Here is a 110487-nt window from a genome sequence, read left to right as displayed (position 1 = left end):
TGTTGGACCAGGCTGGCCAGCGTCACGCGGTCCTCTGTCTGGAGCTGTTGATACCTTCTGGGTGGACTGCTTTGCATCTGCTGACCTTACTCGGTGGCAGGTGTTGCACTTCAGATTTGAATCCGCCAGGCATAACGTTGAAGTTGTGGGGCGGCGACGCCGTCCCGCACGAATGACCAGTTAAGGCTTAGGCGCAGTTTTCGATCCATACCGATTCGCCTGGATGATGTTCTTTGATCGTGTTGATTGCCCCGGTCAAGACATCCTGGACCTCACCGCACAGGGGATAGATGAACCGGGAAACGTTGGCATGTTCAAGTCTTGCGTAGTCAGCTTCGGAGATTGCATCTGCGCCGCACCAAACCGCTATCGTTCCTCCACCGCTTGCGCGCAACGCATCTTGCAGGCCACCAGCCGTGATTGCGAGGAAGACCATCTCTGAGCCTTAACGAAATGAATCCCGCAAATCCTGCGGAATCAAACGGACAGTGTGGGATATTCTGGACACGGTTTCCTCCTGAAAGCGGCTTGTGGCCTGGGTTTTGGGTCGATACCCCGCGTCAAACCGCAGGTATAAAAACACCATGAAACCCGGCACGCCTGTTTGACGTTCCGCCCGCTTGCTGGACCAGGCTCGCGAGCGGATTCGGTGCCTTCACTATAGCTTCAGCACCGAAAAGGCGTACCTGCGCTGAACTTATTGGGCCAGCCGCTATCATTCCTCCCATGCACCGTTGCCTGATGGTTTTGATGATCTGCCTGCTGCCCCTGCGGTTGTGGGCGGGCGACGCCATGGCCGTGCAGCACGCACCACTGGCCCCACATGAGGCGCCGATGGTGGTGGCGCAGGACGCCCACCCCTGCCACGGTGCCGATGCCCCGTCGGAGGCCCCAGCCGCACAGGCAACGTCCGAACACAGCGGCGCCTGTGGCGACTGCAGCGTCTGCCACGGCCCGCTCGCCGGCCTGGCACTGCCCACCTGGGCCCCCCCTGCCCTGCCTGAAGCGCTGCCGTGCACCCTGGGCTGGAGTGCTTTGAGCGCCAACGGCCCGCCCCACCTCAAACCCCCCAGAGCCTGAACACCTGGCCCGCCTCAGGGCAAGGGTTGGCACGCCTGCGCGTGCCTGTGCGTTCATTCTGGAGACTTTCATGTCGTTTGTTTTTTTCGACCAGGCGCGCTGGCGCGTGCGTCTGGTTGCCGTGGCCCTGTCCTGCGCGTGGCCGATGGCCGCGCCCGGCGCCGCTGAGCTGCCCAGCGCCGAGCCGCTGGACTGGCGCCAGGCCAATGAGGCGGTGGGGCGCTACCTGCGCGGCCACACCGATCTGCTCAAAGCCGAATCCGCTCCCGCCCCCGCAGCACCCGACGTGCGCGCCGAACTGCGGCTGGACGCCGCACTGGCCCAGGCCCTGGCGCGCCGCCCCGACCTGTTCGTGCGGCCGGGCCAGTCGCCCGCCGAAACCGCCCAGCAGCGGCTTGCGGCGCTCGAATGGCAACGCGACGTGCGCGAAGCCTGGGGCCAGGCGGTGTTGGCCGAGCAACTTGCCCGCCTGAGCGAGGAGGCTGCCCACGTCACCGCCACCGGCGCAGAGCTGGGCCGGCGCATGGCCCAGGTGGGCACCTGGAGCCGCGCGCAGTGGTTGCACGAACACACCCTGTCGCTCGACGCCCAGATGGCCCGCGACAACGCCTTGGCCGCCGCCGCCGTGGCCCGCGCCAAGCTCTGGCAGCGGCTGGGCGTGGCCGACGGTGACACCCGCTGGCGCCTGCCCGACCAATGGCCTGCGCCCGCGCCGCTGCCCACACCTGCCGCCGCCAGCGCCCACGGCACCGCACCCCAGCCCCTGTTTGACCAAGCCCTGGCACAGCGCCCCGAGCTGATGGCCAGCCGCCTGGAGGCCCAGCGCCTGACGCAGGCTGTCACGCCGGAGCAACTGGGCACCGCGCGCGCACACCTGGCCACGGCCGCGCAGGCGGCGGTATCGCAAGGGCAGGCCACCGCTGGCCTGAATCCGGTCGCGCTGGGCTGGAGCCACGCGCAGGAACGCGCGCTGGGCGCCAGCCTGGCCGTGCATGCGCAGGAGGCCACGCTGCGTCTGGATCTACAAAATGCCTGGCGTCAGTGGCAGATGGCCCAAAACCAGGTCACGCGCCTGAGCGCCTGGCAGGCTGCGCAGACCGAGCTGCTGGACGACATGCAGCGCCGCTACAACGGCATGCTCAAGAGCACCTGGGACTTGCTGGCCAGCGCGCGCGAACACATGACCACGCAGCAGCGCCTGCAACAAGCCCGCCACGACCTCTGGCTGAGCCACACCCGCCTGCAGCACCTGCTGGCCGGTGGCGACGCCGTTCCCCTCAGCCCCAGCCTCGGCGCCACACCCACGGGCGGCGCACAGCGCAGCCCCGGACATTGACCATGAGCCACTCACACCTGCCCCGCCGCGCTTTTCTGGGCGGCGCTGCCTTCACCGCTGTTGCAGCGGCCTCTGTCTCGCGTGTGGCCCTGGCCGCGCTGCCCGAGCCGGTGATCCAGACCTCGGCCGCCACCGCCGCGCCGCTGGTCCCACCCAATGGACGCCCCTACCAACCGGTCGTCACCCTCAACGGCTGGACCTGCCCCTGGCGCATGAACAACGGCGTCAAGGAATTCCACCTGGTGGCCGAGCCGGTGGAGCGCGAAATCGCCCCTGGCATGGTGGCCCGCCTGTGGGGCTACAACGGGCAAAGCCCCGGCCCCACCATCGAGGTGGTGGAAGGCGACCGCGTGCGCATCTTCGTCACCAACAAACTGCCCGAGCACACCACCATCCACTGGCACGGCCAACGCCTGCCCAACGGCATGGACGGCGTGGGCGGCCTCAACCAGAAGCAGATCCCGGTGGGCAAGACCTTTGTGTACGAGTTCGAGGCGCGCCGCCCCGGCACCTTCATGTACCACCCCCACGCCGACGAGATGGTGCAAATGGCCATGGGCATGATGGGTTTCTGGGTCACGCACCCCAAGGCCAAACACCCGCACATTGCCGACGTGCAGCGCGACTTCTGTTTCCTGCTCAACGCCTTCGACATCGAGCCCGGCGCCAGCGTGCCCAAGATCAACACCATGCTGGACTTCAACCTCTGGACCTGGAACAGCCGTGCCTTCCCCGGCATCGACAGCCTCAACGTGCGGCTGGGCGACCGGGTGCGCGTGCGCGTGGGCAACCTCACCATGACCAACCACCCCATCCACATCCACGGCCACGAGTTCGAGGTGACCGGCACCGACGGTGGACCCACGCCGCCCGGCAGCCGCTGGCCCGAGGTGACCACCGACGTGGCCGTGGGCCAGATGCGGCAACTCGAATTTGTGGCCGACGAAGAAGGCGACTGGGCCATGCACTGCCACAAAAGCCACCACACCATGAACGCCATGGGCCACGATGTGCCCACGCTGATCGGCGTCAACCACCAGGGCCTGGTGCGACCGCTGCAACGCGCCGCGCCCGATTACATGGTGATGGGCGAACGGGGCATGGCAGACATGGGCGAGATGCAGATGGAACTGCCCGACAACACCCTGCCCATGATGACCGGCCAGGGCCCCTACGGGCCGATCGAAATGGGCGGCATGTTCACCACGCTCAAGGTGCGGCGCGAACAGAAGCCGGGCGACCACAGCGACCCCGGCTGGTTCCAGCAACCGCCGGGCACCCAGGCCTTTGAGTGGACCGGCGCCCCACCGGCTGCCGCAGCAGCGCCCCCCGCGCCCACACCCGCCACCGTCAACGTGCGCAAGCCGGGCGCGGGCGACCACAAACACCACTGACCCCAAGGAGCCCTTTCATGAACACACCCACCGCTGTCCTGGGGCTGGCCCTGGGCCTGGGCGCCCTGAACACACTCGGCAGCACGGCCCTGGCACACGGTCCCAAGGCCCACGCACCCGCGACCGTCGTCAAGGAACAAAAGCCCTGGGGCATGGCCGCCGATGCCCAGGAGGCCCGACGCACCATCACCATCACCATGGGTGACGACATGCGCTTCAGGCCCGATGTGATCGACGTGCGCGAAGGGGAGACCGTGCGCCTGGCCATCCGCAACCAAGGCAAGCTGCTGCACGAACTCGTCATCGGCACCCAGCAGGAGCTGGACGAACACGCCGCGCTGATGGTGAAGTTTCCCAACATGCAGCACGACGAACCCTACATGGCACACGTCGATCCGGGCCGGCGGGGCGAGATCGTCTGGACCTTCAACCGCCCCGGCGAATTCAAGTTCGCCTGCCTGATCGCCGGCCACTACCAGGCCGGCATGGTGGGCACCGTGCGGGTGCGCCCCACAACGAAAGGAAACATGTGATGAACCGCAGACAGCTTTTGACCACCGCCCTGGCCACCCTGGCTGGCGCCACATCGGCACAGACCGTGCCCATCAACAAACCGCCGCTGTTGCAGGTCTGGAAAGACCCGAACTGCGGCTGTTGTGGTGACTGGGTCCAACACCTGCAAGCCAGCGGTTTTCTGGTGCAGGTGATCGACACCGGCAACGTGGCCGCACGCAAGCGCCTGGGCATGCCCGACAAGCTGGGCAGCTGCCACACCGCGCGGGTGGGTGGCTACGTGATCGAAGGCCATGTGCCGGCAGCCGACATCCTGCGCCTGCTGCGCGAAAAACCCCAGGCCCTGGGTCTGGCCGTGCCCGGCATGCCCATCGGCTCCCCCGGCATGGACGGCCCCGAATACGGCGGCCGGCGCGACGCCTACGACGTGCTGCTGGTCGCGCGCGATGGCAGCACACGCGTGTTCCAAAGCCACCACAAAACCTGACCTACCGGAGATACCTCATGAAACACTGGCTCACCGCCGCCGTCTCCACGGCCCTGTTCGCCACCCTGGCCCCCACCGCCTGGGCGCAAGATGCGCTGCCCCACGCCGACGCCGAGGTGCGCCGCGTGGACACCCGCGCCAACACCGTGACCCTGCGCCACGGCGACATCAAGAACCTGGACATGCCACCCATGACCATGGTGTTCCAGGTCAAGGACCCGGCCTGGCTGCAACACATCAAGGCCGGCGACAAAGTGCGCTTCACCGCCGACAAGGTGGGCGGCAACTACACGGTGATGAGCCTGGAGCCGCAACCACCGGCGAACTGACGTGGCTGGCGTGGTGCCCGCAGCTGGCCTCAAGGCACCATGCGGTACACGAACGCACACTGGCCCGGTGCAAAACCCGGCACATCGGTGCTGACCCGTTCGGAACGCCCCCGCACCTCGTACACCACACCGGGCGTGCGGGCCAGCGCGGTCAAGGCGTCTGTGCTGGCCTGCTCCAGGTACATGAGGCCATGCAACAGGTAGCGGGTGCCTGCCGCCGATCGCAGGAAAAACCCGTCGCCCGTGTTGACCTCGTCCAGCAGCTGGCCACGGACCACCAGCGGGCGTGTGGCCAGGTGCCTCGGGGCAGCGACCTGGTCCTCCGCTGGTGGCACGATCCACACCAACGGCGGCACCTGAGGCAGATTGATGTGGCGCAGGCTGGTTACCCCTGGCTGCAGCGCGTGCAACACCGCCAGGCGCTCCAGGTAGGTCTGGTTCAGGCATTGCACGTTCTTGCAGGCGTCCCTGACCCCGCGCAACCAGGCCCGCTGGTCGGCCACCAGGCAACTGTCGGCGTGCGACAGCACGCGGCGCGCAGCAGCGTGGTAGCGACCCATGTGCTCGTCCAGCTGCGCGGTTTCAGCCGAGCCACAAATGGTTTTTTCGACCGCGGTTCTGGCCTTCGCACAATCGAACGACGCCGCCTGGAGGGTCGGCGCGATCAGACAGGCACTGGCCAGGGTCAGTCCGGCCACCAATGCGGTGTTCATTCAGCGCGTCCAGTCCGCCACCACCCGCCCAGCCCAGCGCCAGTTCAGCACCAAACTGGCCGGTGGTTGGCCCCACACATCGGTGGCGCGGTTGTCCAGCCAAGCCAGTTCGGCCGGCAGCGGCTGGTCAGAGGCCACAAACAACACCACCTCGCCACCGGCATCGCTTGCCTCGACCGCGCGCATCAGCGTGACCGCGGACGCCCCCTGTCCCAGCAGGGTGTGCACGCGGTCAACCAGCCAGCGCGAGACCCCGTCCCAGGGTCCTGCGCCAAGCGCCAGACACAACACCGTGTGGTAGATCGCCCCGGTGGCCAGTGCGTTCTGGCGCGACCACTCGCGCCGGTACTGCCGGCGCTGGGTGATGGCAATGCCCTCCTTGCCCCACCCATTCACGATGACCAGGCGCGCCGCCTCGCGCGCGTCACCGTGTTCGTAGTTCAGAAAACCGGCTTCGTCCGGGAAGGCATAGCAGCAGATGTAGTCGGCTTCATGCGCCACGTCGGCGTCGCGTCGGTAGAGCGTGGCGCGTTGCAACGAATCGCACCGCCAGAGAATGCCGATGTGGTCGCTGTACCAGCGCTGCAGGGCGGTGTGGTCGCCGTCGCAGGAGCGGCTGAAGACGAGGTTGAAGTGGTTGGGTGCCATGCCGGCATTGTGCAACGCCTGCCGTGCTAAGGTCGGCGCCGTGACACGTTCCCTGCGCTACACCCTGGTCTCGCTGCGCGAGCTGCTGGTCTCTGCCGGCCCGCTCGTGCTCGTCCTCATCGGCCTGCTGGTGGCCACCTACCTCTGGCTGGAACCCAACCCGCCCCAAAAGGTGGTGCTGGCCACCGGGCCGGACAACGGCGCCTATGACCGTTTTGGCCAAGCCTACGCGCAGGCGCTGGCGCGCCATGGCATCACCGTGCAACTGCATGCCAGCGAGGGCGCCGCCGACAACCTGCGCCTCTTGCGCGAAGCGGCGGTGGACATGGCCTTTGTGCAGGGCGGTAGCGGTCAGATCGGGGCCGACGAGCAGGACAGCCTACTGAGCCTGGGCAGCCTGTTTGTGGAACCGCTGTGGCTGTTCTACCGTGAAGCCAAAGGCAAACCCGCCACCCTGCCCGACCTCAAGGGCTGGCGCATCAGCGTGGGCACTCCGGGCAGCGGTGTGCCGGCCCTGTTCACCCGCCTGCTGGCCGCCAACGGTCTGACGCCGCAGGACGTGCGGCTGCGCGAGCTGGAACAGACGCCGGGCACCATGGCTTTTCTCGACAGCGAGGTGGATGCCTTGGTGTTTGCCTCGGCACCCGAGGCCATGATGGTGCAAATGCTGCTGCAGACACCCGGTGTGGCGCTGATGCCCTTTCCGCAGGCACAGGCCTACGCCAGCCGCCTGGGTTTTCTCACCCCGGTCACCCTGCCCCAGGGTGTGGTGGACCTGGCCCTCAACCGGCCCGCGCGCGATGTGCCCCTGGTGGCCTCCACCACCAGCCTGCTCGTGCGTGCCGACACCCACCCCGCGCTGCGTCAGCTGATGGCCCAGGCGGCGGTGGAACTGCACAGCCCGCCCGGCTGGTTTCACCGCGCACGCGACTACCCCAGCGTGGAACACGGCGAAGTGCCACTGGCGCCCGAAGCCGAACGCGCCATCCGCGGCGGCCCGCCGCTGCTGCAGCGCTACTTGCCCTTCTGGCTGGCCAACCTGATCGAGCGCATGTGGTTGAGCCTGGGCCTCATCTTGGCGCTGGCACTGCCCTTGTCGCGTGTGGTCCCGCCGCTGTACGCGTTTCGCATCCGCCGCCGTGTGTTTGTGTGGTACGCCGAGCTGCGCGACATCGAGGAACGGGCCGAACGTACGCCGGCCGACATCGCGCGGCTGGTGGACGAACTCGACGCCCTGGAACAACGCGCCGAAAAAATCACCCTGCCGCTGGCCTACACCGACGAGCTTTACACTTTGCGGCAGCACATCCATGTGGTGCGCAAGAAGCTGTTGCGCCACGCCTCTGAATCTCCACAGTCCCTACCGACGGAGCCTCTGAATGAACCTCGTTGATGCCGGCCTGACCGCCGCCGACTCGGCCCTGCGCACCCTGTTTGCCCCACACCGGGCGGCCCGCCCCTGTCCCACCGTGCCCGAGGCGGGCGCGGCGGAGTTACAAGGCGAAGACAAGGCCTTGGCCGGCGCGCTGATGCGTGTCAACCACGTGGGCGAGGTGTGTGCCCAGGCGCTCTACACCGCACAGGCACTGGCCGCGCGGCTGGCGCCGGGCGATGCTGCGGCCAACGAACGCCTGGCACGCCACTTTGAGGCCGCCGGCCAGGACGAAACCGACCACCTCGCCTGGACCAAATCGCGCATTGACGAGCTGGGCACCCACACCTCGCTGCTCAACCCGCTGTGGTTTGCCGGCGCCTTCGGCATCGGGCTGCTGGCGGGTCGCCTGGGCGAACGTGTGAGCCTGGGTTTTGTGGTGGAAACCGAGCGCCAGGTCGAAGCCCACCTGGCCAGCCACATGGACCGCCTGCCGCCGCAGGACCACGCCTCGCGCGCCATCGTGGCGCAGATGAAGGACGACGAAGTGCGCCACGCCCGCGAAGCCCAGCAAGCTGGCGCGGTGGAACTGCCCTTCCCGGTGAAGATGGCGATGAAAGCCGCCGCCAAGGTGATGACCACGGTGGCGCACCGGGTCTGAATCAGCCCTTTCGGCGCGGCAGCAGCACCACCAAGAGCAGCAACACGGCCACGCCCAGCAGCGCGGCCGACACCGGACGTGTCAGGAAAACACTCCAGTCGCCCCGGGCCAGCAACAGCGCACGCCGCAGGTGGGCCTCAATCCAGGGGCCCAACACAAAGCCCAGCACCAACAAAGACGGCTCGCAGCGCAGGCGGTGCAACAGGTGGCCCAGCAGGCCAAACCCCGCCACCGTCCACACCGCCCAGGCCCCGTGTTCACGGGCATACAACACCATGCCCACCAACAGCAGCAGCGCGGGCAGACCATGCTTGTGGGGCAATTGCAGCAGCGGCCGCCACACCTTGAGCAAGGGCACCGACAGCACCAGAAGCAACAGGTTGCCCAGGCCCATCGACACGATCAGCCCCCAGAACAGCTCGGGATGCACGCCCATCAGCTGCGGGCCAGGTTCGATGCGGTGCAGCACCAGCACGCCCAGCACCACCGCCATCACGGCGTTGGCGGGCAAACCCAAGGCCAGGGTGGGCAGGAAGGCGGTCTGCGCGCCAGCGCTGCTGGCCGCTTCGGGGGCCACCACGCCACGCGGCTGTCCATGCCCCATGGGCGGCTGCGCATGGGCCGACACGCTGCGCTCCAGCGCGTACGCCACCCACGACGACAACAGCGCGCCCCCGCCCGGAAACACGCCAAGCACCAGTCCCAGGGACGAGCCACGCCACAAGGCTGGCAGCACGGCCAGCCAGTCGGCGCGGCGCGGCCAGGCGCCACCGTCGGTGTCACCCGGCGCCGTCGACACGGTCACGGTCTGCTGCAGGTGGGTGATGAGTGGCGCCACCGCCAACAGGCCCAGCGCCAAAGCGCCAAAACCGAACCCGTCACGCCACTGGGGCCAGCTGCTCACAAAACGTGTGTCGCCGGTGTGGCCATCGGTGCCGGACAGGCCGAACAACATGCCCAGCAACACCATGGCCAGCGCCCGCACCATGCCGCCCGAGGCCAGCACCGCCGCACCCAGCAGGCCCACGACCAGCAGCGCCACGTATTCGACCGGGCCGAAGTGGTAGCTCCAGACCACCAGCAGCGGCGAGGCCAGGGCCAGCACCACCACGCCCAGGCTGCCTGCCACAAACGAGGCCCCGAGCGCGAACCACTGCGCGCGGTGACCACGTCCGCTCAAGGCCATAGGGTGGCCATCGTGGCAGGTCATGGCGGCCGACGATTCACCCGGCACGTTGGTCCAGATGGCGGTGGCCGCACCGCTGTATTGCGCACCGTAGTAGATGGCGGCCATCAGCATCAGCGCGCCCAGCGGCGAGACATGCACCGTGAAGGGCAGCAACAAGGCCATGGCACTGGCGGGCCCCAAGCCCGGCAGCGCCCCCACCACCAGCCCGATCAGGCAACCGACCAGGAGCAGCAGCATGTACTGGCCTTGCCAGGCCGCGCTGAGCCCCAGGCTGAAGGCGTCCAGAAGATCGAAGCTCATGCGGACACCCTCAACGCGGCCACGCCGCCCACCAGGCCCCGGCACCCAACACGACCAGCACGCCCAGCACACCCAGCAAGGGGCCCCAGGCCATGGGGCCGAGCGGCCCGCCCCCATCGGCTTCCAGGGTGAGCGACTTGAACACCAGCGTGGCGCCAAGCAAGGTCAGCAAGGCGGCCAGCACCAGTGGAAAGAAACCTGGCCCCATGTCAGCGCCCCAACCGATGTCGTGCAGGCTGGCGGCCCAGGCATAGGCCACGCCCAGCAGCACAAACAGCAACCCAGCCCAGAAGTCGCGGCGGTTTTTGATCATGTGCGGCGAGAAGACAAGGCGCTCACGCCACCGGCTTGAACAGTTTGAGCCACTTGACCGCTGGCAGGCCCCAGCGGGCCTGGATGGCCTCGGCCCGCGCCAGCAGCTGCATGCGCGTGGGCTGCTGGGGCGTGCGCAGGGCCAGCACCACGGTGTTGCCCTCGCGCGTGGGTTTGAAGGCCCACACCGCATCGGGGCCGAAGGCGGCGCAGATGCGCTCCAGCGACTGCTCGTAGCTGGTGTCACGCCCGAACAAGTTGACGGTCATCGCGCCCTCGTCGGTCAGCAACTGGCGGCAGTGGCGGTAGAAATCTTCGTCATCAAGCACCGGTGCCGCGGCCTCGTGGTCGTACAGATCGACTTGCAGCGCGTCCACTGTGCCACGGTGCTCGTCGCGCTGGATTTCCTTGCCTGCATCGGCCAGGCGCACTTGCAGGCGCGCGCTGTCGGGCGGCAGCTTGAACCACTGGCGGCACACCGCCAGCACCTGGGGATTGAGCTCGATGGCGGTGGTTTTCATGCGCAGCTTCTTGAAGCTGAACTTGGTCAGCGCCGCAGCCCCCAAGCCCAGCTGCATGGCGTGCCGCTTGCCCACGCTGTCGGGGTCGACGAAGAGCAGCCAGGCTTCCATGCGCTGCACGTAGTCGAGCTCGATGTCAAAGGGGGCGTCGATCAGCATGCTGCCCTGCACCCACTCGGTGCCCAGGTGCAGGTATCGCACCTCGCCGAACTCGGAGAAGTTGACTTCCGGCAAATCCATGGCAGCCATCAGACCCCCACCGCGTGGCGCTGCAACACCTCGCGCCAGGCGGCCAGCTTGCGTTCAAAAGACCAACTCGCATTGGCGGGGCTGGTGGAGGGCAAACGGTACACCGGCAGGCCCAGCGCCTGGGTGTGTCGCGCGTGTCGGAAGCTCTCGCCGCCGTTGTGGGCGATGGCCTGCAACTGCGGGCAACGTGCGCGCAGCCCGCTCACATCGTTGGGCTGGGCGTTGCGAATGGCGCTGTCCAGGCTGCCCTCGCGTTCACAGGTGGCGTACACGTCCCACAGGCCCAGCCCGTGTGTGTGCAATGTGTCGATTCGTTGGGCGTAGGGCATGTCGTTCAGGGGCTGTTGCCAGATGGCGGCAAGTATCTTCCAGAAATGGTTCTGCGGATGGCCGTAATAGCGTTGTGTTTCCAGTGATGCACGGCCAGGAAAACTGCCCAGCACCAGCAAGCGGGTGGTGTCACTGAGCACCGGGGGGAGACCTTGCAACATGTCAATGGCCTCCCTGGACGAGTGTGGCCAGCCGGGGCAGGGCCTGGCAGGCGTTGGCACTGGTGGCCCGGGCCACGGCTTCGGGCGCCAAACCGCGCAGCTCGGCCAGTACGGCGCCGATGCGCGGCAATTCGGCCGGGCTGTTGCGGCCCTGGGGCACACCTGCGGCGCGCTCAGCGGCCGGGGTGTAGAGCCACTGCGGTGGGATGTCGGGCGCGTCGGTCTCCAGCACCAGCGCCTGCAGCGGCAAGGTGGTGGCCAGGTGGCGCAGCTGGCGGGCGGTGTCGAACGTGAGTGCGCCGCCAAAGCCCAGCTTGAACCCCCTATCGACAAAGGCCTGCGCCTGCACCTCGCTGCCATTGAAGGCGTGGGCGATGCCACCGATCACCGGCAATTGCCGCAGGTGTTTGAGCAAGAGGTCGGCCGAACGGCGCACATGCAGGATGACCGGCAGGCCGTGGCGGCGCGCGATGCGCAATTGCGCGCGGTAGAAGTGGGTCTGGCGGTCCCGCATCTCCGGCGTGCACAGCGCCGGCACAAACAGGTCCAGGCCAATCTCGCCCACCGCCACCAGGCGCGGATCGTCACGCCATTCTGAAATCACCCGCTCCAACTGTGTCAAATCGTCTTCGGTTGCCTGGGGCACATACAGGGGGTGGATGCCCAGCGCATAGGCGTCGCCCGTGAGGTGCGCCAGCTGGCGCACCGCATCAAAGTGAGCGGCCACTACCGCCGGATACACACACCAATCAACACCTGCCGCCCGGGCTTTTGCACGTTCGGCGGTGGCGGCGCCACCGAACTCGGGCGCATCGAGATGGCAATGGGTGTCGGTCCACATGCCTGGATTGTGCCGCCCGGCCCGAATTGACAATTATTAAGACTCTCAACCTTTAAATTGACAGACTCCTCTTTTAAGCTTCGCACCACTGCTCAGGGAAAACCCGAGACAGACAACAAAGAAAGCAGGGAGGACGATTTCATGGGTGCTTGGGCAAAGGTGGTGGCGCGGATCACAAGAGGCGCCGTCGCGTTGGGGCTGGCGAGCCTGCTCGCGGCCTGCGGTGGCGGTGGCGACGCGCCTGAGGCCTTGGAAGGGATGAGCGTCACATCGGCGCCCGCGCCCCTGCACCACATCGAACTGCCGCTGAGCGACTGGACCGGTGACGACGGCCAGCACGTGGTGCGCAACACCACCGACTGGGCGGCCACCTGGCTCGCCATCCAGTGGCGCGAAGAAGCCGCCCCGCCTTTGACCGGTGTGGACTTCAAACAACACATGCTGGTGGGTGTCACGGCCTCGTATGGTGGTTGCGGCGGCAGCATCACCATCACCAGCGCAGAGCGTGAAACCACCGCCACGGGTGATGGCTGGGTGGTGGCATACCAGGTGCAAGACCTTGGCGCGGCGCCGGGCATGGTGTGTACCGCCGACGTGAAACCGGTGGTGGACTTCATCCTCCTGCCCGCCAGCCCCGCCGCTGTGCGTTTCGTCGAACTGCCCCGCCTGCGCTGATCCGCGCCCCGGCTTGGGCACAATGGCAGGCATGAACCTGCCCACCCCACCCCACCTGTTTGTCCTCACCGGCGCCTCACGCGGCATGGGTCTGGCCATGGCCCGCCAGTTGTTGCGGCCCGGCCACACCCTGCTGTGCATCTCGCGCCGCACCAACGACGAACTCGCTTCGCTGGCACAGGCGCAAGGCGTGCACCTGGAACAGTGGTCGCAAGACCTGGCCCACAGCCAGGAGGCCGCCGAGCGCCTGGAGCGCTGGCTGGGCAGCCTGCACGCCAGCGAACTGGACAGCGCCACGCTGATCAACAACGCGGGGGTGATTCCCCACATCAGCCCCTTGGGCGGCGTCGCCACCAACGATCTGGCCAACGCCTTGCGCGTGGGCCTGGAGTCGCCCCTGGCGCTGACCAGCGTGTTTCTGCGCACGACCGGCCGCTGGGTGCAACAAGGCTGGCGGGGCCCGCGCAAAGTGCTCAACATCTCCTCCGGCCTGGGACGCCGCGCCATGGCCTCGCAGGCCGCCTACTGCACAGCCAAAGCCGGCATGGACATGTACTCGCAGTGTGTGGCGCTGGAAGAAGCGCAGTTGCCCCACGGGGCGCGCATCGTTTCGCTCGCGCCCGGTGTGCTCGACACCGACATGCAGGTGCAACTGCGCAGCGGCGACCCGGCCGCCTTCCCCGACCTGGGCAACTTTGTCGGCATGAAGGAACGTGGTCAGCTCACCTCGCCAGAGGCGGCCGCCGCGCGCGTACTGGCCTACCTGGAGCGCCCCGACTTCGGCAGCAAGGTGGTGGCCGATGTGAGGGACCCGGCATGAGCCGACCGGTCGTCCTGGGCTCCACATCCAAGTACCGCGCCGAACTGCTGGGCCGCTTGGGGCTTGCTTTTGAGCAGGCCGCGCCCGACGTGGACGAAACCCCGATGCCCGGCGAAACGCCAGAACAGATCGCGCGCCGCCTGGCCCTGGCCAAGGCCCGTGCGGTGGCGCAAAAGTTTCCGCACGCGGTGGTGATCGGCAGCGACCAGGTGGCCGATCTGGCCGGCACACCGCTGGGCAAACCGGGCACCCATGAGCGTGCGGTCCAGCAGCTGCGCGCCATGCGTGGCCAGACCGTGGTCTTCCAAACCGCCCTCGCCGTGGTCTGCGCCGAAACCGGCTTCGAGCAGGCCGATCTGGCGGCGGTGAAGGTGGTGTTTCGCGACCTGAGCGACAACGAGATCGAACACTACCTGCGCGCAGAGCAGCCCTACGACTGCGCCGGCAGCGCCAAGAGCGAAGGGCTGGGCATTGCCCTGCTGGAAAGCATCGACAACGACGACCCGACCGCGCTGGTGGGCCTGCCGCTGATCCGCACCTGCCGCCTGTTGCGCGCCGCCGGAGTGAAGCTGCTGTGAAGGGTGCCCTGTACCTCGTGCCCACGCCACTGGACTTTGGCATGGCGCCGGTGCCGCTGGGCGTGGCCCTACCCGAGCACACGCTGACACAAGCCGCCGGGCTGACACACTGGATCACCGAAAACGCCAAGAGCACGCGTGCCTTCCTCAAGCGCGTGGGCGAGTTGCACCCGCTGGCCACGCCGCTGCAAGCCCAACACATCGTGGAGCTGCCGCGCGAGGTGCACAAAAAGGGCGACCACGGCCCCGGCGGTTTTGATGCCAAGCCGCTGCTCGCACCTGCGCTGCGGGGCCACGACGTGGGCCTGGTCAGCGAGGCCGGCATGCCCGCCATTGCCGACCCCGGCGCTTCGGTGGTGCGCGCCGCGCACGCGCTGGGCCTGCGGGTGGTGCCGCTGGTGGGGCCGATCTCCTTGATGCTGGCGCTGGCAGCGAGTGGCTTGAGTGGTCAGCACTTTGCGTTTGTGGGCTATTTGCCGCAAGAGCCAACGGAACGCCTCAAGCAACTGAGGGCGCTGGAAGCCACGGCCATGAAAACCGGGCAGACGCAGATTTGCATCGAGACGCCCTACCGCAACGAGGCGCTGCTCAAGGCCCTGGTGCAGGGTTTGCAGCCGGGCACACGGCTGGCGGTGATGGTGAACGCCACGCTGCCGTCGGCTGGTGTGCACAGCGCGCTGGTGAGCCAGTGGCGGCTGTCAATGCCCGCTTTGCCGTTGTCTGGGCCGGCGGTGTTTTTGTTTGGGTGCTGATTGTGTGACACAGGCCTCGCGGGATCGGGGCGACGGGGTGCCCTGCTCCGCGGCTGTCCTCCGCCCCGCTGTGCGGGGCTCCCCCTTTATGCCGCTGCGCAGGGCACCCCGCCACCCCGATCTGACGAGATGTCGGTTAGCCACCGTTGGTGTGCCCAGATGGTGGCTGCCCTCGGGCGTGGGGTGGATGACGCAGTGAGGTCAAGGAGGAGCCGCGCAGCGGCGGGGGACACGAACGGAGTCGTCCGCCCCACGCCCGAGGGCAAGAAGACACAGACGAAAGTCAGTGCCTGAAGTGCCGCACCCCAGAAAACACCATCGCCACACCCCGCTCGTTCGCCGCGTCGATCACTTCCTGGTCGCGCATCGAACCACCCGGCTGCACCACGCAAGTGGCACCGGCGTCCACCACCACATCCAGCCCATCGCGGAACGGGAAGAAGGCGTCGCTCGCCACCGCCGTGCCGGCCAACGACAGGTTGACATGCCCAGCTTTGATGCTGGCAATGCGGGCCGAATCGAGGCGGCTCATCTGGCCGGCGCCCACACCCATGGTCATGCCGTCCTTGCAGAACACAATCGCGTTGCTCTTGACGAACTTGGCCACCTTCCAGGCAAACAACAGGTCGTCCAATTGCTGCTCGGTGGGGGCGATTTTTGTGACGACCTTGAGGTCGCTGCGCTGCAGCTCGTGGTTGTCGGCGGTCTGGATCAGCAAGCCCGAACCCACGCGCTTGACGTCGTGTGAATTCTGGCCACGCTCCCACGCGGTCTTGCCATCGCGCTTGACGCCGGCCAGCGAAATTTCGAGCACACGCACATTCACCTTGCTCTGGAACACGGCCAGCGCCTCGGGCGTGAACGCCGGGGCCATCAGCACCTCGACAAACTGCTTGCTCACGGCCTGCGCGGTGGCGCCGTCCACCGGCGTGTTGAACGCGATGATGCCGCCGAAGGCGCTGGTGGGGTCGGTCTGGAAGGCCTTGGCATAAGCGTCGGCGCTGTTGGCGGCCACCGCCACGCCACAGGGGTTGGCGTGCTTGACGATGACGCAGGCCGGCACGTCGAAGCTCTTGACACATTCCCACGCGGCGTCGGCGTCGGCGATGTTGTTGTAGCTCAGCTCCTTGCCCTGCAGCTGCTTGGCCGTGACCAGCGAGCCGGGGGCCGGGTACAGGTCGCGGTAGAAAGCGGCGCCCTGGTGCGGGTTCTCGCCGTAGCGCAGGTCCTGCACCTTGACGAAGTTGCTGTTGGACTGGGCCGAGAAGGCGGCGTGGCTGCCATCCTCCAGGATGGCCGAGAGGTGGTTGCTGATGGCCGCATCGTAGTTGGCGATGCGGTTGAAGGCAGCCACCGACAGGGCGAACTTGGTCTTCTTGCTGATGCCACCGGCTTGCAGCTCGGCCAGCACGCCGGCGTACTGCGCGGCGTCGGTCAACACGGCCACGTCCTGCCAGTTCTTGGCGGCGCTGCGCACCATGGCCGGGCCGCCGATGTCGATGTTCTCGATCGCGTCCTCCAGCGTGCAGCCGGGCTTGGCCACGGTGGCTTCAAACGGGTAGAGGTTGACCACCAGCAGGTCGATGGTGTCAATGCCGTGTTCCTTGAGCGACGCCATGTGCGCCGGCAGATCACGGCGGGCCAGCAGACCACCATGGATCTTGGGGTGCAGGGTCTTGACGCGGCCGTCCAGCATCTCGGGGAAACCGGTGTGGTCGGCCACCTCGGTCACGGGCAAGCCCGCATCGGCCAGCAGCTTGGCGGTGCCGCCGGTGGACAGCAGTTGCACGCCCAGCGCGTGCAGGCCTTGGGCGAATGCGAGGACGCCGGTTTTGTCGGAGACCGAGAGAAGTGCTTTCATGGGATGACTCAAAGGGCTAAAAAATCAGGAACGGGCGTTACAGCAGTTGGTGTTCGACCAGCTTCTTGCGCAGCGTGTTGCGGTTCAGGCCCAGCCACTGGGCCGCGCGCGACTGGTTGTTCTGGGCCTGGGCCATCACCACCTCCAGCAGCGGTTTTTCCACCGCACTGACGAGCATGTCGTAGAGGTTGGCGGGCTCGGTGCCGTCGAGGTCGTTGAAAAAGGTGGCGACGCTGGCGCGCACGCAGTCTTGCAGGCTGTTGTTGGGGGAGGTCATGCAGCCAGTTTCCATTCTTGTTGTTGGGCGAAGTGCTCGCGCACGCAGCGCAATTGGGCTTCGCAGCTTTCGATGGCGTTGATGCGCTCGCGCAGGGCCGCCGTGGCCGCCTCGCCGCCGGGCAGCGAGCGAGCGTACCAGCCCAGGTGCTTGCGCGCGGTGCGCACGCCGGTGTATTCGCCGTAGAGGGCGTAGTGGTCTTCCAGGTGTTCCAGCAGCCAGCCTTGCAGTTCGTCTGCGGTGGGCGGCGGCAGGTGCTCACCGGTGGCCAGGAAATGGGCGATCTCGCGGAACAGCCAGGGCCGGCCCTGGGCGGCACGCCCGATCATGATGGCGTCGGCGCCGGTGTGGGCCAACACGTCGCGCGCTTTCTCGGGCGAATCGATGTCGCCATTGGCCACCACCGGGATGCGCAGCACGCTCTTGATGTGGGCCACGGTGTTGTGTTCGGCCACACCCTTGTAGCCCTGTTCGCGCGTGCGGCCGTGCACGGTCAGCATGGCGATGCCGGCCGACTCAGCCGCGCGTGCGAGCAGCGGTGCGTTTTTGGCCGCCTGGCACCAGCCAGTGCGCATCTTGAGCGTGACGGGCACCCCCTGGGGGGCGCAGGCCGCCACCACGGCCTCGACGATCTGCATCGCCAAGGCCTCGTCCTGCATCAGGGCCGAGCCGGCCCATTTGTTGCACACCTTCTTGGCCGGGCAACCCATGTTGATGTCGATGATCTGGGCGCCGCGGTCCATGTTGTAGCGGGCCGCGTCGGCCATCATCTCGGCGTCGGTGCCGGCGATCTGCACCGCGATGGGCGCCTGTTCGCCCTCGTGGTTGGCGCGGCGCGAGGTCTTGAGGCTGTTCTGCAGGTCGGGCCGCGAGGTGACCATCTCGCTCACCGCGTAGCCAGCGCCCAGCTGCTTGCAGAGGCGCCGGAACGGTCGGTCCGTCACCCCGGCCATGGGGGCAACAAACAGGTGGTTCGGGAGGACGTAGGGGCCGATGTGCATGGGCGAAAAAAACAACCCTGATGCGCGGGGCAGCCAGGGTTGTGTGCTGAAAATTTGTGCACGAATTGTAGCCCTTCGGCGTTTCAGGGACTGAAATCCCGCTGAGCGGAAACCCTATACTGGCCCGCATGGAAGCGTGGTTGCACGGCCTGCTGGCCGCCCTCAGTCTGCCCCAGTACGGGCTCAGCACGGTGTTTGTGGTGGCCACCTTGTCGGCCACGCTGCTGCCCATGGGTTCTGAACCGGTGGTGTTCGGCCTGGTCAAGCTGAACCCGACGCTGTTCTGGCCGGCGGTGCTGGTGGCCACGGCGGGCAACACCTTGGGCGGCGCCATCAGTTGGGCCATGGGGATGGGTGCCCACCGCGCGGTGGACCGGGCCCGTGGCAAACCCACCGAGATGCAGGCCCTGCGCTGGCTGGAACGTTTTGGCCCCAAGGCCTGCCTGTTGAGTTGGCTGCCCGCCGTGGGCGACCCCCTCTGCGCGGTGGCCGGCTGGCTGAAGATGCCCTTCTGGCCTTGCCTGGCCTACATGGCGGTGGGCAAATTTCTGCGCTACGTCACGATGACGGCAGGGTTGCTGTGGGTGTTTCCGGGCGGCCTGAAATTCTGAGTCAGGCCTCGTCGGCGCGGCCCACCTGCGTGGCGGCCGTCACACGTGCGCCCAACAAGGATTCGATGAGCGGGGGCAAGTCGTTCACCAGGCGCGGTTTGTGCACCACGGGCACCTGGTCCAGCGCAAAGGCATAGGGGGCACGCTGCGCTTCGTCCAGGGCGGTGAGCACGATCAGCTTGCATTGGCCAAACAAGGCATGCGAACGCAAGCCGGTGATGAGGTTGGCGCCATCGATGCCGGGCAACATGATGTCCACCACCAAGAGGTCGGGCTGCAGCTGCCCGAACGAGGCCAGGCCGGTGATGCCGTCGCTGGCCACATGCACCTCCAGACCGGGAAACTTCTGCTTGAGCAACAGGGCCACCAGGTTCTGGAAATGGGTCGAATCCTCGATCAGCAGCAGGCGCGGCGGGCGTTGGCCCAGGCGAAGACGGCGGCTGCTTTCGCGGCCGGCTCCCACCTCGCCCTCTTGCCGCCCGGCCGCTTCGGCGCGCACGCCGCTGCGGCTGCCTTGCAGCCAACGTTCCAGCGACTCACGCGAGATGCGGCGGTGCCCGCCCGGGGTTTTCCAGGCCTGCAGATCGCCCCGGTCCACCATCAGTTGCACCGAGCGCACTGCCATGCCCAGCATCTTCGCCACTTCGATCGTGGTGTAGTAATTTGAGGCGGAGGCCACGTCAGCCCGCACCAGGCTTGGATTGTTCACGGATCAACCTCGACATTGACAAAGATACTCAAATCAATTTTGAGCGTTTTAGCAATTTTAAATCAAAGTTAAAATTCAGCCAACACGCTTATCACAAATCCTTTGCCGTCCGACGAAGGGCATGCGGGCGATCACTGGCCGCACTCGGGCTGCAGCAGTGCCTGCCAGCCAGCCACACCCAATTCACGCAGCCGCTGCTGGTTGCGCTCGACGATGGTGTCGGCGTCGTCGCCCGATTCGGCGGCCCGCTCCACGCTGTCTTCGCGCAGCAGGTGCAGCGTCGGGTAAGGCGCGCGGTTGGTGTTGTTGGTCACGTCATCGGGCGCGGTGCCCTCAAACTGAAAGGCGGGGTGAAACGGCGCCACCTGGATGACGCCTTCCAGTTCGTGTTCGGCCACCACGTCATCGACCACGTTGAGGAAATCGTTGAAAACCTCGAAGTCGGGGAACAACGTGGGATGCACCAGCAGCGTGGTGTCGATCTGCTCGGCCGGCGTGTCGCGCAGCAACAGCAACTCCCGGTCCAGCTCGTCCAGAAACGCATCCAGGTGCCGCGCGTGGCTGACCACGATGCGCACCTGGTTCTTCACATACACCGCCTTGGCGAACGGGCACAGGTTGAGCCCGATCACCGCCTTCTCGATCCAGCGGCGTGTGTCTGCCAACACCTGTTCGTCTGATTCCATCAACCCCTCCGGAGCGAAATGTCTGAACCCAGGATGCCACGGAGCCGGCTCTGCCGGTCCGTCGGCATCGCCCCCTTGAGGGGGTGACGCGCCCCTAGGCGCGGCGCGGGGGAGGGCTTATTTCAGCGCCTTGTAGCGGAAGCGCTTGGGCTTGGCGCCCTCTTCGCCCAGGCGCTTCTTCTTGTCGGCTTCGTACTCTTGGTAGTTGCCGTTGAAGAACACCCACTGGCTGTCGCCTTCGGCGGCGAGGATGTGGGTGGCGATGCGGTCGAGGAACCAGCGGTCGTGGCTGATGACCAGCGCGCAGCCGGCGAATTCCAGCAGGGCGTCTTCGAGCGCGCGCAGGGTTTCCACGTCGAGGTCGTTGGAGGGTTCGTCCAGCAGCAGCACGTTGCCACCTTCGGCCAGGGTCTTGGCCAGGTGCAGGCGCCCGCGTTCGCCGCCCGAGAGGCTGCCGACGCGTTTTTGCTGGTCACCGCCGGAGAAGTTGAACCGACCGCAGTAAGCGCGGCTGGGCATCTGGAACTTGCCCACGGTGATCATGTCCAGCCCGCCGGAAATGTCTTCCCACACGGTCTTGTCGCCCGCCAGGCCGTCGCGGCTCTGATCCACCACAGCCATCTTCACCGTCTGGCCGATCTTCACCTCGCCGCTGTCCGGCTGTTCCTTGCGGGAAATCAGCTTGAACAGCGTGGACTTGCCGGCACCGTTGGGGCCAATGATGCCGACGATGGCACCTGCAGGAATGGTGAAGCTCAGGTTGTCGATCAACACGCGGTCGCCAAAACTCTTGGAGACGTTCTTGAACTCGATCACCTCGTTGCCCAGGCGCTCGGCCACGGGGATGAAGATTTCGTTGGTCTCGTTGCGCTTCTGGTATTCAACGTCGCTCAGTTCCTCAAAGCGGGCCAGACGCGCCTTGCTCTTGGCCTGACGGCCTTTGGCGTTTTTACGCACCCATTCCAATTCCTGCTTCAAGGCCTTGGTGCGGGCGTCTTCGGTGCGTTGTTCCTGCTCCAGGCGGGCTTCTTTTTGCTCCAGCCAGGTGGAGTAGTTGCCCTTGTACGGAATGCCCTGGCCACGGTCGAGTTCGAGAATCCACTCGGCCGCGTTGTCCAGGAAGTAGCGGTCGTGGGTGATGGCCACCACGGTGCCAGGGAAACGCTGCAGGAAATGCTCCAGCCACTCCACCGATTCGGCGTCCAGGTGGTTGGTGGGTTCGTCGAGCAGCAGCATGTCGGGCTTGGACAGCAGCATGCAGCACAAGGCCACGCGGCGTTTTTCACCGCCGGAGAGCAGGCCAATCTTGGCCTCCCAGGGCGGCAGGCGCAACGCATCGGCGGCAATTTCAAGCTGGTGCTCGCTGTCGGTGCCGGCGGTGGCGATGATGGCCTCCAGCTGCGCCTGTTCGGCGGCCAGGGCGTCGAAGTCAGCGTCTTCTTCGGCGTAGGCGGCGTACACCTCTTCCAAGCGCTTTTGCGCAGCGCGCACGCCGCTCATGCTGTTTTCCACCGCTTCACGCACGGTCTGCTCGGGCTCCAGTTGTGGCTCCTGCGGCAGGTAGCCAATGCGGATGCCCGGCATGGGAATGGCTTCGCCCTCGATTTCCTTGTCCAGACCGGCCATGATCTTGAGCAGGGTGGATTTGCCCGAACCGTTGGTGCCCAGCACGCCGATCTTGGCGCCGGGGAAGAAGGACAAGGAGATGTCCTTGAGGATCTGGCGTTTGGGCGGCACGATCTTGCCGACCCGGTTCATGGAAAAGACGTATTGGGCCATGGGGTTCGCTGGAAAAAAGGGGCCACGGTCGCGCGGCAAACAACCGGTGATTATCGCAGGCAGGACGTTTGCAACACATTCAAGGCCCCGGATCTGGCGCTGGCGGCGGGGGCTCAGCCCCCAGCAACAGCGCGCGCACCGGGTCGGGCAGCCAGCTGCGCGTCAGCCATTCGGGCGCGGGCAGCGCCCATTCGGCTTGCCCGGCCACCATGTGCAACCCACGCAGCCAGCGGTGCATCGCCACGCGGCCCATTTGTACGCCCCGGTCACCCTCGGGTGTGTTGAAGCGCATTCGGCACTGGTCGGCGCCGAAGGTGGCGGTCAACCCGGTGCACAGCAGGTGCTCGCCCTCCAGCGAGCCGCTGCTGGTGTCCAGCCCCATCTTGATGGGCAAGACCTGCTCGCCAGGCATCAGCTCATTCATGGCCAATTCGTGCTCCAGCGCCACACGCACGGCCGCCGATGCGCCACCCTGGCCGCCGGGCGCGGTTGACTCGAAAGACTGCAGCATGGGCCCCAACAAATGCGACACCATGCGGCGTGTGAACCACAGGCGGGGCGAGCCGTCGTCGAACGACATCCAGAGCCTGTCCTCTGCTCTGTCGTAGCCAAATGTGGTGCTGGTCATGTGCCTGTCCCTGTGCATGTGCGTATTCGTGAGACAATACACCTTGTCGGTCATCTCAGTTGGACCGGCACCGGCACCCTGCCGGGGCGCACACCACCAGCCCAAACCGCTCGCGTGTTGGCGCCAGACCCTGAATCCATCTGCCCCGACTGAACAGGCACCACCCCGTGGCACCTGATGCGGCCGATGACCCAGCGCCCTGGATGGGCGCCTCTTAAATGAACTTTGACGAACTGAACCTGGCCCCGGCCATTCTTGAAGCCGTGCGCGAGCAAGGCTACGAAACCCCCACCCCCATTCAGGCACAGGCCATTCCCGCCGTGCTCGCTGGCCACGACCTGCTCGCTGGCGCCCAGACCGGCACCGGCAAAACCGCCGCCTTCACCCTGCCCCTGCTGCAACGCCTCAGCGTCGGCGCGAAGGCCAAGAACCGCTTCGGCGGCGTGGGCATCCGTGCCCTGGTGCTGACCCCCACCCGCGAACTCGCCGCCCAGGTCGAGGAATCGGTGCGCGTCTACGGCAAAAACCTCTCGCTGACCTCCACCGTCGTCTTCGGTGGCGTGGGCATGAACCCGCAGATCAACGCCATGAAACGTGGCGTGGATATCCTGGTGGCCACGCCGGGCCGCCTGCTCGACCTGCAAGGCCAGGGTTTCCTGGACCTGTCCACCGTGGAAATCCTGGTACTGGACGAAGCCGACCGCATGCTGGACATGGGCTTCATCCACGACGTGAAAAAAATCCTGGCCCTGGTCCCCAAGGACAAACAAAGCCTGCTGTTCTCGGCCACCTTCAGCGACGAGATCCGCGACCTGGCCAGCAACCTGCTCAAAGACCCGCAACACATCCAGGTGACACCGCGCAACACCACCGTGCAGCGCATCACCCAGGTCATCCACCCCGTGGGTCGCGGCAAGAAAAAGGCGCTGCTGGCGCACATCATCAACCAGCACAACTGGAGCCAGGTGCTGGTGTTCACCCGCACCAAGTTCGGCGCCAACAACGTGGCCGAATTCCTCACCAAAAACGGCATCAAGGCCATGGCCTTGCACGGCAACAAGAGCCAGGGTGCCCGCACCCAGGCGCTGGCCGAGTTCAAGAGCGGCGACCTGCGCGCCCTGGTGGCCACCGACATTGCGGCCCGTGGCATCGACATCGATGAGTTGCCGCACGTCGTCAACTACGAAATCCCCAACGTCTGCGAAGACTACGTGCACCGCATCGGCCGCACCGGCCGCGCAGGCAACAGCGGTGAAGCCGTCAACCTCGTGAGCCTGGACGAAGAAGGTTTCATGATGGCGATCGAGAAGTTCACCAAGCAACAAATCCCGGTCCAGATCTTCCAGGAGTTCATGCCCGAAGAAGGCGAGAAGGCCGAGCCCATCGCCATGGGCCGCCAGACCATCTGGGGTGGCGCCGGCAAGCCGCCGAGCCGCGAGGTGATGGCCGCCGCCGCCAAGGCCGCCCGCACCGAGATGCTGCAGCGCGTGCGCGAAAAGAAAACCGCTGAAGGCGGCAACGCCGGCGGTGGCCGTGGTGGCAACGGCGGTGGCCGTGGTGGCAACGGCGGTGGCCGTGGCCGACCCGCACAGGGCGCCCGCAACGACGGCCCGCGTTCCGAAGCCCGTGGCGATCAGCCGCCGCGTGGTCCGCGTCCCGAAGGCCAAGGCCCGCGTGGCCCACGTTTTGACGGTCAGCCGCCGCGCGGCCCGCGTGGCGACCAGCAGCCGCGCCGCCATGCCGGCGAAGGCCGTGCCCACGGTGGTGGCAACGGTGGCCAGCCCGACCCGCTGCGCACCGGCATCGACGCCCTGGGCGAACGCGGCCGTGGCCGTGGCCGCCCCGGTGGTGGTGGTGGCCGTCCTGGCGGCGGTGGTGGTCGCTCGGGTGGTGGTGGTCAGGGTGGCATCGATCCGCTGCGCACCCGTTTTGGTCACATCAAGTGAACCGCCACTGAGCAAGAAACAAAGCGCCTTCGGGCGCTTTTTTCATGCCCGTTCAGCAGGCTCGCGTCCGTGGCGTTCGGCCCCACCTTTGAGCACCTGCACCGCGACGTTGTGCAGCAGCCCACGCAGCCAGCGCTGGGCGTCGGACTGCTGGTTGCGGCTGTGCCAGATTTGGTAGAACTGCATGCGCGGGTAGTCGATGGGGCAAGAGACCACCACTAGCGGCAAAATGCCGGCGTAGTGCTCGGCAAAATGCCTGCTGATGGTGAAGATCAAATCGGTGCCCGGCAACAGGTGGGGGGCCATGCTGAAAAAGGGCACCACCACACGCGCATTGCGGGTCAGCCGGAGGCTAGCCAGGTGCCGGTCGATCACGCCCCGGTGGGTGGACGAATACGACAGCGGCACCACGTGGGGCGCGCGCAGGTACTGGTCGCGGGTCATGGGTTCGCGGGCCAAAGGGTGATTGGCCGCCATCAAGCAGACGATGTCGTCTTCCAGCAAGGGCGCAATGTGCAACGACTCGGGTGGCTCGGGCCAGTTGCCAATCACCACGTCGAGTTCGCCATCGGCCAGCGCCTGTTCGAAGTCGTAGCCGGGCCCCAGCGGATGCACCATCAAGCGGGTGCCGGGCGCATCACGGCGCATCACGCGTGACACCGCCGACAGAAACACCGTTGCCAGGTAATCGGGGCAACCGATCTTGAAAAACTGCGTCGATGTGCCCGGCTCGAACACCTGCGCTCGGGCAAACAGCCCGTCGATTGAGGCCAACGCCACGCGCGCGGACGCCAGGATTTCTTCGCCGCGTGGCGTGGTCACCATGCTGTTGCCGCTGCGCACCAGCAGCTCGTCGTGGAACACCTCACGTAACTTGCGCAAGGCGGCACTGATGGCCGGCTGCGACTGATTCATGCGCGTGGCCACGCGGGTGAGGTTGCGCTCGCTCAGCAGCGCCACCAGCACCCGCAGCAGGTAGGTGTCCAAAGGGTCGTTGGTGCGTGACATGGGTTGTTCAGGTCAGTGGCCGGCTGCGCGGCACAAGGCGCCGTGCGGCCGTTATGCCAGTCATAACAAAGTCGTCGATACAAACGAATACACCCATCCTAAACTGCATTCCAGAGCTCTCAGCGTGCATTGAAAAATGCCAGGGAGGGTGTTGTGAGCTCTGCCTTATTCAACCGACGCACGGTCACCAGCGTGCGCGCCATCGGAGATGCCTGTCCATGAACGACCACCTGGCTGTCGACACCCTGCTGCAACTCAACGCCATGACCGAGGCGGAATTTGCCAGCCAGTTGGCCGACGTCTTCGAGCATTCCCCCTGGGTAGCCCAACGCGCCGCCCGGCGCCGGCCCTTCTCCAGCGTGGAGCAACTGCACCATGCCATGTGCAAGGAAATGCAGGCCGCCAGCCTGGACGAACAGCTAGCGCTGCTGCGCGCCCACCCCGAACTGGCGGGACGCGAAGCACAGGCGGGCGAGCTGACCGCCGCCTCCACCCATGAACAGGCACGCGCCGGCCTCAACGCGCTGAGCGCCGTCGAAATGCGGCGCATCACGGCACTCAACCAGGCCTACCGCCAGCAACACGGTTTCCCCTTCATCGTCTGTGTGGGCCAGCACACCAAAGCCAGCCTGTTCGACAACTTTGCCCGCCGCGCCAGCAACCCCACCGACGCTGAACGCGAAGAAGCGCTGGCGCAGGTCGAAGCCATTGCCCTGCTGCGCCTGCAACGCATGCTGGCGGCCTGAAGTCAATTTTTGCTCCCGCTTGTTTTCACCCACCGAAAAGGTTCACCATGAAAAAGCCCCTGTTCAACGTCCCGTCGACCCTTGCAGCACTCGTGGCCGCGGTCAGCCTCTGCACCACCGGCATGGCGCAAGCGCAGGCCAACGACCTAACCATGCGTGTGGCCGGCAACTACTCGTCCAACGTCAAACATTCCGATGGTATCGAGCGGCCATTCTTCACCGGCCTGCCCCAGTCCTCCGGCGTGGCGATGAACGTGCGCTTCAACCCCATGGACGTGGTCAACGTCAAGGCCGAAGACGCGCTGCGCCTGCTGCGCTCCAACATCTTTGACGTGATGTCGGTGCAGATCGGTCAGGTCGCCCGCGACGATCCCTTTTTCGAGGGCATCGACCTGGCCGGCGTGGCACCCAACATGGCGACCCTGCGCGGCAGTGTGGACGCCTACCGCGAGGCCTTCGACAAGCGCCTGCAGGAAAAATTCAAGGCCAAGGTGCTGACCCTGTGGCCCTTCGGACCGCAAGTATTTTTCTGCAACAAGCCCATCAAGTCGCTGGCCGATTTCAAGGGCCTGAAAGTGCGAAGCTTCACACCCAGCATGTCGGCCATGTTGCAGAACATCGGAGCCACGCCCGTATCCTTGGCCTTCTCGGAGGTGTACTCGGCCCTCAGCCACGGCGTGATCGACTGCGGCGTGACCTCGCCCAACTCCGGCAATGCCGGCAAGTGGCCTGAAGTGACGCAGTATTTTTACCCCCTGGCCGTGTCGGGCTCGGTGCAGGGTCACTTCGTCAACCTGTCGTTCTGGAACAAACTCAGCCCCGAACAACAGGCCAAGATCAGCGCCGAATTCAAGAAGATGGAAAACCAGATGTGGGAGCTTGCCGAGTCCGGCACCGCCGACTCCATCAACTGCAACACCGGCAAGGAGTGCAAGGGCGGCACACCGTTCAAGATGACCCTGGTACCGGTGTCGGCCGACGACGAGGCCAAGATCAAGGCGGCCTCCAGTGCCACCGTGTTGCCCATGTGGCGAGACACCTGCAACAAGGTGGACCCGAAGTGCAGCGCCACCTGGAACGCCACCGTGGGCAAGGCCCGTGGCCTGAGCATCAACTGAGAAACGAGCCACCGCCATGAGCAACCTCAATCCGGTGAGCAGCAAACTCGCCCCGCCCGTGCGCTGGCTTACGCTGGCAGCAGGCTGGGTGATGCTGGCCTACGCCCTGGCACTGACCCTGGAAATCCTGGGCCGCAAGCTGTTCAACACCTCTTTCAAAGGCATCGACGAGCTGGGCGGCTTTGTGCTGGCCATCGGCGCCACCATCGGCGCGTCCTACGCGGTCGCGCAGCGCAGCCACACCCGCGTGGACGTGTTCCTGGTGCGCTTCTCACGCCCGACTCAGCGCCTGCTCAACACGCTGGCTGCCGTCTGTTTTGCCGCCTTTGCGGTGTTTGCGGCCTGGCGGGGGGTTTCGGTGTTGATGGAGACCATCGAGTTCGGCAGCACCGCCACCAACCTGGAGCAGCCGCTGTGGATACCGCAACTGGGCTGGGTGTTGGGCTTGTTGATGCTGGCGCTGATCGCCAGCGCCTTCGCCGTCCACGCCGTCTGGCTGCTGCTGAACAAGCGACCGGAACTCAATGTCTGGTACGGCCCGTTCAGCGCCCGCGAAGAACTGGCCGCAGAACTGGCTGAACTCAAGGCACGCGGCACCGCCCGACCCGACTGACGTTTTCTCGCTTCGCCACAACAAAAAAGGAGATCCAATGTCAGACATTTCCATTGGCGCGATCGGCGTCGGCTTCCTGTTGCTGATCGGCATGATGTGCCTGGGCCTGCATGTGGCCTTTGTGATGTTCTTTTTGAGCATCCTGGCCGCCGTGTTGTACCTGGGGCTGCCCGTCGCGCTCGAATACGGCACCCAGTTCTGGAGCGCCAACAACAACTTCGTGCTGGTGTCGGTGCCGCTGTTCGTGCTCCTGGGCGAACTGCTGGTGCGCGGTGGCTTCACCGACCGCATGTACAAGTCGCTATCGGACTGGCTCTCCCCTCTGCCTGGCGGCCTGCTCCACTCCAACATCGGCGCCTCGGCGCTGTTTGCGGCGGTTTCGGGTTCATCGGTGGCCACGGCGGCCACCATCGGCACCGTCGCATTGCCCACCTTCCGGGAACGCAAGTACAACGCGCGGCTGGTGCTCGGCACCATCGCGGCGGGCGCCACGTTAGGCATCCTCATCCCACCCTCGATCAACATGATCATCTACGGTGCCATGACAAACACCTCGGTGGGAAAACTCTACGCAGCAGGCGTGATTCCCGGCTTGCTGCTCACGGCACTGTTCATGGCGGTGGTGGTGGTTGCCTGCCTGTGGCGCCCCGACTGGGCCGGCAAAAAAGAAGCCGCGTCACCCTTGCGCGACAAGCTGCTGCGCCTGCTGGACCTGGTGCCGCCGCTGGGTGTCATCGTGATGGTAATGGGCAGCATCTACGCTGGCTGGGCCACGCCCACCGAATCGGCCGCGCTGGGTGTGGTGGTGTCGGCCCTGCTGTGTGCCGCCTACGGGCGCCTGAGCATCCGCATGCTGCACGAATCCTTCCTGACCACCATGGGCATCACCGCCATGATCATGTTGATCGCGGCGGCGGCCTTCTACCTGAACTTCGTGCTGGGCATGATGGGTGTGCCCGACATATTGACCCAATTCGTCACCGGCATGAATGCCACACCCGGCCAGATCATCCTGATCCTGACCCTGCTCTACCTTATTCTGGGCTGCTTTCTTGACGCGCTAGCCATGGTGGTGGGCACCATACCCATCGTGTTCCCCATCGTGGTGGCCCTGGGCATCGACCCGGTCTGGTTCGGCATTTTCTTGGTCATCATGGCCGAGCTGGCGCTGATCACTCCCCCCGTGGGCATGAACCTTTATGTGGTGCAAGGCGTGCGCGGTGAAGGCAACATCATCGACGTCATCTACGGCGTGATGCCCTTCCTGCTGATCATGCTGCTGCTGGTGGCGCTAATCTGGTTCTTCCCAGCCATCGTGATGTGGTTGCCGAGTTTCATGGCCGGCTGATCGCCCGCTCCAAAGCAACCATCCACACCCCACCCAAGCGCCTTCGGGCGCTTTTTTCATGGGGGCGCAGCGGTCAAGCTACATTGCCGCCATGCCCCAGAAGACCGAACCCAACCAGCCTCCGCGCTGGGCCACACTCACCGTGGCCAGTTGCAACGTGCTCAACCTGGCCCAGCCGGGCCGTGCGTTTTATGCCGGCCAAGACCCCTACAGCGAAGCCGAACACGGTCGCAAGCTGGACTGGCTGGGTGATCGTTTCAAGGCGCTGAACGCCGACGTGTTGGCGGTGCAGGAAGTGTGGGACGAGGTCGCCCTGCGCGGCGCCATCGCCCGCAGTGGCCTGCGCTACACCCATGTGACCGTGCCGGGCGCCGAGAACGGCCCCGGCCAGCACGGCGCCCAGGGCACCCCCCGTGTGGGCCTGGCCACGCGGCTCAAGGTCGAGTCCGTGACCTCCATCACCGACTTCCCCGCGCAGGCCGCGCTGGACGTGCCCGGCCTGGGCCGCCACGCCCGCTTTGAGCGCCCCCCGCTGCTGGCCACGCTGGAGATGAAACACGGCCAGCGTGTGCACGTGTTGACCGCCCACCTCAAATCCAAACGGCCCAAGTTTTTGCAGGACGACCAAGGCCGCCCGCTGGAAGACCCCGACGACCCCAACGTGGCGGCCGTAGCCAGCGTGCGCTCGCTCCTGATGCGTGCGGCCGAGTCGCTGGCCTTGCGTCTCAAGGTGGTCGAGCTGCTCCACCGCACGCACACCCCTCTGATTTTGATGGGCGACCTGAACGACGGCCCCCACAGCGTGACCACCCAGCTGATTGCCGCCACCACCAGCGCCGCCTACGACAAAGGCGCACGCGACACCGCGCTCTACAACGCCTGGGACGTGCAAGTGGGTGCCGCACTGCGCCGCGACGTGGCCTATTCGCACATCCACCTGGGCTTCCCGGAAGTGCTGGACCAGGTGCTGGTGAGCGAGGAATTTGTGGCCGGCCAGCGCCACAGCCTGGGCGACGTGTTGCGGCTGGACGTTTTCAACGACCACTTGCACGAAGGCCGTGACCGCAGCCGCAGCGACCACGGTTTTGTGCGCGCCGTGTTGCGTGTCCGATTGCCCGACAGCCACACTGCGCCCTAACATCCACACCATGAACAACACGATTTCTTTTGGCCTGCAAGGCCGCGTCGCCATCGTCACCGGTGGTGCCCAGGGCATAGGCGAAGCCTGCGTGCGCCGCCTGCACCGCGAAGGGGCCCACCCCGTTGTGGTGGACATCGACGACACCCATGGCCAGGCACTGGCGGCCGAACTGGGCCTGACCTACCTGCGCTGCGATGTGGGCGACAAGGCCCAGGTCGACGCCACCGTGGCCGCCGTGGTTCAAATCCACGGGCACATCGACATCCTGGTCAACAACGCCGGCATCTTCAAGGCAGCCGATTTTCTGGAGGTCAGCGAAGCCGACTTCGACGCCGTGTTGCGTGTCAACCTCAAAGGTGCCTTCCTGATGGGCCAGGCGGTGGCCCGTGTGATGGCCGCCGCCGGGCGCGGCAGCATCGTCAACATGAGCTCGGTCAACGGCACGCTGGCCATCCCCACCATCGCCAGCTACAACGTGAGCAAAGGCGGCATCAACCAGCTCACACGCGTCATGGCGCTGGCCCTGGCCGAACAGGGGGTGCGCGTGAACGCCGTCGCGCCCGGCACCATCGCCACCGAACTGGCCGCTCAGGCGGTGCTCACCAGCGAGCAAGCCAAGCAAAAAATCATGAGCCGCACGCCCATGAAACGCTTGGGCACACCCGCCGAAATCGCAGACGTGGTGTGCTGGCTGGCCAGCGATGCGGCCAGCTACGTGACGGGCGAAATTGTGGTGGCCGATGGCGGCCGCATGACGCTCAACTACACCGTCTGAGCCCTGCGCACCGGCGCTTCGCGTATCGGCAGGTGCAGCAGCGCCGCACCCACGGCCAGCACGATGTCCACGTACCAGACCCAGTCGTAGCTGCCCGTGAACTGGAACACCTGGCCACCCAGCCAGGCGCCCAGGAAACCGCCCACCTGGTGTGACACCATGACCACACCAAACAACATGGCCATGTTGCCGGTGCCAAAAAACTTGGCCACCAGCCCGGCGGTGGGTGGCACGGTGGACAGGAAACTCAAGCCCATCACCGCCGCAAACACCAGCACCACCGCCTCCGTCTTGGGCGCCAGCACAAACAGAAGCACCGCCACCGCCCGCGTGGCATAGACGAGTGACAACAGCGACTTCATGCGCCAGCGGCCCACGGCCCAGCCCATGGTGAGGCTGCCAATGATGTTGAACAGCCCGATGACGCCCAAGGCCCAGGCCCCCACCGCCGCCGGTAGCCCACAGGCCGCCACCACGCCGGGCATGTGGGTGGCCAGGAAAGCGACGTGGAAACCACAGACAAAAAATCCCGCCATCAGCAGGCGGTAGCTGGGCTCGGCCCAGGCACGCGCCAAAGCCTCGCGGACTGGCAACGGCGCCTGAGCCGGAGTGGCTTGCGCCGCACCCGCTGGCGACCCGCGCAACACCCACGCGGCGGGCAGGGCCAGCAACACCATCACGCCCAATACCTGCAGGGCGTTGGCCCAGCCCAGGGCCGCCGTGAGGGCGGCAGCGATGGGCGCCATCAGAAACTGGCCGAACGAGCCCCCCGCGTTGACCACACCGGTGGCCAGGCCGCGCCGCTCGGGCGGGATGAGCCGGGTGGTGGCCGCCATCAGCACCGAGGGGCCGGCCATGCCCGCACCGCCCGCCGCCAGCACGCCGATGGCGAAGATGAGCCCGCCCGTGCTGGTCATCAGAGGTGTGAGTACCGTGCCCAGGGCCACCAGCAGGATGCCCGCAAACAACACCCAACCGGCGCCCAGTCGGTCGGCCAGGGCACCCGCAAAAGGTTGGGTCAGGCCCCACCACAGCTGCCCAAACGCAAACGCCAGGCTGATGCTGGCCAGGCCCAGGCCCGTGGCTGTGTTCAGGGGCGACAGGAAAAAGCCCATGGTCTGGCGTGTGCCCATGGTCAGGGCAAAGGTGCCGGCGGCTGCCAGCAACACCCACCACCAAACGCGCGCTGCGGGTTTATTCATCCGAGGTCTCCGGTTCAAAGGCGGCCAGCGCCTGGTCGAGCAGGCCATGCAGCTCGGCCACCATGGCCGGCCCCAGCAGCCCGTTGAGTTCGAGCTGCGCGTTTTTCCAGTGCCGCTGCGCGGTCTGGCGCAGCTCGCGCCCGGACTCGGTCAAGGTCAACAGGCGGCTGCGGGCGTTCACACCCTCACCCACCACCACCCAGCCTGCCGCCACCAGCGGCTGCAGGTTGCGGGTGAGCGTTGAGGCGTCCAGCGTCATGCGCCGCGCCAGTTCGCCCGGTGTCAGCGGCCCCAGCTTGGCGATGTGGCTGAGCAGCGAATACTGTGTGGTCTTGAGGCCGGCCAACGCCAGGTGGTGGTCGTAGTGCTGCGACACGCGGCGCGTGAGCTGGCGCAGCTTGAAGTTGGTGCAGCCCAAAGGGGGTAACGAGGTGGCCATGATTCGATTGTAGCTACAACCATTGCATATACAATTTAATTTCAACCACGTTGGCAAGGACACCACATGCGCACACCAGAACAGTTCAACCAGATGGCCGCACCCCACCTGCCCGGGCACCTGGGCCTGGTCATCACCCACATCGGCCAGGGCGAGGTGCGTGCCGAGATGAGCGCCGGCCCCTTGTTGATGGCGCCCAATGGCTACCTGCACGCGGGCAGCATCGTCACCCTGGCCGACACATCGGCCGGCTGTGGCTGCATGGCCCACCTGCCCGAAGGCGCCAACGGCTTCACCACCATCGAACTCAAGTCCAACCACCTGGGCACCACCCGCGACGGCACGGTGGACTGCACCGCCAAGGCCACCCACCTCGGCAAAACCACCCAGGTGTGGGACGCGGTGGTGACCCACCGCGAGAGTGGCCGCACCCTGGCCTTGTTCCGCTGCACCCAGATGGTGCTGTACCCCAAGTGAATTCCTGGAGACGACATGAACCACGAACACATCCTGGCCGAATGGATGGTCCAGTACGAGGCAGCCAAAACCCGCATGACCCAAGGCGCGGGCGCCGGCCTGGCGCAGCCACATCAGCTGATGGGCAAAACCGGCCTGCAGCAAATGCAAGCCCTGCTCGACGGCCATGCGCCCTACCCCCACATCGCCGACACCATGGACTTCACCCTGGTGGAGGTGGGCGAAGGCCGCGCGGTGTTCCAGGGCACACCGCAGCTCAAGCACTACAACCCGCTGGGCAGCGTGCACGGCGGCTGGTACGCCACCCTGCTCGACTCGGCCGTGGGCTGCGCGGTGCACACCACCATGCCGGTGGGCAAGGCCTACACCACGGCCGAACTCAGCGTGAACATCGTGCGCGCGGCTTCGCACAAGAGCGGTCCTCTGCGCGCCATTGGCACCGTGGTGCACAGCGGCCGCCAGCTGGCCACGGCCGAAGGCCGTATCGTGGGCGCCGACGGCAAGCTCTATGCCCATGCCACCACCACCTGCCTGGTGTTTGATTTCCCGGCAAAATAAGGCCCACCCCCGCGCCGCGCCTGGCGGCGCGTCACCCCCTCAAGGGGGCGACACCAGCAGACCGGCAAAGCCGGCTCTGCGGTGTCTCCCGGTTGGACCCGAATTTTCCACAACGACCCTATGCGATTCCTCCACACCATGCTGCGCGTCGGCAACCTGCAGCGCTCCATCGACTTCTACACCCAGGTGCTGGGCATGCAACTGCTGCGCACCTCCGAAAACCCCGAGTACAAGTACTCGCTGGCCTTCCTCGGCTTTGAAGGCGGCAACCCCGGCCAGGCCGAAATCGAGCTGACCTACAACTGGGGCGTCGAGTCCTACGACCTGGGCACAGCCTACGGTCACATCGCCCTGGGTGTGCCCGACGCCTACGCGGCCTGCGAGAAGATCAAGGCCGCTGGCGGCAACGTCACCCGCGAGGCCGGCCCGGTCAAAGGCGGCAGCACGGTCATCGCGTTTGTCACGGACCCGGATGGCTACAAGATCGAATTAATACAAACAAAATCAATAACTTACGGTGACGGACGCCATTCGGACGCCAAAACACCGATCCACTGCGCAGCGCGTAGCAGATAAGCAACGCAAGAATCTGAATGGAATGCTTCCGTATCGACGAGAGTGGCTACACGGGGTTCGATTTGCTGAACCCGGAACAGCGCTTTCAAGGGGCCACGGCCATCGCGATCAGCGATGAGGAAGCCGCGCGCCTGATCCGTGAGCATTTCCCCAAGCTACAGGCACCTGAACTCAAGTACCATTCGCTCGCGCGCCGGCCCGCCTATCACCGACCGCTCCTAGAGTTGCAGCGCGTCGTGCTGGCCCAGCACAAGTGCGTGACCTACGTCTGCGACAAGCGCTACCTGTTGTTGCTGATGTTCTTGGACTACGCCGTCGAGCACCTCGCGCCAAAACTTACCTCTCAACCACGATGCCTTCCGCGCGCGCTCTGCCAAGGACATCGAGAAGAATCGCACACTGCTTTTCGGTGGGAAGCTTCGCGGGGATCTGCATGGCTATCCTGAGAACTCCGACCTCTTTCGGCGTGAGAAGCTCCTTTTCGATCAGCACCCGATGAAGACGAGCCCACTCACCCGCGGGAACAGCCAGCACATGCCGCTGAGCCTCGATGCCGTTGTCGACCTTCTGGGTCTGCTTGGCAGATCTGACCTCCGCCGCCTGATCGCCAACCGACTGAAGCTGATCGTAGAACTCGGGTTGGAGCAGCTTCTCGACATCTTCAATACGCGTCTGAATCCGCGTCCAACAGGCCTCCCTCTTGCACCATTCGGAGATATTCGAGATACCAGCCGGCGGCCTGATGATGTCCTCGTTCACGACTCTGGACACGACCGCAATGGAGCTTTCAAGCACGGCGTTGACGCCTTGTGCATTCCATATACCCGGGAAGTCCACGCACGCCTTCCTTCGCTTCGCAAGTTCGCTGAGCATGGACAGCGTGTAGGCCACTATGTTGGCCCGGTATCCGAGGCCGCAACCGGGTTGTCTCCTGACGCGGCCGCGGCCTCGGCCGCCGCTTTCTGTTCCTCGGCAAGGCCCAGCTTCTCGTCCCCGCGCGAGGCCACGCGGTCCTTGAACCGGGTTGTCTCCTGACGCGGCCGCGGCCTCGGCCGCCGCTTTCTGTTCCTCGGCAAGGCCCAGCTTCTCGTCCCCGCGCGAGGCCACGCGGTCCTTGTTCAGCCGCCAGGCGGAGCCTTGCCGATCACCGACAACGCGGGACTGGCCGTTCAACCTATGCGGCTTGCGGTCTCCAGTACCCGGCGAGATCAGCAGCACATCGCCGACTGCATGCTGGTCGGCGAGAGTGCGCAGATAGGCGACGATATCCGCCTTGCGATCGGCGAACTGGCTGTCCGCCTGAAAGGCGATCAGGAAGTCCTCGATCCGCTCGGTGTCGACGTCGCGGAAGATCACTCCCTTGCCTGTGTCCATCGGGTCACGGCCGCCGAAGCCTTCACGCCAGGATCGCTCAATCAGGGCGAAGTTCGTCTCATTCACGTCGCTGTCGGTGGAGACGATGTAGCTCACCAAGCCCTCCAGGCCCTGCAAAGAGGTCGATTATTGGAACTGGCATGCTGTACCTTATTGATTTTCAATTCGTGCAAGAAGCTGTTCAACGAGGTCACTGACCTCGCGCTGACGCAGCGCCCTCGCCTCCCGCTGATCCGACTCATCACTCTCGCCAATCTCGAATTTGGCTGTTGCTATGGGGCCGTCCTTGCGATAGCCCTCGACATCACCGGCCCGCGCGAAGCGCGATTGCAAAATGTTGAGAGCAGCTTTCACTACGTCACGGTGCTTGCCTTCAAGTGATTGGCGAAACGCCTCGGCCACTGCTGCCGCACCTTCAGGGGCATGCTCCAGGCAATAGATCAGGTCGTGCGCGTCCTTGCGCTCGAAGCGCTGGTCGAACGCGAAGGACTTCAAACAGGTGAAGCTGACGAGGTTGGCGTGCTTGATCGTCTCGGTAACCACGCCATTGCCGCCCAGCAACTCGGCCTGGATTTCGGTCACCTGATACAGGTCGAAGACGATCGACGAGTGCGGGATGTTGAGCGCCGAGATCGTGCCTTCGGTCGGCAGCGGCTGAACCTTGCCGCCAGCAATGTCGGGCGCATCGGCCAACAGCTCCAGCACCATCAGCGCACCGTGCTCGGTACGGGTCTGCCAGCGCCATGAGAGCTTCTTCCCGGCTGCGTTTTCGGCACGTTCGAAGCCCATCCGCTTGAGGTTGTCCTCCAGCGTGTGGTACGCATCTGTATCGGCCAGGATCTGCAGGTCGATGACGATGTCCACATCCAGGGTACCAGCATGCGCGGGCACGACCGGCGGCCGTGCCGGGACAAGATATCGCGGCGTGAGCCCGCCGACCAGATAGACCGAGTCCTTCCAGGGTCCCAACCCGCGCAGCAGAGTCACCAAGACGCGCTCGCAGTCCACCGTGTACTGGTCACTGTACCCATCGAGCGTTGCAGGTTTGGCCATCAGAAGCCGATCCTTTCTTTGCGGAAGTGCTCGGCCATCTCCTTCGATCGGCCTTCGCCGCGAATCAGGTCGAGGTAGATCTGGATCGGACTGGCCAGCCACAATCCATCCAGGCGCTCGCGGAATAGCAGTTCGCCTGCCGACTTGGTCTCGATCACAGCCAGATTGGCCCCTTCGTTGACCAAGCGCGCACCCAGGTCGCTCAGTGCAGAGTCAGTGCCCTGCCCGGACAACAACCGCAGGCGCACCTGGGACACGCTGGACAGGAAGGGTGCGAGCCGCTGCGCCGCAGCTTCATGGCTGATGGCGTATTCGACGCCTCGCCCTTCCAGAGCCGCGGCAACCTGCACTGGCAACGTGCCCGGCTTGGTTGCCGGCACGTAATACCTGCGCAGCGCAGGTGCGCGATCAGCTTTCACCTGCTTGACCCAGGCATCGAGCAGGGCGGCAGGTTCGCGGAGATGGCGCTCTTTGCTCGGCCCTTGTCCTCTTGCTTCGAGCCAGTCGAAGCGTTCAAGCTCGGTCAGCACTTGAGATGTGGTGGCCGGAGACACCTGCGCAAACTGTGCCAGCTCGGTGACACCGAACCATGTCTGGCGATGAACAAGCAGCGCATGCAACACCTGGGCGCGTCGGCCAGAAAACAGAGAGCGGATCGACTTGACCAGCGTCTTGGGTGGAGGCTTGTCGATGTAGAGATAGATGCCTGGCGCGGGCAGGTAGAGGCTTCCACCACTGTCGTAGTAGCCCACGCCCTCGCTCTTAAGGAGTTCCTTGGCGCCGGGCGAGATCGACTCCGCCGCAATCATTGACACGACCTCGCCTGGATGGTTGCCTGCCCACGCGCGGCTGGCATCCCGGATCTGCCAGATCACTTGGCGCACATCGCGGGGGTAGACCGCCTTCTTGGCTTCGACCAGCACGGCCAGCGACTTCCCAGCCACGTGCAGATCGACCGCAGCATCCAGGCCCCGATCAGATCGTCCGCCTGAAAGCTCCCCACGCACCACATCCGCATGGACGTCGGGTAGCTCGCGCAACGCATCCACGAGGCGCGAGACCAACTGGTGTTCGGTCATGGTCAGCTCAAGCATGCTTTTGGGCGGTTTACTGCACAGTGAATTTCCGCACTCTATCGAATTTTCCAGAAAATAGCAATATTTACTGTTCAGCAAAGATGCAAGTTCACTGACGTCTCGGCGTCCCGCCGCCGGGCTCACGGGCTGCGCCCCGGGCTTCGTGCCGAATCCCGGCCATCCGGCTTTGATCCCTGACGTCTCCGCGGCCTGGCCGCTGCGCGCTCCGCTTGCCGGGGCTGTTGTGGTGTGCGGGGGTGGCGGTCTTGCTGTGCCCTTTCAACCTACCACGCCGTTCTCGCCGTCAAGGGCTGCGCGTGCCTTGCACGCTGGCGTCCTGGCGGCCGTCTCTGGCTGCGCCTCCGACCCCTGACCGCTTGCGCTGCGGCGTGGGTGGCCGGTTCCGGGCAATCCCGCCCGATTCCGAACCGGAGCCGATCATGTCGCAGCAGTCTTCCCTGTCGTTCACGTCTTCCATCTATTCCTCCCTGCTCGTTCGCGATGTCGCGGGCAGCTACCGTCCGGCCGAGCCGGCTGAGGTGCTGCAGGCCGCACTGCGGGTTCTGGAAGGCCAGTTGCGCGGCACCGAGATGCTGTCGTCGCCGCAGGCGGTGCGAGACTTCCTGCGCATCAAGCTGGGCACGCTGGAGCACGAGGTCTTCGCGGTGATCCACCTGGACGCGCAACACCGGGTCATCGAGTACGTGGAGATGTTTCGCGGCACCGTAACCCAGACATCGGTCTATCCGCGCGAGGTGGTCAAGGAAGCCATGGCACACAACACGGCGGCCATCGTCCTGGTCCACAACCACCCGTCGGGTGTGGCCGAGCCCTCGCGGGCTGATGAGCATCTGACCCAGACCCTCAAGAGCGCGCTGTCGCTGGTGGACGTTCGGGTCATCGATCACCTGATCGTGGCCGGACCGACGATTCTTTCCTTCGCCGAGCGCGGGCTGATCTGAGCCCGCGCAACCGGGAACCGCAAGGTCTCCCGGTTTTTTGTTTCCTGCCCAACAGCGTGCCGCCGCACAGTGGCACGAGCACTTCATGACATCAAGGCCGGAGGCGGTGGAGCTTCCTCCATCGGCCCCACGCGGACATCCGCATTGAGCCAGCTACTCTGGAGAACGCCTGACTGGGTTGAAGACGCGATGCATCCGAACGAGGATCGAACGCTGTTCCCGTTACCCCGATTTGACGCGGTGTCTCGGAGAGCGAATGCACGTCGTCAACCCATTCCCCAGTTCCATGAACCACCAAGGCATCAGTGAAATATCCTTTGAAGAAACCTACAGCGTGCCGCCCGAACAGACGGCCCGGGCGCTGTTTTCCAGGCTCCCGCATGGAAGCGACTATGCGCAGAGGCTGATCGAATGCCTGGCGACCGGATATCTGGTCGCCGTGGTGGAGTCCATCTGCATCCGCGAGATGCAGCGGCACGTGGATGCTGACTCGGATGTCGTGGTGGGCCGGACGATCGAGCTGGAGCACAAGGGGCCGATCCCGCCCGGATCGACCCTGAAGCTGCGAGGATGGGTTGAACGCCTGGGGCAGCGAAGCGCAAATTTCTGAATTCAAGCGGCTCTGTTGCACAAACCCGAATCGGGACGGGTTGACCCCAGCCCCGGACGCAGCTACGCCATGGTGGTCACAAATACCGTTGTCGGGCGGCCCAGTTGCGTGAAGCGGTTGAGCAAGGCCACACGCACATGCAGTTCCACCACCTGGCGCTCAAATGTACGTGCCATCACCCGCTCACCCAGGCGTTTGAGACAGTGCATTTTGGTTTCGACCAAGCTGCGCCGGCGATAGCCGCTCCACCTTTTCCAGATGGCCCGTCCCAACCGGCCACAGGCGTTGAGCGCTTCGTTGCGCGAGGCCGCCCCCACCAGGGTCGCCCTCCACGGCCGGGCGTTCTTGCGCGGCGGAATCACCGCTTGTGCCCCTCTCTGTGCAATCACCGCGTGGCACGCCTTGGTGTCATAGGCGCCGTCGCCGCTGACACTGGCCAACGCTTCATCGGCGGGTATCTGACCCAGCAGTTCGGGCAACATCGGCGCGTCTCCCACACTATTTTCTGTCACTTCGATGGCTCGAATCTCCAGCGTGTGCGCGTCGATGCCCAGATGCACCTTGCGCCACTGGCGCCGGTATTCAGTCCCGTGTTTCTTGCGCTTCCATTCGCCTTCGCCCAGGAACTTGATGCCGGTGCTGTCCACCAGCAGGTCCAGCGCCGTGGTGCTGGACCGATAGGGCAATTGCACCCGCAGTGTCTTCTGGCGCCAGCACACGGTACTAAAGTCCGGCATCTTCCAATCCAGGCAGGCCAAGCGCAGCAAGCTTTCGACCAAGCCCAGGCTTTGGCGCAGGGCCAAGCCAAACAGGCATTTGACGCTCAGGCAAAACTGGATGGCAGCGTCAGAGAAGACCCGCTGTCGACCCCTGCGACCATTGGCACGGGCGTACCACTGCATGTCTTTGTCCAACCAAATCGTCAGCGACCCCCGCGCCTTGAGCGCGGCGTTGTACGTTGCTCAGTTGGTGGTCTTGTAGCGACCTTTGGCTCCCTTGGCTTCACTCATGCGCGCAGCCTATCAGGTCGCAAGTGCGGGTTTGTGCAACAAAGCCTGCTGGGACGGCAAACGCCCAAGCTGGGCGGCAAAAGCACACCATTTCCGGCTTTGCTCAGAGCGGGTGCGGCGTTAGATTCTGGGCAACCTCGCCCCACTTCCGCCCGCACCATGCGCCCACCGATCCTCCCGCCATTCAGCCTGTTCCCGCGACGCCGCCTGTCCGTGGCCTTGGCTGCCACCGCGTTGCTGGGCGGCTGCACCCACCTGGATGTGCCGCTGGCGCACAACTACCCGGCCAGCAGCCAGCCCAAGGCACGCTCTGCCCACCACTGGGATGTGTTGGCCACCGATGTGGCGCAGCGCATTGCCAACCGGTTCAGTGAGGTGCCCACCCAACCTGGCGACACAACCACCACCTCGGCTGGCAACACCCTGGTCGGCCAGACCTTGCGCCTGTCACCAGCACCCGCCGCGCCCTTCCAGCGGGCATTCCACGCCTTGCTCACGCACCGGCTGGTGAACCTGGGCGTGACACTGGTACAGGCCGAGCCGAAAGGGCAGATCGACGTGGATGTGCAGGTGATCGACCATGCCAGCCGGGTGGGCAACGGCTCGCCCCTGGCCAGCACCCAGCTGGCCGCCAGCGTCGCGGTGGTGCGCGACTGGGTCGTGTATTCACAGACCGCCACCACCGGTGTGTTGTCGGGCTTGGCCTTGGGCGCCCTCAGCGACGCCTCGCGCCAGGCGCTGCAAGGGTCGGCCGCGGGTGGCCCCACCCGCACCGAGGTGCTGGTGACCACCCGGGTGACGCTGCAAGGCCGGCTGGCCGCCACGACGGCGGACATCTACTACATCGAAGCCGAAGACAGCGCGCTGTACCTGCCGCCACCTGAAGCGCTCGTGCCCCCTGCGCCCGCACCGATCAAAACCTGGACGGTGGTGGCGCCATGACGGGGCCGCGTCGTGCCCTGCTGCGCCGCCTGTTCCTGTCGGCCTGCGTCCCCCTGGCAGGCGCGCTGGCCGCCTGCACCACGCCGGTGAGCGGGGACGCACTCATCCAACTCAACTACCAGGCGGCAGACGCGTTGCTGCAAGGCACCCGCCTGGACCCGCGCCAACCCGTGCTGATGGCCACCCTGGTGGACCTGGACGACCTGGAGCGCAGTTCGCGCTGGGGCCGGCTGGCCTCGGAGCACCTGGCAGCGCGCCTGGCCAACCGGGGCGTGCTGGTCAAGGAACTGAAGCTGCGCCAGCACATCTTCATGGCGCAAGACAGCGGCGCCTTGCTCCTCTCACGCGAAGTCAAAGACCTGTCGCTGGAACACGACGCGCAGGCGGTGGTGGTGGGCACCTACACCGTCGGCGGCGACACCGTGTACGTCAGCCTCAAGCTGATCCGACCCGAAGGCAACACCGTGATGTCGGCCCACGACTACAGCTTTCCCCTGAGTGAGCGCAACCGCGCCTTGATGCGTTGACGCACACCCACGCAATTAAGCAACCTATTTGCGCATTGATTGCTGCAGCGCAGCAAGTCAAAAAGCAACACAGCAAGCGAGCAAGACCGATTTTCTCTAGGGAAATCCATGAGAAAAATGTCAAAAGAACGCCTTGCAGCGTCGACGTGAACGCCATCTAATAAGCCGCATATTGTCATATTGCGCCCAGAGCTCTCTCTGAGGCGGAACCAGGAGACATGCGGGTGACAAGCAACAGCACGGACGAGCGCCCCCGGGTGCTCGAATGCCGCGACGTGGAGCGGCGCTTTGGCGGCCTGGTGGCCGTCACGGGCGTGAACATGCACATCCACCAGGGCGAGATTTTTGGATTGGTCGGCCCCAATGGCAGCGGCAAGACCACCATGACCAACGCCATCACCGGTTTCTTTCCGCCACAAAAGGGGCAGATCCTGCTCAACGGCGAAAACATCACCGGCATGGCGCCCCACAAAGTGGCGCGCCGTGGCGTGGCCCGCACCTTCCAGAACCTGGCGCTCTTCAACGGCATGACGGTGCTGGACAACATCTTGCTGGGCCGCCATGTGCACATGAAGCCGAGTGTGTTCCGCACCGCGCTCTACCCCTGGCTGGCCCGGCCCGAGGAAATCGCCCACCGCGAGGTGGTGGAAGAGGTGATCGACTTCATGCAACTGGAAAACGTGCGCGACGAGCCAGTGGACGTCATCCCCCTCGGTTTGAAAAAGCGGGTGGAGTTGGCGCGTGCGCTGGTGGCCGAGCCCAGCTTTCTGGTGCTGGACGAGCCCATGGCCGGCATGAACCAGGAAGAAAAAGAGTACATGGCGCGCTTCATCCTCGACGCCCGCGAGGAGCGCGGCGTGACGGTGATGCTGATCGAGCACCACATGGACATCATCACCGGCATTTGCGACCGCATGATGGTGCTGAGCTACGGCGAGGTGATCGACACCGGCATTCCCAAGGACGTGATTGCCGATCCGCGCGTGATCAAGGCCTACCTCGGAGGTGCCCATGCCGTCCAGTGAGCGCAGCACCGGCCGCCAGTCCGATACCTGGGACCTGAACCCACGCACCACGCTGCCGCGCCTACTGGCGGCCAACGCCCGGGTGATGCCACAAGGGGTGGCCTTTCGCGAAAAAGACCGCGGTATCTGGCAAGAGACCACTTGGCAGACAGCCTTTGAGAAAACCCTGCGCTGCGCCGCTGGCCTGCAGGCGCTGGGCCTGCAGAAAGGCCAGACCGTGCTGGTGCTGGGCGACAACCGGCCGCACCTCTACCTGGGCATGCTGGCGGTGGGCATGTTGGGCGGCTTTGCCACGCCGGTGTACCCCGACGCCACGCCCGACGAAATCCTGCACGTGGTCAACAGCGTGCACGTGCAGTTTGTGCTGGCGGAAGACCAGGAGCAGGTGGACAAGGCACTGGACCTGCGCGAGCGTGGCGCGCCGCTGCAGCACATCGTCTACGACAACCCACGCGGTTTGTCCAAATACACCGCGCCGGGCTTGGTGTCGTGGGAGGCACTGCAAGCGGCAGGTGGCGCGCGCCTGAACGAAGCGCAGGACCTGGGCCAGCGCCTGACCGATCTGGCACAGCCGGACGACCCGGCGGTGCTCATCCATTCCTCGGGCACCACCGGCAAACCCAAGGGCGTGGCGCTGTCGCACTTCAATGTGTTGTCGGGTGTGGCCAACGCCTTCCAGGCCGAATCCTTCGACTTTGGCGAAAACATCCTGGCCTACCTGCCCATGGCCTGGGTAGGTGACTTTGCCATCACCATGGGCGCGGGCGTGGGCCTGCACTTCACCATCAACATCCCCGAGCGGCCCGAGACCGTCCTGCACAACCTGCGCGAAATCGCGCCCACCTACTACCTGGCCGCGCCGCGCAGCTGGGACAACATGCTGACCCAGGTGCAGGTGCGCATGGAAGACTCGACCTGGCTCAAGAAGACGCTCTACGACTTTTTCATGGCCAACGCCATCGCCTGCGAAAAACGCAAGCTTGCGGGCCAGGCCCCCACCCCGTTGCAGCAAGTGCTGCGCCCGCTGGGCGAGTGGTTGGTGACCGGCCCCATCAAGGACCAGCTGGGCATGAGCCGGCTGCGCAACGCCTTCACCGGTGGCGAGGCCATTGGCGAAGACACCTTTGTGTTCTACCGCGCCCTGGGTGTGCGCCTGCGCCAGCTCTACGGCCAGACAGAAAGCAGTGCGTTCAACGCCATGCAGGCACCTGACGAAGTGCGCCTGCACACCGTGGGTCGGCCGCTGCCGGGGGTGGAGGTGAAGATCAGCGACAGCGGCGAGATCCTGATCCGCTCGGGCAGCGTGTTCGCCGGTTACCACCTCAACGAGCAGGCGACAGCCGACACACTGGAAGACGGCTGGCTGCACACGGGTGACGCAGGCTACCTGGAGCCCGACGGCCAGCTGGTGGTGCTGGGGCGGCTGTCCGAGGTGGTCTACACCGCACACAACGAACGCTACATCCCCAACTACATCGAGAACCGCCTCAAGTTCAGCCCCTTCGTGAAAGACGTGGCGGTGCTGGGCAAGGGCCGCGAGACGCTCGCGGCCATCGTCTGCATCGACAAGGAGCCGGTGGGCCACTGGGCCGAGGTGCGTGGCATCTCCTACATCTCCTACGCCGACCTGTCGCAGAAACCCGAGGTGATTGAGCTGCTGACGCAGGCGGTGCGCCACGTCAACACAACCCTGCCCGAAGGCCTGAAGCTGCGCCATTTTGTGAGCCTGCACAAGGAGTTCGACGCCGACGACGGCGAGATCACCCGCACCCGCAAACTGCGCCGCAACGTGGTGGAGGAACGCTACGCGCCCATCATCGACGCCATCTACAGCGGTCAGAAGGACGTGACCATGCGCGCGCAGATCACCTACGAGACCGGCGAGACCGGCGTCACCGAACGGCTGCTGACCGTCACAGCAGTAGGAGCCTGACCGATGGACCTGATGTACCTCCTCGAACTCGCGGTCAACGGTGGCCTGGCCGGCCTGATGTACGCGCTGGTGGCCATGGGCATCGTGCTCATCTACAAATCGTCCTCGGTGCCCAACCTGGCGCAGGGTGGCCTGACCATGCTGGGCGCCTACATGGTGCTGGCCTTCGCCAACGGGCTGGGCCTGCCCATGTGGGCCGCCATCCCGCTGGCCATGGTCAGCATGTTTGGCATGGGCATGGGCATCGAGCGGGTGGCGCTGCGCCGCCTGGCCGGGCGGCCCATCGTGATGATCCTGATGATGACGCTGGGCATCGACATCTTCATCCGCGCCACCACCATGACGATCTGGGGCGGCAGCGGACGGCCCATGCAGATCGGCATCAGCGACGAACCGCTGTTCCTGGGCCCGCTGCTGCTCAACCGAGCCTATGTGGTGGGTGCCGTGGTCTCGCTGGTGCTGTTCACCGCCTTCATGCTGTTCTTCCGCACCCGGCGCGGCGTGGTGCTGCGCGCCATCGCCGACGACTACACCGCCTCCTGGTCGGTGGGCATTTCGGTGGAGCGCGGCGTGGCGCTGTCGTGGGCACTGTCATCGGTGGTGGCCACCACGGCCGGTGTGTTGTGGGGGTCCGTACAGACCGTCGACCAGACCCTGGCCATGCTGCTGCTCAAGGGCATCACGGTGGCGGTGCTGGGTGGCATGGACAGCTTGGGCGGCGCCATCCTGGCCGGCCTGCTGCTGGGCATTCTGGAGAGCGTGGCCTCGGGTGTGCTCGACCCGCTGCTGGGTGGCGGCACGCGCGAACTGGTGGTGGCCGCCGTGCTCATCCTCACCATCATGATTCGACCCCACGGCCTCTTTGGCCGCCACGACATCGAAAGGATCTGAGCGATGTTGTACCGCCAGGCAGGCATCTTCCACACCCACTACGCCAGCGACCGGGGGCTGTTTCCCATCCCCTTTGAGCGCAAAGCCATCATCGCCATCCTGCTGATCGCGCTGGCCGCGCCCTGGCTGTTCAGCTCCCTGGTGCTCACCAGCTACCTCAAGCCCTGGCTCATCTGGACGGCCGCCGTGTTGGGGCTCAACCTCATCCTGGGCTGGGCCGGTCAGTTCCACTTCGGCTACGCGGCCATCATGGGCATAGGCGCCTACGCCTCGGTGCATGCCACCCGCCATGGCGTGCCGTGGGAAATCGCGGTGGTGCTCGGTGGCCTCACCGCCGCCGTGGTGGGCGTGGTGTTCGCGTTTGCCGCGCTGCGCGTCAAGGGCCTGTACCTGGCGCTGTCCACCCTGGCCATGCAGTTCGTCATGGACTGGGTGATCTCGCACGTGCCGGCCATCAGCGGCGGCGTGTCGGCCACATTGCAGTCGCCCCCCATGAAGCTGCTGGGCCAGGCGGTCACGTCAGAAGCCGGGATTTACTACGTGGTGCTGGCGTGGGTGATTTTTGTCACCGTCTTCATGCTCAACCTGCGTCGCACCGCACTGGGCCGTGCCCTGGTGGCCGTGCGCGAGAAGGACTTCGCGGCCGCCGTCATCGGTGTGCAGAGCTTCTACTTCAAGCTGGTGGCCTTCGCCACCTCGGCCTTCATCGGTGGTGTGAGTGGCGCCCTGCTGATCTTCGGTTTCTACAAGGCGGTCACGCCCGAGCAATTCGCGGTCAACGTGTCCATCGAGCTGCTGGCCATGGTCATCGTCGGTGGCCTGGGCAGCATCATTGGCAGCTTCTTCGGCACGGCTTTCATCCTGCTGCTGCCGGGGCAGATGAACACCTTTGTGGCCTGGCTGGCCAAGCTGTTCGGCCTGGACATCGGCGTCGAGACACTGGCCCACATCCCACACATGGTCTACGGCGCCACCATCATCGCGGTGCTGCTGATCGAGCCCATGGGGCTGGGCAAGATGTACGGCAACCTGCGCAACTACCTGCTGGTCTGGCCCTTTGGCTACGCACGCAAATGAGGCGAGCGACATGAGCACGACTTCCCCCATCCTCTCGCTGAACAACATCGAGGTCATCTACGACCGCGTGGCCCTGGCCATCAAGGGCGTGTCGGTCGAGGTGCCACAAGGTGGCATGGTGGCCCTGCTGGGCGCCAACGGCGCGGGCAAAAGCACCACGCTCAAATCCATCAGCGGCCTGCTTCAACCCGAGCGCGGCGAGGTCACGCGCGGCGACATCCGCTTCATGGGCCAAGACATCGCCGGCCTGGCACCGCAGGCGCGCGTCAAGCGAGGCATCGTGCAGGTGCTGGAAGGCCGGCGCGTGTTCGAACATCTCACGCCAGACGAGAACCTGGTGGCGGCCTCGGCCGTGGTGGGTGGCTCGCGCGCCGACATGAACCGCCACCGAGACATGGTGTACGCCTACTTCCCACGCCTGCACCAGCGGCGCACCGCGCAATCGGGTTTTCTGTCGGGCGGCGAACAGCAGATGCTGGCCATTGGCCGCGCCCTCATGACCCAACCCAAGCTGCTGATGCTGGACGAACCCAGCCTGGGCCTGGCACCGTTTCTGGTCGCCGAGATCTTCGACATCGTCAAGCGCATCAACCAGCAGGAGGGCCTGTCGGTGCTGTTGGTGGAGCAGAACGCGATTGCAGCGCTGGAAGTGGTCTCGCACGGCTATCTGCTGGAGAACGGCCGCATCGTCATGCACGACAGCGCCGAGGCCATGAAGCAGAACCCCGACATCCAGGAGTTCTACCTGGGCGGCGCCGAAGGCAAAAATTTCCACGACATCAAACATTACAGCCGCAGAAAACGTTGGCTGAGCTGATTCCGACCACCGTCCCGGGCATGCGCGTACTTGGTGCCATGTGGACAACCTTCCTTTCGTACGCAGGAGACATGCGATGAAACGAGCTTTGTTATCCACCTTGTCTGGTGTCGCCCTGCTGCTGGGCGCATCCACCGCGTCGGCGCAACAAGCGCCCATCAAGTTCGGCCTGTGCTACGACCTGAGCAAGGCCTACACCTTCGTCACACCACAAATCGTGCAGGCGGTGAAGGACTACGCCGACATCCTCAACGCCAAGGGTGGCCTGGAGGGCAGCCCCATCGAGATCGTGGCGCAAGACCACGGCAACGAACCCCAGCGTGGCATCGAGTGCTACGAGAAGCTCAAGCGCGAGGGTGTGATGATCTTCGACACGCTGTCCACGCCGGTGTCGCGGGCCGTGCTGCCGCGTGCCATGACCGACGGCAACATCCTGCTGCAGTCGTTTGTGGGCCGGGGCGACGCCATTGACGGCGACGTGTTCAAGTGGGTCTTCCCCATCGGCCCGACCTACTGGGGCCAGATGGCCAACAACGTCCAGTACATCAAGAACCAGAGCAAGGGCAACCTCAAGGGTGTCAAGGTCGGTTTCATCTACCCCGACTACGCGTTTGGCCAAGAGCCCATCGCCATCCTCAAGACACTGGCCGAGAAGGAAGGTTTTGAGCTCAACCTCTTCCCCAACCCCATGCCCGGCCGCGACCAGGCCGCCGTGTGGACACAGATCCGCCGCTTCAACCCCGACTGGGTGATCACCTGGAACCTGTCGGCCATGCACGTGGTGGCCGCGCGCGAAATGAAGCGCAACGGCATCGCCATGGACAAGCTGATCAGCGTGAACTGGTTCAACGAGGTGGACATCGCCAACATCGGTGCGGCCGACGCCAAGGGCATGAAACGCGGCACCAACGTGGCCGGCGGCCAGGACCACGCGCTGATCAAACAGATCATTGCCGACCTGTACGACAAGGGCAAAGGCAACGGCGACCGCAAGAACCTGCAGGACGTGTACTACAACACCGGCCTGGCCATGTACTCGGTGGCTTTTGAGGGCGTGCGCAACGCCATCAAGGCCGGTGGCCGCCCCTTGACCCCCACCAAGATCAAGGCTGGCCTGGAAAGCCTGCGCAACTTCGACGCCAACGGCCTGCTGGCCCCCGTGACCGTGACCGCACAAGACCACGGCGGCGGCGGCAAGACCCGCATCGAGATGTGGGACGGCGCCAAGTGGGTGCCGCAGTCCGACTGGATCTCGGCCTACAACGATGTGGTCATGGAAGTGGTCAAAAAAGAGTCCGCCGAGTTCGCCAAAACGAACAAGTGAACCGCCCTCCCGCGCCGCCCCGCTGGGGGCGGCGCTCTTCACTCCTCCTGCGCCTCGCTGTCGCCTTCGCCATCGCCCCCCACGTCCAGCGCCTGCATGTTGTCCAACATCTTGAGCAGGTAGTGGACGGTGTGGACGATGTCGTTGGTTGAAAAATCCTTGAGCGCCTGGTCGTAGTAGTCGTAGATCTTGGGCAGCGCAAAGTGTTGCCACACATCGCGTCCGCTGTCGGTCATCTGGATCAGGCGCGAGCGGCGGTCGCTGGGGTCGGCGGCGCTGGTCAGGTGACCGGCTTTTTCCAGGCGACCAATCACGCCGGCCAGGTTCTGCCGGCTGACCATCAGGTAGCGGGCCAGGTCTCCCAGCTTCATGCCGGCGTCCACCTGCGGTCGCGACAAGGCTCCCAGCACCGCCCACTGCTGTGTCGTCAGGCCCTCCTCTTCAATGGCCCTCGAACCTGTTTTATGCAGCATGTTTGCACATTGATAGAGTCTAAAAAAGAGCCTATTCGCCAACTCCATCCGCATATCCTGGGCTTTATCCATAGGGTTTACCTCTACTAAAACCGAACTGAACGGCCTTGATTCGCACAAATGCCATCGACCATAATAAGACCATATATTGTCATATTTACACAAACAAACGCCAACACACAACTGGCTTTGTAACCCAGACCTGAAGGAGCACACGATGGGCAGACTCGACAACAAGGTGGCCGCCGTCACAGGCGGCGGCGGTGGCATCGGTGGCGCCACCTGCCGGCGCTTCGCGCAGGAGGGTGCGCGCGTGGCCGTGCTCGACCGCGACCTCGCCGCTGCCCAGCGAACCGCCGATCAGATCTTGGCCGAAGGCGGCACCGCCCTCGCATTGGCCTGCGACATCACCGACCGCGCCGCCGTGGACACCGCCGTGCAGCACATCGCCACCGAATGGGGCGGCATCGACATCCTGGTCAACAACGCCGGCTGGGACGTGTTCAAGCCGTTCACCAAAACCGTGCCCGACGAATGGGCCCAACTGATTGCGATCAACCTCACCGGCGCGCTGCACATGCACCACGCGGTGCTGCCGTTGATGGTGGCCACCGGCAAGGGGGGGCGCATCGTCAACATCGCCTCCGATGCAGCGCGTGTGGGCTCCTCGGGCGAAGCGGTGTATGCCGCCTGCAAGGGTGGGCTGGTGTCTTTCTCCAAGACCATCGCGCGCGAACATGCGCGCCACGGCATCACCGTCAACGTGGTCTGCCCCGGCCCCACCGACACCGCGCTGTTTGCCGACTACAAGCTGGGCGCCGGCAACCCCGAGAAGCTGGAAGAGGCCTTCCGCCGCTCCATCCCGCTGGGCCGCATTGGCCAGCCGCAAGACCTGCCCGGCGCCATCCTCTTCTTTGCCAGCGACGACGCCGCCTACGTCACCGGCCAGGTGATCAGCGTGTCGGGTGGCTTGACCATGAACGGCTGAAACAAGGATCACCCCCGTCGCTTGCCCGCTTCGCGTGGCCGCATCCCCCCTCCAGGGGGCAACACCAGCAGTCCGGCAAAGCCGGCCCTGCGGTGTTTGCTGAGAAAGACATTTCAGGCAACCAAACTCACGACTGAACCAGGAGATACCCATGGACTTCCAGGACATCACCTACGAGAACCGCAACGGCGTGGCGTGGATCACCATCAACCGCCCCGAGAAGATGAACGCGTTTCGGGGCACCACCTGCGACGAACTCATCAAGGCCTTCAACAAGGCGGGCTACGACAAACACATTGGCTGCATCGTGCTGGCCGGCGCGGGCGAGCGCGCCTTCTGCACCGGCGGTGACCAGTCGGCACACGACGGCAACTACGACGGCCGCGGCACCATCGGTCTGCCCATGGAAGAACTGCACGACGCCATCCGCAACGTACCCAAACCCGTCATCGCGCGCGTGCAGGGGTACGCCATTGGCGGCGGCAACGTGCTGGCCACCATTTGCGACCTGACCATTTGCTCCGACAAGGCCATCTTCGGTCAGGTCGGCCCCAAGATGGGCTCGGTCGATCCCGGCTACGGCACCGCCTTCCTGGCGCGTGTGGTGGGCGAAAAAAAGGCGCGCGAGATCTGGTACCTGAACAAACGCTACTCGGGCGAAGAAGCCGTGGCCATGGGCCTGGCCAACAAATGTGTGCCCCACGACGAACTCGACACCGAGGTGCAGGCCTGGGCCGAAGAAATCTGTGAGCGTAGCCCCACGGCACTGGCGATTGCCAAACGCAGCTTCAACATGGACACCGCCCACCAAGCCGGCATCGCCGGCATGGGCATGTACGCACTCAAGCTCTACTACGACACCGACGAATCGCGCGAAGGCGTGAAGGCCTTGCAGGAAAAGCGCAAACCCGAGTTCCGCAAGTTCGTGAAGTGAGTGTCGCCGCCATGCGCAACCCCTACATCAACGACGACCTGCAGGCCCTGGCGGACCACACGCGGCGTTTTGCCGACAAGCGCGTGGCGCCTGGTTTTCTGGAACGCGACCAGACCCGCGTGTTGGACCGGCAACTGATGCGCGAAATGGGTGCGATGGGCCTCATCGCACCCGAACTGGCCGAGGCCCACGGCGGCCAGGGATTGGGTTGCCTGGCCGCCGGTGTCATCCACGAAGAGATTGCGCGCGCCGACCTCTCGATCAGCTACATCAACCTGCTGGCCTCGCTCAACGGCCAGATTCTCAGCGACCACGGCCAACCCGAGGTGGCCGGCCCCTGGCTGAAAAAACTCACCGCCGGTGAATCCCTGCTGGCCATTGCCCTGACCGAACCACGCGGCGGCTCCGACGCCGCCAACCTGCGGCTGCGCGTCGAACGCGTGGGCAACGACTACGTCATCAACGGCGAAAAGACCTCCATCTCTGCCGCCGACCAGGCCGATGCGGTGGTGGTTTTCGGCCGCACGGGCAGCATCGATTCGGGCGCCCACGGCGTGACCGCGCTGCTGGTGCCCACCGACGTGCCAGGCCTCACCCGCAGCCGTTTCGACTGCCACGGCCAACGCGCCATTGGGCGCGGCTCGCTGTTCTTCGAGAACGTGCGCGTGCCAATGAACCACCGCCTGGGCGACGAGAACAAGGGCTTTGTGCAGGTGATGCAGGGCTTTGACTTCAGTCGCGCGCTGATTGGTCTGCAGGTGCTGGCGGTGGCCCGCGTGGCGCTGGAGGAAACCTGGGCCTACGTGGCCCAGCGCGAAGCCTTTGGCAAACCGCTGTCGGCCTTCCAGGGCGTGTCGCACCCGCTGGCCGACTTCGACACCCAGGTGGTGGCCGCGCGCCTGCTGTGCCTGCAAGCCTTGTGGCTCAAAGACCAGGGCCTGCCCCACACCTCCGAAGCGGCCATGTGCAAATGGTGGGGCCCCAAACTGGCCTACGACGTGGTGCACCAGTGCCTGCTGATGTTCGGCCACGGCGGCTACGACCACGGCGTGATGGAGCAGCGCCTGCGCGACGTGCTGGGTTTTCAGATCGGCGACGGCACGGCGCAGATCATGAAAACCATCGTGGCGCGCGACCGCGCGGGGCGCCAGGCCGTGCCCAACTGAACGCGCCGTTCAGCGCCCGGCCCGCATCAGCGTGCTTTTGCCAAACAGCGACTCCACCAGATCGACCGCCAGCTCGGCGGTCTTGTTGCGCACGTCCAGCGCGGGGTTGAGCTCCACGATGTCGAGCGAACCCAGTCGCCCGCTGTCGGCAATCATTTCCATGCACAACTGCGCCTCGCGGTAGGTGGGGCCGCCAGGCACGGTGGTGCCCACACCGGGGGCGATCTCGGGGTCAAGAAAATCGACATCGAAGCTCACGTGCAGGTGGGTGTTGGCCGGCATGCCTTCGAGTGCACGCGCCATGGTGCGGCGCATGCCTTCCTCGTCGATGAACCGCATGTCGAACACCTCCAGCCCGTGTTCGTGCACCAGGCGCTTCTCGCCTTCGTCCACGCTGCGGATGCCAATCTGGCGAACCTGATCGGGGCGCAGGGCCGGCGTGTGCCCACCGATGCCCACCAGCTCGGCCGGCCCCAACCCACACAGGCAAGCCACCGGCATGCCATGCACGTTGCCGCTGGGGGTGAGGGCGCTGGTGTTGAAGTCGGCGTGGGCATCCAGCCACAACACGCGCAACGGGCGGCCCTGTTCGCGGCAATGGCGGGCCACGGCCGCGATGCTGCCCACGCCCAGGCAATGGTCGCCTCCCAGCAGGATGGGCAGGTGCCCACGCCCGAGCGCGGCGTAGACGGCATCACACACCGCCGCGTTCCAGGCCACCACCTCGGGCAGGTGGCGGTAGCCGTTCAAGGGGGGCAACCAGGGGTTGCCGGGGCCACTGAGGTTGCCCACATCCAGCACCCTCAGGCCATGCGATTCAAGCGCCGGCTGCAGGCCCGCCACCCGCAGCGCCTCAGGCCCCATGGACGCGCCACGCGCACCGGCCCCGATGTCGGTGGGGGCACCAATGAGTTCGGCGGTGATGGGTGTGGGGGCGTGTGGCGTGTCCATGGCAAAAGCATAGCCGCCTTTGCCTGCGCTGCGCCCGCTGGGCTCAGGTGCCCCAATCGGCCGGCTTGTCACCTCGGCGGCGGGCCGCACGTTCCTCGCGCTCCTGCGCCAACTGCGCCTCCAGTTGCTCGCGGCCCTGGCGCGCTACGGAAATCTGGCGCTCCACATCGGCGTGGTGCGGGAACTGGAGCTCCATCATGCCGAGGTTGTGGCGCCGGAAACGCATGGCCAGTTCGCGCGCTTCGAACGCGGTGTGGCCCACCGCCTCCAGCACCTTGCGGGCGCTGGCCAGCGATGACTCGAACAGCTCGCGATCGATCAGGGTGACGCCCCGGTCGCGCAAGGCATTCCAGTGGCCCACGTCCACCGCACGCGCCACCAGTTGCAGTTGGGGAAAATGCTGGCGCGCCAGGTCCACGATGGCCAGGCTGGTGTCGCGGTCGTCCACCGCCACCACCAGCACGCGTGCGGTGTCGGCCCCCGCATTGCGCAGCAGGTCCAGCCGGCTGGCGTCGCCGTAAAAGCTCTTGAACCCAAAACGGCGCAACGCCTCGACCTGGTCGGGATCGTGGTCGAGCACGGTGGGCTTGAGGCCGGCCGCCAGCAACACCCGGGTGACGATCTGCCCGTAACGCCCGATGCCGGCCACAATGATGGGGGCGTCCTGCACGTCGAAGCTGTCGGGGGCCGGGCGGGTGCTGGCACCGGCGTGGCGCCGCGCGATGCGATCCACCACCAACAAGAGCAGCGGCGTGAGCAACATGGACAAGGCCACCGCACCAATCCACAACGCAGCGGTGTCGGCGGGCACCAGCCGGGTGGTGGCCGCCGCGCCAAACAGCACGAAGGCAAATTCGCTGCCTTGCGCGATGAGCAAGGCAAACAGGTTGCGCTGGGGCAGCGGTATGCCCACCGGCCCGGCCAGCGGCCGCAGGATGGCGAACTTGACCGCCATGAACCCCAGGGTGATGCCCAGCGCCTGCAGTGGCTTCGCCAGCAACACGCCGAAGTCGATGGACATGCCCACGGCAATGAAGAACAGCCCGAGCAACAGGCCTTTGAAAGGCTCCAGGTCGGTTTCGAGCGCGCGGCGGTATTCGCTGTTGGCCAACAACACCCCGGCCAGGAAGGCGCCCAGGCCCATGGACAGATCGACCCAGCGCATGAGATAGGCCACGCCAATGACCAGCAGCAACGCGGCGGCGGTGAAGACCTCGCGCACGTCGCTGCGGGCAATGGCGCGGAACAGCGGGCGCACCAGGTAGCGGCCGCCAAACACAATGACCACCACCACCGCAAGGGCCTTGGCCGCCAGCCAGCCGCCGCCGTCTGTGCCCGCGCTGGTCTCGCTGGCGACCACACCGGCCGCCAGTGCAGGCATCAAAGCCAGCATGGGGATGGACTGGATGTCTTGCGCCAGCGACAAGGCCACCGTGGTTTCGCCGGTGCTGGTCTGGGCCTGGTGGCGTTCAGCGAGGGCCTGCAAGGCGATGGCGGTGGACGACAGCGAGAGGCCAAACCCCAGCACCAGCGCCGCCTGCCAGCTCAGGCCCAGCCACCAGGCAACCCCGGCAATGGCCAGGGTGCACGACGCCATCTGCACACTGCCCCAGACAAAAATGGGCTGACGCAGGCGCCATACCTTGGCCGGCTCCAGCTCCAGCCCGACCAGAAACAGCATCAGCACCACCCCAAATTCGGCCACACCCAGCACCGACGCGGCATCGCCAATCAGGCCCAGGCCCCAGGGGCCGATGGTGACGCCGGCCAGCAGGTAGCCCAGCACGGCACCAAAGCCCAGGCGTTTGGCCAGCGGCACGGCCAGCACCGCCGCACCGAGGTACACCAGTGCAGGGGTGAGCCAGTCGCCACTGGCCACTGCGTTGGCAGCGTCGGCGCTCATGTTTGTCCCCCGGTGGACGGCCGGTCCTGGTCGGGCACCTCACAGCCCGGACAGGTCATGTCCTCGATCTCGGGCCAGTCCGGGTAGCTTTGCAAACGCTGTACGAACACGTCCACGTGGTCGCGCAGGTCCGGCTCATCCACCTGGTGCGCGCCGTGCAGCACCAGCGGCGGCAGAAAACGCAGGCCACACAAGGCGGCCGTCTGCTCGTAAGGGGGCAGGAAAGCATCGAAAAAATAGCGGTTGTAGCCCTGTGGGTGGTAGGCCGATTCGGCGCCGCCCGTGCTGGTCACCAGCCAGACGTCCTTGCCGCGCAGCGCCTGGCCCTTGCGCCCGTAGGCCCACCCGTGGGTGAACACCTCGTCCAGCCACAGCTTGTGCAGTGCCGGGCTGGCGTACCACTGGATGGGGTGCAGCCACACCACCAGCTGCGCCGCAGACAGGCGGGCTTGTTCCGCCGCCACATCGATGTGGAAATCGGGGTAGCTTGCGTAGAGGTCGGTGACCTCGACGTGGTCCAACGCCCGGGTGGCGTCGAACAGGCGGCGCGTGACGCGCGAATCGCGCCAGTGCGGGTGGGCAGCCACCACGTAGATGGATGGGCGGGGGGATGGGGTGTCGGCGTCCATGGCGCACGATAGCGCATCGGGATGCCCAAAAATGTCAACTGGCTCTAAGATCGTGGCTCGTTCGCGGTGGCGCCGGCCCGCCGCCCCTGGAGCCACGGCCATGATCGAAAACAACCCCCATTTCCGGCTGGTCAACAACGCCTTTCCCCACATCGGGAAAAACATCCGCCTGTTGTGGGGCCACCCCGAATTCGCGCGCTACGTGGCCAAGCTCATGGCAGACACCCGCAACGGCCAGCGCAAGGGGTTTCCGGACGACGTGCACGACTCCATGCTGCGCCTGTTGGAACAACACGACCGGGACTTCCCCCCTTCGCCCGAGAAACCCAACCCCAAAGGCCTCTGGGACGATCAGCCCGACTACTGACCCAGGCCCAAAACCCCCCACCCGACTGGGCTACAAGGGCTTGCCGCCCCGGCTAGATTGCAGGCATGCCCACTGCTCCCCCAGCCACCTGCGCTCTGGTCTGGTTCAAGCGCGACCTGCGCCTGAGCGACCACGCCCCGCTGGCGCAGGCGGCGCAATTTGAGTCCTGCCTCGGCCTGTTCATCATCGAACCGGCCTGGCTGAGCAGCCCCGAATGCGCCAGCGCTCATGTGGCCTTTGTGCTGGACGGCGTGGCCCAGCTGCGTGCCCAACTTCACGCCCGTGGCCTGCCCCTGTGGGTGGAGGTGGGCGAAGCCACTGTCGTGCTGCAGCGCCTGCACGCACACACCGGCTTCACCCACTTGCTGAGCCACGAGGAAACCGGGCCGGGCTGGACCTACGCGCGCGACCAGGCCGTGGCCCGCTGGTGCCGCCACCTCGGCGTGTGTTGGGTGGAAACGCCACAGACTGGCGTGGTGCGCCGCCTGCGCGACCGCCGTGGCTGGGCGGGGCGCTGGGACCAGCGCATGAACGCACCCCAGGCACCCACACCCACCGGCTGGGCCGGCGCAGGCCCGCTGCCCGCGCACGACCTGCCGAGCCTGGCCAGCCTGGGCCTGTCGCCACCTGCCTACACACCACCGCCCGCGGGCGAACCCACCGCGCAGCAACTGCTGCAAGGCTTTGTGCAACACCGCGCCATGGGCTACCGCCGCGCGCTCTCCAGCCCCCTCACGGCCCAGGACGGCTGCAGCCGCCTCAGCGCCCACCTGGCCTGGGGCAAGGTGTCGCTTCGCCAGGTGCACCAGGCCACCGAAGCGCAGATCGCCCACACGCCCGACCGCGACCTCGCGCACGACCTGCGTGGGTTTGCCGGGCGGCTGCGCTGGCACTGCCATTTCATGCAAAAGCTCGAGGACGAGCCGGCCATCGAGTTCCAGAACTTTGCCCGCCACTGCAACGGTCTGCGCGAAGACAGCAGCGACCCCACCCTGTTGGCCGCCTGGCAACGCGGGGAGACCGGTTTTCCCATGGTGGATGCGTGCATGCGCTCTCTCACTGCCACCGGGTGGCTCAACTTCCGCATGCGCGCCTTGCTGGTGAGTTTTGCCGCCTACCACCTGTGGCAACACTGGCGCCCCACCGGGCTGTTCCTGGCGCGGCAGTTTCTGGACTTTGAAGCCGGCATCCACTGGAGCCAGATGCAGATGCAAAGTGGCACCACAGGGATCAACACCCTGCGCATCTACTCGCCCACCAAACAGGCGCGCGACCACGATCCACAAGGCCTATTCATCCGCCGCTGGTTGCCCGAGCTCGCCCATGTGCCGCTGGAACACCTGGCCCAGCCTTGGTTGATGGACAGCGCAGGGCAGCGCGCCAGCGGCTGCGTGATCGGCCGCGACTACCCAGCGCCCGTGGTGGACGAACGCGCGGCCGCCCAACAGGCCAAAGACCGCCTTTACGCGCTGCGCCGCGAGCCAGACGTGCAGCAAGAGGCAAACCAGATCCAGCAGCGCCACGGCTCACGCCGCAGTGGCCTGCAACCCACCACACGCCGCCGCACGGCCCGGCCGCCACCATCTCCGGCATTGCCACCGTTGCCGCCCCAACTGAGCCTGTTCCCCGATGCCTGAGCGAAACAAGCCCCAACGCGACTTCAAGGGCAACAAAGCCCACCTGCCCAGCAAGCCCTGTGCGGTGTGCGGCCGCACCATGACCTGGCGCAAAGCCTGGGCCAAGAACTGGGAAGAGGTCCGCTATTGCAGCGACGCCTGCCGGGCCCGCAAAGGCCCAACCACATGAGCGCCGCCGTGCGCCACCTGGTGCTGGTGCTGGGCGACCAGCTCGATGAAGCCTCGTCCGCCTTCGACGGTTTCGATGCATCGCAAGACGTGGTGTGGATGGCCGAGGTGGCCGAGGAATCGACCCACGTGTGGTCGGCCCAACAGCGCACCACCCTGTTTCTGAGTGCCATGCGCCACTTTGCGCAGAACCTGCAGGCGCGCGGCTGGCCCTTGCGCTACCGCACGTTGGACACGCCCGACAACCGAGGCAGCCTGGCCGAAGAACTGACGCTGGCCATCAACGAACTGCGGCCCCAGACGCTGGTGCTGACGGCCCCGGGCGACTGGCGCGTGCTGCAGGCCTTGCGGGCGGTGGCCCGTGCCAGCGGCGTGCCGTTGGACCTGCGCGACGACCGCCACTTTTACAGCACCGTGCGCGACTTCACCGCGCACGCCCAAGGCCGCAAACAACTGCGCATGGAGTTCTGGTACCGCGAGATGCGCCGCCGCCATGGCGTGCTGATGGAAGGCAACCAGCCCGTGGGCGGTCAATGGAACTTCGACGCCGACAACCGCGCGGCCTTCGGCAAAGGCGGCCCACCAACGCTGCCCGCCCCCACGCGGTTTGAGCCCGACGGCATCACGCAGGGCGTGATGGCGCTCGTGCGCCAGCGTTTTGCCAGCCATCCGGGTCAGCTCGACCACTTCGGCTGGCCGGTCACCCGCACGCAAGCGCTGCAGTCTCTGGACGCGTTTGTGCGCGAGCGCCTGCCCCATTTTGGCCAATGGCAGGACGCGATGTGGGAAGGCGAAGTCTGGCTGTTTCATTCGCACCTCTCTGCGGCCCTCAACCTCAAGCTGCTCAACCCACGCGAGGTGGTGGCCGCCGCAGAGGCTGCCTGGCGCAGCGGCCACGCCCCCCTGGCGGCGGTGGAAGGTTTCATCCGCCAGATCCTGGGCTGGCGCGAGTACGTGCGCGGCATCTACTGGACGCAGATGCCAGGCTACCTGGACGGCAACGCGCTGGACGCGCAAGCTGACCTGCCCGCCTTCTTCTGGACCGGTGACACCGAGATGGCCTGTCTGCGCGACGCCCTCACCCAGACCCTGCGCCACGGCTACGCCCACCACATCCAGCGCCTGATGGTGACCGGCCTCTACACCCTGCTGCTGGGCGTGAAACCGCAGGCGGTGCACGCCTGGTATCTGGCCGTCTATGTGGATGCGGTGGCGTGGGTGGAACTGCCCAACACCCTGGGCATGAGCCAGTTTGCCGACGGTGGCTTGATGGCGAGCAAACCCTACGCCGCCAGTGGGCAGTACATCAAACGCATGGGCAATCACTGCCAAGGCTGTCGTTTTGACCCGGCCCAGTCCACCGGTGCACAAGCCTGCCCCTACACCACGCTGTACTGGGATTTTTTGCTGCACCACCAAGCGATGCTGGCGCACAACCCGCGCATGGTCATGGCACTCAAACACCTGGACCGGCTCGACGGCGACCAACGCGCCGCGATCCGACAGGCAGCACAGGCACACCGGGTGGATGTGGGCGCGGCAGGGTAAAATCGGCGCCCCTCAACAGCCTCTGGACACATACCATGAACCGCTGTGCACGCCGCCCTCTGGGCTTGCGTGGGCGGGCCCTTGCTGCGGCCCTGACCTGCGCCTTTGCACTTCTTCCTGCCATCGGCCTCGCCCAGCACCGGGGCTTTCCTGAACACGCGTTGCGTGGCCTGATGGTGGTGGGCACGCCGCCCGACATCAGCATCAACGGCAAGGCCGAGCGGCTGTCACCGGGTGCTCGCATACGCAACACCAACAACACCATTGTGTTTGCCAACAGCCTCATCGGTGAAAAACTGGTGGTCAACTACGTGCGCGAAAGCAATGGCATGGTGCACGAGGTGTGGATTCTGAATGGCTTCGAACAGGCCCAGCCGCGTGCTGGCGCCAGCGACATGGTGATCCACAACTACCGCAGTGGCAGCGATGCCGAAAGCCCCCCGAACACCCGCTGAAGGACGCACCATGGCCAAAAAAGTATTCATCAAAACCTTCGGCTGCCAGATGAACGAGTACGACTCGGACAAGATGGCCGACGTGTTGGGCGCCGCCCAGGGCTATGAGCCCACGCAGGACGTGGAAGAAGCCGATCTCATCCTCTTCAACACCTGCTCGGTGCGCGAGAAGGCGCAAGAGAAGGTGTTTTCCGACCTCGGACGTGTCAAGCACCTCAAGGAAAAAGGCGTGCTGATCGGTGTGGGCGGCTGTGTCGCCAGCCAGGAGGGCGAAGCCATCATCAAGCGGGCGCCCTATGTGGACGTGGTGTTCGGCCCGCAGACGCTGCACCGCCTGCCCGAGATGCTGAACGCCCGCGCCTCGCTGGCCCGGCCGCAGGTGGACATCAGCTTCCCCGAGATCGAGAAGTTCGACCACCTGCCGCCCGCGCGCGTGGACGGCGCCAGCGCTTTCGTGAGCATCATGGAAGGCTGCAGCAAATACTGCAGCTACTGCGTGGTGCCCTACACGCGCGGTGAAGAGGTCAGCCGCCCCTTCGAGGACGTGCTGGTGGAAGTGGCCGGCCTGGCCGACCAGGGTGTGAAGGAGGTGACGCTGCTGGGTCAGAACGTCAACGCCTACCGGGGCAAGATGGGCGAGACCAGCGAGATCGCCGACTTTGCGCTGTTGCTCGAATACGTGGCCGACATCCCCGGCATCGAACGCATCCGCTACACCACCAGCCACCCCAACGAATTCACCCTGCGTTTGATCGAAGCCTACGGCAAGATCCCCAAACTGGTGAACCACCTGCACCTGCCGGTGCAACACGGCAGCGACCGCATCCTGATGGCCATGAAGCGCGGCTACACCGCGATGGAATACAAAAGCACCATCCGCAAGCTGCGCGCCATCCGCCCCGACCTGTCACTGTCCAGCGACTTCATCGTCGGCTTCCCGGGCGAGACGGACGAGGACTTCGCCAAGATGATGAAACTCATCGACGACGTCGGTTTTGACGCCTCCTTCAGCTTCATCTTCAGCCCGCGCCCCGGCACCCCGGCGGCCAACCTGCCCGACGACACACCTCACGAGGTCAAGCTCAAGCGGCTGCAGCACCTGCAGGCGGTCATCGAGGACAACGTTCGCCGCATCAGCGCCAGCCGCGAAGGCACAGTACAGCGCCTGCTGGTGGAAGGGCCGTCCCGCAAAGACGCCAGCGAACTCATGGGCCGCACCGAGTGCAACCGCATCGTCAACTTCAAAGGCCAGCCACGCCTCATCGGCCAGATGGTGGACGTGCGCATCACCGAAGCCCTGCCCCACTCCCTGCGGGCAGAGGTGCTGGTGAAGGAAGGTTTGTCGGCTTGAAGACCCAAGATCAAGGTTTGATCTGCCTGTGCCGGTGGGCTCTGTTCGCCTTGATGGTGTCGAACCAAAGGCTGTCGGCTTCGATCTGAGTCGCCACCCGTGCGGCCTCATCCTTATCCAGAAACAGCGTCGCTGGCAACCGGGACTTCACCCTGGGCAGCGAGATGTGGCCAGACAACAACCCGGCCCGAATCCACCGCAAGTCGTTCGGCTGGCTGCGTGCGTACTTGGAAATGGCGGCGTCATCGGGGTCGAGAAACCAGATGCGAATGCCGCCCTGCTCAACGTGACTCATTCGGCCTTCCCAGCCATCGGGAAGGCTGGGCAAGCTGGGGGACACCGGGTCGAGGTAATAGCCGTTGGTTCTGTGAAATTCTGAGCCTTCGCCGAGCGCACTTCGCACATCCGCAATGCGACCCGGATCGGCCTTGGTGTAGCAGTCGATGTCGATGGACATCGACATGTCAGCCGGGATGTCACGCTCGTCCCCGGCGCCGAGGATGGACAGGCTGCCGATCACCACGTAGTCGCGGTGGCCAGTGAGGCGATGGGCCGCCTCGAACAAGCGGAACAGGTGGCTGCGGTTCACGCCATCACCACGTGCCAGGGCGAGTTCTGCCGCAAGGCGGTACCCCACTCCAAGGTTTCAGACCCCATGGCCTGGGCCAGCTCATTGACCGAACGCTGGAGCAACGCCTCCCACCGTTCGATGTAGTCCAGGCTGCACAGGCGCTCTCGGCGCCACCGTGTCACCTCCTGCTGGGCGCGTGTGACAAGGGCCTGGCTGTCGGCCGCTGGCATCAACAAAAGCTGTATGGCCAGGGCCTGGTGTTTGATGAGGCGGTCCTTTTCGACCAGAGCCTGATCGGCGCGCGCCGCACGGCGCTCTGCCAAACGGCTGTCGCTGTTCGTCCGGGCGAGAAACGCCTCTGGAGAACACACAATGGCCTTGACCTTGCGGTGCCGCTCAATCGCCACCGGCCCTTGTGCAGCGGCATCGAGCAACTCACCGAAGTTCTGCTTGGCCTGGCTGGACGTCATGTGTTGCATGCGCCCAATCTAGCAGATTTTGTCCATTTTGGACAAAATTTGAGATGCCGTCTGCCGGAAACCCGACCTGCATCGAAAATCGCCTCTAGCAGTCGCCTTGAGACGGTCTTGGCGTGGTCCAGAAACCCCTGATCCAACACCCAGCACACGACCCACCGCCGCGCGCCCTGTGGTTCAGCGCGAGGCATCCTGTGTGCTCGCCAACATGTACTTGAAGACCGCAATATTCTCTGCGGGCCGAGGTGCTGGTGAAAGAACACGCACCCGCCTGAGTTCACGCCGCCCATAAAAAACGGCGCACGAAGCGCCGTTTTTTTTCGCCCCAACTCGGCCCGTTCGGGGACACCGCCGGGCCGGCTCTGCCGGACGGCTGGTGTCGCCCCCTTGAGGGGGGATTCGAGCCACACGAAGTGAGCGAGAAACGGGGGTGGTCCTTGTCAATCCGCCTGCTTGCGCAGGAAGGCGGGGATTTCAAAGTCGTCCATGCCACCCGACGACAAGGCATCGACCTTGGCCGCCGCCTGCGTGCGGTTGGTGCGCCACACGCTGGGCACGGCCATGCCGCTGTAGTCGTTCTGCTGGGCAGCTCCACCGCCCAACGCCGAACCACCCATGGCGCTGGCGGCGCCACCACCCACCGCAAACGGCACGTTGTCGGTGCCGGTGCGCAGCACCTGCAGCGGCGGCGCCTGGCGGCGGGCGTTCTGGCGGCTCAGGCCCGTGGCCACCACGGTCACGCGGATGGCATCACCCAGGTTTTCGTCGTAGGCGGTGCCGTAGATGATGTGCGCATCGGGCGAGGCAAAGGCGCGGATGGTGGTCATGGCCAGCTTGGATTCGCTCAGCTTGAGCGATCCCTTGGAGGCCGAGATCAGCACCAGCACGCCCTTGGCGCCAGAGAGGTCCACCCCTTCGAGCAACGGGCAGGCCACGGCCTGCTCCGCCGCAATGCGGGCGCGGTCGGGGCCGCTGGAGGTGGCGGTGCCCATCATGGCCTTGCCGGGCTCGCCCATCACGGTGCGCACGTCTTCAAAGTCCACGTTCACGTGGCCGGGCACGTTGATGATTTCGGCGATACCACCGACGGCGTTCTTGAGCACGTCGTTGGCATGGGCAAAGGCTTCTTCCTGGGTGATGTCGTCACCCAGCACCTCTTGCAGCTTCTCGTTGAGCACCACGATCAGCGAATCGACGTTCTGCTCCAGCTCGGCCAGGCCGGCATCGGCGTTGGCCATGCGCTTGGGGCCTTCGAAGTCGAAAGGCTTGGTGATCACGCCCACGGTGAGGATGCCCATTTCCTTCGCCACGCGGGCGATCACGGGTGCGGCGCCGGTGCCCGTGCCACCGCCCATGCCCGCGGTGATGAAGAGCATGTGCGAGCCGGCAATGGCTTCGCGGATGTCGGCTTCGGCCAGCTCGGCGGCCTCGCGGCCCTTGTCGGGCTTGCTGCCTGCGCCCAGACCGGTGGTGCCCAGCTGGATGGTGCGGTGGGCCGCCGTGCGCGAGAGCGCCTGTGCGTCGGTGTTGGCGCAAACAAACTCCACGCCCTGCACGCCGCAGCCGATCATGTGCTCGACCGCGTTGCCGCCGCCACCGCCAACGCCAATCACCTTGATCTGCGTGCCCTGGTTGAACCCTTCTGCCTCAATCATTTCGATGCTCATGTTTTTCTCCGTGAATGCTTGCTGATAGTTGCCATTGAATCTGAATCTGTGTCTGTGTGAACCGCTTCGGGTTCAGCCAGGCGGCCCGGTTTCGCTCGGTCGTCGTTTGTGCGGGCGCGGTGCCAGGTTGGACTTGGGCTTGGTCATCAGAACGTCCCCATGAACCAGTCTTTGACACGGCCGAATGCGCTGTGCACCGACCCCGTTTTTTGCGCCACCTTGTGGCCACGCAGGCGCGCCAGCCGCGCCTCTTCGAGCAGGCCCATCACCGTGGCGGCGCGGGTCTGCGCCACCATGTCCGACAAAGCACTGTGGTACTTGGGCACGCCCCGGCGCACCGGCTTCAGAAAGATGTCTTCGCCAAGCTCGACCATGCCCGGCATGACGGCGCTGCCACCGGTGATGACCACACCCGACGACAGCACCTCTTCAAAGCCCGAGTCGCGCATGGTCTGTTGCACCAGCGCAAAAATTTCTTCCACACGCGGCTCGATCACACCGGCCAGGGCCTGACGGCTCAGCAGGCGCGGTCCCCGATCGCCCAGGCCGGGCACTTCCACCTGTGTTTCGGGGTCGGCCAGCAGTTGCTTGGCGCAGCCGCTTTCCACCTTGATGTCCTCGGCGTCCTTGGTGGGCGTGCGCAGGGCCATGGCGATGTCGCTGGTGATCAGGTCGCCCGCGATGGGAATGACCGCCGTGTGACGGATGGCGCCACCGGCGAAGATGGCCACATCGGTTGTACCGGCGCCGATGTCCACCAGAGCCACGCCCAGTTCCTTCTCGTCGTCGGTCAGGATGGACTGGCTGGAAGCCAGCGGGTTGAGCATGAGCTGGTCCACCTCCAGCCCGCAGCGGCGCACACACTTGATGATGTTCTCGGCCGCACTCTGGGCACCGGTCACGATGTGCACCTTGGCCTCCAGGCGGATGCCACTCATTCCGATGGGCTCTTTCACCTCCTGGCCGTCGATCACGAACTCCTGCGGCTCCACCAGCAGCAGACGCTGGTCGGTGGAGATGTTGATGGCCTTGGCGGTTTCGATCACGCGGGCCACATCGGCCGGCGTCACTTCCTTGTCCTTGATGGCCACCATGCCGCTGCTGTTGATGCCGCGGATGTGGCTGCCGGTGATGCCGGTGTAGACACGGGCGATGCGGCAATCGGCCATCAGTTCGGCCTCTTTCAGCGCCTGCTGGATGCTTTGCACCGTGGCATCGATGTTGACCACCACACCCCGCTTGAGGCCGTGGCTGGGCGCCACGCCCAGGCCGGCGAGCTTGAGCACGCCGCCGGCTTGCACCTCGGCCACCACCACCATGATCTTGGAGGTGCCGATGTCGAGTCCGACCACGAGGTCCTTGTATTCCTTGGCCATGATTGCTGTTCGTTTTATCTGTGGGTGGGCGTGGGTTTCGGGGCGGGTCGGGACGCGGCGCGGGCGGCTGCGGCCGCCGCCAAGGCTGCGTTTTTAGCGGCGGTAGCGGCGTCCACGGTGGACACACCTTTCATCCGCACCGCATAACCATTGGGGTAACGCAGGTCCGCCGATTCGATGTCGCGCTGGTAGCGGGTGGTGACCTGACCGACGGTGGCCACAAACTGCGTCGCGCGCGCCATGAGTTCGCTGGGCTCGCCCCGCCCGAGTTCGATCTGTGCGTGGTTGGACAGGCGCACGCGCCAGCTGCCGCGTGGGCTCAGTTCGAGGCGCTTGATGTCAAGTTCGATGCGACCGAACACGCTGCTGAGGTCGCGGTACAGCGCCAGCACCTGGGGCGCCTGGTCGTCAGGGCCGGCCAACTCCACCAGCGCGTCGTTGTCCAGGCTGTCCGGGTTGGCCTGAAACACCTCGCCATGGGTGTTGACCAGTTTGTCCTCACCGGCATCGCCCCACCACGCCACGGCCTGGTGCTCGGTCAGCGTGACTTTGAGCCGGTTGGGAAATTCACGCTGCACCACCGCCTGCCGCACCCAGGGCGCGGACTCGAACAAGGCCCGTGCTTCACGCAAGTCCAGGCTCAGGAAGGAACCACTCAGGCGGTTGGCGATGTGGGCGCGCAAGGCCACGGCATTTTGGTGGGCGACATCGCCATGCACCTGGATGCCCGCCACGTGCCATGAGGGGTGGCGCACCAGCCACAAGCCCAAGGCACTCAGCCCCATGAGGACGAACAGCACCAACAAGCCCTGGGTGGCCAGGGCCATCAGGCGGATGTCGTTGGGGGTGTCCATCGAGGGGTTCATGACCGTCGCGGCTCAGGCGTTGTCCAGCGTGGCGGCGGCCAGCACCTGCACACACAAGTCGGGGTAAGCGATGCCAGCAGCGCGGGCCGACATGGGCACCAGCGAGTGCCCCGTCATGCCGGGCGAGGTGTTGATCTCCAGCAGGTAGGGCTTGCGGGTGGTGGCGTCGATCATCACGTCGGCACGCGCCCAGCCACGGCAACCCAGGGTCTTGAAGGCCTCGAGCACCAGCGCCTGGATGCGCACCTCTTCGCCCTCGGGCAGGCCACAGGGCACCAGGTACTTCGTGTCGTCGGTGAAGTACTTGTTCTGGTAGTCGTAGTTGCCGTCGGGTGCCACGATGCGGATGACGGGCAGCGCACGGGCAGCATCACCTGTGCCCAGCACCGGGCAGGTCACCTCGTCACCGGCAATGAACTGCTCGCACAGGACCAGCGGGTCGTGCTGCGCGGCCAGGCGGTAGGCCTCTTCACATTGGGCTGCGTTCACCACCTTGGTCAGGCCAATGGTGGAGCCTTCGCGCGCGGGCTTGACGATCATGGGGCTGCCCAGGGACGCAAAGGCTTCGCGCGTGGCCTGCGCGCTGTCCACCTGTCGCCAGCCCGGCGTGGGCAGGCCCACGGCGGACCAGATGCGTTTGGTCATCACCTTGTCCATGGCCACGCTGGACGCCAACACGCCCGAGCCGGTGTAGGGAATGCCCAGCAACTCCAGCGCGCCCTGCACCGTGCCGTCTTCGCCGAAGCGACCGTGCAAGGCGATGAAGCAGCGGCTGAAGCCCTCGCGCTTGAGTTCGGCCAGATCGCGCTCGGCGGGATCGAAGGCGTGGGCGTCCACACCCCGCTCTTGCAATGCCTGCAGCACACCTGCGCCCGACATCAGCGACACCTCGCGTTCGGCCGAACGGCCGCCCATCAGCACCGCCACCTTGCCCATGTTGTGTTGTGTCGTCATGCGACCGCCCCCCTCACCTGAGTTGCCATGTCCACCACCTTGCCCGGCACCGCACCAATCGAGCCCGCGCCCATGCACAACACCACGTCACCATCGCGCGCGTTGTCCAGGATGGCCTGCGGCATGGCCGCGATGTCGTCCACAAACACCGGCTCCACCTTGCCCGCCACACGCAGCGCCCGCGCCAGGCTGCGGCCGTCGGCGGCCACGATGGGTGCCTCGCCCGCGGCGTACACCTCGGCCAGCAGCACCGCATCGGCACCGGCACCGATGACCTTGACGAAGTCCTCGAAACAATCGCGCGTGCGGGTGAACCGGTGCGGCTGAAAAGCCAGCACCAGACGCCGGCCCGGAAAAGCCCCGCGCGCAGCAGCCAGCGTGGCCGCCATTTCCACCGGGTGGTGGCCGTAGTCGTCGATCACCGTGCACTGGCCACCGTCCACCGTGGACACCTCGCCGTAACGCTGGAAGCGCCGGCCCACGCCCTTGAAACCGGCCAGCGCGCGCAACAGCGCCTCGTCGGGCACGTTCAGTTCCACCGCCACGGCGATGGCGGCCAGGGCGTTCTTCACGTTGTGTTCACCGGCCAGGTTGAGCACCACGTCGAGGTCGGGCAACACCACGCCGTTGCGGCGCTGCACGGTGAAATGCATCTGCCCGCCCACGGCGCGCACGTTCACGGCACGCACCTCGGCGCCTTCGTTGAAGCCGTAGCTGGTGACCGGGCAGGACACCTGCTGCACGATGTCGCGCACCGCAGGATCGTCGGTGCACAAGATGGCCACGCCATAGAAGGGCATGCGGTGCAGAAAGTCCACAAAGGCCTGCTTGAGCCGAGCAAAGTCGTGCCCATAGGTTTCCATGTGGTCGGCGTCGATGTTGGTGACGACCGCCATCACCGGCAGCAGGTTGAGAAAGGAGGCATCGGACTCGTCGGCCTCGACCACGATGTGGTCGCCGCTGCCCAGCCGCGCGTTGGCGCCAGCGCTGTTGAGGCGCCCGCCGATCACAAAGGTCGGGTCCAGGCCGGCCTCGGCCAACACGCTGGCCACCAGGCTGGTGGTGGTGGTCTTGCCGTGTGTACCGGCGATCGCAATGCCCTGCTTCAGGCGCATCAGTTCGGCCAGCATCAGCGCACGTGGCACGACCGGGATTTTTTTCTCGCGCGCAGCGATCACCTCGGGGTTGTCGCTTTGTACGGCGGTGGAGGTGACCACCGCGTCGGCACCCGCGATGTGGGCCTTTGCGTGCCCCACAAAGGTGGCGATGCCCAAACCTGCCAGGCGGCGCAGCGTGGCGCTGTCTGAGAGGTCGGAGCCCGAAATGGTGTAGCCCAGATTGCAGAGCACCTCGGCAATGCCGCTCATGCCCGAGCCACCGATGCCCACAAAATGAATATGACGCACCGCGTGTTTCATGCGCCCCCTCCTGTCAGTTCGTCACAGGCGCCCACCACTTCGCGGGTCGCCGTTGTTTTTTCGAGTTGTTTGGCCTTCGTGGCACGCGCCAGCAGTTCGGCGCGGTCCAGCTTGGCCAGCGTGTTCGCCAGGCCTTGTGGCGTGAGTTCGGTTTGTGGCACCAGCCAACCCCCGCCCTGGTCCACCAGGAAACGGGCGTTGGTGGTCTGGTGGTCGTCCACCGCCGCCGGGAAGGGCACAAACAGCGCGGCCGCACCGACGGCGGCGATTTCGGTCACCGTGCTGGCGCCGGCACGGCAGACGATGAGGTCGGCCTCGGCAAACGCGGTGGCCGTGTCGTCGATGAAAGGCGTCAGTTCGGCAGCCACACCCGCAGCCGCGTAATTGGCGCGCAGCTCGGCTATCTGTTTGGCGCCACTCTGGTGGGTCACCACCGGGCGTTGCCCCTCGGGCAACAGGGCCAGGGCCTTGGGCACGATGTCGTTGAGTGCGCGTGCGCCCAGGCTGCCACCCACCACCAGCAGCTTCAGAGGGCCGCTGCGCCCGGCAAAACGCTGGGCCGGCGCGGCCTGCTGCGTGAAGGCCACACGCAGCGGGTTTCCCACCCATATGCCTTTCGGCATGGCCTTGGGGAATGCGGTGAACACACGGTCGGCCACACCGGCCAACACCTTGTTGGCCATGCCGGCCACAGAGTTCTGTTCGTGCAGCACCAGCGGCTTGCCAGCCAGCACGGCCATCATGCCGCCCGGGAAGGTGATGTAGCCGCCCAGGCCCACCACCACATCGGGTTTCACGCGGCGCACCACCTGCAGCGCTTGCCAGAAGGCGCGCAACAGGCGCAGTGGCAGCAAGGCCAGCGTGAGAGCGCCCTTGCCGCGCACGCCGCCAAATTCGATCGGCTCGAAGGCAAAGCCACGTGGCGGCACCAGTTGGGCCTCCATGCTGGCGGGCGCGCCCAACCAGTGCACGCGCCAGCCGCGCTCGCGCAAGGCCTCAGCCACGGCCAGGCCAGGGAAGATGTGGCCGCCGGTGCCGCCGGCCATCACAAGTGCTGTCTTGCTCATGGCCGCCCCCCGCGCATCAGCTGCTTGTTCTCGTAGTCCACCCGGAGCACGATGGCCAGCGCGATCAGGTTGAGCAAGATGGCCGAGCCGCCATAGCTCATGAGCGGCAGGGTCAGCCCCTTGGTGGGCAAGGCACCCAGGTTCACGCCGATGTTGATGAAGGCCTGGAAGCCCATCCACAGCCCCACGCCCTGCGCCACCAGGCCGGCGAACACCTGGTCCAACGCGATGGCCTGGCGGCCAATCACCATGATGCGGCGGGTCAGCCACATGAACAGCGCGATCAGGGTCAACACGCCGATGAGGCCAAACTCCTCGCCGATGACGGCGAGCAGGAAGTCGGTGTGCGCCTCGGGCAGCCAGTGCAGTTTCTCCACGCTGCCGCCCAGGCCAACACCAAAAATTTCGCCCCGGCCGATGGCGATCAGCGCGTGCGAGAGCTGGTAGCCCTTGCCCAGGGCGTGGTCTTCGCTGAAGGGATCGAGGTAGGCAAAGATGCGCTCGCGCCGCCATTCGCTGGACAACACGATGAGCGCAAACGCGCCCACCACCAACAGCGCGATCAGAAAGAACATGCGGGCGTTGACGCCGCCCAGGAACAGGATGCCCATGGCGATCACCACGATCACCATGAATGCGCCCATGTCGGGCTCGGCCAACAGCAAAACCCCCACCAGCACCACCGCCACGCCCATGGGGGTGACGGCCTTGAAGAAGTCTTCCTTCACGTCCATCTTGCGCACCATGTAGCTTGATGCGTAAAGCAGCACCGCCAGCTTGGCCAGCTCGGACGGCTGAAAGCTCATGAAACCGACCGAGATCCAGCGCCGTGCGCCGTTGACCACCGAACCCACGCCAGGGATCAACACCGCCACCAGCAGCGCTATAGACCCCATGAACAGCCAGGGGGCCAGGCGCTCCCACACCCGCAGGGGCAACTGAAACGCCACCAACGCCGCCACCAGCCCAATGGCGATGAACAGCCCATGGCGCGTCACAAAATGGGTGTGGGCGTAGCGGGCAAAACGCGGGTTGTCGGGCAAGGCGATGGAGGCGGAGAACACCATCACCAAGCCCCACGCCAGCAAGGCGACCACCACCCACACCAGCGGCTGGTCGAAGCCGGCCACCGCCACCGGGCGCATGCGGGTGCTGTCGTAGCTGCCGGTCTGCAAACGCACGGGCAGTTCGCCCACGACTTCCGTTGCGCCGCCGCGCAGGCCCAGCTTTTGGAGGGTGGCTTGCATCCAGCTCACAGCAGCTCCCCCGCTTCCGTGGCCAGGGCGTGCACCGCTGCCACAAACACCTCGGCCCGATGGCCATAGTTTCGGAACATGTCCAGGCTGGCGCAGGCCGGCGAGAGCAACACGGCGTCACCCGGCTGGGCCTGTTGCGCGGCCAGGGTGGTGGCGGCTTCCAGTGTGTCGGCATCGAACAAAGGCACGCCGCTGGTGGCCAGCGCGTCGCGGATCAGACCGGCGTCGCGGCCGATCAGCACCACCGCGCGCACGTGGCGGGCCACCGCTTCGGCCAGCGGCGAGAAGTCCTGCCCCTTGCCGTCACCCCCCAGGATGACGACCAGCCGGCGTTCGGCGCCCAGGCCGTTGATGGCGGCCAGCGTGGCGCCCACGTTGGTGCCCTTGCTGTCATCAAAGTACTCGACCTCGTGGATGATGGCCACCGGCTCGACCCGGTGCGGCTCGCCCTGGTATTCGCGCAGCCCATGCAGCATGGGGCCCAGCGGCGCGCCGGCGGCGCTGGCCAGCGCCAGGGCGGCCAGGGCGTTGGACGCGTTGTGGCGCCCGCGAATACGCAGTGCCTCGGCCGGCATCAAGCGCTGCATGTAGACCTCGACCTCGGCCGACTCGCCGCGCTTGGGCTTGCGGGTTTCGTCCAAAGCCAGGGCGCGCACCAGCCACGCCATGCCATTGACCTCTTCAATGCCCCAATCGCCCGGCCGGGTGGGTTGGTCGGTGCCAAAGGTGGCATGCGCGCGCGCTGGCAGGGTGCGCGTGAGCTTGCCTTCGCGCTGGGTGATGGGTTGCGGGCGCAGGGCCATCACACGTTCGTCCTGCCGGTTCAGCAACATCAGCCCGGCGCTGCCGAAGATGCGCGCCTTGTCGGCGGCGTAGGCGTCCATGCCGCCGTGCCAGTCCAGGTGGTCCTGGGTGATGTTGAGCACGGTGGCCGCCGTGGGTTCGAAGTCGCGCACGCCGTGGAGCTGGAAGCTGGACAGCTCCAGCACCCAGGCCTGCGGCAGTGCCTCGGCGTCCAGACGCTCGCCCAGCTGCTCCAGCATGGATGGCCCGATGTTGCCGGCCACCACCACGTCCCAGCCCGCGCGCTCCAGCAACAAGCCGGTGAGGGACGTGACCGTGGTCTTGCCGTTGGTGCCGGTGATGGCCAATACCTGCGGTCGGTAGGGCGCGGTCTCGTCAGCGGCCATGGCCTTCAGGGCCATCACAAACAAATCAAGTTCACCCACCACCGGCACACCCAACGCGGCGGCGGCATCGGCCAGCGGCTGCCATAGCACCGGCGCCAAGCCGGGGCTGCGCGCCACCAGCGCATAAGGCGCACCATCCAGCAGAGCGGGCGCAAACTCACCACTCAGCAACAGGGCCGACGGCACAGCCTGGCGCAAGGCCTCGGCCTGCGGCGGCGCGTCGCGCGTGTCGATGACGGTCACGGCCGCACCCAGCCGGTCACACCAGCGCGCCATGGCCAGACCCGACGCGCCCAGGCCCAGCACCAGCGCACGGCGGCCTTGCAGCACGGGCACGAGGGTGGGCACGGCGGCGTTCGCCGGCTCCGGTGGGGTGGTCGGGATCTGTTCTTGCATCAGCGCAGCTTCAGGGTGGACAGGCCGACCAGGCACAACAGCATGGTGATGATCCAGAAGCGGACCACCACCTGGGTTTCTTTCCAGCCGGACTTCTCGAAGTGGTGGTGCAGCGGCGCCATCTTGAACAGGCGCCGCCCTTCGCCGTAGCGGCGTTTGGTGTACTTGAACCAGGTCACCTGCAACATCACCGACAGGGCCTCGACCACGAAGATCCCGCCCATGATGGCAAGCACAATTTCCTGTCGCACGATGACGGCGATGGTGCCCAACGCGCCCCCCAACGCCAACGCGCCCACGTCGCCCATGAAAACCTGGGCCGGATGGGTGTTGAACCACAAAAAGGCCAAGCCGGCACCGGCCATGGCGGCACAGAAAATCAGCAATTCGCCCGCGCCGGGGATGTGTGGCAACAGCAGGTACTTGGAGAACACCGAGCTGCCGGTGACATAGGCGAACACGCCCAGGGCCGAGCCCACCATCACCACCGGCATGATGGCCAGGCCGTCCAGGCCATCGGTCAGGTTGACCGCGTTGCTCGCGCCCACGATGACCAGGTAGGTCATGAGCACGAAGCCCACCACACCCAGCGGGTAGCTGACCTCCTTGAAGAAGGGCAGCAGCAGACCCGAGTGCGGTGGCAGATCGACCGTGAAGCCAGAGGCCACCCAGCCAAAAAACAGCTCCAGCACGCGGCTGTTGCTGCTCTCGGAAATGCTGAACACCAAATAGAAAGCGGCCACCAGGCCGATGACCGACTGCCAGAAATACTTCTCGCGCGAGCGCATGCCTTCGGGGTCTTTGTGCACCACCTTGCGCCAGTCGTCCACCCAGCCAATGGCACCAAACCCCAGGGTCACGATGAGCACAATCCAGACAAAGCGGTTGCTCAGGTCGAACCACAGCAGCGTGGCCACGGCAATCGAGAACAGGATGAGCACGCCGCCCATGGTGGGCGTGCCACTCTTGCTCAGGTGCGTCTGCATGGCGTAGCCCCGGATGGGCTGGCCGATCTTGAGCGCGGTGAGCCGGCGGATGAACATGGGGCCAGCGGCCACGCCCAGCAGCAGGGCCGTCATTGCGGCCATGACGGCGCGAAAGGTGATGTACTGGAACACCCGCAGAAAACCGAATTCGGGTGACAGGCCCTGCAGCCATTGCGCGAGATGGATCAACATGTCTTGTCCCCTTGTGCGGCGGCGTCCTGCAATGCCTGGGCCACGCGCTCCATGCGCATGAAGCGCGAGCCCTTGACCAGCACGCTGCCCGCGCCACCCGACGACGCCAGCACGGTTTGCTGCAGCGCCTCAAAATCATCGAAAAACGCCAGACGGGTGGCACCCATCTCGCCCGCCACACCCGGCACGGCTTGAGCAAACCAGTTGCCGGTGCACAGCACCTGGTCCAGCTTCAAAGCGGCCGCGTGGCGCAGCACTTCCTGGTGGAAGGTCAGACCCGCTTCGCCCACCTCGCCCATGTCGCCCAGCACCAGCAGCCGGGGCGCGGGCAAGGTGGCCAGCACCTCGATGGCGGCACGCACCGAGTCCGGGTTGGCGTTGTAGCTGTCGTCCACCAAGGTGATGGCGCGACCGTTCAGCGTGAGCGGCAGGCAACGTGAACGGCCCTTGACCGGCTCGAACGCCGCCAAACCCTGGGCCACGGCCGCCAGCGGCACACCGGCCGCCAGCGCACAGGCGATCACGGCCAGCGCATTGCGCAGGTTGTGGCGGCCCGGAATGCGCAGCGCGCAACGCAACTCGCCCTGCGGCGTCTGCGCCACCAACTGCCAGGCGACGCCTTGCCATTCGCCCTCGCCCCACACATCGGCGCCACGTTCGGTGTCGCTGAAGGTCATGACACGGCGACCTGCGGCCAGCTCGTGCCACAAGGGGGTGTGGTCGTCATCGGCCGGGAACACCGCCACGCCGTCTACCCGCAAGGCCTCGAACACGGTGGCGTTTTCGCGCGCCACGGCTTCCACCGTGGCCATGAATTCCTGGTGTTCGCGCTGTGCGTTGTTGACCAGCGCCACGGTGGGTGCGGCCATGTGGGCCAGACCCACAATTTCACCCGGGTGGTTCATACCCAGCTCGACCACGGCCAGGCGGTGCCTGGGCTGCAGGCGCAGCAGCGTGAGCGGCACGCCCACGTCGTTGTTGAAGTTGCCTTCGGTGGAGAAAGCGCCATCGCCCGCCGCCGCACGCAGCACCGACGCCAGCATCTGCGTGACCGTGGTTTTGCCGTTGCTGCCCGTCACCGCGATCAGGGGCAACACGAACTGGGCGCGCCACGCGGCGGCCAGTTGACCCAGCGCGGCACGGCTGTCGGGCACCTCCACACCACACAAGCCGGCACCGGACAGACCTTGCTCGCCGATGGCGGCCACCGCACCGGCTGCGGCCACCTGCGGCAAGAAGTCGTGGGCGTCAAAACGTTCACCGCGCAAAGCCACAAACAGGTCGCCCGCACGCAGGCTGCGGGTGTCGGTGTGCACACGCAACACGGCGGCATGGGCCGCATCGCCCACCACACGGGCACCCGGCAGGCCGCACATCAGTTGGGCCAGGGTCTTCATGCGCTGGCCCCTGCGCGGCGTGTGGCCAAGGCCACAGCGGCTGCGTTGACGTCGGAGAACGGGCGGCGCACGCCCTGGATCTCCTGGTAATCCTCGTGGCCTTTGCCGGCGATCAGCACCACGTCCTGCGGGCCCGCCTGCTTCACGGCCAGGGCGATGGCCTGGGCGCGGTCGGGCACCACCTGTGCCGCCGCGCGGTCCGACAGACCCGCCACCATCTGCGCCAGGATGGCTTGCGGGTCTTCGCTGCGAGGGTTGTCGCTGGTGAACACCACCACATCGGCTTCGCGCTCGGCCATCGCGGCCATGAGCGGGCGCTTGATGGGATCGCGGTCGCCGCCACAGCCGACCACACACCACAGGCGGCCCTGGCGCGCACCGGCCACGGGCTGCAGCGCGAGCAACGCTTTCTCCAGCGCGTCGGGCGTGTGGGCGTAGTCGACCAGCACCAGCGGTGCATCGGCGGTCGCCGGCACGGTCTGCATGCGACCGGGCACCGGTGTGAGCGCACGACACGCGCTCAGCGCGTCCGCCAGCCCCACCCCCAGCGCGCGCGCGGCGCCCAGCACGCCCACCAGGTTGCTGAGGTTGTAGCGGCCCACCAGCGGCAGTTCGATCCGCGTGTGGGTCGGGTTGCCCGCCTCGCGCACCACCCCGGCCATGCCGTGGGAGGTGACGCCGTGGTCGGTCACACAGAGGCGGGCCGATGTGTCGCGGATGGAGACCGTCCACAGGTCCAGCTCGCTGCGTTGGGCCAGTTCACGCGCCAGCACGGCGCCTTGTGGGTCGTCGATGTTCACCACCGCTGCGCGCAGACCCGGCCAATCGAACAGGGCACGCTTGGCGGCCCAGTAGCTGGCCATGTCGCCGTGGTAGTCGAGGTGGTCCTGGGTGAAGTTGGTGAACACAGCCACCGCCACGCGGGTGGCATCGAGCCGGCCTTCGGCGATGCCAATGGACGAGGCCTCGACCGCACACGCCAACACACCGTCGTCGGCAAATTGGCGCAAGGCGGCGTGGAACATGAAGGGGTCGGGCGTGGTGAGGCCGGTGGACAACCAGTCGCCACCCGGCTGCCCCACCCCCAAGGTGCCCACCACAGCGCAAGGCCGTCCAGCACCCTGCAGCAACTGGGCCAGCCACCAGGCACTCGACGTCTTGCCGTTGGTGCCGGTAAAGGCCACCACGTCCAGCGCTTGGCTGGGCTGTTGGTAGAAGTGGGCCGCCAGCGCTGCGCAGGCGGCCTTGAGTCCAGACAGCGTGGCCACGGCCTCATCCTCAAAACCAAAGTCGTCAGCGCCGTCGCGCTCCACCAGACAGGCCACCGCACCCGACGCCAGCGCCTGGGGCACAAAACACCGGCCATCGGTGGCGGCACCCGGCCAGGCCACAAAACCGTCACCCGCACCCACACGGCGGCTGTCCGCCACCAGTTGGCGGCAGCCGCGCTCGCGCAGCCAAGCCACCGCCTCAGAGGTGCTGTGCAGGCGGCGCATCAAAACGACTCCTCCACCGTTTTCGCCACAATCTGCGGCTTGACCTCGACATCGGGCGCCACGCCCATCAGGCGAAGGGTCTGTTGCACCACCTCGCTGAACACGGGTGCGGCCACCAGGCCACCGTAGTACTGCCCGTTGCTGGGCTCGTCGATCATGACCGCCACCACGATGCGCGGCTGGTCGATGGGGGCCATACCGGTGAACCACGACCGATAGCGGTTGCTGGCGTAGCCTTTGCCCACCTGCTTGTGCGCCGTGCCCGACTTGCCGCCGACCGAATAACCCACGGTCTGTGCGCGCTGGCCGGTGCCGCCGGGGCCGGCCGCCATCTGCAGCATCTTGCGCACAGCGGCCGCGTGTTGCGGCGCAAACACCTGCACGCCCACCGCCGGCTCGTGGCGCTTGAGCATGGTGCCCGGGATGATCTGACCGTCGTGCGCAAAGGCGGTGTAGGACCGCGCCATCTGGAACAGCGATGCCGACAGGCCGTAGCCGTAAGACATGGTGGCCTGCTCGATGGGGCGCCAGCTCTTGTAAGGACGGACCCGGCCACTGACCGCGCCCGGAAAATCGATCTGCGGCTTCTGACCAAAACCCAGCGCGGTGTAGGTGGTCCACATTTCCTGCGGCGTCAGGCGCTGGGCAATTTTGGTGGAACCCACGTTGCTCGACTTCTGAATCACCCCCTCCACGGTGAGCGCACCGTAGGCGTGGGTGTCGGTGATGGTGGCGCCGGCCATGCTCAGACGGCCCGGACCGGTGTCGATGATGGTTTGTGGTGTCACGCGGCCGGCTTCCAGCGCCATGGCCACGGTGATGGGCTTCATGGTCGAGCCAGGCTCAAAGCTGTCGGTCAGCGCGCGGTTGCGCAACTGCTCGCCGCTGAGGTTGAGGCGTTTGTTGGGGTCGTAGCTCGGGTAGTTGGCCAAGGCCAGCAACTCGCCGGTCACGGTGTCGATCACCACCACACTGCCGGCCTTGGCCTTGTGCTGGGTGATGGCGTCCTTGAGCTTCTGGTAGGCAAAAAACTGGATCTTGCTGTCGATGGACAGCTGCAGGTCGGGACCGTCCACCGGCGCGATGACATCGCGCACGTCTTCCACCACCCGGCCCAGCCGGTCTTTGATGACGCGGCGCGAGCCCGGCTTGCCGGCGAGCTGCTTGTCAAACGTCAGCTCCACACCTTCCTGCCCCAGGTCCTCCACGTTGGTGAAACCCACCACGTGCGCAGCCGCTTCACCTTCGGGGTACTGCCGCTTGTAGTCCTTGCGCAGGTAGATGCCCTTGACACCCAGGGCCTTGACCTTGAGCGCCAGCGGCTCGTCCACCTGGCGCTTGACCCAGACAAAGGTCCGCTTCTCGTCGGACAGGCGCTTCTTCAAATCAGCGTACGGCAGGTCCAGCAGCTTGGCCACATCGCGCAGCTTGGGGTCGTTTTTGTCCACATCCTCAGGGATGGCCCACACGCTTTGCGCCACCACGCTGGTGGCAAGGATCAGGCCATTGCGGTCGAGGATGCGACCCCGGTTGGCCGGCAACTCAATCGTGCGGGTAAAGCGCACTTCGCCCTGGCGCTGGAAAAAGTCGTTGCCAATGACCTGCACGTAAGCGGCACGCCCGGCCAGACCCACAAACGCCAACGCCAGTGCGGCGACGATGAACTTGCTGCGCCACACCGGCGTTTTGCTGGCCAGCAGGGGGCTGGAGCTGTAAGCGATGCTGCGGCGGCTCATTCGCGGGCCTCCGCAGACGGTTGGGTCGACAGCGCGAGTGGCGCACCCTTGACGTATTCGGTGATGGCCGGGTTGGCCGGGCGCATCTGCAACTGGGCGGTGGCGATTTGTTGCACCCGCCCCGGCGTGGCCTGGGCGCGTTTTTGCACCACCAGCTGCTCGTGATCGGCCTCCAGCCGCTGGGCCTGGGCGCGCATGCGATCGAGCTCGGTGTACAGGCGACGTGAGTCGTACTGCACGTGCACCAAATAGAAGGCACTGACCAGCACAGCCAACAACAAAACGAGGTTCAAGCGGATCATGGATGACCCCCCACGCTTGCCACTTCGTGTGCTGCGCTCATGCCATCACCTCCGTGCGCTCGGCCACGCGCATCACCGCACTGCGCGAGCGCGCGTTTTCGGCCACCTCCTCGGCCGAAGGCATCACGCGGCCGATGCTGCGCAGCGCCATGGGCTTGGGTGCGGCAAAGGGCGCGCGGCGGTCGAACACCTCGCGCGAATGTTGGGCAATGAACTGTTTGACGATGCGGTCTTCCAGCGAGTGGAATGAAATCACCACCAAACGGCCATTGGGGCGCAAGACTTTCAAAGCCGCCGTCAGCGCTTGTTGCAACTCTTCAAGCTCGGCGTTGATGAAAATCCGAAAAGCCTGAAATGTGCGCGTTGCAGGGTCCTTGCCCGGCTCGCGGGTTTTGACCGCGCCAGCCACGACTTCGGCCAACTCGGCGGTGGTTCGAAGAGGGCCCCGTTCCTGTCGGCGACGATCAATCGCCTTTGCAATCGGTTGAGCAAACCGTTCTTCGCCGTATTCACGTATCACCTCCGCCATCTCGGCCACATCGGCCGTTGCAATCCACTCAGACACACTCTGGCCGCGCGTGGTGTCCATGCGCATGTCCAGGGGGCCGTCGTGGCGAAAAGAAAAACCCCGTGTGGGGTCGTCGATCTGAGGGGAGCTGACACCGAGGTCCATCAGGACCCCGTCAGCGGAGGCAGCCTCCAGCTCCCCCAGGTGTTTGAAGCCCTCGTGGCGCACGCTGATGCGCTCGTCCACATCGGCCAGGGCATTGGCGGCCGCAATCGCCTGCGGGTCTTTGTCGAACACGGTCAGACGGCCCAAGGTCGACAGGCCCGAGAGAATCAGGCGCGAATGCCCGCCCCGACCGAAGGTGGCGTCGATGTAGTGGCCATCCGGCTGAACCGAGAGAGCGTCAACCGCCTCGTTCAACAGGACGGTGCGGTGACTGAATGTGTCTTGCACCGTCGGCCCTTAGAAAGAAAAGTCCTTGAGGGCATCGGGCATCTCGCCCTGCATGGCCTCGGCCTCCTGGGCCGCATAGGTAGCGGCATCCCAGAGTTCGAAATGGTTGCCCATGCCCAGCAGCACAGCATCCTTGGTGAGGCCGGCGGCGGCACGCAGTTCGGGCGAAATCAGCACCCGGCCAGCACCGTCCATTTCGGCGTCCATGGCGTTGCCCAGGAAGATGCGCTTCCACCACTGGGCCGACATGGGCAAGGCGGCGATGCGGTCGCGGAAGACCTCCCACTCGCCACGCGGGAACACCATAAGGCAGCCGTGGGGGTGTTTGGTGATGGTCAACTGGCCCGCGGCCGTGGCGCTCAGCACGTCGCGATGCCGCGTCGGCACGGACAACCGGCCTTTGGCATCGAGACTGAGGGAGGAGGCGCCTTGGAACACGTGATTACCTGAAAACTACACTTTTCACCACTAAATTGCACTTTTCCCCACTTTATCAGGAAATCCACGGAGCACCAGCCACTTGTCGGAAATTTTTTCAATGAAATCAAGCACTTAGACAAGTTTTGCAAAGCTACTTACAAGCCAAAACTTATTAAAAATGAAGCACTTAGCGAGGGCTCTGAATGTGTTGCTTCAAAAAGAACACCCGGCGCGCTGACGCGGGCCGGGTGCCGAACGGGGGGCGGGAGTGGCTTCAGGCGGCGGTGTACGCGGTTTTCACGGTGGTGAAGAACTCCGCCGCGTAACGGCCCTGTTCGCGTGGGCCGTAGCTGCTGCCTTTGCGCCCACCAAAGGGCACGTGGTAGTCCACACCGGCGGTGGCGGCGTTGACCATGACCATGCCGGCCTGGGCCTCGCGCTTGAACTGGGTGGCGTGTTTGAGCGAGCTGGTGCAGATGCCGGCCGACAAGCCAAAGGCCGTGTCGTTGGCCAGCGCCAGCGCGTGCTCGAAGTTGTCCGCCGGCACGATGCAGGCAACCGGGCCAAAAATCTCTTCGCGCGCGATGCGCATGCCGGGCTCGGCGTCGACGAACAGCGCGGGCTCCAAATAAAAGCCCTGGGTGGCGCGTGCCAGCACGCGCCCGCCAAAAGCCAGCCGCGCGCCTTCGTCCTGGCCGATCTGGATGTAGGACAGGTCCTGCGCGAGCTGCGACTCGTCCACCACCGGGCCGATGTCGGTGCCGGGTGTGCGCGCGTCGTCCACCTTCACCGTCTTCAGGCGCTCGACCACCGCCTCGGTGAAACGCGGCAGGATGCCACGCTGCACGATGAGTCGGCTGGACGCGGTGCAGCGCTGGCCGGTGGAAAAGTAGCTGCCCTGCACCGCACATTCCACGGCACGCGCGAGGTCGGCGTCGTCCAGCACCACCAGCGGGTTCTTGCCGCCCATCTCTAGCTGCACCTTGGCAAAACGCGGCGCGGTGGCGGCCAGCACGCGCCGGCCGGTGTCCACCGAACCGGTGAAGCTGATGGCGTCGATGTCCGTGTGGTTCAGCAGCGTCTGCCCCACCTGGCTGCCGGGGCCCATGACGAGGTTGAACACGCCGGGCGGGATGCCGCTGCGGCTGATGATTTCGGCCAGCGCCCAGGCGCTGCCGGGCACGAGGTCGGCCGGCTTGAACACCACGCAGTTGCCGTAGGCCAACGCGGGCGCGATCTTCCAGGCAGGAATGGCGATGGGAAAGTTCCAGGGCGTGATGATGCCCACCACCCCGATGGGCTCGCGCGTGATGTCCACCTCGATCCCCGGGCGCACCGAAGGCAGGTGCTCGCCGCTGGCACGCACCACCTCGCCGGCAAAGAAGCGGAAGATCTGGCCGGCGCGGGCCACCTCGCCCACGGCCTCGGGCAGCGTCTTGCCTTCTTCGCGCGCCAGCAGGTTGCCCAGCTCGTCCTTGCGGGCCAGCAGTTCGGCGGCGATTTTTTCCAGCGCGTCGGCACGCGCCTGCACCGACCCTCGCGACCACGCGGGAAAGGCCTGGCGCGCGGCTTGGATGGCGCGGTCGGTTTGGGCGGCGTCGGCGTGGGCGTATTCACCCACCAGATCGTTGGTGTCGGAAGGGTTGATGTTGCGGCGCAGGCCGGTGCCGGCCAGCCATTCGCCGGCGATGAGGTTGTGGTGCATGGGCAAAGTCCTTGAGAAAAAGTCAGGGGCGGGCGCTGGCCGCGCGGGCGCGCGCGACGGCGGCGGGCAGGTCGGTCCAGGCCGGCTGTTGCGGCGCAAAACGCTGGCGCATGTAGCCGGCCAGCTCCACCAGCTGGTGGTCGTCCAGCGCGTCCTTGAAGGCGGGCATGAAGCCGATGTCGCGCGTGGCCGGGTCTTGCACGCCCTCAAGGATGCTGCGCAGCAGGTTGTCGGGGTGCGCGCTGTGCAGGTTGGTGTTGAGGGCCAGCGGCACGTTCACGCCCAGCAGGCGCGGGCCGTTGCCGTCGTGGTGGCAGGCGGCGCAGGCCTGGTCGAACATGCGTTGTGCCGAGCCCTGCAGTTGCGGCGCACCCGCCGCTGCGGTGGCGATGGCCTGGGTGGCTGCCTGTTCGGCCTGGGCCGCCGTGGTGGGCTGGCCGAAAGATGCCAGGTAGTGGGCCATGGCGCGCACGTCGGCCTCGGGCACGTCCTGCAGGTTGCGCACCACGTCGGCCATGGGGCCGCCGGCCATGCCGTGTTGTGGGCTGTGGCCGTGTTTGAGGTAGCTGTAGAAAGCGTCCTCGGTCCAGGGCACGGGGCCGGGGTGGCGGGCCGTGAGCGAGGGCGCTTCCCACCCCTTGACCATGGCGCCCCCCAGGAAGGCCATGCCCTCGCGCTCGGCACCCAGGGCGTTGCGCTCGGTGTGGCAGGCGCCGCAGTGGCCCACGCCGTTGACCAGGTACTCGCCCCGTTGCCACAACTCGGAGCGCGTGGTTTCGGTGGTTTTGCGCGGGCCCGCCTCCAGGTGCAGCGCGTTCCAGCCCGCCAGCAGTGGCCGCGCGCTGAACGGGAACTGCAGCTGCGTGGCGGGCGCCTCGGCGCGCACCGGCTTCTGGCTCATGAGGAAGGCGTACAGGGCGGTGAGGTCGTCGTCGCTCATGCGCGTGTACGCCGTGTACGGGAATGCCGGGTACAGGTGGTGGCCATCGCGCGAGATGCCTTCGCGCATGGCGCGCTGGAAAGCGCTGAAGGACCAGGCGCCAATGCCGGTGGCCACATCGGGCGTGATGTTGGTGGTGTAGACCGTGCCAAAGGGCGTATCCATGGCCAGGCCACCGGCGAGGGGTTTGCCAGCATCCACGGTGTGGCAGTGCGCGCAGTTGCCCAGCGCGGCCAGCTGACGGCCTTTTTCGATGGTCTCGGCCGTGTAGACCGCGGCGGTGCTGGGCGCCACCGGCGCGATGGCCGAGCGCCAGCCGGCCAAGCCCAGCAGCACGCCCACCCCACCGGCCAGCAAGGCGCCGGCCCTTAACCACCCACTTTGCCAGGCACTGCGCCGGCGCGGCCAGGGCGCATCCTGCGGCACCTCGGGCAATGGGGGTGCAGCAGCGGCGGCGGGCGCTTGCAGGCGCTGCGGGTTCAGGGCTTCGCGCACCACCTCGGCGGTGAACGGGGGTTGGCGGAAACGCACGCCAGTGGCGTCGAAGATGGCGTTGGCGATGGCCGCCGTGCCGGGCACCGAGGCCGACTCGCCCGCGCCCAGCGGCGGCTGGTCGGGCCGGGGCATTTGCATGACCTCGATCACCGGCACCTCGCGGAAGCTCAGGATGGGGTAGCTGCCCCATTCGCGCGATGCCACCACGCCGGTGTCGGGGTCCACCCTCACCTGCTCTTTCAGCGCGCGGCTGGTGGTCTGCAACACGTTGCCGTGGATCTGGTGCTCCACGCCGGCGGGGTTGATGGTGAGGCCCGCGTCGTGGCCCACCACCACCCGCTTGACGTGGACCTCGCCGGTTTTCTGGTTCACGTCCACATCGGCCACCCAGGCCGCCCAGGCGGCGCCAAAACCGGGCCACTTGCTGTGCACGTAACGCGCATAGGCCACGCCCTGGCCGTGCAGCCAGTCGCCGTCCGCGCCCTGCCCTTGGGGCTGTGTGTGGGGTACCCAGCCGGCGCGCTGGGCGGTGGCCTGCAGCAGTTCGCTGGCGCGTGGGTCTTTGAGGTAGCGCAGGCGGTATTCGACCGGGTCGACTCCGGCGGCCACGGCCAGTTCGTCGATGTAGGACTCGTGCGCAAACGAGTTGGGCATGGCCGACACCCCGCGCAACCACGAGGCGCGCAGGATGGGCGGCATGTCGTTGACGGTGACACGCAGGTCGGCGATGTCGTAAGGCGGGCGGGCGGTGCGGTCGCCCATTTCGAAGGCGGTGGCCGCCGGCTCCACGGTGCGGGTGAGCAGCAGGGCCAGCGTGGGCGCGGCATTCGACGGATAGGCGCTGCGGAAGTCGTAGGCGGCGATGCCGCCCTCGGCGGTGATGCCACCGCGCACCTCCATGAGCTGGGCCGCGCCCTTGGGCTCCCACAGGTGCTCCTGCTCGCGCGTGAGCTGCACCCGCACGGGCGCGCCGACGGCACGCGAGAGCAGCGCGGCGTCGGCCGCCACGTCGTCGGCGCAGTTGCGGCCGTAGCAGCCAGCGGCCTCCATGCGGACCACGTCCACCGCCACATCGGTCACGCCCATCAGGCGCGAGAGGTCGGCGCGCAGCACGTGCGGGTTTTGTGTGCCCGCGTAGACGCGCAGCGCCAGCGTGCCCGCATCGCCCAACCAGTCGGCCACGGCACACGAGGGGCCGATGGACGCGTGCATCTGGTAGGGCCACACGTAGGTGCGTTCCATCACCTGGCTGGCACCGGCCAGGGCCTGGCCGACGTCGCCCTCGTCCACCAACTGGCGTGGGCGGGCCGGGTTGTCACGCAGGGCCTGGGCCAGGTCGCCCAGCGGCGCCATGCCCGGCCAGGGCTTCCAGCGCACCACCAGGGCGGCACAGGCGGCCTCCGCCTGCTCCTCGCGCTCGGCGACGATACCCACGAAGTCGCGGATCACCACCACCGCACGGATGCCGGGGATGTGGGCGATGGAGCGCTCGTCCACCGATTCGAGGGTGTTGCCGATGAAGTCGCCGTGGTCGGCGCCCGCGTAGGGCGGGCGCACCACGCGCCCGTGCAACATGCCGGGCACGCGCATGTCGTGCACAAACACCGCGTCGCCAAAGGCCTTGGCCGGGATGTCCACACGCGGCTGCGGCTGGCCCACCACGCGGTAGTCGGCCACCGCTTTGACGGGGCTGTCGAGGTCCAGGCGCAGTTCGATGCGCCGGCCCTGCAGCAACTGACCGTAGCTCACACTTCGCGTGGCATCGCCCGCCACGCGCACCTGCCCGCCGTCGGCGGTGAGGCTTTCCACCGCCACGCCGAGTTGACGCGCGGCCTCGGCCAGCAGCCAGGCACGCGCCTGGGCCGCCGCCTTGCGCAAGGGCACGGCGTGGATCTGGATGGAAGCGCTGGCGATGGTGGGGCCCTGGTTGGGCGCGCGACCGGTGTCGCCCAGCACCATGTCCACCTGGTCCATGGTGAGGTCCAGCTCGTCGGCCACGATCTGGCCCAGCGCGGTGCGGATGCCCGTGCCCAGGTCGACGTGACCGTGCAAGCCCAGCGCGGTGTTGTCGTCCCACACCGACAGCAGCACCTCCACCCCCTCGGCCGGGTTGCCGGCCACGATGGGGGGTTGGCCGGGCGCGGGGGCGGGCGGTGGCGGCGGGTCGCGTGTGACCAGCAGCACCCCGGTGGCAGACAAAAAGTCACTGCGCGCGCGCAGCCGGGAAAGGCGTTCGCTTCGGTTCATGCGTTGGTGGGTTGGGTCGGCGACAAAGGCAACAGCGCCGCCACGGCACGCTCCACGGCGGCCAGGATTTCAATGTGGGTGCCGCAGCGGCACAGGTTGCCCGAGAGGGCATCGCGCACGGCCTGGGGGCTGGGCTGGGGGTTGTGCGCCAGCAGGGCGGCGGTGGTCATGATCATGCCGTTGAGGCAATAGCCACACTGCGCCGCCTGGGCCTGGATGAAGGCGTTCTGCACCACGTGGGGCCGCAGGCGGTCGCCCAACCCTTCAAGCGTGGTGATGGCACGACCTTGCACCTTGGCCGCTGGGATCACACAGGCGCGTGCGGCCACACCGTCCACGTGCACGGTGCAGGCGCCACACTGGCCCAGGCCACAACCGTATTTGGGGCCGTTGAGCCCCAGGTCGTTGCGCAGCACCTGCAACAGGGTGGCGGTGCCCCCCACCGTCAGCGGGTGGGTGCTGCCGTTGACGGTGAGCGCGATGGGCTGGTCTTGGGAGGAAAGAGCGGCCATGCGCGGTCGTTAAGCGGTGCCGCTGATGCGGCGCAGCAGCGCCGTCAACTGCTGACGCTCGTCCGCACTCAGGTCACCGAAGGTCAGTTCGGAGATGTGCTGTGCGTGGGGCAGGGTCTCGTCCACCGTGGTTTGCCCGAGGGCCGTCAGCGTCACGGTGGCGTGGCGCTTGTCGCCCGGTTCGTGGGCCACGCTCACCAGGTCGGTCCACTTCAAGCGCTCCACGATGCCACGCACCGCCGGCTCGTCCATGGCCGTGGCCTGCACGATGTCGGCGATGGTGGCACCCGCGTGGTCGCGCACCGCGCACAGCACCACAAACTGGGCGGCGCTGAGCTTGTTGGCCGGCACAACCGACTGGAAGATGGCCGTGTGGCGCTGGTAGGCGCGGCGCAGCAGGTGGCCGACCTGGTCGGTCACGCGGTAGTCGCTCGGGGTCTGTGGGGTGCTCATGTTTGTCTCGCTCCGTGGGGGGGGTGGAAAGGATCTCAGACACTCAAATAGGCACGCCGGATGTCCTCTGCGCGGGACAGTTCTTCTATCGTGCCCTCGAAACGGATCTGGCCTTTTTCGAGCACGTAGGCCCGATCAGACACCAGTTCCGCGAAGTGCAGGTTCTGCTCTGACAAGAGGATGCTCACGCCCTTGGTTTTGAGCTCCAGGATCATGTGGGCCATCTGCTCGACGATGACCGGCGCCACGCCTTCGGAAGGTTCATCGAGCAGCACCAGAAAGGGGTTGCCCATGAGCGTACGGCCCACGGTCAACATCTGCTGCTCGCCACCGCTCATGCGGCCACCGGGGCGGTCGGTCATCTCGCCCAGGTTGGGGAAGAGCTTGTAGAGGTCTTGCGGCGTCCACACCGGCGCATCGCTGCCGTCGGGCCATCGGCGCGGCGGCTGGCGCCCCACTTCCAGGTTTTCGGTCACGGTCAGGTCGGTGAACACACGCCGGTCTTCGGGCACAAAACCCATGCCCAACGAGGCGATCTGGTGTGGCTGCGCGTCCGACACGTCGTGGCCCATGAAGCTGACCGTGCCCTTGTGTTTGTCCATCAGGCCCATGAGGGTCTTGAGCGTGGTGGACTTGCCGGCGCCATTGCGGCCCATCAACGCCACCACCTCACCACGCCGCACCTGCAGGTTGATGTCGTACAGGATTTGGGCCGCACCATACCAGGCCCTGAGACCGTGTGCGTCCAGCAAGACCTCGGGGCTGTGTGTCTGGGGGGCTGTCATGCCGCTTGCTCCTCTGGCGCCTTGCCAGCTTCCTGGGATTTTTCGAACGTCTTGCCGGAACCGAAATACACCTCCTGCACCTTGGGGTGGTCACGGATCACGTCGGGCTTGCCCTCGGCAATCAGGCGGCCGCGCGCCAGCACCACCATGCGGTCGGCGTAGGCGAACACCACGTCCATGCTGTGTTCGGTGAACAACACGGCCACACCGCGTTCGGTCACCAGCTTCTTGGTCAGGGCCATCAGCTCGTTGCGCTCTTTGGGTGCCATGCCGGCGGTGGGCTCGTCCATCAGCAGCAGCTTGGGGGCATTGGCCATGGCAATGGCCAACTCCACGCGCTTCACATCGCCGTAAGCCAACACGCTGCAGGGCCGGTCGGCCTGCGAGGCCATGCCGACCATGTCGAGCAAATCCAGCGCATCGCTGCGGCGGTGTTTGGCCGCCGCCGACCACAGGGAGAACAGCTTTTTGTCTTGCGACAGCAAGGCCATCTGCACGTTCTCCACCACGGTGAGCGAGGAGAAGGTGGCGGCGATCTGGAAGGTGCGGCCCACACCCAGGCGCCAGATGTCGCGCGGCTGCAGGCCCACCAGTTCGGTGCCAGCCAGGGTGATGGAACCCCGGTCGGCCTTGAGTTGGCCGTTGACCATGTTGAAGGTGGTGGACTTGCCGGCGCCGTTGGGCCCGATCAAAGCCAGCAGCTCGCCGGCCTTGAGTTCGAAGTTGATGCCATCGACGGCTTTCACGCCACCGAAGGACTTGCCCAGGTTTTCGACTTTGAGCAGGCTCATCGCGCCACCTCCGTTTGTGCGCGGCGCAGGTCCAGCAGCTGCCGGAAGAAGCCGGCAATGCCCTGCGGGAACAGCAGCACCAGGATCAGGATCACCGCGCCCAGCAGGGCACGCCAGTATTCGGTGCTGCGCGCCATGACGTCGTGCAGCCAGGTGTAGCTGACCGCGCCCACCACCGGGCCGGCCAGGGTCTGTATGCCCCCCAGCAGCACCATCACCAGGCCGTCCACCGAGCGGCTCACGTTCAGCGCCTCGGGCGAGATGCTGCCCTTGGAGAAGGCAAACAGCGCCCCGGCAACGCCAGCAAACGCACCCGCGATCACAAAAGCCACCCACTGCATGGCTTTGACGTCCAAACCGATGGCGTCGGCACGCAGGAAGGAATCGCGCCCGGCGCGCAACGCGTAGCCAAACGGAGAGAACAACATGCGGCGCAGGGCCCACAAGGACGCCGCCACCAGCACCAGGGTGAGGTAGTAGTAGGCGGTCTTGTCGGACAGCCACTCGGCCGGCCACACGCCGGTCATGCCGTTGCTGCCACCGGTGAAGTCGTCCCACTGGTACACACCGGCCCACACGATTTGCGCGAACGCCAGGGTCAACATGGCCAGGTACACGCCTGAGAGCCGCACGCTGAACCAGCCCACAATGAGCGCGCCGATGGCGGCCACCACGGGCGCCAGCACCAGGGCCATTTCCATGGACAGGCCCAGCTTGCGCACCACCAGCGCGGCCGCGTAGGCACCCAAGCCAAAGTAGGCGGCATGGCCGAAGGAGTGCATGCCCGCCGGTCCCATGATGAAGTGCAGGCTGGCGGCAAACAGGGCCGCGATCAGCAGGTCGATCACCAGCACCACCACATAGGGTTGACCGCTGGAGGCAGGCGGCAGCACCAGCAAGGCCAGGGCCAACACGGCCACGCCGGTGAGGAACAGCTTGTCGGCAGGCCGGATGGGCATCTCGGCCTCACCCATGGCCCGCGATGCGGCTTGCTGCTTGCCCATCAGGCCCCAGGGTCGCACCACGAGCACGATGGCCATCACCACAAACTCGGCCACCAGCGTGAGCTTGGAGAAAGAGATTTCAATGCCAAACACGTTGACCAGGCCCAGCCAGATGCAGATGGCTTTGATTTCAGAAATCAACAGCGCCGCAACAAAGGCACCGGGGATGGAGCCCATGCCGCCCACCACCACCACCACAAAAGCGGAGCCGATGATGTGCAGGTCCATCTCCAGGTTGGCCGGTTCGCGTGGCAGCTGCAGCGCGCCGCCCAGGCCGGCCAGCATGGCGCCCAGGGCAAACACCGCCGTGAACAGCCAGGCCTGGTTCACGCCCAGGGCGCCCACCATCTCGCGGTCTTGTGTGGCCGCACGCACCAGCGTGCCCCAGCGGGTGCGGGTCAGCAGCGCCCACAGCAGGCCCAGCACGATGGGGCCCACCACGATCAGAAACAGGTCGTAGGCCGGGAACTGGCGCCCCAGGATTTCCACCGAGCCGGTCATGCCGGGCGCACGTGGGCCCAGCAGTTCCTCAGGGCCGAACAGCCACAACACCCCGTCCTTGATGACCAGCACCAGGGCAAAGGTGGCGAGCAGCTGGAACAGCTCGGGCGCCCGGTAGATGCGCCGCAACAGCGTCATCTCCACGATCACCCCCAACACACCCACGGTGAGGGCCGCGATGGGCACGGCGAACCAGAAGCCCAGCCAGTCCAGGCGGTCCACCAACGCGTAGGCAATGTAGACCCCCACCATGTAGAAGGAGCCGTGTGCAAAGTTCACGATACGGGTGACACCAAAAATCAGTGACAAGCCCGCCGCGACCAGAAACAGCGACGAAGCGCCGGCCAGGCCATTGAGCAACTGGACAACAAAGCCCGAGAAGTTCATACCACCTCTGTGGATTGCAAAAGGTCAGACATACAGCGCCTCGTTCTGTTCATGCGTGCTCAGTCGGCGGGACGCATCTTCTTGACCTCGTCGGCCGAAGGCAGGAACTTGGCGCCGTCCATGTAGCGCGGGTTCACCATCACGCCCTTGCCACCCTCGTTTTTGGTGCGGCCCACGTAGGCGCCCATGGTGGACTGGTGGTCTTCAGGACGGAACACGATGGGGCCAAACGGCGTCACCACATTCAAACCACGGAAGGCCGTGATCATCTTTTCGGTGTCGGTCGATCCGGCCTTCTTCACACCTTCGATGATGGACTTGATGGACGAGTAGCCGACCACCGAACCCAGGCGCGGGTACTCCTTGAACTTGGCTTCGTAGGCGCTGCGAAAGGCCTCGTGCTCAGGTGTCTTGATGGCGTACCAGGGGTAGCCGGTGACCACCCAGCCGTCTGGCGCTTCGTCCTTGAGGGGATCGAGGTACTCTGGCTCGCCGGTCAGCAGGCTGGCCACTTCCATGCCTTTGAACAGGCCACGGGTGTTGCCTTCGCGCACGAACTTGGCCAGATCGGCACCGAACAGCACGTTGAAGATGGCATCGGGCTTGGCGTCGGCCAGGGCCTGCACCACGCTGCCGGCATCCACCTTGCCCAGCGGCGGCGCCTGCTCGGCCACGAACTCGACATCAGGCTGTGCGGCCTTGAGCAGCTTCTTGAAGCTGGCGGCGGCCGACTGGCCGTATTCGTAGTTGGGGTAGACGATGGCCCAACGCTTTTTCTTCATCGCCGTCACGTCGGGCATGAGCATGGCCACCTGCATGTAGGTGGAGGTGCGCAGGCGGAAGGTGTAGCGGTTGCCGTTGTCCCAGACGATCTTGTCGGTCAGTGGTTCACCGGCCAGGAAAAACACCTTCTTCTGCTTGGCAAAGTCGGTCAGGGCCAGACCGATGTGCGACAGGAAGGACCCCGTCAGCACGTCCACCCGTTCACGCGACAGCAGCTCTTCGGCGGCACGCACGGCGTCACCCGGGTTGGCGTTGTCGTCACGTGTGATCAGTTCGACCTTGCGCCCCATCACGCCGCCGGCCGCGTTCACCTCGTCCACCGCCAGCTGCATGCCTTTTTTGTAGGGCTCCAGAAATGCGGGCTGCGCCTTGTAGCTGTTGACCTCGCCGATTTTCAACACGCTCTGCGCCTGCGCGCCCACCGCCACCAACAGGCCGGCCGCGCCCGCGATCAGCGGGCGAATTCTTGCCAGGGCATTCAACTTGAACATGGTCTTTCCTTTCAGGGGGTTAAAGTACTTTCACGCTTGCATCGGGCCGCAGCCGCTCACCTCAAACCGTCTTCGCCTTTGATCTCGCTGACCTGCAGGCCGCCGATGCGTGGCAGCGGGCGTCCGCTGTCGGTGACGGCCACCGCCACCACGATCTCGTTGGCGCGCGGCGCATCGCTCACACGCGCCTCGATGGCATCAAAGTGGCTGCGCACAAAGGCCGCGTCCTTGTGGCCCAGTGGCACGTCGATGGCGGTGCCCAGGCCGCCACGCTTCTTGCTCGACGGCACCAGTGCAGCGCCTTTTTCCACCGCCTTGCGCAGCGGCGCGCCCAGCTTGGGGTGCAGGATGGCGGCGGCATGCTCCAGCTCGCCGGCCTCGCCCACGATGGCGGCCTTGCCATAGCTTTCGGCCTCGCCTGGGGCAATGCCCAGCGCCGCCACACATTTCTCGCCCAGCAGCGCGCCCAACTCTTCGCCAATGGCGATCAGCGCGTCGAGGTTCTGCTCGTAGCGGCCGGCACAGGGGTTTTCGATCACGGCCATGGCCACGGCGCGGCGGGTGGGCGGGTTGATGGCCTGGCCCATTTCGATGCGGGTCTCGTCCACCTGGACAAGCAGTTTTCTGATCTTGGCTGTCATGGTTTTCCTCGTGAGAACAATTGATCTAGGGCCTCAGCGCAGGCCATCCCATTTGGCGATGTCGGCGGCTTTGAGTCCGCCCACACGGGCGTGCACACGCGGCCCGGTGGCCATGGCCAGCAGGTAGACCACCTCGTCGGGAAGTGGCGCACCGGGCACCCGCGCCTCGATGGCGTCAAAGTGGCTGCGCACGTAGCTGGCGTTGATGTGGGTCAGGGGCACGTCCAGGGTGCAGCCCGGCGGGCCCACTTTTTTGGTGGAAGGCACGATGGACAAGGCGTTGCCCGGCTGGCCGGTTTTGTCTTCGCCCTTGCCGGCCATGTAGGCCGCGCGGTCGCCGCCCCAACCCAGCAGTTCGCGCATCGCGTAACCCCCGGGCACATGCCACAAAGCGCCGTGTTCGTGTTCGCCGGCCGCGCCCACGATGGCACCTTTGCCGTAGCTTTCGATCTGCGCCCTGTCCACCCCCATGGCGGCCAGCAACTGGTGCGCCATCTGCGTGCCCACGTCGTTGAGCGCGTCCATCATGGGCAGGATGTTGGGTTCGTACCGGCCCGCAAAAGGGTTGGTCAACACCGCGGCGATGAAGCCACGGCGCAGCGGCTGCGCCGCCACCGGGCCAAACTCATGAAAGATGTCTTCGACGTGGGTGTGGGTTCTTCGGATCTCGATCATGGGTGAAGCTCCAGCACGCGGGCGGCTTGGCCCGGCGCATTTGTTTCGTGCGAGGTGTTGAGGGGCAGCGGCACCGTGCCGCTGGTTTCGGTGGACAGTGTCCAGCCTTGGCAAGTGATGAAGCAGGCCTGGATGTGGCCGGCCGCACGCAAGGCCAGGGCCTGTTCGCGACCCGCCTTCAGCGCCTCGGCCACCTGCCAAGGGGTGAGTTCGGGCACGTCCAGCGTGACGGGGATGTCGCCCAGGTCGCTGTCGTCCTTCAGGTGTTGGGCCGGCACCCGCACGATGCCGGGGGCGTCGACATTGACGGCGTTGCCGATCACGGACGCGGCGGCATCGGCCTCGGCGGCCGTGGCGGCCAACACCGTCACGCTGTCGGCAATGCCGAGCGAGAAGCTGCGACCGCGCCACCCGCTGGTGGCCACGCCACGCACCGCACTGCCGTGGGCCACTTCAAAGGCGCCGTCCACCTGCAAGCCATGCGTCGCGTCCAGGCGTGCCAGGCGCTCAATCTGGGCGTACAGGCCAATGCGGAACGACGTGCCCGGGGTGAGGTGCAGCGCGATGTCGCCACCGTTGTTGACCCACGCACGGGTGATGCCCGGGCGGTCGTAGGCCAGCAGCAGCTCCTGCGCCACCGCGCCCGCCACCGCCACCATGGGCGTGACGAAAGCCGGACGGTGCACCTCGGCCGCTGCCCACATGCGGCGCGCCACCGGGCCCCGCAGTGTGCAGACACCGTCGACCGGCGCACGCAGCGTCGGCAGCTCATCCACCAACGCCTGCAGGAGGCCACGGAAGCGCTCCCAGGCCTGCGCGTGCGCCTGCCGCACCGCTGCGGTATCACCCTCGGCCCCGAGGACAATGTCCATCGGCCCGTGCTGGAAGTGGAGCCGCCCGTCAGCGAGCGACCGACATTGCGCCAACATATTCATCCGATCTGCGGTTTCTGGCCCAGGGGCCAGGGGTTGGTGGTGTGGTTGAGCACCCATTGACGGCGCGTGGGTGCGCCGTCGTTGTGCCACGCGCCAGTGCGCAACACGTCCTCCAGGCTGCGCACCTCATCCAAGTGCCCCCCCAGGGCTGCATAGTGATCCAGACGCATGCTGAATTCAATGGGGGCGATGACGGCCGGCGTGGGCACGGTGCCAAAGCTGTTGTCGGGCATGCGCATCACATCCAGCATGACGGTGATGCCACCACCCGGCCACACATAGGCCGGTGCACCGCCACAGGTCACGTTGACCAGCGCGTCCTTGATGCTGCGGGTGAGCAGCACCGGGTTTTCGGTGGCGCCCGCGCGCAGGCTGCCACCGGCGCCGGCCAGGAACAACACCGTGGTCATGGACGGCTCGCAGTTCTCGCCGATGCGGTCCACCACGGCCTGCACCGCTTCGGGCATGGGCTGTTCGCGCGGCACCAGCTGGTCGTCCAGCACGTACCAGGCGGCGTGCTCGCCGGTGGTCGATGTCATGAGCAGGCGCAGGCCGGGCCAGGCCACATCGGCATCCCAACCTTCGATCACCTCCATCGGGTCCGAGATCGACGTGCCGCCCCAGCCGGTGCCGGGCAAGGCCACCTGGAAGTAGCGGCCGGGCGTGGACTTGCGCCCGCGCATGGCAATGCCAGACGGCCGCATGTCCAGGCAGCGGCCAGCCTGGTGTTCGGTCAACACGCCGGTGATGTGGTCGTCCACCACCACCACCTCGTCCACCTTGCCGTACAACTGCTTGGCGAAGATGCCCACCGTGGCCGAACCACAGCCCACGCGCATGCGCTGCTCTTCCACGCCGTTGACAATGGGCGCCTTGCCGGCCTGGATCACGATCTGGGCACCGCCGTCGATGGTCAGCTCCACCGCCTTCTTGTTGCCCAGCGCGGCCATCATGTCCACCGTGACGCGGCCTTCTTTTTTGCTCCCACCGGTGAGGTGGTGCACACCGCCCAGCGACAACATCTGTGAGCCGTACTCCGCCGTGGTGACGTGCCCCACCACCTCACCTTTGCAACGCACGTTGGCTTGCTCGGGACCCAGGTAGCGATCGGTGTCGATCTTCACCTTGAAGCTGCAGTAACTGAAGATGCCTTCGGTGACCACGGTCACCATGTCCACGCCTTGCGCCTTGGAACTGACGATAAAGGGTGCAGGCTTGTAATCAGGGTAGGTGGTGGACGAACCCACACCGGTCACAAACACCTCGTCGGCCAGCAGCAGGTCGCCATTCCAGTCGGGCGCATCGGACACCTCCTGCGCATCGGGCGCACCGTTTTGCACCACACGCCCGGCGAACTGCACCAGCTTGGCGCCACGGTCGTCCAGCGTCTTGCGCAACAGCACCACCGGATCGACACGGATCAACACGCCATCCTGGTTGGCATAACGGTCGCACGCACCGGTGCGGCCGCTCGTGATCTGACACAAGACCGGACAGGCGTTGCACTCGATCTTGGTCTCGGCCATCCGCTCGCTGCGCGGGCGAGCCCGCTCCAGCACCTGGGGCTCATCCATCCCCGGCAGTCCGTCTGTTCTGGTGTGCTCGGTCATGCTGTTGCTCGCTTCAAAAATGCACGCTCGACTTGAGCGTGATTGAAATTTAATGTAGCATACACTACATGTACATGGAGTAAACCCTACATCAACTAGCTAAGATTTTCATGTAGTCTTTGCTTACTGTCCATGGAGTAAACCCTAAACCAGTTTCTCCTCATGCAATGTTTATGCCAATATCGGCGGCGCAACGTCCGCCACTTCAGGAGCTCGTATGACCCATGTCGTGACCGATGCCTGTGTGCGCTGCAAGTACACCGACTGTGTGGATGTGTGCCCGGTGGACTGCTTCAAGGAAGGCCCGAACTTCCTGGTGATCGACCCGGACGAATGCATAGACTGTGCGGTCTGTATCCCCGAGTGCCCCGTCAATGCGATTTATGCCGAAGAAGATCTGCCCGCCGATCAGCGGCACTTCATTGCCATCAACGCCGAGCGCGCACCCGGCTGGCCAGTGATCACCAAGCGCAAGCCACCGCTGCCCGACGCAGAAGCGTGGAAAGACCGGACCCACAAATTCGACACGTTAAAAGACTGACCCTTCGCCTTAGGAACCACCATGAGTGCATTCATCGAAGAACGCGTGCTCAGTGTCCAGCACTGGACCGACCGCCTGTTCAGCTTCACCACCACCCGCGACGCCGCCCTGCGCTTCAACAACGGCCACTTCACCATGATTGGCCTGCGCGTCAATGACAAGCCACTGCTGCGCGCCTACAGCATCGCCTCGCCCAACTACGAGGACCACCTGGAGTTCCTCAGCATCAAGGTCGAGGAAGGCCCGCTGACCTCGCGCCTGCAGCACATCCAGGTGGGCGACACCGTCATCGTCGGGCGCAAGCCCACCGGCACCCTGGTGGTGGACTACCTGCTGCCGGGCAAACGCCTGTACCTGCTCTCCACTGGCACCGGCCTGGCCCCGTTCATGAGCATCGTGCGCGACCCCGAGACCTACGAGAAGTTCGAGCAAATCATTCTGGTGCACGGCGTGCGCACGGTGGACGAACTGGCCTACCACGACCTCATCCTCGACCACCTGCCCAGCCACGAGTTTTTGGGCGACCTGATCGCCAGCCAGCTGCTGTACTACCCCACCGTGACGCGCGAGGACTTCCGCAACGTGGGCCGCATTCCCGATCTCATCGAGTCGGGCAAGCTGTTCACCGACCTCGACCTGCCGCCGCTGGACCCGGCCACCGACCGCGCCATGATTTGTGGCAGCCCAGGCATGCTCAAGGACCTCAAGCACCTGCTGGAGGCGCGTGGCTTCAACGAAGGCAACACCTCACGCCCCGGCGACTTCGTGATCGAGCGCGCCTTCGCCGAATCCTGAAAACCGCTTTTAGCCCCTGCCCCCAACGCCCATGAGCACCGCAGCCACGCGAACCACCACCCGCAAACCCGCTGCTCCTGGGCGCAAGCCCGGTGTGCGCGAACTGGCGGCCCAGGAAACACAGGAGAGCATCCTCCGCGCGGCCACCCGCATTTTTGCCAAGCACGGGTTCTCGGGCGGGCGCATTGACCAGATTTCCAAAGCCGCCAAGTCGCACGATCGGATGATCTACTACTACTTTGGCAGCAAAGAGGGGCTGTACATCGCGGTGCTCGAAGACCTGTACCGTCGCTTCAACGACGCCGAGGCAGGCCTCAAGCTCAATGTCGACCAGCCCGAGGAGGCGCTGGTGGCGGTGGTGAGTTTCATCTGGGACTACTACCACCGCAACCCCGATTTCATCACCCTGCTCAACGACGAGAACCTGCACCGGGGCAAGCACATCTCCAAGTCCCTCCGGGCGCGTGAGTACTCCTCGCCCGCCATCCAAATCCTGGAATCGGTGCTGGCCAGTGGCGTGCAGCAGGAGGTCTTCCGCAGTGGCCTGTCGGCGCGTGACGTCTACCTCATGATCGCCGGCCTGAACTACTTCTACCTCTCCAACCGCTACACGCTGTCCGCCTTCCTGGGCGAAAAGCTGGAACAGCACGATGCGATGGCGCATTGGCAACAGTTCGTCATCGACACGGTGCTGCGCACCGTCAAACCCTGAAACCCCTCAACACCACACCGGAGCGACACATGGCAGAAGCTGCAAGCAGTGAAAAATCGGGCAAGGTCGTCATCAAGAACATCGGCCTGCTGCTCTCGGGCGACATCGACAACCCCATCCTGAGCGCCGACACCATCGTGGTGTTGGACGGCCTCATCGTGGCCGTTGGCAAGGAAAAAGACTGCGACCTCGAAGGCGCGCGCCAGACCATCGACGCGCGCCGCACCTGCGTGGCCCCCGGCCTGATCGACAGCCACGTGCACCCGGTGTTCGGTGACTGGACGCCGCGCCAGAACCAGCTGGGCTGGATCGAGTCGACCATGAACGGTGGCGTCACCACCATGATCTCAGCGGGCGAGGTGCACCTGCCCGGCCGCCCCAAGGACATCGTCGGCCTCAAGGCCCTGGCCATCACCGCGCAGCGCGCCTTTGACAACTTCCGCCCCGGTGGCGTCAAGGTCATCGCCGGCGCGCCGGTGATTGAAAAAGGCATGGTGGAACAGGACTTCAAGGACATGGCCGACGCCGGCGTCAAGCTGCTGGGTGAGGTGGGCCTGGGCTCCGTCAAGGCCGGCGAAGAAGCGCAGCAAATGGTGGCCTGGGCACGCAAATACGGCATCCAGAGCACCATCCACACCGGCGGCCCGTCCATCCCCGGCTCGGGTCTGATCGACAAGGACGTGATCCTCGAAGCCGACGCCGACGTGATCGGCCACATCAACGGCGGCCACACCGCCCTGCCCTGGAAACACGTGTGTGAGCTGTGCGAGAAGTCCTCGCGCGCCATCGAGATCGTGCACAACGGCAACGAGAAGATCGCCATCGAAGCCGCCCGCGCGGCCATTGAGCTCAAGTGCCCCCACCGGGTCATCCTCGGCACCGATGGCCCCGCTGGCTCGGGCGTGCAACCCTTGGGCATGCTGCGCCTGATCGCGCTGATCTCCAGCTTCGCCGGCATCCCGGCCGAAGTGGTGTTCGGGTTTGCCACCGGCAACACCGCCCGCATCCGCAACCTGAACTGTGGCCTCATCGAAGTGGGGCGTGCGGCCGACTTCGTCTTCATGGACAAAGCACAACACACGGCCGGGAAAGACCTGCTGGAGAGTGTTCAACTGGGCGACATCCCAGGCATCGGGATGGTCATGATCGACGGCCTAGTGCGCTGCGGCCGCAGCCGCAACACGCCCCCGGCCACCGAAATCCCCATGGTGCTCTGACCCACCCCGTTGCTTGCCCGCTGCGCGTGGCCGCATCCCCCTGAAGGGGCGACACCAGCCGTCCGGCAAAGCCGGCCCGGCGGTGTCTCCCGCTTGAATCGCATCGGGCGACGGCGCTGCTATGGCACGGAGCCCAACACCACCATTCCAAAGGAAGAATCCATGAAAGTCTTGGTCCCCGTCAAACGCGTGGTGGACTACAACGTGAAGGTCCGGGTGAAGTCGGACGGCACGGGTGTGGACATCGCCAACGTGAAGATGAGCATGAACCCGTTTGACGAGATTGCCGTCGAAGAAGCGGTGCGCCTGAAAGAAAAAGGTGTGGTGACTGAAGTGATCGCCGTCTCCTGCGGCGTGACCCAGTGCCAGGAAACCCTGCGCACCGCCATGGCCATCGGCGCCGACCGCGCCATCCTGGTTGAAACGGATGCCGAACTGCAACCCCTGGCCGTGGCCAAGCTGCTCAAGGCCCTGGTCGACAAAGAGCAACCCGGCCTGGTCATCCTCGGCAAACAGGCCATCGACGACGACGCCAACCAGACCGGCCAGATGCTAGCCGCTTTGGCCGACCTGCCCCAAGGCACCTTCGCCTCCAAGGTTGAAGTGGCTGGCGACAAGGTCAACGTCACCCGCGAAGTGGATGGCGGCCTCGAAACCGTGTCGCTCTCGCTGCCAGCCGTAATCACCACCGACCTGCGCCTGAACGAGCCGCGCTACGTGACGCTGCCCAACATCATGAAGGCCAAGAAGAAGCAGCTCGACGTGGTGAAACCCGAAGACCTGGGTGTGGATGTGAAGCCGCGCCTCAAGACGATCAAGGTGGCCGAGCCCGCCGGGCGCAAGGCCGGCATCAAGGTGGCCGACGTGGCTGCCCTCGTCGACAAACTGAAAAACGAAGCCAAGGTGATCTGACCATGACAGCACTTGTTATTGCCGAACACGACAACAACGCCATCAAAGGCGCCACCCTCAACACCGTGACCGCAGCCCTGGCCTGCGGGGGTGATGTGCACGTGCTGGTGGCCGGGCACAACACCGCTGCCGCTGCCGCTGCCGCACAGGCCGCACAGATCGCCGGTGTGAGCAAGGTCATCCACGCTGACGACGCCGGCCTGGCCCATGGTCTGGCCGAGAACGTCGCTGCCCAAGTCCTGGCGATCGCCTCCGGCTACAGCCACCTCCTGTTCCCCGCCACCGCCAGTGGCAAGAACGTGGCCCCGCGCGTGGCCGCGAAGCTGGACGTGGCCCAGGTCAGCGACATCACCAAGGTGATTGCCGCCGACACCTTCGAGCGCCCCATCTACGCGGGCAACGCCATTGCCACGGTGCAGAGCCTGGACGCGACCAAGGTGCTCACCGTGCGCACCACCGGCTTTGACGCCGCTGCTGCAACGGGCGGCGCAGCCGCTGTGGAAACCGCACCCGCTCAAACCGCCAGCGGCAAGAGCACGTTCGTGGGCAACGAGATCGCCAAGAGCGAGCGGCCCGAACTGACCGCCGCCAAGATCATTGTCTCGGGTGGCCGGGCGCTGGGCTCCAGCGAGAAGTTCAATGAAGTCATGACGCCGCTGGCCGACAAGCTGGGCGCGGCCATTGGTGCCAGCCGTGCGGCGGTGGACGCGGGCTACGCGGCCAACGACCTGCAGGTGGGCCAGACGGGCAAGATCGTGGCGCCTCAGCTCTACATCGCCGCGGGCATCTCGGGCGCCATCCAGCATTTGGCGGGCATGAAGGACTCCAAGGTGATCGTGGCGATCAACAAGGACCCTGAGGCCCCCATCTTCTCGGTGGCCGACTATGGCTTGGAGGCGGATCTGTTCACGGCTGTGCCGGAGCTGGTCAAGGCGCTCTGAGCCCACATCAGACGCCGTGGGTGAGGTGGTCCAGCACCACCTCGCAGATGTGGTTTTCCCACGCCAACAGACGCTTCGGCTCCATCAGGTCCACCTCCAGCCAATGTGAGGTGGTGAACTGGTTGGACAGGTAGAAAAACCCCAGCGACATCACCGTCATCAGGATGCGCTGTGGGTCGGCATCGCGCCGAAACACACCCGCCTTCTGCCCGGCAGCCAACACGCTGCTGGCGCGCTCCATCAAGGGCATGAGCGTGCCTTTGATTCGCGATGACTTCTTGAGGTACTTCGCCCGCAACAGGTTCTCCGTCACCAGCAGGCGCACCAGCTGTGGGTGGTTGAGGTAGTGCTGCCACGAGTGGCGCACCAGTTCGCGCATGCCCTTGACCGGGTCGGCCTCATCGAACTCGAAATCCCGCTGCGCCGCGATCAGCTCGGCGTAGCCCTGCTCCAGCACGGCCTGGTACAGACGCTCCTTGCTGCCGAAGTAGTAGTACAGCATGCGGTCCACCGTTTTGGCCCGCTTGCTGATGCGGTCAATGCGCGCCCCCGAAAAACTGTGCTCGGCGAACTCGAAGGTCGCCGCTGCGAGGATGCGCGCCTGCACTTCCTCCGGGCTGCGCCTGCGCGAAGCGGGTGGCCGCGTGGGGGCGCCCACGGCCTTGGTAGCCACGCGTTTGCGCGCCGGCACGGTGTCGCTGGCGGCGGGTGCCTTTGCCTCAGTTCCGTCTTTGTTCTTTTTCATGTGTTCGCTTGTGGCCCGGAAAAAACCAGGCGCGGTGATGCCTGCCAGTTTACAAGGTTCAAGTTATGAAGTAGTCTCTACATAAATGGAGTGAGTTCAACACAAACAACTCAGGCCATGTTTGCGGCAGATCAAATCCCCGTCAGTTTCCTACCCACCCAAGGAGAACGCACATGAAAGGCTTTTTGAAAACCGTGGGCCTGCTGGCCGGTCTGTGGACCGCGTGCAGTGGCCTGTCGCACGCGCAGCCCGCGCCCATCAAGATCGGCGAGCTCAACAGCTACAAGGCCCTGCCCGCGCTCATGGGCCCTTACCGCAAGGGCTGGGAGCTGGCGCAGGACGAAGTGAACAACAGCGGCGGCCTGCTGGGCCGCAAGGTGGAAACCATCTTCCGCGACGACAACGCCAACCCGGGCGACGCGGTGCGCGCGGCCGAGGAACTGGTGTCGCGCGAACGGGTGGACGTGCTGGCCGGTGTCACGCTGTCCAACGTGGGCTTGGCAGTGGCCGACTTCGCGGCCCAGCGCAAGGCCTTCTTCCTCGCGTCGGGCCCCTTGAGCGACAAAGTGGTGTGGGACAACGGCAACCGCTACACCTACCGCCTGCGCTCGGGCACCCACGCCCTGGCGGCGTCGGTGGTGGAAGAGGCCGCCAAGGCCAAGAAAAAGCGCTGGGCCCTGGTCTACCCTAACTACGAATACGGACAGGCCGCCATCGCCACCTTCAAGACCGCGCTGAAAATAGCCCAACCCGACGTGGAGTTCGTGACCGAGCAGGCGCCGCCCTTCGGCAAGCTCGACGCGGGCGCGGTGGTGCAGGCGCTCGAAGATGCCAAGCCCGATGCCATCTTCAATGTGCTGTTTGGCGCCGACCTGACCAAGTTCGCCCGCGAGGGCAAAACGCGTGGCCTGTTCAAGAACCGGCTGGTGGTGAGCCTGCTGACCGGCGAACCCGAGTACATGGACCCGCTCAAGGACGACGCCCCCGAAGACTGGCTGGTGACCGGCTACCCCTACCAGCTCATCAACACCCCCGCCCACCAGGCCTTCTACAACGCCTACCAGAAGAAGTACGGCGAGTACCCGCGCCTGAACTCGGTGGTGGGATACGCCACCATGCAGGCCCTGGCGGCTGGCATCCGAAAGGCCGGCTCGGTGGAAGCTGAAAAGCTCATCACCGCCTTCAAGGGCCTGGGTTTCGACTCGCCCTTCGGTCCGGTGGTGTTCCGCCCGCAGGACAACCAGTCCACCCTGGGCATTTATGTGGGCCGCACCGCGTTGGTCAACGGCAAGGGCGTGATGAAAAACGGCACCTACATCGATGGCGCCCAGCTCACCCTGCCCGACGCCGACATCGCCCGCCTGCGCACCGCCAAGTGAGGACACCATGAGCCCATACGTACTGAACACCTGGTACCCGTTGACCTGGTCGCGCAACGTGGGTCGCGCGCTGAGCGCCCATCAGATCGTTGAGCAGCGGGTGGTGCTGTACCGCACCGAGGCCGGCCAGGTGGTGGCCATGGAAGACGCCTGCCCGCACCGGCTGATGCCCTTGTCCATGGGCAAACTCAAGGGCGACGCCATCGAGTGTGGCTACCACGGCATGACCTACGACTGCACCGGCGCATGTGTGCGCATCCCTGGACAGACACAGATCCCCGGCAACGCGGTGGTGCGCACCTACCCCACGCACGAGAACATGGGCCTGGTGTGGATCTGGATGGGCGACCCCACCCTGGCCGACCGCAGCAAGGTGTTCGACCTGCCCCAGTACCACGACCCCGCCTGGAGCGCGGTGGAGGGCGATGCACTGGAGATCGGCGCCCACTACCTCAACCTGGCCGACAACCTGTGTGACCCCTCACACGTGAGCTTTGTGCACCTGAGCACCCTGGGCAACGCGGCCAGCGAAGACGTGCCCGTGCACAGCGAGGTGCAAGAGGGCAAGGTGCTGACCTGGCGCTGGATCATCGACGCCCCGCCCATCCCCTTGTTCGCCAAGTACGGCCACTTCAAAGGCAACGTGGACCGCTGGCACTACTACCACTACCACGCGCCCAGCATCGCCATCATCGACTTTGGCACCGCCGACACCGGCACCGGCGCCCCCGAGGGCCGGCGCGACAACTGCATGCAGATTTACGCCTGCCACTTCATCACCCCGGTGGACCAGAACCGCTGCATCGACCACTGGCTGCACGTGAAGAACTTCCAGGCCAGCCCCGAGGTCAACGCCGCCCTGTCGGCCGACTTCCGCACCGCCTTTGCCGAAGACAAAGCCATCCTGGAGGCCATCCACGCCAACGAGCAACGCATGCCCGAACGGCGCACCATCAAGATCGCCATCGACATCTCACCGCGCCGCATGCGCCGCCTGGTGGACGACATGGTGGGCAGCGAGGCGGGGGCAGCGTGACAACCCAGCCCCCCTTTCTCATCGGCTGCAACGGCCGGGGCGTGCAGCCCTCGTCCTTGACGCAACCCGTGGGCCTGGCCGAGCTGCCCATACGCGAACAGTTCCGCCTCGTCAAAGAAGCCGAGGTGTTCGACTATTTCGACCGCTTGCCGCTGCGCAGCAACCTGCACGAGTACACCCAGGCCATGGCCGAGTTCGACCTGCCGGTGCACACGGCCAGCTGGTTCTACCGCCTGGGTGACGCGGCCGAGCACGCCCTGCTGATGGACAACCTGAAAATCTGCCGCGAGGTGGGTGCACGGGTGCACAACATCATGACCTTCACCCACCACGCCGACGGCCACAAGCTGACCGACGACGAGGTGGTGGATCACTACCTGCAGGTGTATGACGCCGGCATGGCGCTGGGTGTGGCGCCCAGCTTCGAACTGCACGTCAACATGTGGACCGAGGACTTCCTGCAGGTGGAGCGTGTGGCGCGTGCTGTGCAGGGCCGGGGCATCCCCTTTCACTTCACGCTGGACTACAGCCACGTCAACTTCAAGATCGGTAACCCCCAGGAGCTGGACTTATCGGGTGTGCGCCAGGCGGTGGAACGGGGCGAGGTGGTGCTCGACCCCTTCGAGCCCGGCAACCTGTGCCAGCGCTGGCTGGACATGGGCATGGTCTGCTGGACACAGTTGCGCACCGTGGCACCCAACCAGCCGACCAACCTCTGGCACCGGCTGGACGACGCCGCGACCGACCCCGCCCTGCCCTTCCCCGCCACCGTGCCCGAGGCCGGCGCACAGTACGCGCGGGGCATCCAATACCCCATCACCAAGCCCGCGCCCGGCGAGTGGCATTCGCCCTGGAACGCCTGGCAGCTCGAACCCTCCAAAGAAGCCATCCGCCTGGCGTTGCGCTACCACATCACCCACCCCAACAGCCCGCTGCGTTACATCACCACCGAGATGATCAACCTGCCCGACTACGGCCTGGGCGCGCGCTACAACCTGCTGCAACAAAACATCGAAGCGGCCAAATTCGTGCGCCGCGCCTGGGACGAAACCGTGGCACTTCATGCCGCCGGATTGCTCTGAACCTTTTGACTTCATGCCCATGAAAACCCAAGCCGCCGTTGCCTGGAAAGCAGGTGCCCCGCTGACGATCGAAACCGTGGACCTGCAAGGCCCCAAGTTCGGTGAAGTGTTGGTGGAGATCAAGGCCACCGGCATCTGTCACACCGACTACTACACCCTCAGCGGTGCCGACCCCGAAGGCCTGTTCCCCGCCATCCTCGGCCACGAAGGCGCGGGCATCGTGGTGGACGTGGGCCCCGGCGTGACCACCCTCAAGAAGGGCGACCACGTCATCCCCCTCTACACCCCCGAATGCCGCCAGTGCAAGTTCTGCCTGAGCCGCAAAACCAACCTGTGCCAGCTCATCCGCGGCACCCAGGGCAAAGGCCTGATGCCCGACGCCAGCAGCCGCTTCTCCATCGATGGCCAGCCCATCCTGCACTACATGGGCACCAGCACCTTCGCCAACCACACCGTGGTGCCCGAAATTGCCCTCGCCAAGATCCGCGAGGACGCGCCGTTTGACAAGGTCTGCTACATCGGCTGTGGCGTCACCACCGGCATCGGTGCGGTGATCTTCACCGCCAAGGTGGAAGCAGGCGCCAACGTGGTGGTGTTTGGCCTCGGTGGCATCGGACTGAACGTCATTCAAGGCGCCAAGATGGTGGGGGCCGACAAGATCATCGGTGTGGACCTGAACCCCGCACGCGAAGCCATGGCCCGCAAGTTCGGCATGACCCACTTCATCAACCCCAAAGAGCACGCCAACCTGGTGGATGCCATCGTGCAACTCACCGATGGTGGCGCCGACTACAGCTTCGAGTGCATTGGCAACACCAAGGTGATGCGCGACGCGCTGGAGTGCACGCACAAGGGCTGGGGGCGCAGCATCATCATCGGCGTGGCGGAGGCGGGTGCGGAGATCAGCACGCGGCCATTCCAGCTGGTGACGGGGCGCAAGTGGGAAGGCTCGGCCTTTGGTGGCGCACGCGGGCGCACCGACGTGCCCAAGATCGTGGACTGGTACATGGACGGCAAGATCAACATCGACGACCTGATCACCCACAAGCTGCCGCTGTCGCGCATCAACGAGGGCTTTGACCTCATGAAGGCCGGCGAGTCGATTCGCACCGTGCTGGAGTTCTGACCCCACCAGCGCCTGAGCGCCTCAGGCGTCGGGCCGGGGGCGCTTCTTGCGGGCAGGCTTGGCCGCCTGCAACAGCGCGGCTTCGTCCCGCGCCAATGCTTCGTTGATGCGGATGAGCGTGCGGCGGGTGATGCGCAGGTCTTCTTCGCTCACACCGGCCACGCTGACCTGGTTCACGTCCACCGCCAGCGGAATCAGCTGCCGCTTGAGTGCCTTGCCCGATCGCGTCAAAAACACGTGCACGTTCTTGTTGTTGCCGGGCAGGTGGCGGCGTTCCACGTAGCCCAAGGCGTCCAGCGACTTCACCACCGCGAAGGTGGTCGAGTCGGTGATGCCGGCCTGTTCACTCAGATCGCGCTGGCTCAGTCCGTCCTGGGCCCACAACACCCGCAGCACCGACCAATGGCCGTAGTTGACGTCGTGCGGTTCCAGCCGCAACTGCAGGCCACGCACATAGGCGCGCGCAGCGTTGCGCACCAGGCGCGCGAGGCGCTCCTGGCCGTCGTCCACAGCACCGTCGGCACCGCTGGTTTCCACACGCTGATCCATCACAAGGCCTTTTCGAAGGGTCGTCACGCGACCATTCTAGAAGCCCTGTGTGCCATCGCTGTGGCGCTCAGTTTTCCAACGAGAGACCAATCGCTTTGGACACCTTGTTGAAGCGCTCGATGTCGTTCTTGATGGTGGCGCCGAAAACGTCGGGACCAAACACACCAATGGTGTAGCCCTGTTGCTCCAGGCGACTGCGGATGTCGGGACGCTCCATGATCTTGGCGACTTCGCGGTGCAGCTTCTGTGCGATGGCGTCGGGCGTTTTGGCCGGTGCGAGGATGCCAAACCACTGTTCCACGTCGTAGCCCGCCAGACCGAACTCGGCCACGGTCGGCACATCGGGCAGCGACAACACACGTTGTTTGGATGTGACCGCCAGCGGGCGGATTTTTTTGCCAGCCACCATGGGCACGGTGTTGGCCAAGGTGTTGATGCCGAGGTCCACCTGGCCCGACACCACGTCGGTCATGGCCGGGGCACAACCTTTGTAGGCCACATGCACCAGCTTGACCGCGGCCATCACTTCGATGGAGCCGCCGGCCAGGTGCTGCGGCGTACCGGCCCCACATGAGGCATAGCTCAGCCCGTTGCCGGTTTTCCCGCCGTCGAGCACGTCCTTGAAGGAACGCAGCTTGGACGCCTCGGGGGCCGAGATCACCGAGGGCGTTGAAGCGAACTGCACCACACCGCGCAGGTCGGACACGGGGTTGAACGGCAGCTTGCTGAACACGCCCGGGTTGATGGCGTAGCTGCTGTTCACCACCAGCAGGGTGTAGCCGTCGGCCGGACTCTTGGCCACGAACTCGGCCCCGATGTTGCCACTGGCGCCCGGCTTGTTTTCAACGACCACGGTCTGGCCCATGGCCTTGGTCAACTCCGCGCCGATGAGGCGGGCCAACACGTCGGTGCCACCACCGGGCGGGAAGGTCACGACGAACTTGATGGGCTTGTCCGGGTAGGTCTCCTCGCCCGCAGCCTGTGCCGTCAATGCACCGGCGACAAGGACAGAGAAAGCGAGCGAGCGAACCAACATCTTGAGCTTCATGGGTAACCTTTAGTGAACATGGAACACCACCCGGCGCGTCACCGCGCCAGGCACGCTTCTTCGCTGCCAACGCGGATGGCGGGGTTGGCCCGCACCATCCGTTCGGCAGCCCGCTGACCCGCATCGCGCCCTTGGGGCGACGACGCGTGAATTCTCAATATAGGCTGGTGTTGTGCCACACGCTCGCCCACCTCGCACAGCAGATCGACACCTGCGCCAAGGTCCGAGGGGGCGCCTGCGGCACGCGCCAGCTCAGCGACGGCCCAACCGTCGATGGCCTCCACCACGCCCGCGTGAGGCGCCAGCACGTCGAAGGTGCAGGTGCCCGGCAACACGGGCGACTCACGCCGGCCCTGCGCGTCGATGATGGCGTCCAAGGCCCTGAGCGCCGCACCGGACTCAAGCAGTTCCTGTGCCACGCGTTGACCTTCGGCCAGTGTGCCCACCCGGGGATGCCAGGCCAGAATGTGGGAGGCAAACAGCAAAGCCTTGGCCCGAAGGTCCTGGGGACCATCGACTTGCCCACGCAAGATGGCGAGCACGTCACGCACCTCCAGCGCCGGGCCCACACCCCGGCCAATGGGGTGGCTGCCATCGGTCACCAGCGCGCGCACCTGCAAACCCACCGCTTGGCCCGTGCGCTCGAACAGCCGGGCCAGTTCGTGCGCCGCCGCCTCGGTGGCGAGCTTGGTGCCCGGGCCCCAGGGCAGGTCAACCACCACATGGGTGGCGCCGGCGGCTTTTTTCTTGGACAGGATGGAAGCCACTGCCCAGCGCGCGGAGTCCAGCCCCAACGGGCGGGTGATGGCGTTCATCACCTCGTCGAGCACCGAATGGTTGAGGTGACCGTTCCACGCGATGCAGGCGCGCGCCGAGCGCACGCAGGCGCTGACCTCGTTGGCGGTCAGATCCACACGGGCCAGGGTTTCCATGGCGTCGGCCGTGCCAGCCGCCGACGTGATGGCTCTCGACGAGGTCTTGGGCATGGCCAGGCCGAAGGCGGCCACGATGGGCACCACGATGAGGGTGATGCGGCTGCCCGGCACGCCACCGATGGAGTGTTTGTCCACCACCATGGGCTCGTCCCAGCTCAGCGTCTGTGCCAGCGCGGCGCGGGCCCGTGCCAGGCCCTGGACCTCGTCGTCACTCAGGCTTTGCGTGGCCGCCACGAGAAAGGCGGCCAGCTCGGTGCGTTCAAAACGGCCATCCACCACCTCGCGTAACAGGTGCCGGTATTCCAGTTCACCCAAGGGTTCGCCGCGAATCTTCTTGCGCAAGAGTGCACGCTCGCGCGCGGGTGCCACGGTGCGCACCAGCAGCGCCGCGCCCGTGGGCACACCCAGCCGCTCGGCGGACCGCACATCCAGCCCAATGTGGCCCGGTGGCACCCAGCTGCCATCGGCCGCCACGGTCACGGGCACACGCAGACGCTCGCTGCGTCCGCCGTGCACGGCCACCACCTCCAGCGTACCGCCAGCCCCAGCGTCGTCGGGGTGCAGCACACACAGCGGCTCTGGCGTTTGCAGAGGCAGAGACCGCAACGCCATGGGCAGTCGCAGGCCCAGCAACAGCTCCACGAACCGCTCCACACCCTCGGCGGGTGTGCCATCGTTGTAGGCGCGCAGCGCGGGCACAGACGGGGGCAACACGTCCGCCTTGCGCGCCAGGCGCTGCAGCACCTGTTCGCTGCTCTCGCGCCCGCGCCCGGCGATGCGCTGCGCCAGCACCTCGCTGGCGGCGGTCACCTCCACCACCACCAGGTGGGGCACGCGACGCGCCAACTCGGCCACCACCCCTCGCGAACCATTGGCCAGCACATGGCCGCCGGCCCTCACCACGTCGAGCAAGGTGGACGGCAGACCATACGACAGGCCGTGCGCACGCCAGGTGATCAGGAAACCGCCCTGTGCCTCGCGCCGTGCGAAATCCGCTTCGCTGAGGCTGTCGTGGTCTTCGCCCGGCGCCCCCGCCGGCCGGGTGATCACCCGGCGCGCAAAGTGAAAGCGCTGGGCACACACGGCGTGGGCGCGCGCGCCGTCAAGAAGGGTGTCTTTGCCGGCCCCGCTCGGGCCGACCACCAGAACGAACAGACCCATGGGCATATCAGTTATCCATTCCGCGAACGCAGCAACCGCGACGCATGCAACTGTCGAACCGGGGGACACCGCCGGGCCGGCTCTGCCGGACGGCTGGTGTCGCCCCCTTGAGGGGGGATGCGGCCACGCGCAGCGGGCAAGCGACGGGGGTGGGCTGTTTCACTGGGCGTCGTCGAGACCGATGTCGACGGCGGGCGCCGACTGCGTGATCTTGCTGGTGGAGATGTAGTCCACCCCGGTCTCGGCAATCGCGCGAATGGTTTCGAGCCGCACGCCGCCCGACGCCTCCAGCTTCACGCGCCCGGCCACCAAGTCCACCGCGGCCTTCATGTCGGCCAGCGACATGTTGTCCAGCATGATCACATCCACTTCAGTCTCCAGCGCCTGACGCACCTGCTCCAGACGGTCGCACTCCACCTCCAGCTTGGTCAGCACCGGCAGTACCTTGCGGGCACGCGCCACGGCGGCCTGGATGCTGCCGCACACGGCGATGTGGTTGTCCTTGATCATCACGCCGTTGTCCAGGCCCAGGCGGTGGTTGAGCGCACCGCCGCAGGCGGCCGCGTGTTTCTCCAGCGCGCGCAGGCCGGGCGTGGTTTTGCGGGTGTCGAGCAGCCGGGCCTTGGTGTCGGCGATGGCGTCCACGTAGCGCGCGGTTTCGGTGGCGATGCCGCT

At 65.8% G+C, this 110487-nt stretch carries 111 protein-coding genes and 1 pseudogene (1 of these 112 running past the window's edge); 52 read left to right on the top strand and 60 right to left on the bottom strand.

All coding sequences use genetic code 11. The features are described 5' to 3' along the window. Positions 1-187: 187 nt before the first annotated feature. Entirely contained in the window at positions 188-436 is a 249-nt protein-coding gene (locus ACFQPB_RS12470) for a hypothetical protein (protein WP_382223692.1), read from the bottom strand. A gap of 290 nt (positions 437-726) precedes the next feature. Between ACFQPB_RS12470 and ACFQPB_RS12465 the strand changes: the two genes are divergently transcribed. The 6 genes from ACFQPB_RS12465 (at position 727) to ACFQPB_RS12440 (ending at position 5139) form a co-directional block, all read left to right on the top strand. Beyond that, positions 727-1080, top strand: coding sequence for a hypothetical protein (locus ACFQPB_RS12465; protein ID WP_382198025.1), 354 nt, complete (start codon positions 727-729; stop codon positions 1078-1080). 70 nt (positions 1081-1150) lie between these two features. Beyond that, the gene (locus ACFQPB_RS12460) at positions 1151-2416 is read left to right on the top strand and encodes a TolC family protein (protein WP_382223690.1); all 1266 of its coding nucleotides are present in this window, start codon (positions 1151-1153) and stop codon (positions 2414-2416) included. Positions 2417-2418: 2 nt separating this feature from the next. Further along, positions 2419-3810 (top strand): multicopper oxidase family protein, encoded by a 1392-nt coding sequence (locus ACFQPB_RS12455; protein WP_382223689.1) that lies wholly within the window; start codon positions 2419-2421, stop codon positions 3808-3810. Between the two features lie 17 nt (positions 3811-3827). Then, positions 3828-4343, top strand: coding sequence for a cupredoxin domain-containing protein (locus ACFQPB_RS12450; protein WP_382223686.1), 516 nt, complete (start codon positions 3828-3830; stop codon positions 4341-4343). Then, positions 4343-4810 (top strand): DUF411 domain-containing protein, encoded by a 468-nt coding sequence (locus ACFQPB_RS12445; protein ID WP_382223683.1) that lies wholly within the window; start codon positions 4343-4345, stop codon positions 4808-4810. Before ACFQPB_RS12450 ends, ACFQPB_RS12445 begins: the two co-directional genes overlap by 1 nt. Before the next feature lie 17 nt (positions 4811-4827). Then, the gene (locus ACFQPB_RS12440; protein WP_382223680.1) at positions 4828-5139 is read left to right on the top strand and encodes a copper-binding protein; all 312 of its coding nucleotides are present in this window, start codon (positions 4828-4830) and stop codon (positions 5137-5139) included. Between the two features lie 29 nt (positions 5140-5168). On the opposite strand, the gene ACFQPB_RS12435 is transcribed toward ACFQPB_RS12440, so the two are convergent. After that, complete coding sequence (locus ACFQPB_RS12435; protein ID WP_382223678.1) at positions 5169-5852, bottom strand: lysozyme inhibitor LprI family protein; 684 nt, start codon at positions 5850-5852, stop codon at positions 5169-5171. Next, positions 5853-6500 (bottom strand): hypothetical protein, encoded by a 648-nt coding sequence (locus ACFQPB_RS12430; protein ID WP_382223675.1) that lies wholly within the window; start codon positions 6498-6500, stop codon positions 5853-5855. Positions 6501-6540: 40 nt separating this feature from the next. Here ACFQPB_RS12430 and ACFQPB_RS12425 point away from each other — a divergent pair, with 40 nt between their 5' ends. Together ACFQPB_RS12425 and coq7 are read left to right on the top strand one after the other, a co-directional pair. Next, positions 6541-7893, top strand: a complete 1353-nt coding sequence (locus tag ACFQPB_RS12425) for a TAXI family TRAP transporter solute-binding subunit (protein WP_382223673.1) — start codon at positions 6541-6543, stop codon at positions 7891-7893. Beyond that, the gene (coq7, locus tag ACFQPB_RS12420; RefSeq protein WP_382223670.1) at positions 7880-8533 is read left to right on the top strand and encodes a 2-polyprenyl-3-methyl-6-methoxy-1,4-benzoquinone monooxygenase; all 654 of its coding nucleotides are present in this window, start codon (positions 7880-7882) and stop codon (positions 8531-8533) included. Before ACFQPB_RS12425 ends, coq7 begins: the two co-directional genes overlap by 14 nt. Before the next feature lies 1 nt (position 8534). Here coq7 and ACFQPB_RS12415 read toward each other — a convergent pair whose 3' ends face one another. The 5 genes from ACFQPB_RS12415 to ACFQPB_RS12395 are packed head-to-tail and all read right to left on the bottom strand — an operon-like array spanning position 8535 to position 12436. Beyond that, on the bottom strand, positions 8535-10022 hold the full coding sequence (locus tag ACFQPB_RS12415; protein ID WP_382223667.1) for a tripartite tricarboxylate transporter permease: 1488 nt from the start codon (positions 10020-10022) through the stop codon (positions 8535-8537). A 10-nt stretch (positions 10023-10032) separates the two neighbouring features. Then, positions 10033-10335, bottom strand: a complete 303-nt coding sequence (locus ACFQPB_RS12410) for a tripartite tricarboxylate transporter TctB family protein (RefSeq protein ID WP_382198004.1) — start codon at positions 10333-10335, stop codon at positions 10033-10035. Between the two features lie 22 nt (positions 10336-10357). Continuing rightward, a complete protein-coding gene (locus tag ACFQPB_RS12405; protein ID WP_382223664.1) occupies positions 10358-11104 on the bottom strand; it encodes a class I SAM-dependent methyltransferase in 747 nt (248 codons plus the stop codon). Next, positions 11104-11595: a DNA-deoxyinosine glycosylase gene (locus tag ACFQPB_RS12400; protein WP_382223661.1), complete on the bottom strand. Its 492-nt coding sequence runs from the start codon at positions 11593-11595 to the stop codon at positions 11104-11106. Before ACFQPB_RS12400 ends, ACFQPB_RS12405 begins: the two co-directional genes overlap by 1 nt. 1 nt (position 11596) lies before the next feature. Then, positions 11597-12436 carry a TatD family hydrolase gene (locus ACFQPB_RS12395; RefSeq protein WP_382223658.1) on the bottom strand — a complete coding sequence of 280 codons (840 nt, stop codon included), beginning with the start codon at positions 12434-12436 and terminating at the stop codon, positions 11597-11599. Positions 12437-12577: 141 nt separating this feature from the next. Between ACFQPB_RS12395 and ACFQPB_RS12390 the strand changes: the two genes are divergently transcribed. Genes ACFQPB_RS12390 through ACFQPB_RS12375 form a run of 4 tightly spaced genes read left to right on the top strand, consistent with a single transcriptional unit; the run spans position 12578 to position 15261 of the window. Then, complete coding sequence (locus ACFQPB_RS12390) at positions 12578-13111, top strand: hypothetical protein (protein WP_382223655.1); 534 nt, start codon at positions 12578-12580, stop codon at positions 13109-13111. 31 nt (positions 13112-13142) lie between these two features. Further along, entirely contained in the window at positions 13143-13931 is a 789-nt protein-coding gene (locus ACFQPB_RS12385; protein ID WP_382223653.1) for an SDR family NAD(P)-dependent oxidoreductase, read from the top strand. After that, positions 13928-14509 (top strand): Maf family protein, encoded by a 582-nt coding sequence (locus ACFQPB_RS12380; protein WP_382223650.1) that lies wholly within the window; start codon positions 13928-13930, stop codon positions 14507-14509. The genes ACFQPB_RS12385 and ACFQPB_RS12380 overlap by 4 nt, the downstream gene beginning before the upstream one ends. Positions 14510-14550: 41 nt before the next feature. Further along, complete coding sequence (locus ACFQPB_RS12375) at positions 14551-15261, top strand: SAM-dependent methyltransferase (RefSeq protein WP_382223697.1); 711 nt, start codon at positions 14551-14553, stop codon at positions 15259-15261. Positions 15262-15544: 283 nt separating this feature from the next. Here the strand turns inward: ACFQPB_RS12375 and purH are convergent, their stop codons facing one another. Genes purH through dusB form a run of 3 tightly spaced genes read right to left on the bottom strand, consistent with a single transcriptional unit; the run spans position 15545 to position 18400 of the window. After that, the gene (purH, locus tag ACFQPB_RS12370) at positions 15545-17122 is read right to left on the bottom strand and encodes a bifunctional phosphoribosylaminoimidazolecarboxamide formyltransferase/IMP cyclohydrolase (RefSeq protein ID WP_382223647.1); all 1578 of its coding nucleotides are present in this window, start codon (positions 17120-17122) and stop codon (positions 15545-15547) included. A 37-nt stretch (positions 17123-17159) separates the two neighbouring features. Next, entirely contained in the window at positions 17160-17399 is a 240-nt protein-coding gene (locus ACFQPB_RS12365; protein WP_382223644.1) for a helix-turn-helix domain-containing protein, read from the bottom strand. Next, positions 17396-18400, bottom strand: coding sequence for a tRNA dihydrouridine synthase DusB (dusB, locus tag ACFQPB_RS12360; RefSeq protein WP_382223642.1), 1005 nt, complete (start codon positions 18398-18400; stop codon positions 17396-17398). The genes ACFQPB_RS12365 and dusB overlap by 4 nt, the downstream gene beginning before the upstream one ends. A gap of 128 nt (positions 18401-18528) precedes the next feature. On the opposite strand from dusB, the gene ACFQPB_RS12355 reads away from it, so the two are divergent. Next, positions 18529-19011 carry a YqaA family protein gene (locus ACFQPB_RS12355; RefSeq protein ID WP_382223639.1) on the top strand — a complete coding sequence of 161 codons (483 nt, stop codon included), beginning with the start codon at positions 18529-18531 and terminating at the stop codon, positions 19009-19011. Between the two features lies 1 nt (position 19012). On the opposite strand, the gene ACFQPB_RS12350 is transcribed toward ACFQPB_RS12355, so the two are convergent. The 4 genes from ACFQPB_RS12350 to ACFQPB_RS12335 form a co-directional block, all read right to left on the bottom strand. Continuing rightward, entirely contained in the window at positions 19013-19720 is a 708-nt protein-coding gene (locus tag ACFQPB_RS12350) for a response regulator (protein WP_382223636.1), read from the bottom strand. A 131-nt stretch (positions 19721-19851) separates the two neighbouring features. After that, positions 19852-20406, bottom strand: coding sequence for a DUF1415 domain-containing protein (locus tag ACFQPB_RS12345; protein ID WP_382223634.1), 555 nt, complete (start codon positions 20404-20406; stop codon positions 19852-19854). 117 nt (positions 20407-20523) lie between these two features. Then, on the bottom strand, positions 20524-22185 hold the full coding sequence (gene ettA, locus ACFQPB_RS12340; RefSeq protein WP_382197981.1) for an energy-dependent translational throttle protein EttA: 1662 nt from the start codon (positions 22183-22185) through the stop codon (positions 20524-20526). A gap of 79 nt (positions 22186-22264) precedes the next feature. After that, on the bottom strand, positions 22265-22813 hold the full coding sequence (locus ACFQPB_RS12335) for a hypothetical protein (protein ID WP_382223631.1): 549 nt from the start codon (positions 22811-22813) through the stop codon (positions 22265-22267). Positions 22814-23031: 218 nt separating this feature from the next. Between ACFQPB_RS12335 and ACFQPB_RS12330 the strand changes: the two genes are divergently transcribed. Continuing rightward, positions 23032-24759, top strand: coding sequence for a DEAD/DEAH box helicase (locus ACFQPB_RS12330; protein ID WP_382223628.1), 1728 nt, complete (start codon positions 23032-23034; stop codon positions 24757-24759). 42 nt (positions 24760-24801) lie between these two features. Here the strand turns inward: ACFQPB_RS12330 and ACFQPB_RS12325 are convergent, their stop codons facing one another. Further along, on the bottom strand, positions 24802-25767 hold the full coding sequence (locus tag ACFQPB_RS12325) for a LysR family transcriptional regulator (RefSeq protein ID WP_382223625.1): 966 nt from the start codon (positions 25765-25767) through the stop codon (positions 24802-24804). A gap of 218 nt (positions 25768-25985) precedes the next feature. Here ACFQPB_RS12325 and uraD point away from each other — a divergent pair, with 218 nt between their 5' ends. The 6 genes from uraD to ACFQPB_RS12295 all read left to right on the top strand — a co-directional run bounded on the left by uraD (position 25986) and on the right by ACFQPB_RS12295 (position 31508). Continuing rightward, a complete protein-coding gene (gene uraD, locus ACFQPB_RS12320) occupies positions 25986-26513 on the top strand; it encodes a 2-oxo-4-hydroxy-4-carboxy-5-ureidoimidazoline decarboxylase (RefSeq protein ID WP_382223622.1) in 528 nt (175 codons plus the stop codon). A gap of 47 nt (positions 26514-26560) precedes the next feature. After that, entirely contained in the window at positions 26561-27631 is a 1071-nt protein-coding gene (locus ACFQPB_RS12315; RefSeq protein WP_382223620.1) for a TRAP transporter substrate-binding protein, read from the top strand. A gap of 16 nt (positions 27632-27647) precedes the next feature. Beyond that, the gene (locus ACFQPB_RS12310) at positions 27648-28244 is read left to right on the top strand and encodes a TRAP transporter small permease subunit (protein WP_382223617.1); all 597 of its coding nucleotides are present in this window, start codon (positions 27648-27650) and stop codon (positions 28242-28244) included. Positions 28245-28281: 37 nt separating this feature from the next. Further along, the gene (locus ACFQPB_RS12305; protein WP_382223615.1) at positions 28282-29592 is read left to right on the top strand and encodes a TRAP transporter large permease; all 1311 of its coding nucleotides are present in this window, start codon (positions 28282-28284) and stop codon (positions 29590-29592) included. A 91-nt stretch (positions 29593-29683) separates the two neighbouring features. Continuing rightward, positions 29684-30730, top strand: a complete 1047-nt coding sequence (locus tag ACFQPB_RS12300) for an endonuclease/exonuclease/phosphatase family protein (protein ID WP_382223612.1) — start codon at positions 29684-29686, stop codon at positions 30728-30730. A gap of 10 nt (positions 30731-30740) precedes the next feature. Continuing rightward, positions 30741-31508 (top strand): SDR family NAD(P)-dependent oxidoreductase, encoded by a 768-nt coding sequence (locus tag ACFQPB_RS12295; protein WP_382223609.1) that lies wholly within the window; start codon positions 30741-30743, stop codon positions 31506-31508. Here the strand turns inward: ACFQPB_RS12295 and ACFQPB_RS12290 are convergent. Both ACFQPB_RS12290 and ACFQPB_RS12285 read right to left on the bottom strand, forming a co-directional pair. Then, a complete protein-coding gene (locus ACFQPB_RS12290; RefSeq protein WP_382223606.1) occupies positions 31496-32710 on the bottom strand; it encodes an MFS transporter in 1215 nt (404 codons plus the stop codon). The two genes, ACFQPB_RS12295 and ACFQPB_RS12290, sit on opposite strands and share 13 nt — an antisense overlap. Further along, entirely contained in the window at positions 32703-33149 is a 447-nt protein-coding gene (locus ACFQPB_RS12285) for a MarR family winged helix-turn-helix transcriptional regulator (RefSeq protein WP_382223604.1), read from the bottom strand. The genes ACFQPB_RS12290 and ACFQPB_RS12285 overlap by 8 nt, the downstream gene beginning before the upstream one ends. A 66-nt stretch (positions 33150-33215) precedes the next feature. Here ACFQPB_RS12285 and ACFQPB_RS12280 point away from each other — a divergent pair, with 66 nt between their 5' ends. The 3 genes from ACFQPB_RS12280 to gloA all read left to right on the top strand — a co-directional run bounded on the left by ACFQPB_RS12280 (position 33216) and on the right by gloA (position 34760). Then, on the top strand, positions 33216-33626 hold the full coding sequence (locus ACFQPB_RS12280) for a PaaI family thioesterase (RefSeq protein ID WP_382223601.1): 411 nt from the start codon (positions 33216-33218) through the stop codon (positions 33624-33626). 15 nt (positions 33627-33641) lie between these two features. Further along, complete coding sequence (locus ACFQPB_RS12275) at positions 33642-34184, top strand: PaaI family thioesterase (protein ID WP_382223599.1); 543 nt, start codon at positions 33642-33644, stop codon at positions 34182-34184. A 120-nt stretch (positions 34185-34304) separates the two neighbouring features. Then, positions 34305-34760 (top strand): lactoylglutathione lyase, encoded by a 456-nt coding sequence (gloA, locus tag ACFQPB_RS12270; protein ID WP_382223596.1) that lies wholly within the window; start codon positions 34305-34307, stop codon positions 34758-34760. A gap of 336 nt (positions 34761-35096) precedes the next feature. Here gloA and ACFQPB_RS12265 read toward each other — a convergent pair whose 3' ends face one another. Genes ACFQPB_RS12265 through ACFQPB_RS12255 form a run of 3 tightly spaced genes read right to left on the bottom strand, consistent with a single transcriptional unit; the run spans position 35097 to position 38281 of the window. Next, entirely contained in the window at positions 35097-36230 is a 1134-nt protein-coding gene (locus tag ACFQPB_RS12265) for a hypothetical protein (RefSeq protein WP_382223594.1), read from the bottom strand. A gap of 54 nt (positions 36231-36284) precedes the next feature. After that, positions 36285-37187 (bottom strand): antitoxin, encoded by a 903-nt coding sequence (locus ACFQPB_RS12260; protein ID WP_382223591.1) that lies wholly within the window; start codon positions 37185-37187, stop codon positions 36285-36287. Further along, entirely contained in the window at positions 37187-38281 is a 1095-nt protein-coding gene (locus ACFQPB_RS12255; RefSeq protein ID WP_382223588.1) for a hypothetical protein, read from the bottom strand. Before ACFQPB_RS12255 ends, ACFQPB_RS12260 begins: the two co-directional genes overlap by 1 nt. Positions 38282-38703: 422 nt before the next feature. Between ACFQPB_RS12255 and radC the strand changes: the two genes are divergently transcribed. Together radC and ACFQPB_RS12245 are read left to right on the top strand one after the other, a co-directional pair. Beyond that, on the top strand, positions 38704-39225 hold the full coding sequence (gene radC, locus ACFQPB_RS12250; protein ID WP_382197956.1) for a RadC family protein: 522 nt from the start codon (positions 38704-38706) through the stop codon (positions 39223-39225). 286 nt (positions 39226-39511) lie between these two features. After that, a complete protein-coding gene (locus ACFQPB_RS12245; RefSeq protein WP_382197954.1) occupies positions 39512-39835 on the top strand; it encodes a thioesterase family protein in 324 nt (107 codons plus the stop codon). A gap of 62 nt (positions 39836-39897) precedes the next feature. On the opposite strand, the pseudogene ACFQPB_RS12240 reads toward ACFQPB_RS12245, so the two are convergent. Then, a pseudogene (locus ACFQPB_RS12240) lies at positions 39898-40845 on the bottom strand (IS5 family transposase). Positions 40846-41004: 159 nt separating this feature from the next. On the opposite strand from ACFQPB_RS12240, the gene ACFQPB_RS12235 reads away from it, so the two are divergent. The 8 genes from ACFQPB_RS12235 to ACFQPB_RS12200 all read left to right on the top strand — a co-directional run bounded on the left by ACFQPB_RS12235 (position 41005) and on the right by ACFQPB_RS12200 (position 49381). Further along, a complete protein-coding gene (locus ACFQPB_RS12235; protein WP_382223586.1) occupies positions 41005-41787 on the top strand; it encodes a hypothetical protein in 783 nt (260 codons plus the stop codon). Further along, positions 41784-42314, top strand: a complete 531-nt coding sequence (locus tag ACFQPB_RS12230) for a FlgO family outer membrane protein (RefSeq protein WP_382197950.1) — start codon at positions 41784-41786, stop codon at positions 42312-42314. The genes ACFQPB_RS12235 and ACFQPB_RS12230 overlap by 4 nt, the downstream gene beginning before the upstream one ends. A gap of 218 nt (positions 42315-42532) precedes the next feature. Beyond that, positions 42533-43339, top strand: a complete 807-nt coding sequence (locus tag ACFQPB_RS12225) for an ABC transporter ATP-binding protein (RefSeq protein WP_382223584.1) — start codon at positions 42533-42535, stop codon at positions 43337-43339. Beyond that, positions 43326-45272 carry an AMP-dependent synthetase/ligase gene (locus ACFQPB_RS12220; protein ID WP_382223581.1) on the top strand — a complete coding sequence of 649 codons (1947 nt, stop codon included), beginning with the start codon at positions 43326-43328 and terminating at the stop codon, positions 45270-45272. Before ACFQPB_RS12225 ends, ACFQPB_RS12220 begins: the two co-directional genes overlap by 14 nt. A 3-nt stretch (positions 45273-45275) precedes the next feature. Beyond that, entirely contained in the window at positions 45276-46163 is an 888-nt protein-coding gene (locus ACFQPB_RS12215) for a branched-chain amino acid ABC transporter permease (RefSeq protein WP_382223579.1), read from the top strand. Positions 46164-46166: 3 nt separating this feature from the next. Beyond that, entirely contained in the window at positions 46167-47240 is a 1074-nt protein-coding gene (locus ACFQPB_RS12210; RefSeq protein WP_382197943.1) for a branched-chain amino acid ABC transporter permease, read from the top strand. A 10-nt stretch (positions 47241-47250) separates the two neighbouring features. Beyond that, positions 47251-48057, top strand: a complete 807-nt coding sequence (locus tag ACFQPB_RS12205) for an ABC transporter ATP-binding protein (RefSeq protein WP_382197941.1) — start codon at positions 47251-47253, stop codon at positions 48055-48057. 76 nt (positions 48058-48133) lie between these two features. After that, positions 48134-49381 (top strand): ABC transporter substrate-binding protein, encoded by a 1248-nt coding sequence (locus tag ACFQPB_RS12200; RefSeq protein WP_382223576.1) that lies wholly within the window; start codon positions 48134-48136, stop codon positions 49379-49381. A 38-nt stretch (positions 49382-49419) separates the two neighbouring features. On the opposite strand, the gene ACFQPB_RS12195 is transcribed toward ACFQPB_RS12200, so the two are convergent. Then, positions 49420-49902: a MarR family winged helix-turn-helix transcriptional regulator gene (locus ACFQPB_RS12195; protein ID WP_382223574.1), complete on the bottom strand. Its 483-nt coding sequence runs from the start codon at positions 49900-49902 to the stop codon at positions 49420-49422. Between the two features lie 169 nt (positions 49903-50071). Here ACFQPB_RS12195 and badH point away from each other — a divergent pair, with 169 nt between their 5' ends. From badH to aliB, 3 genes are all read left to right on the top strand, one after another. Then, on the top strand, positions 50072-50842 hold the full coding sequence (gene badH / locus ACFQPB_RS12190) for a 2-hydroxycyclohexanecarboxyl-CoA dehydrogenase (RefSeq protein ID WP_382197937.1): 771 nt from the start codon (positions 50072-50074) through the stop codon (positions 50840-50842). A gap of 151 nt (positions 50843-50993) precedes the next feature. Further along, a complete protein-coding gene (gene badI / locus ACFQPB_RS12185; protein ID WP_382197935.1) occupies positions 50994-51776 on the top strand; it encodes a 2-ketocyclohexanecarboxyl-CoA hydrolase in 783 nt (260 codons plus the stop codon). An 11-nt stretch (positions 51777-51787) separates the two neighbouring features. Then, a complete protein-coding gene (aliB, locus tag ACFQPB_RS12180; RefSeq protein WP_382223571.1) occupies positions 51788-52942 on the top strand; it encodes a cyclohexanecarboxyl-CoA dehydrogenase in 1155 nt (384 codons plus the stop codon). A gap of 9 nt (positions 52943-52951) precedes the next feature. On the opposite strand, the gene rocF is transcribed toward aliB, so the two are convergent. From rocF to kefF, 3 genes are read right to left on the bottom strand one after another with little or no spacing between them, the layout of a single operon-like run. Then, complete coding sequence (gene rocF, locus ACFQPB_RS12175; RefSeq protein ID WP_382197926.1) at positions 52952-53893, bottom strand: arginase; 942 nt, start codon at positions 53891-53893, stop codon at positions 52952-52954. Positions 53894-53936: 43 nt separating this feature from the next. Then, positions 53937-55796, bottom strand: coding sequence for a glutathione-regulated potassium-efflux system protein KefC (gene kefC, locus ACFQPB_RS12170; RefSeq protein WP_382223569.1), 1860 nt, complete (start codon positions 55794-55796; stop codon positions 53937-53939). Beyond that, on the bottom strand, positions 55793-56425 hold the full coding sequence (gene kefF / locus ACFQPB_RS12165; protein ID WP_382223566.1) for a glutathione-regulated potassium-efflux system oxidoreductase KefF: 633 nt from the start codon (positions 56423-56425) through the stop codon (positions 55793-55795). The genes kefC and kefF overlap by 4 nt, the downstream gene beginning before the upstream one ends. Positions 56426-56525: 100 nt before the next feature. Between kefF and ACFQPB_RS12160 the strand changes: the two genes are divergently transcribed. The 6 genes from ACFQPB_RS12160 (at position 56526) to miaB (ending at position 61951) form a co-directional block, all read left to right on the top strand. Continuing rightward, the gene (locus ACFQPB_RS12160; protein WP_382197921.1) at positions 56526-56792 is read left to right on the top strand and encodes a hypothetical protein; all 267 of its coding nucleotides are present in this window, start codon (positions 56526-56528) and stop codon (positions 56790-56792) included. Positions 56793-56857: 65 nt separating this feature from the next. Beyond that, positions 56858-58429 (top strand): cryptochrome/deoxyribodipyrimidine photo-lyase family protein, encoded by a 1572-nt coding sequence (locus tag ACFQPB_RS12155; protein WP_382223563.1) that lies wholly within the window; start codon positions 56858-56860, stop codon positions 58427-58429. Then, positions 58422-58598 carry a DUF2256 domain-containing protein gene (locus ACFQPB_RS12150; protein ID WP_382223560.1) on the top strand — a complete coding sequence of 59 codons (177 nt, stop codon included), beginning with the start codon at positions 58422-58424 and terminating at the stop codon, positions 58596-58598. The genes ACFQPB_RS12155 and ACFQPB_RS12150 overlap by 8 nt, the downstream gene beginning before the upstream one ends. After that, positions 58595-60145, top strand: coding sequence for a cryptochrome/photolyase family protein (locus ACFQPB_RS12145; protein WP_382223557.1), 1551 nt, complete (start codon positions 58595-58597; stop codon positions 60143-60145). Before ACFQPB_RS12150 ends, ACFQPB_RS12145 begins: the two co-directional genes overlap by 4 nt. A gap of 35 nt (positions 60146-60180) precedes the next feature. Beyond that, positions 60181-60600 carry a hypothetical protein gene (locus tag ACFQPB_RS12140; RefSeq protein ID WP_382197915.1) on the top strand — a complete coding sequence of 140 codons (420 nt, stop codon included), beginning with the start codon at positions 60181-60183 and terminating at the stop codon, positions 60598-60600. A gap of 10 nt (positions 60601-60610) precedes the next feature. Continuing rightward, positions 60611-61951, top strand: a complete 1341-nt coding sequence (gene miaB / locus ACFQPB_RS12135) for a tRNA (N6-isopentenyl adenosine(37)-C2)-methylthiotransferase MiaB (RefSeq protein WP_382223555.1) — start codon at positions 60611-60613, stop codon at positions 61949-61951. Between the two features lie 10 nt (positions 61952-61961). On the opposite strand, the gene ACFQPB_RS12130 is transcribed toward miaB, so the two are convergent. The 29 genes from ACFQPB_RS12130 to ACFQPB_RS11990 all read right to left on the bottom strand — a co-directional run bounded on the left by ACFQPB_RS12130 (position 61962) and on the right by ACFQPB_RS11990 (position 95633). Beyond that, positions 61962-62540, bottom strand: coding sequence for a DUF6036 family nucleotidyltransferase (locus ACFQPB_RS12130; protein ID WP_382223553.1), 579 nt, complete (start codon positions 62538-62540; stop codon positions 61962-61964). Then, a complete protein-coding gene (locus ACFQPB_RS12125; protein WP_382223550.1) occupies positions 62537-63001 on the bottom strand; it encodes a type II toxin-antitoxin system Phd/YefM family antitoxin in 465 nt (154 codons plus the stop codon). The genes ACFQPB_RS12130 and ACFQPB_RS12125 overlap by 4 nt, the downstream gene beginning before the upstream one ends. Positions 63002-63438: 437 nt before the next feature. After that, positions 63439-64665, bottom strand: coding sequence for a cell division protein FtsZ (ftsZ, locus tag ACFQPB_RS12120; RefSeq protein ID WP_382223547.1), 1227 nt, complete (start codon positions 64663-64665; stop codon positions 63439-63441). A gap of 146 nt (positions 64666-64811) precedes the next feature. Beyond that, positions 64812-66041, bottom strand: coding sequence for a cell division protein FtsA (gene ftsA, locus ACFQPB_RS12115; RefSeq protein ID WP_382197907.1), 1230 nt, complete (start codon positions 66039-66041; stop codon positions 64812-64814). 14 nt (positions 66042-66055) lie between these two features. Continuing rightward, positions 66056-66907, bottom strand: coding sequence for a cell division protein FtsQ/DivIB (locus tag ACFQPB_RS12110; protein ID WP_382223545.1), 852 nt, complete (start codon positions 66905-66907; stop codon positions 66056-66058). Between the two features lie 12 nt (positions 66908-66919). After that, positions 66920-67861: a D-alanine--D-alanine ligase gene (locus ACFQPB_RS12105; protein WP_382223542.1), complete on the bottom strand. Its 942-nt coding sequence runs from the start codon at positions 67859-67861 to the stop codon at positions 66920-66922. Next, positions 67858-69279 (bottom strand): UDP-N-acetylmuramate--L-alanine ligase, encoded by a 1422-nt coding sequence (gene murC / locus ACFQPB_RS12100; RefSeq protein WP_382223540.1) that lies wholly within the window; start codon positions 69277-69279, stop codon positions 67858-67860. Before murC ends, ACFQPB_RS12105 begins: the two co-directional genes overlap by 4 nt. Continuing rightward, positions 69276-70346 (bottom strand): undecaprenyldiphospho-muramoylpentapeptide beta-N-acetylglucosaminyltransferase, encoded by a 1071-nt coding sequence (gene murG, locus ACFQPB_RS12095; RefSeq protein ID WP_382223537.1) that lies wholly within the window; start codon positions 70344-70346, stop codon positions 69276-69278. Before murG ends, murC begins: the two co-directional genes overlap by 4 nt. Next, entirely contained in the window at positions 70343-71593 is a 1251-nt protein-coding gene (gene ftsW / locus ACFQPB_RS12090) for a putative lipid II flippase FtsW (protein ID WP_382223534.1), read from the bottom strand. The genes murG and ftsW overlap by 4 nt, the downstream gene beginning before the upstream one ends. A gap of 5 nt (positions 71594-71598) precedes the next feature. Next, the gene (gene murD / locus ACFQPB_RS12085; RefSeq protein ID WP_382223531.1) at positions 71599-73188 is read right to left on the bottom strand and encodes a UDP-N-acetylmuramoyl-L-alanine--D-glutamate ligase; all 1590 of its coding nucleotides are present in this window, start codon (positions 73186-73188) and stop codon (positions 71599-71601) included. Next, complete coding sequence (gene mraY, locus ACFQPB_RS12080) at positions 73188-74366, bottom strand: phospho-N-acetylmuramoyl-pentapeptide-transferase (RefSeq protein ID WP_382197894.1); 1179 nt, start codon at positions 74364-74366, stop codon at positions 73188-73190. Before mraY ends, murD begins: the two co-directional genes overlap by 1 nt. Next, the gene (locus ACFQPB_RS12075; RefSeq protein WP_382223527.1) at positions 74360-75763 is read right to left on the bottom strand and encodes a UDP-N-acetylmuramoyl-tripeptide--D-alanyl-D-alanine ligase; all 1404 of its coding nucleotides are present in this window, start codon (positions 75761-75763) and stop codon (positions 74360-74362) included. The genes mraY and ACFQPB_RS12075 overlap by 7 nt, the downstream gene beginning before the upstream one ends. Further along, positions 75760-77259, bottom strand: coding sequence for a UDP-N-acetylmuramoyl-L-alanyl-D-glutamate--2,6-diaminopimelate ligase (locus tag ACFQPB_RS12070; RefSeq protein ID WP_382223524.1), 1500 nt, complete (start codon positions 77257-77259; stop codon positions 75760-75762). The genes ACFQPB_RS12075 and ACFQPB_RS12070 overlap by 4 nt, the downstream gene beginning before the upstream one ends. After that, a complete protein-coding gene (locus tag ACFQPB_RS12065; protein WP_382223521.1) occupies positions 77259-78995 on the bottom strand; it encodes a peptidoglycan D,D-transpeptidase FtsI family protein in 1737 nt (578 codons plus the stop codon). Before ACFQPB_RS12065 ends, ACFQPB_RS12070 begins: the two co-directional genes overlap by 1 nt. Further along, complete coding sequence (gene ftsL, locus ACFQPB_RS12060) at positions 78992-79297, bottom strand: cell division protein FtsL (protein WP_382223518.1); 306 nt, start codon at positions 79295-79297, stop codon at positions 78992-78994. The genes ACFQPB_RS12065 and ftsL overlap by 4 nt, the downstream gene beginning before the upstream one ends. Before the next feature lie 37 nt (positions 79298-79334). Then, a complete protein-coding gene (gene rsmH / locus ACFQPB_RS12055) occupies positions 79335-80258 on the bottom strand; it encodes a 16S rRNA (cytosine(1402)-N(4))-methyltransferase RsmH (protein ID WP_382223515.1) in 924 nt (307 codons plus the stop codon). A gap of 9 nt (positions 80259-80267) precedes the next feature. Next, positions 80268-80696, bottom strand: coding sequence for a division/cell wall cluster transcriptional repressor MraZ (gene mraZ, locus ACFQPB_RS12050; protein WP_382197882.1), 429 nt, complete (start codon positions 80694-80696; stop codon positions 80268-80270). A gap of 256 nt (positions 80697-80952) precedes the next feature. Beyond that, positions 80953-82383 carry an aldehyde dehydrogenase family protein gene (locus ACFQPB_RS12045; protein WP_382223513.1) on the bottom strand — a complete coding sequence of 477 codons (1431 nt, stop codon included), beginning with the start codon at positions 82381-82383 and terminating at the stop codon, positions 80953-80955. 22 nt (positions 82384-82405) lie between these two features. Further along, positions 82406-86065: a molybdopterin cofactor-binding domain-containing protein gene (locus ACFQPB_RS12040; protein WP_382223511.1), complete on the bottom strand. Its 3660-nt coding sequence runs from the start codon at positions 86063-86065 to the stop codon at positions 82406-82408. Then, positions 86062-86577, bottom strand: coding sequence for a (2Fe-2S)-binding protein (locus ACFQPB_RS12035; RefSeq protein WP_382223508.1), 516 nt, complete (start codon positions 86575-86577; stop codon positions 86062-86064). The genes ACFQPB_RS12040 and ACFQPB_RS12035 overlap by 4 nt, the downstream gene beginning before the upstream one ends. A 9-nt stretch (positions 86578-86586) precedes the next feature. Further along, positions 86587-87030 (bottom strand): MarR family winged helix-turn-helix transcriptional regulator, encoded by a 444-nt coding sequence (locus ACFQPB_RS12030; protein WP_382223505.1) that lies wholly within the window; start codon positions 87028-87030, stop codon positions 86587-86589. A gap of 35 nt (positions 87031-87065) precedes the next feature. Further along, positions 87066-87815, bottom strand: a complete 750-nt coding sequence (locus tag ACFQPB_RS12025; RefSeq protein WP_382197873.1) for an ABC transporter ATP-binding protein — start codon at positions 87813-87815, stop codon at positions 87066-87068. After that, positions 87812-88606, bottom strand: coding sequence for an ABC transporter ATP-binding protein (locus ACFQPB_RS12020; protein WP_382197870.1), 795 nt, complete (start codon positions 88604-88606; stop codon positions 87812-87814). The genes ACFQPB_RS12025 and ACFQPB_RS12020 overlap by 4 nt, the downstream gene beginning before the upstream one ends. After that, on the bottom strand, positions 88603-90498 hold the full coding sequence (locus tag ACFQPB_RS12015; protein WP_382223502.1) for an ABC transporter permease: 1896 nt from the start codon (positions 90496-90498) through the stop codon (positions 88603-88605). Before ACFQPB_RS12015 ends, ACFQPB_RS12020 begins: the two co-directional genes overlap by 4 nt. A 59-nt stretch (positions 90499-90557) precedes the next feature. Further along, positions 90558-91772 carry an ABC transporter substrate-binding protein gene (locus ACFQPB_RS12010; protein ID WP_382223499.1) on the bottom strand — a complete coding sequence of 405 codons (1215 nt, stop codon included), beginning with the start codon at positions 91770-91772 and terminating at the stop codon, positions 90558-90560. Positions 91773-91828: 56 nt separating this feature from the next. Next, positions 91829-92413 (bottom strand): amino acid synthesis family protein, encoded by a 585-nt coding sequence (locus ACFQPB_RS12005; protein WP_382197861.1) that lies wholly within the window; start codon positions 92411-92413, stop codon positions 91829-91831. Between the two features lie 33 nt (positions 92414-92446). Beyond that, positions 92447-93088 carry an amino acid synthesis family protein gene (locus ACFQPB_RS12000; RefSeq protein WP_382197858.1) on the bottom strand — a complete coding sequence of 214 codons (642 nt, stop codon included), beginning with the start codon at positions 93086-93088 and terminating at the stop codon, positions 92447-92449. Continuing rightward, positions 93085-94017: a UPF0280 family protein gene (locus ACFQPB_RS11995; RefSeq protein WP_382223695.1), complete on the bottom strand. Its 933-nt coding sequence runs from the start codon at positions 94015-94017 to the stop codon at positions 93085-93087. The genes ACFQPB_RS12000 and ACFQPB_RS11995 overlap by 4 nt, the downstream gene beginning before the upstream one ends. A 2-nt stretch (positions 94018-94019) precedes the next feature. Next, on the bottom strand, positions 94020-95633 hold the full coding sequence (locus ACFQPB_RS11990) for a 6-hydroxynicotinate reductase (RefSeq protein ID WP_382223496.1): 1614 nt from the start codon (positions 95631-95633) through the stop codon (positions 94020-94022). Between the two features lie 217 nt (positions 95634-95850). Here ACFQPB_RS11990 and fdxA point away from each other — a divergent pair, with 217 nt between their 5' ends. The 6 genes from fdxA to ACFQPB_RS11960 all read left to right on the top strand — a co-directional run bounded on the left by fdxA (position 95851) and on the right by ACFQPB_RS11960 (position 100751). Continuing rightward, positions 95851-96174: a ferredoxin FdxA gene (fdxA, locus tag ACFQPB_RS11985; RefSeq protein ID WP_382197849.1), complete on the top strand. Its 324-nt coding sequence runs from the start codon at positions 95851-95853 to the stop codon at positions 96172-96174. A gap of 21 nt (positions 96175-96195) precedes the next feature. Further along, on the top strand, positions 96196-96969 hold the full coding sequence (locus ACFQPB_RS11980; RefSeq protein ID WP_382223493.1) for a ferredoxin--NADP reductase: 774 nt from the start codon (positions 96196-96198) through the stop codon (positions 96967-96969). Positions 96970-97000: 31 nt separating this feature from the next. Beyond that, on the top strand, positions 97001-97681 hold the full coding sequence (locus ACFQPB_RS11975) for a TetR/AcrR family transcriptional regulator (protein WP_382223491.1): 681 nt from the start codon (positions 97001-97003) through the stop codon (positions 97679-97681). 29 nt (positions 97682-97710) lie between these two features. Next, on the top strand, positions 97711-98898 hold the full coding sequence (locus ACFQPB_RS11970; RefSeq protein WP_382223489.1) for an amidohydrolase family protein: 1188 nt from the start codon (positions 97711-97713) through the stop codon (positions 98896-98898). Between the two features lie 162 nt (positions 98899-99060). Continuing rightward, positions 99061-99810, top strand: a complete 750-nt coding sequence (locus ACFQPB_RS11965) for an electron transfer flavoprotein subunit beta/FixA family protein (protein ID WP_382223487.1) — start codon at positions 99061-99063, stop codon at positions 99808-99810. A 2-nt stretch (positions 99811-99812) separates the two neighbouring features. Further along, positions 99813-100751, top strand: coding sequence for an electron transfer flavoprotein subunit alpha/FixB family protein (locus tag ACFQPB_RS11960; RefSeq protein WP_382223485.1), 939 nt, complete (start codon positions 99813-99815; stop codon positions 100749-100751). Between the two features lie 7 nt (positions 100752-100758). On the opposite strand, the gene ACFQPB_RS11955 is transcribed toward ACFQPB_RS11960, so the two are convergent. Continuing rightward, the gene (locus tag ACFQPB_RS11955; protein ID WP_382223482.1) at positions 100759-101496 is read right to left on the bottom strand and encodes a TetR/AcrR family transcriptional regulator; all 738 of its coding nucleotides are present in this window, start codon (positions 101494-101496) and stop codon (positions 100759-100761) included. A 173-nt stretch (positions 101497-101669) separates the two neighbouring features. Between ACFQPB_RS11955 and ACFQPB_RS11950 the strand changes: the two genes are divergently transcribed. Genes ACFQPB_RS11950 through ACFQPB_RS11935 form a run of 4 tightly spaced genes read left to right on the top strand, consistent with a single transcriptional unit; the run spans position 101670 to position 106119 of the window. Further along, positions 101670-102875: an ABC transporter substrate-binding protein gene (locus tag ACFQPB_RS11950; RefSeq protein ID WP_382223480.1), complete on the top strand. Its 1206-nt coding sequence runs from the start codon at positions 101670-101672 to the stop codon at positions 102873-102875. A 7-nt stretch (positions 102876-102882) separates the two neighbouring features. Continuing rightward, on the top strand, positions 102883-103911 hold the full coding sequence (locus ACFQPB_RS11945; protein WP_382223477.1) for an aromatic ring-hydroxylating dioxygenase subunit alpha: 1029 nt from the start codon (positions 102883-102885) through the stop codon (positions 103909-103911). After that, positions 103908-104993, top strand: a complete 1086-nt coding sequence (locus tag ACFQPB_RS11940; RefSeq protein WP_382223474.1) for a xylose isomerase — start codon at positions 103908-103910, stop codon at positions 104991-104993. Before ACFQPB_RS11945 ends, ACFQPB_RS11940 begins: the two co-directional genes overlap by 4 nt. Positions 104994-105012: 19 nt before the next feature. Further along, positions 105013-106119, top strand: coding sequence for an S-(hydroxymethyl)glutathione dehydrogenase/class III alcohol dehydrogenase (locus ACFQPB_RS11935; protein ID WP_382223471.1), 1107 nt, complete (start codon positions 105013-105015; stop codon positions 106117-106119). A gap of 21 nt (positions 106120-106140) precedes the next feature. On the opposite strand, the gene ACFQPB_RS11930 is transcribed toward ACFQPB_RS11935, so the two are convergent. From ACFQPB_RS11930 to nadC, 4 genes are all read right to left on the bottom strand, one after another. Beyond that, positions 106141-106668, bottom strand: coding sequence for a MarR family winged helix-turn-helix transcriptional regulator (locus tag ACFQPB_RS11930; protein ID WP_382223468.1), 528 nt, complete (start codon positions 106666-106668; stop codon positions 106141-106143). A gap of 67 nt (positions 106669-106735) precedes the next feature. Continuing rightward, positions 106736-107716, bottom strand: a complete 981-nt coding sequence (locus ACFQPB_RS11925) for a Bug family tripartite tricarboxylate transporter substrate binding protein (RefSeq protein WP_382203911.1) — start codon at positions 107714-107716, stop codon at positions 106736-106738. A gap of 38 nt (positions 107717-107754) precedes the next feature. Then, entirely contained in the window at positions 107755-109812 is a 2058-nt protein-coding gene (gene phnN / locus ACFQPB_RS11920; protein ID WP_382223466.1) for a phosphonate metabolism protein/1,5-bisphosphokinase (PRPP-forming) PhnN, read from the bottom strand. A 159-nt stretch (positions 109813-109971) separates the two neighbouring features. After that, positions 109972-110487, bottom strand: the 3' portion of a protein-coding gene (nadC, locus tag ACFQPB_RS11915) for a carboxylating nicotinate-nucleotide diphosphorylase (RefSeq protein WP_382223463.1). Its footprint extends 321 nt past the window's final position; the window shows 516 of its 837 coding nt (coding positions 322-837); its start codon lies off the right edge, out of view; it ends in the stop codon at positions 109972-109974.

The organism is Hydrogenophaga atypica (assembly GCF_042665215.1).
Lineage (GTDB): Bacteria > Pseudomonadota > Gammaproteobacteria > Burkholderiales > Burkholderiaceae_C > Hydrogenophaga > Hydrogenophaga defluvii_A.
The sequence above is the reverse complement of the archived record's forward strand: the minus strand, read 5'-3'. Positions and strand labels throughout refer to the sequence as shown.

What these genes read in the sequence shown, in the direction of transcription:
- ACFQPB_RS12215 (WP_382223579.1), top strand. Translation starts at nt 45,276, where the DNA reads ATGGACCTGATGTACCTCCTCGAACTCGCGGTCAACGGTGGCCTGGCC.
- uraD (WP_382223622.1), top strand. Translation starts at nt 25,986, where the DNA reads ATGAACGACCACCTGGCTGTCGACACCCTGCTGCAACTCAACGCCATG.
- ACFQPB_RS12295 (WP_382223609.1), top strand. Translation starts at nt 30,741, where the DNA reads ATGAACAACACGATTTCTTTTGGCCTGCAAGGCCGCGTCGCCATCGTC.
- ACFQPB_RS12300 (WP_382223612.1), top strand. Translation starts at nt 29,684, where the DNA reads ATGCCCCAGAAGACCGAACCCAACCAGCCTCCGCGCTGGGCCACACTC.
- dusB (WP_382223642.1), bottom strand. Translation starts at nt 18,400, where the DNA reads ATGCACATCGGCCCCTACGTCCTCCCGAACCACCTGTTTGTTGCCCCC.
- ACFQPB_RS12415 (WP_382223667.1), bottom strand. Translation starts at nt 10,022, where the DNA reads ATGAGCTTCGATCTTCTGGACGCCTTCAGCCTGGGGCTCAGCGCGGCC.
- ACFQPB_RS11955 (WP_382223482.1), bottom strand. Translation starts at nt 101,496, where the DNA reads ATGAAAAAGAACAAAGACGGAACTGAGGCAAAGGCACCCGCCGCCAGC.
- kefF (WP_382223566.1), bottom strand. Translation starts at nt 56,425, where the DNA reads ATGGACGCCGACACCCCATCCCCCCGCCCATCCATCTACGTGGTGGCT.
- ACFQPB_RS12385 (WP_382223653.1), top strand. Translation starts at nt 13,143, where the DNA reads ATGAACCTGCCCACCCCACCCCACCTGTTTGTCCTCACCGGCGCCTCA.
- phnN (WP_382223466.1), bottom strand. Translation starts at nt 109,812, where the DNA reads ATGGGTCTGTTCGTTCTGGTGGTCGGCCCGAGCGGGGCCGGCAAAGAC.
- ACFQPB_RS12470 (WP_382223692.1), bottom strand. Translation starts at nt 436, where the DNA reads ATGGTCTTCCTCGCAATCACGGCTGGTGGCCTGCAAGATGCGTTGCGC.
- ACFQPB_RS12440 (WP_382223680.1), top strand. Translation starts at nt 4,828, where the DNA reads ATGAAACACTGGCTCACCGCCGCCGTCTCCACGGCCCTGTTCGCCACC.
- ACFQPB_RS12030 (WP_382223505.1), bottom strand. Translation starts at nt 87,030, where the DNA reads ATGAGCACCCCACAGACCCCGAGCGACTACCGCGTGACCGACCAGGTC.
- ftsZ (WP_382223547.1), bottom strand. Translation starts at nt 64,665, where the DNA reads ATGAGCATCGAAATGATTGAGGCAGAAGGGTTCAACCAGGGCACGCAG.
- ACFQPB_RS12125 (WP_382223550.1), bottom strand. Translation starts at nt 63,001, where the DNA reads ATGCAACACATGACGTCCAGCCAGGCCAAGCAGAACTTCGGTGAGTTG.
- ACFQPB_RS12195 (WP_382223574.1), bottom strand. Translation starts at nt 49,902, where the DNA reads ATGGAGTTGGCGAATAGGCTCTTTTTTAGACTCTATCAATGTGCAAAC.
- ftsL (WP_382223518.1), bottom strand. Translation starts at nt 79,297, where the DNA reads ATGATCCGCTTGAACCTCGTTTTGTTGTTGGCTGTGCTGGTCAGTGCC.
- rocF (WP_382197926.1), bottom strand. Translation starts at nt 53,893, where the DNA reads ATGGACACGCCACACGCCCCCACACCCATCACCGCCGAACTCATTGGT.
- ACFQPB_RS12435 (WP_382223678.1), bottom strand. Translation starts at nt 5,852, where the DNA reads ATGAACACCGCATTGGTGGCCGGACTGACCCTGGCCAGTGCCTGTCTG.
- ACFQPB_RS12345 (WP_382223634.1), bottom strand. Translation starts at nt 20,406, where the DNA reads ATGGAATCAGACGAACAGGTGTTGGCAGACACACGCCGCTGGATCGAG.
- ACFQPB_RS12410 (WP_382198004.1), bottom strand. Translation starts at nt 10,335, where the DNA reads ATGATCAAAAACCGCCGCGACTTCTGGGCTGGGTTGCTGTTTGTGCTG.
- murD (WP_382223531.1), bottom strand. Translation starts at nt 73,188, where the DNA reads ATGCAAGAACAGATCCCGACCACCCCACCGGAGCCGGCGAACGCCGCC.
- badI (WP_382197935.1), top strand. Translation starts at nt 50,994, where the DNA reads ATGGACTTCCAGGACATCACCTACGAGAACCGCAACGGCGTGGCGTGG.
- ACFQPB_RS12155 (WP_382223563.1), top strand. Translation starts at nt 56,858, where the DNA reads ATGCCCACTGCTCCCCCAGCCACCTGCGCTCTGGTCTGGTTCAAGCGC.
- ACFQPB_RS12315 (WP_382223620.1), top strand. Translation starts at nt 26,561, where the DNA reads ATGAAAAAGCCCCTGTTCAACGTCCCGTCGACCCTTGCAGCACTCGTG.
- ACFQPB_RS11935 (WP_382223471.1), top strand. Translation starts at nt 105,013, where the DNA reads ATGAAAACCCAAGCCGCCGTTGCCTGGAAAGCAGGTGCCCCGCTGACG.
- ACFQPB_RS12015 (WP_382223502.1), bottom strand. Translation starts at nt 90,498, where the DNA reads ATGAACTTCTCGGGCTTTGTTGTCCAGTTGCTCAATGGCCTGGCCGGC.
- ACFQPB_RS12285 (WP_382223604.1), bottom strand. Translation starts at nt 33,149, where the DNA reads ATGGCCACCTCGTTACCCCCTTTGGGCTGCACCAACTTCAAGCTGCGC.
- ACFQPB_RS12205 (WP_382197941.1), top strand. Translation starts at nt 47,251, where the DNA reads ATGAGCACGACTTCCCCCATCCTCTCGCTGAACAACATCGAGGTCATC.
- ACFQPB_RS11930 (WP_382223468.1), bottom strand. Translation starts at nt 106,668, where the DNA reads ATGGATCAGCGTGTGGAAACCAGCGGTGCCGACGGTGCTGTGGACGAC.
- ACFQPB_RS12025 (WP_382197873.1), bottom strand. Translation starts at nt 87,815, where the DNA reads ATGACAGCCCCCCAGACACACAGCCCCGAGGTCTTGCTGGACGCACAC.
- ACFQPB_RS12040 (WP_382223511.1), bottom strand. Translation starts at nt 86,065, where the DNA reads ATGAACCGAAGCGAACGCCTTTCCCGGCTGCGCGCGCGCAGTGACTTT.
- ACFQPB_RS12140 (WP_382197915.1), top strand. Translation starts at nt 60,181, where the DNA reads ATGAACCGCTGTGCACGCCGCCCTCTGGGCTTGCGTGGGCGGGCCCTT.
- miaB (WP_382223555.1), top strand. Translation starts at nt 60,611, where the DNA reads ATGGCCAAAAAAGTATTCATCAAAACCTTCGGCTGCCAGATGAACGAG.
- radC (WP_382197956.1), top strand. Translation starts at nt 38,704, where the DNA reads ATGTCGCAGCAGTCTTCCCTGTCGTTCACGTCTTCCATCTATTCCTCC.
- ACFQPB_RS11925 (WP_382203911.1), bottom strand. Translation starts at nt 107,716, where the DNA reads ATGAAGCTCAAGATGTTGGTTCGCTCGCTCGCTTTCTCTGTCCTTGTC.
- ACFQPB_RS12235 (WP_382223586.1), top strand. Translation starts at nt 41,005, where the DNA reads ATGCGCCCACCGATCCTCCCGCCATTCAGCCTGTTCCCGCGACGCCGC.
- ACFQPB_RS12405 (WP_382223664.1), bottom strand. Translation starts at nt 11,104, where the DNA reads ATGGCTGCCATGGATTTGCCGGAAGTCAACTTCTCCGAGTTCGGCGAG.
- mraY (WP_382197894.1), bottom strand. Translation starts at nt 74,366, where the DNA reads ATGTTGATCCATCTCGCGCAATGGCTGCAGGGCCTGTCACCCGAATTC.
- ACFQPB_RS12390 (WP_382223655.1), top strand. Translation starts at nt 12,578, where the DNA reads ATGGGTGCTTGGGCAAAGGTGGTGGCGCGGATCACAAGAGGCGCCGTC.
- ACFQPB_RS12450 (WP_382223686.1), top strand. Translation starts at nt 3,828, where the DNA reads ATGAACACACCCACCGCTGTCCTGGGGCTGGCCCTGGGCCTGGGCGCC.
- ACFQPB_RS12225 (WP_382223584.1), top strand. Translation starts at nt 42,533, where the DNA reads ATGCGGGTGACAAGCAACAGCACGGACGAGCGCCCCCGGGTGCTCGAA.
- ACFQPB_RS12245 (WP_382197954.1), top strand. Translation starts at nt 39,512, where the DNA reads ATGAACCACCAAGGCATCAGTGAAATATCCTTTGAAGAAACCTACAGC.
- ACFQPB_RS12395 (WP_382223658.1), bottom strand. Translation starts at nt 12,436, where the DNA reads ATGTGGACCGACACCCATTGCCATCTCGATGCGCCCGAGTTCGGTGGC.
- kefC (WP_382223569.1), bottom strand. Translation starts at nt 55,796, where the DNA reads ATGAGCGCCGACGCTGCCAACGCAGTGGCCAGTGGCGACTGGCTCACC.
- ACFQPB_RS12020 (WP_382197870.1), bottom strand. Translation starts at nt 88,606, where the DNA reads ATGAGCCTGCTCAAAGTCGAAAACCTGGGCAAGTCCTTCGGTGGCGTG.
- aliB (WP_382223571.1), top strand. Translation starts at nt 51,788, where the DNA reads ATGCGCAACCCCTACATCAACGACGACCTGCAGGCCCTGGCGGACCAC.
- ACFQPB_RS12110 (WP_382223545.1), bottom strand. Translation starts at nt 66,907, where the DNA reads ATGAACCCCTCGATGGACACCCCCAACGACATCCGCCTGATGGCCCTG.
- ftsA (WP_382197907.1), bottom strand. Translation starts at nt 66,041, where the DNA reads ATGGCCAAGGAATACAAGGACCTCGTGGTCGGACTCGACATCGGCACC.
- ACFQPB_RS12255 (WP_382223588.1), bottom strand. Translation starts at nt 38,281, where the DNA reads ATGCTTGAGCTGACCATGACCGAACACCAGTTGGTCTCGCGCCTCGTG.
- murG (WP_382223537.1), bottom strand. Translation starts at nt 70,346, where the DNA reads ATGAGCAAGACAGCACTTGTGATGGCCGGCGGCACCGGCGGCCACATC.
- ACFQPB_RS11970 (WP_382223489.1), top strand. Translation starts at nt 97,711, where the DNA reads ATGGCAGAAGCTGCAAGCAGTGAAAAATCGGGCAAGGTCGTCATCAAG.
- ACFQPB_RS12445 (WP_382223683.1), top strand. Translation starts at nt 4,343, where the DNA reads ATGAACCGCAGACAGCTTTTGACCACCGCCCTGGCCACCCTGGCTGGC.
- ACFQPB_RS11975 (WP_382223491.1), top strand. Translation starts at nt 97,001, where the DNA reads ATGAGCACCGCAGCCACGCGAACCACCACCCGCAAACCCGCTGCTCCT.
- ACFQPB_RS12400 (WP_382223661.1), bottom strand. Translation starts at nt 11,595, where the DNA reads ATGTTGCAAGGTCTCCCCCCGGTGCTCAGTGACACCACCCGCTTGCTG.
- ACFQPB_RS11950 (WP_382223480.1), top strand. Translation starts at nt 101,670, where the DNA reads ATGAAAGGCTTTTTGAAAACCGTGGGCCTGCTGGCCGGTCTGTGGACC.
- ACFQPB_RS11945 (WP_382223477.1), top strand. Translation starts at nt 102,883, where the DNA reads ATGAGCCCATACGTACTGAACACCTGGTACCCGTTGACCTGGTCGCGC.
- ACFQPB_RS11965 (WP_382223487.1), top strand. Translation starts at nt 99,061, where the DNA reads ATGAAAGTCTTGGTCCCCGTCAAACGCGTGGTGGACTACAACGTGAAG.
- ftsW (WP_382223534.1), bottom strand. Translation starts at nt 71,593, where the DNA reads ATGCAAGCCACCCTCCAAAAGCTGGGCCTGCGCGGCGGCGCAACGGAA.
- ACFQPB_RS12010 (WP_382223499.1), bottom strand. Translation starts at nt 91,772, where the DNA reads ATGTTCAAGTTGAATGCCCTGGCAAGAATTCGCCCGCTGATCGCGGGC.
- coq7 (WP_382223670.1), top strand. Translation starts at nt 7,880, where the DNA reads ATGAACCTCGTTGATGCCGGCCTGACCGCCGCCGACTCGGCCCTGCGC.
- ACFQPB_RS11980 (WP_382223493.1), top strand. Translation starts at nt 96,196, where the DNA reads ATGAGTGCATTCATCGAAGAACGCGTGCTCAGTGTCCAGCACTGGACC.
- ACFQPB_RS12065 (WP_382223521.1), bottom strand. Translation starts at nt 78,995, where the DNA reads ATGAGCCGCCGCAGCATCGCTTACAGCTCCAGCCCCCTGCTGGCCAGC.
- ACFQPB_RS12280 (WP_382223601.1), top strand. Translation starts at nt 33,216, where the DNA reads ATGCGCACACCAGAACAGTTCAACCAGATGGCCGCACCCCACCTGCCC.
- ACFQPB_RS11990 (WP_382223496.1), bottom strand. Translation starts at nt 95,633, where the DNA reads ATGACCGAGCACACCAGAACAGACGGACTGCCGGGGATGGATGAGCCC.
- ACFQPB_RS11995 (WP_382223695.1), bottom strand. Translation starts at nt 94,017, where the DNA reads ATGTTGGCGCAATGTCGGTCGCTCGCTGACGGGCGGCTCCACTTCCAG.
- ACFQPB_RS12290 (WP_382223606.1), bottom strand. Translation starts at nt 32,710, where the DNA reads ATGAATAAACCCGCAGCGCGCGTTTGGTGGTGGGTGTTGCTGGCAGCC.
- murC (WP_382223540.1), bottom strand. Translation starts at nt 69,279, where the DNA reads ATGAAACACGCGGTGCGTCATATTCATTTTGTGGGCATCGGTGGCTCG.
- badH (WP_382197937.1), top strand. Translation starts at nt 50,072, where the DNA reads ATGGGCAGACTCGACAACAAGGTGGCCGCCGTCACAGGCGGCGGCGGT.
- ACFQPB_RS12000 (WP_382197858.1), bottom strand. Translation starts at nt 93,088, where the DNA reads ATGATCGAGATCCGAAGAACCCACACCCACGTCGAAGACATCTTTCAT.
- ACFQPB_RS11960 (WP_382223485.1), top strand. Translation starts at nt 99,813, where the DNA reads ATGACAGCACTTGTTATTGCCGAACACGACAACAACGCCATCAAAGGC.
- ACFQPB_RS12305 (WP_382223615.1), top strand. Translation starts at nt 28,282, where the DNA reads ATGTCAGACATTTCCATTGGCGCGATCGGCGTCGGCTTCCTGTTGCTG.
- ACFQPB_RS12150 (WP_382223560.1), top strand. Translation starts at nt 58,422, where the DNA reads ATGCCTGAGCGAAACAAGCCCCAACGCGACTTCAAGGGCAACAAAGCC.
- ACFQPB_RS12365 (WP_382223644.1), bottom strand. Translation starts at nt 17,399, where the DNA reads ATGACCTCCCCCAACAACAGCCTGCAAGACTGCGTGCGCGCCAGCGTC.
- ACFQPB_RS12260 (WP_382223591.1), bottom strand. Translation starts at nt 37,187, where the DNA reads ATGGCCAAACCTGCAACGCTCGATGGGTACAGTGACCAGTACACGGTG.
- ACFQPB_RS12210 (WP_382197943.1), top strand. Translation starts at nt 46,167, where the DNA reads ATGTTGTACCGCCAGGCAGGCATCTTCCACACCCACTACGCCAGCGAC.
- ACFQPB_RS12230 (WP_382197950.1), top strand. Translation starts at nt 41,784, where the DNA reads ATGACGGGGCCGCGTCGTGCCCTGCTGCGCCGCCTGTTCCTGTCGGCC.
- ACFQPB_RS12375 (WP_382223697.1), top strand. Translation starts at nt 14,551, where the DNA reads ATGGCGCCGGTGCCGCTGGGCGTGGCCCTACCCGAGCACACGCTGACA.
- ACFQPB_RS12455 (WP_382223689.1), top strand. Translation starts at nt 2,419, where the DNA reads ATGAGCCACTCACACCTGCCCCGCCGCGCTTTTCTGGGCGGCGCTGCC.
- ACFQPB_RS12355 (WP_382223639.1), top strand. Translation starts at nt 18,529, where the DNA reads ATGGAAGCGTGGTTGCACGGCCTGCTGGCCGCCCTCAGTCTGCCCCAG.
- ACFQPB_RS12145 (WP_382223557.1), top strand. Translation starts at nt 58,595, where the DNA reads ATGAGCGCCGCCGTGCGCCACCTGGTGCTGGTGCTGGGCGACCAGCTC.
- ACFQPB_RS12200 (WP_382223576.1), top strand. Translation starts at nt 48,134, where the DNA reads ATGAAACGAGCTTTGTTATCCACCTTGTCTGGTGTCGCCCTGCTGCTG.
- ACFQPB_RS12075 (WP_382223527.1), bottom strand. Translation starts at nt 75,763, where the DNA reads ATGAAGACCCTGGCCCAACTGATGTGCGGCCTGCCGGGTGCCCGTGTG.
- purH (WP_382223647.1), bottom strand. Translation starts at nt 17,122, where the DNA reads ATGAAAGCACTTCTCTCGGTCTCCGACAAAACCGGCGTCCTCGCATTC.
- ACFQPB_RS12005 (WP_382197861.1), bottom strand. Translation starts at nt 92,413, where the DNA reads ATGACAGCCAAGATCAGAAAACTGCTTGTCCAGGTGGACGAGACCCGC.
- ACFQPB_RS12105 (WP_382223542.1), bottom strand. Translation starts at nt 67,861, where the DNA reads ATGACGACACAACACAACATGGGCAAGGTGGCGGTGCTGATGGGCGGC.
- ACFQPB_RS12035 (WP_382223508.1), bottom strand. Translation starts at nt 86,577, where the DNA reads ATGGCCGCTCTTTCCTCCCAAGACCAGCCCATCGCGCTCACCGTCAAC.
- ACFQPB_RS12330 (WP_382223628.1), top strand. Translation starts at nt 23,032, where the DNA reads ATGAACTTTGACGAACTGAACCTGGCCCCGGCCATTCTTGAAGCCGTG.
- ACFQPB_RS12310 (WP_382223617.1), top strand. Translation starts at nt 27,648, where the DNA reads ATGAGCAACCTCAATCCGGTGAGCAGCAAACTCGCCCCGCCCGTGCGC.
- gloA (WP_382223596.1), top strand. Translation starts at nt 34,305, where the DNA reads ATGCGATTCCTCCACACCATGCTGCGCGTCGGCAACCTGCAGCGCTCC.
- ACFQPB_RS12335 (WP_382223631.1), bottom strand. Translation starts at nt 22,813, where the DNA reads ATGACCAGCACCACATTTGGCTACGACAGAGCAGAGGACAGGCTCTGG.
- ACFQPB_RS12465 (WP_382198025.1), top strand. Translation starts at nt 727, where the DNA reads ATGCACCGTTGCCTGATGGTTTTGATGATCTGCCTGCTGCCCCTGCGG.
- ACFQPB_RS12160 (WP_382197921.1), top strand. Translation starts at nt 56,526, where the DNA reads ATGATCGAAAACAACCCCCATTTCCGGCTGGTCAACAACGCCTTTCCC.
- ettA (WP_382197981.1), bottom strand. Translation starts at nt 22,185, where the DNA reads ATGGCCCAATACGTCTTTTCCATGAACCGGGTCGGCAAGATCGTGCCG.
- ACFQPB_RS12430 (WP_382223675.1), bottom strand. Translation starts at nt 6,500, where the DNA reads ATGGCACCCAACCACTTCAACCTCGTCTTCAGCCGCTCCTGCGACGGC.
- ACFQPB_RS12220 (WP_382223581.1), top strand. Translation starts at nt 43,326, where the DNA reads ATGCCGTCCAGTGAGCGCAGCACCGGCCGCCAGTCCGATACCTGGGAC.
- ACFQPB_RS12045 (WP_382223513.1), bottom strand. Translation starts at nt 82,383, where the DNA reads ATGCACCACAACCTCATCGCCGGCGAATGGCTGGCCGGCACCGGCCTG.
- ACFQPB_RS12460 (WP_382223690.1), top strand. Translation starts at nt 1,151, where the DNA reads ATGTCGTTTGTTTTTTTCGACCAGGCGCGCTGGCGCGTGCGTCTGGTT.
- ACFQPB_RS12275 (WP_382223599.1), top strand. Translation starts at nt 33,642, where the DNA reads ATGAACCACGAACACATCCTGGCCGAATGGATGGTCCAGTACGAGGCA.
- ACFQPB_RS12325 (WP_382223625.1), bottom strand. Translation starts at nt 25,767, where the DNA reads ATGTCACGCACCAACGACCCTTTGGACACCTACCTGCTGCGGGTGCTG.
- ACFQPB_RS12070 (WP_382223524.1), bottom strand. Translation starts at nt 77,259, where the DNA reads ATGCGCCGCCTGCACAGCACCTCTGAGGCGGTGGCTTGGCTGCGCGAG.
- ACFQPB_RS12380 (WP_382223650.1), top strand. Translation starts at nt 13,928, where the DNA reads ATGAGCCGACCGGTCGTCCTGGGCTCCACATCCAAGTACCGCGCCGAA.
- fdxA (WP_382197849.1), top strand. Translation starts at nt 95,851, where the DNA reads ATGACCCATGTCGTGACCGATGCCTGTGTGCGCTGCAAGTACACCGAC.